General features: G+C 52.4%; 106 protein-coding genes and 1 tRNA gene (2 of these 107 running past the window's edge). 39 read left to right on the top strand and 68 right to left on the bottom strand.

Annotated elements, in window-relative coordinates; genetic code table 11:
- Both rpoB and rpoC read left to right on the top strand, forming a co-directional pair.
- Nucleotides 1-141 carry the 3' end of a DNA-directed RNA polymerase subunit beta gene (rpoB, locus tag AC6I9Z_RS01635; RefSeq protein ID WP_461457621.1) on the top strand. The gene continues 4,254 nt to the left of window position 1, outside the view, so the window shows 141 of its 4,395 coding nt (coding positions 4,255-4,395); its start codon lies beyond the left edge, outside the window; it ends in the stop codon at nucleotides 139-141.
- 65 nt (nucleotides 142-206) lie between these two features.
- On the top strand, nucleotides 207-4,508 hold the full coding sequence (gene rpoC / locus AC6I9Z_RS01630; RefSeq protein ID WP_461457623.1) for a DNA-directed RNA polymerase subunit beta': 4,302 nt from the start codon (nucleotides 207-209) through the stop codon (nucleotides 4,506-4,508).
- Between the two features lie 76 nt (nucleotides 4,509-4,584).
- Here rpoC and AC6I9Z_RS01625 read toward each other — a convergent pair whose 3' ends face one another.
- Nucleotides 4,585-5,163: an FMN-dependent NADH-azoreductase gene (locus AC6I9Z_RS01625; protein ID WP_461457625.1), complete on the bottom strand. Its 579-nt coding sequence runs from the start codon at nucleotides 5,161-5,163 to the stop codon at nucleotides 4,585-4,587.
- A gap of 82 nt (nucleotides 5,164-5,245) precedes the next feature.
- Nucleotides 5,246-5,962 (bottom strand): pirin family protein, encoded by a 717-nt coding sequence (locus AC6I9Z_RS01620; protein WP_461457627.1) that lies wholly within the window; start codon nucleotides 5,960-5,962, stop codon nucleotides 5,246-5,248.
- A 148-nt stretch (nucleotides 5,963-6,110) separates the two neighbouring features.
- Between AC6I9Z_RS01620 and AC6I9Z_RS01615 the strand changes: the two genes are divergently transcribed.
- The 3 genes from AC6I9Z_RS01615 (at nucleotide 6,111) to AC6I9Z_RS01605 (ending at nucleotide 8,910) form a co-directional block, all read left to right on the top strand.
- Entirely contained in the window at nucleotides 6,111-7,001 is an 891-nt protein-coding gene (locus AC6I9Z_RS01615) for a LysR family transcriptional regulator (RefSeq protein ID WP_461457629.1), read from the top strand.
- A 190-nt stretch (nucleotides 7,002-7,191) separates the two neighbouring features.
- The gene (locus AC6I9Z_RS01610) at nucleotides 7,192-7,872 is read left to right on the top strand and encodes a LysE family translocator (protein WP_461457631.1); all 681 of its coding nucleotides are present in this window, start codon (nucleotides 7,192-7,194) and stop codon (nucleotides 7,870-7,872) included.
- Nucleotides 7,873-8,910, top strand: coding sequence for a M48 family metallopeptidase (locus AC6I9Z_RS01605; RefSeq protein WP_461457632.1), 1,038 nt, complete (start codon nucleotides 7,873-7,875; stop codon nucleotides 8,908-8,910). It begins immediately after the preceding gene.
- A 16-nt stretch (nucleotides 8,911-8,926) separates the two neighbouring features.
- On the opposite strand, the gene AC6I9Z_RS01600 is transcribed toward AC6I9Z_RS01605, so the two are convergent.
- The 7 genes from AC6I9Z_RS01600 to AC6I9Z_RS01570 form a co-directional block, all read right to left on the bottom strand.
- The gene (locus AC6I9Z_RS01600; protein ID WP_461457634.1) at nucleotides 8,927-9,196 is read right to left on the bottom strand and encodes a DUF6726 family protein; all 270 of its coding nucleotides are present in this window, start codon (nucleotides 9,194-9,196) and stop codon (nucleotides 8,927-8,929) included.
- A 76-nt stretch (nucleotides 9,197-9,272) separates the two neighbouring features.
- The gene (locus AC6I9Z_RS01595; RefSeq protein ID WP_461458229.1) at nucleotides 9,273-10,148 is read right to left on the bottom strand and encodes a UTP--glucose-1-phosphate uridylyltransferase; all 876 of its coding nucleotides are present in this window, start codon (nucleotides 10,146-10,148) and stop codon (nucleotides 9,273-9,275) included.
- Between the two features lie 4 nt (nucleotides 10,149-10,152).
- On the bottom strand, nucleotides 10,153-10,680 hold the full coding sequence (gene msrA, locus AC6I9Z_RS01590; RefSeq protein ID WP_461457636.1) for a peptide-methionine (S)-S-oxide reductase MsrA: 528 nt from the start codon (nucleotides 10,678-10,680) through the stop codon (nucleotides 10,153-10,155).
- A gap of 15 nt (nucleotides 10,681-10,695) precedes the next feature.
- Nucleotides 10,696-13,779, bottom strand: coding sequence for an efflux RND transporter permease subunit (locus tag AC6I9Z_RS01585; RefSeq protein WP_461457638.1), 3,084 nt, complete (start codon nucleotides 13,777-13,779; stop codon nucleotides 10,696-10,698).
- 35 nt (nucleotides 13,780-13,814) lie between these two features.
- Nucleotides 13,815-14,864, bottom strand: coding sequence for an efflux RND transporter periplasmic adaptor subunit (locus AC6I9Z_RS01580; RefSeq protein WP_461457640.1), 1,050 nt, complete (start codon nucleotides 14,862-14,864; stop codon nucleotides 13,815-13,817).
- Nucleotides 14,865-15,005: 141 nt separating this feature from the next.
- Nucleotides 15,006-15,728: an aquaporin Z gene (gene aqpZ, locus AC6I9Z_RS01575; RefSeq protein WP_461457642.1), complete on the bottom strand. Its 723-nt coding sequence runs from the start codon at nucleotides 15,726-15,728 to the stop codon at nucleotides 15,006-15,008.
- A gap of 110 nt (nucleotides 15,729-15,838) precedes the next feature.
- Nucleotides 15,839-16,798, bottom strand: coding sequence for an L-threonylcarbamoyladenylate synthase (locus tag AC6I9Z_RS01570; protein ID WP_461457643.1), 960 nt, complete (start codon nucleotides 16,796-16,798; stop codon nucleotides 15,839-15,841).
- Between the two features lie 52 nt (nucleotides 16,799-16,850).
- Here AC6I9Z_RS01570 and AC6I9Z_RS01565 point away from each other — a divergent pair, with 52 nt between their 5' ends.
- Together AC6I9Z_RS01565 and AC6I9Z_RS01560 are read left to right on the top strand one after the other, a co-directional pair.
- Nucleotides 16,851-18,602, top strand: coding sequence for an acyl-CoA dehydrogenase family protein (locus AC6I9Z_RS01565; RefSeq protein ID WP_461457646.1), 1,752 nt, complete (start codon nucleotides 16,851-16,853; stop codon nucleotides 18,600-18,602).
- 1 nt (nucleotide 18,603) lies between these two features.
- Complete coding sequence (locus AC6I9Z_RS01560) at nucleotides 18,604-19,434, top strand: ATP-binding protein (RefSeq protein WP_461458231.1); 831 nt, start codon at nucleotides 18,604-18,606, stop codon at nucleotides 19,432-19,434.
- On the opposite strand, the gene AC6I9Z_RS01555 is transcribed toward AC6I9Z_RS01560, so the two are convergent.
- Nucleotides 19,427-20,791: a PQQ-dependent sugar dehydrogenase gene (locus tag AC6I9Z_RS01555; protein WP_461457648.1), complete on the bottom strand. Its 1,365-nt coding sequence runs from the start codon at nucleotides 20,789-20,791 to the stop codon at nucleotides 19,427-19,429. The two genes, AC6I9Z_RS01560 and AC6I9Z_RS01555, sit on opposite strands and share 8 nt — an antisense overlap.
- Nucleotides 20,792-20,861: 70 nt before the next feature.
- Nucleotides 20,862-21,056: a hypothetical protein gene (locus tag AC6I9Z_RS01550; RefSeq protein ID WP_461457649.1), complete on the bottom strand. Its 195-nt coding sequence runs from the start codon at nucleotides 21,054-21,056 to the stop codon at nucleotides 20,862-20,864.
- Between the two features lie 211 nt (nucleotides 21,057-21,267).
- Between AC6I9Z_RS01550 and AC6I9Z_RS01545 the strand changes: the two genes are divergently transcribed.
- On the top strand, nucleotides 21,268-21,477 hold the full coding sequence (locus AC6I9Z_RS01545) for a hypothetical protein (RefSeq protein WP_109354470.1): 210 nt from the start codon (nucleotides 21,268-21,270) through the stop codon (nucleotides 21,475-21,477).
- Between the two features lie 24 nt (nucleotides 21,478-21,501).
- On the opposite strand, the gene AC6I9Z_RS01540 is transcribed toward AC6I9Z_RS01545, so the two are convergent.
- The 5 genes from AC6I9Z_RS01540 to AC6I9Z_RS01520 all read right to left on the bottom strand — a co-directional run bounded on the left by AC6I9Z_RS01540 (nucleotide 21,502) and on the right by AC6I9Z_RS01520 (nucleotide 26,726).
- The gene (locus AC6I9Z_RS01540; RefSeq protein WP_461457651.1) at nucleotides 21,502-22,209 is read right to left on the bottom strand and encodes a GIN domain-containing protein; all 708 of its coding nucleotides are present in this window, start codon (nucleotides 22,207-22,209) and stop codon (nucleotides 21,502-21,504) included.
- 26 nt (nucleotides 22,210-22,235) lie between these two features.
- On the bottom strand, nucleotides 22,236-22,859 hold the full coding sequence (locus AC6I9Z_RS01535; protein ID WP_109354468.1) for a class I SAM-dependent methyltransferase: 624 nt from the start codon (nucleotides 22,857-22,859) through the stop codon (nucleotides 22,236-22,238).
- 361 nt (nucleotides 22,860-23,220) lie between these two features.
- Complete coding sequence (locus tag AC6I9Z_RS01530) at nucleotides 23,221-23,961, bottom strand: head GIN domain-containing protein (protein ID WP_461457653.1); 741 nt, start codon at nucleotides 23,959-23,961, stop codon at nucleotides 23,221-23,223.
- 93 nt (nucleotides 23,962-24,054) lie between these two features.
- On the bottom strand, nucleotides 24,055-24,888 hold the full coding sequence (locus AC6I9Z_RS01525; protein WP_461457655.1) for a universal stress protein: 834 nt from the start codon (nucleotides 24,886-24,888) through the stop codon (nucleotides 24,055-24,057).
- A 110-nt stretch (nucleotides 24,889-24,998) separates the two neighbouring features.
- Nucleotides 24,999-26,726: a cation:proton antiporter domain-containing protein gene (locus tag AC6I9Z_RS01520; protein WP_461457657.1), complete on the bottom strand. Its 1,728-nt coding sequence runs from the start codon at nucleotides 26,724-26,726 to the stop codon at nucleotides 24,999-25,001.
- 224 nt (nucleotides 26,727-26,950) lie between these two features.
- Between AC6I9Z_RS01520 and AC6I9Z_RS01515 the strand changes: the two genes are divergently transcribed.
- From AC6I9Z_RS01515 to AC6I9Z_RS01505, 3 genes are all read left to right on the top strand, one after another.
- Nucleotides 26,951-27,721, top strand: a complete 771-nt coding sequence (locus AC6I9Z_RS01515) for a VOC family protein (protein WP_461457659.1) — start codon at nucleotides 26,951-26,953, stop codon at nucleotides 27,719-27,721.
- Between the two features lie 126 nt (nucleotides 27,722-27,847).
- Complete coding sequence (locus AC6I9Z_RS01510) at nucleotides 27,848-28,543, top strand: endonuclease/exonuclease/phosphatase family protein (RefSeq protein ID WP_461457661.1); 696 nt, start codon at nucleotides 27,848-27,850, stop codon at nucleotides 28,541-28,543.
- Between the two features lie 127 nt (nucleotides 28,544-28,670).
- Entirely contained in the window at nucleotides 28,671-29,276 is a 606-nt protein-coding gene (locus tag AC6I9Z_RS01505) for a GNAT family N-acetyltransferase (protein WP_461457663.1), read from the top strand.
- 5 nt (nucleotides 29,277-29,281) lie between these two features.
- On the opposite strand, the gene AC6I9Z_RS01500 is transcribed toward AC6I9Z_RS01505, so the two are convergent.
- The 3 genes from AC6I9Z_RS01500 to AC6I9Z_RS01490 form a co-directional block, all read right to left on the bottom strand.
- Nucleotides 29,282-29,725: a host attachment protein gene (locus tag AC6I9Z_RS01500; RefSeq protein WP_461457664.1), complete on the bottom strand. Its 444-nt coding sequence runs from the start codon at nucleotides 29,723-29,725 to the stop codon at nucleotides 29,282-29,284.
- Nucleotides 29,726-29,867: 142 nt separating this feature from the next.
- A complete protein-coding gene (locus AC6I9Z_RS01495) occupies nucleotides 29,868-30,509 on the bottom strand; it encodes a response regulator transcription factor (protein ID WP_109354459.1) in 642 nt (213 codons plus the stop codon).
- Nucleotides 30,499-32,031 carry a PAS domain S-box protein gene (locus AC6I9Z_RS01490; protein ID WP_461457667.1) on the bottom strand — a complete coding sequence of 511 codons (1,533 nt, stop codon included), beginning with the start codon at nucleotides 32,029-32,031 and terminating at the stop codon, nucleotides 30,499-30,501. The genes AC6I9Z_RS01495 and AC6I9Z_RS01490 overlap by 11 nt, the downstream gene beginning before the upstream one ends.
- Before the next feature lie 404 nt (nucleotides 32,032-32,435).
- On the opposite strand from AC6I9Z_RS01490, the gene AC6I9Z_RS01485 reads away from it, so the two are divergent.
- Nucleotides 32,436-33,278: a universal stress protein gene (locus tag AC6I9Z_RS01485; protein WP_461457669.1), complete on the top strand. Its 843-nt coding sequence runs from the start codon at nucleotides 32,436-32,438 to the stop codon at nucleotides 33,276-33,278.
- Between the two features lie 17 nt (nucleotides 33,279-33,295).
- On the opposite strand, the gene AC6I9Z_RS01480 is transcribed toward AC6I9Z_RS01485, so the two are convergent.
- The 6 genes from AC6I9Z_RS01480 to AC6I9Z_RS01455 form a co-directional block, all read right to left on the bottom strand.
- Nucleotides 33,296-34,864 carry an MBL fold metallo-hydrolase gene (locus AC6I9Z_RS01480; protein ID WP_461457671.1) on the bottom strand — a complete coding sequence of 523 codons (1,569 nt, stop codon included), beginning with the start codon at nucleotides 34,862-34,864 and terminating at the stop codon, nucleotides 33,296-33,298.
- Between the two features lie 16 nt (nucleotides 34,865-34,880).
- Nucleotides 34,881-35,693, bottom strand: a complete 813-nt coding sequence (locus AC6I9Z_RS01475; protein ID WP_461457673.1) for a universal stress protein — start codon at nucleotides 35,691-35,693, stop codon at nucleotides 34,881-34,883.
- A gap of 113 nt (nucleotides 35,694-35,806) precedes the next feature.
- Nucleotides 35,807-36,394: an NAD(P)H-dependent oxidoreductase gene (locus tag AC6I9Z_RS01470; protein ID WP_461457675.1), complete on the bottom strand. Its 588-nt coding sequence runs from the start codon at nucleotides 36,392-36,394 to the stop codon at nucleotides 35,807-35,809.
- Between the two features lie 12 nt (nucleotides 36,395-36,406).
- Nucleotides 36,407-37,039: a hypothetical protein gene (locus AC6I9Z_RS01465; protein ID WP_461457677.1), complete on the bottom strand. Its 633-nt coding sequence runs from the start codon at nucleotides 37,037-37,039 to the stop codon at nucleotides 36,407-36,409.
- A gap of 40 nt (nucleotides 37,040-37,079) precedes the next feature.
- Nucleotides 37,080-37,439 (bottom strand): hypothetical protein, encoded by a 360-nt coding sequence (locus AC6I9Z_RS01460; RefSeq protein ID WP_461457679.1) that lies wholly within the window; start codon nucleotides 37,437-37,439, stop codon nucleotides 37,080-37,082.
- A 61-nt stretch (nucleotides 37,440-37,500) separates the two neighbouring features.
- Nucleotides 37,501-38,142: a TetR/AcrR family transcriptional regulator gene (locus AC6I9Z_RS01455; protein ID WP_461457681.1), complete on the bottom strand. Its 642-nt coding sequence runs from the start codon at nucleotides 38,140-38,142 to the stop codon at nucleotides 37,501-37,503.
- A gap of 135 nt (nucleotides 38,143-38,277) precedes the next feature.
- On the opposite strand from AC6I9Z_RS01455, the gene AC6I9Z_RS01450 reads away from it, so the two are divergent.
- The 3 genes from AC6I9Z_RS01450 to AC6I9Z_RS01440 are packed head-to-tail and all read left to right on the top strand — an operon-like array spanning nucleotide 38,278 to nucleotide 44,437.
- The gene (locus tag AC6I9Z_RS01450; RefSeq protein ID WP_461457683.1) at nucleotides 38,278-39,777 is read left to right on the top strand and encodes an efflux transporter outer membrane subunit; all 1,500 of its coding nucleotides are present in this window, start codon (nucleotides 38,278-38,280) and stop codon (nucleotides 39,775-39,777) included.
- Nucleotides 39,777-41,195, top strand: coding sequence for an efflux RND transporter periplasmic adaptor subunit (locus AC6I9Z_RS01445; protein ID WP_461457685.1), 1,419 nt, complete (start codon nucleotides 39,777-39,779; stop codon nucleotides 41,193-41,195). Before AC6I9Z_RS01450 ends, AC6I9Z_RS01445 begins: the two co-directional genes overlap by 1 nt.
- Entirely contained in the window at nucleotides 41,192-44,437 is a 3,246-nt protein-coding gene (locus AC6I9Z_RS01440; protein WP_461457687.1) for an efflux RND transporter permease subunit, read from the top strand. Before AC6I9Z_RS01445 ends, AC6I9Z_RS01440 begins: the two co-directional genes overlap by 4 nt.
- Before the next feature lie 22 nt (nucleotides 44,438-44,459).
- Here AC6I9Z_RS01440 and AC6I9Z_RS01435 read toward each other — a convergent pair whose 3' ends face one another.
- The gene (locus AC6I9Z_RS01435; protein ID WP_461457689.1) at nucleotides 44,460-45,269 is read right to left on the bottom strand and encodes a thioesterase family protein; all 810 of its coding nucleotides are present in this window, start codon (nucleotides 45,267-45,269) and stop codon (nucleotides 44,460-44,462) included.
- Between the two features lie 124 nt (nucleotides 45,270-45,393).
- Here AC6I9Z_RS01435 and AC6I9Z_RS01430 point away from each other — a divergent pair, with 124 nt between their 5' ends.
- A complete protein-coding gene (locus AC6I9Z_RS01430; protein WP_109354439.1) occupies nucleotides 45,394-45,693 on the top strand; it encodes an integration host factor subunit alpha in 300 nt (99 codons plus the stop codon).
- Nucleotides 45,694-45,713: 20 nt separating this feature from the next.
- Nucleotides 45,714-46,100 (top strand): MerR family transcriptional regulator, encoded by a 387-nt coding sequence (locus tag AC6I9Z_RS01425; protein WP_461457692.1) that lies wholly within the window; start codon nucleotides 45,714-45,716, stop codon nucleotides 46,098-46,100.
- A 12-nt stretch (nucleotides 46,101-46,112) separates the two neighbouring features.
- Here AC6I9Z_RS01425 and AC6I9Z_RS01420 read toward each other — a convergent pair whose 3' ends face one another.
- The 3 genes from AC6I9Z_RS01420 to galE all read right to left on the bottom strand — a co-directional run bounded on the left by AC6I9Z_RS01420 (nucleotide 46,113) and on the right by galE (nucleotide 47,985).
- A complete protein-coding gene (locus AC6I9Z_RS01420) occupies nucleotides 46,113-46,730 on the bottom strand; it encodes an HAD family hydrolase (RefSeq protein ID WP_461457694.1) in 618 nt (205 codons plus the stop codon).
- A gap of 18 nt (nucleotides 46,731-46,748) precedes the next feature.
- A complete protein-coding gene (ykgO, locus tag AC6I9Z_RS01415; RefSeq protein WP_007165381.1) occupies nucleotides 46,749-46,874 on the bottom strand; it encodes a type B 50S ribosomal protein L36 in 126 nt (41 codons plus the stop codon).
- 106 nt (nucleotides 46,875-46,980) lie between these two features.
- A complete protein-coding gene (gene galE, locus AC6I9Z_RS01410) occupies nucleotides 46,981-47,985 on the bottom strand; it encodes a UDP-glucose 4-epimerase GalE (RefSeq protein WP_461457697.1) in 1,005 nt (334 codons plus the stop codon).
- 150 nt (nucleotides 47,986-48,135) lie between these two features.
- On the opposite strand from galE, the gene AC6I9Z_RS01405 reads away from it, so the two are divergent.
- Nucleotides 48,136-48,738, top strand: coding sequence for a DUF4136 domain-containing protein (locus AC6I9Z_RS01405; RefSeq protein WP_461457699.1), 603 nt, complete (start codon nucleotides 48,136-48,138; stop codon nucleotides 48,736-48,738).
- Nucleotides 48,735-49,859 (top strand): M14 family metallopeptidase, encoded by a 1,125-nt coding sequence (locus tag AC6I9Z_RS01400; RefSeq protein WP_461457701.1) that lies wholly within the window; start codon nucleotides 48,735-48,737, stop codon nucleotides 49,857-49,859. Before AC6I9Z_RS01405 ends, AC6I9Z_RS01400 begins: the two co-directional genes overlap by 4 nt.
- Nucleotides 49,860-49,879: 20 nt before the next feature.
- Here the strand turns inward: AC6I9Z_RS01400 and AC6I9Z_RS01395 are convergent, their stop codons facing one another.
- The 12 genes from AC6I9Z_RS01395 to wecB all read right to left on the bottom strand — a co-directional run bounded on the left by AC6I9Z_RS01395 (nucleotide 49,880) and on the right by wecB (nucleotide 66,075).
- On the bottom strand, nucleotides 49,880-51,100 hold the full coding sequence (locus AC6I9Z_RS01395) for a glycosyltransferase family 4 protein (RefSeq protein ID WP_461458233.1): 1,221 nt from the start codon (nucleotides 51,098-51,100) through the stop codon (nucleotides 49,880-49,882).
- Entirely contained in the window at nucleotides 51,100-52,935 is a 1,836-nt protein-coding gene (locus AC6I9Z_RS01390; RefSeq protein WP_461457702.1) for a heparinase II/III domain-containing protein, read from the bottom strand. Before AC6I9Z_RS01390 ends, AC6I9Z_RS01395 begins: the two co-directional genes overlap by 1 nt.
- Nucleotides 52,932-55,067 (bottom strand): bi-domain-containing oxidoreductase, encoded by a 2,136-nt coding sequence (locus tag AC6I9Z_RS01385; RefSeq protein ID WP_461457703.1) that lies wholly within the window; start codon nucleotides 55,065-55,067, stop codon nucleotides 52,932-52,934. The genes AC6I9Z_RS01390 and AC6I9Z_RS01385 overlap by 4 nt, the downstream gene beginning before the upstream one ends.
- Nucleotides 55,068-55,238: 171 nt before the next feature.
- Nucleotides 55,239-57,155, bottom strand: a complete 1,917-nt coding sequence (asnB, locus tag AC6I9Z_RS01380) for an asparagine synthase (glutamine-hydrolyzing) (RefSeq protein ID WP_461457705.1) — start codon at nucleotides 57,153-57,155, stop codon at nucleotides 55,239-55,241.
- Nucleotides 57,156-57,159: 4 nt separating this feature from the next.
- Entirely contained in the window at nucleotides 57,160-58,458 is a 1,299-nt protein-coding gene (locus tag AC6I9Z_RS01375; RefSeq protein ID WP_461457707.1) for an O-antigen ligase family protein, read from the bottom strand.
- Between the two features lie 5 nt (nucleotides 58,459-58,463).
- Nucleotides 58,464-59,699: a lipopolysaccharide biosynthesis protein gene (locus tag AC6I9Z_RS01370; protein ID WP_461457709.1), complete on the bottom strand. Its 1,236-nt coding sequence runs from the start codon at nucleotides 59,697-59,699 to the stop codon at nucleotides 58,464-58,466.
- A 51-nt stretch (nucleotides 59,700-59,750) separates the two neighbouring features.
- Complete coding sequence (locus AC6I9Z_RS01365) at nucleotides 59,751-60,515, bottom strand: FkbM family methyltransferase (protein WP_461457711.1); 765 nt, start codon at nucleotides 60,513-60,515, stop codon at nucleotides 59,751-59,753.
- A gap of 114 nt (nucleotides 60,516-60,629) precedes the next feature.
- On the bottom strand, nucleotides 60,630-61,613 hold the full coding sequence (locus AC6I9Z_RS01360; RefSeq protein ID WP_461457713.1) for a glycosyltransferase: 984 nt from the start codon (nucleotides 61,611-61,613) through the stop codon (nucleotides 60,630-60,632).
- Between the two features lie 74 nt (nucleotides 61,614-61,687).
- On the bottom strand, nucleotides 61,688-62,575 hold the full coding sequence (locus AC6I9Z_RS01355) for a GDP-mannose 4,6-dehydratase (RefSeq protein WP_461457714.1): 888 nt from the start codon (nucleotides 62,573-62,575) through the stop codon (nucleotides 61,688-61,690).
- On the bottom strand, nucleotides 62,575-63,609 hold the full coding sequence (gene gmd, locus AC6I9Z_RS01350) for a GDP-mannose 4,6-dehydratase (RefSeq protein ID WP_461457716.1): 1,035 nt from the start codon (nucleotides 63,607-63,609) through the stop codon (nucleotides 62,575-62,577). Before gmd ends, AC6I9Z_RS01355 begins: the two co-directional genes overlap by 1 nt.
- A gap of 34 nt (nucleotides 63,610-63,643) precedes the next feature.
- Nucleotides 63,644-64,915 carry a UDP-N-acetyl-D-mannosamine dehydrogenase gene (gene wecC, locus AC6I9Z_RS01345; protein ID WP_461457718.1) on the bottom strand — a complete coding sequence of 424 codons (1,272 nt, stop codon included), beginning with the start codon at nucleotides 64,913-64,915 and terminating at the stop codon, nucleotides 63,644-63,646.
- Between the two features lie 23 nt (nucleotides 64,916-64,938).
- Nucleotides 64,939-66,075 carry a non-hydrolyzing UDP-N-acetylglucosamine 2-epimerase gene (wecB, locus tag AC6I9Z_RS01340; protein WP_461457720.1) on the bottom strand — a complete coding sequence of 379 codons (1,137 nt, stop codon included), beginning with the start codon at nucleotides 66,073-66,075 and terminating at the stop codon, nucleotides 64,939-64,941.
- Between the two features lie 269 nt (nucleotides 66,076-66,344).
- Here wecB and AC6I9Z_RS01335 point away from each other — a divergent pair, with 269 nt between their 5' ends.
- Nucleotides 66,345-67,523 carry a DegT/DnrJ/EryC1/StrS family aminotransferase gene (locus AC6I9Z_RS01335; protein WP_497811341.1) on the top strand — a complete coding sequence of 393 codons (1,179 nt, stop codon included), beginning with the start codon at nucleotides 66,345-66,347 and terminating at the stop codon, nucleotides 67,521-67,523.
- A 46-nt stretch (nucleotides 67,524-67,569) separates the two neighbouring features.
- Here the strand turns inward: AC6I9Z_RS01335 and AC6I9Z_RS01330 are convergent, their stop codons facing one another.
- From AC6I9Z_RS01330 to AC6I9Z_RS01300, 7 genes are all read right to left on the bottom strand, one after another.
- Nucleotides 67,570-69,075: a right-handed parallel beta-helix repeat-containing protein gene (locus AC6I9Z_RS01330; protein WP_461457722.1), complete on the bottom strand. Its 1,506-nt coding sequence runs from the start codon at nucleotides 69,073-69,075 to the stop codon at nucleotides 67,570-67,572.
- A gap of 77 nt (nucleotides 69,076-69,152) precedes the next feature.
- Nucleotides 69,153-69,803: an acetyltransferase gene (locus AC6I9Z_RS01325; RefSeq protein ID WP_461457724.1), complete on the bottom strand. Its 651-nt coding sequence runs from the start codon at nucleotides 69,801-69,803 to the stop codon at nucleotides 69,153-69,155.
- Nucleotides 69,803-70,396, bottom strand: coding sequence for a sugar transferase (locus AC6I9Z_RS01320; protein WP_461457726.1), 594 nt, complete (start codon nucleotides 70,394-70,396; stop codon nucleotides 69,803-69,805). The genes AC6I9Z_RS01325 and AC6I9Z_RS01320 overlap by 1 nt, the downstream gene beginning before the upstream one ends.
- A gap of 12 nt (nucleotides 70,397-70,408) precedes the next feature.
- Nucleotides 70,409-71,644, bottom strand: a complete 1,236-nt coding sequence (locus AC6I9Z_RS01315) for a hypothetical protein (protein ID WP_461457728.1) — start codon at nucleotides 71,642-71,644, stop codon at nucleotides 70,409-70,411.
- Entirely contained in the window at nucleotides 71,645-73,825 is a 2,181-nt protein-coding gene (locus tag AC6I9Z_RS01310; protein WP_461457730.1) for a GumC family protein, read from the bottom strand.
- A 44-nt stretch (nucleotides 73,826-73,869) separates the two neighbouring features.
- Nucleotides 73,870-74,643, bottom strand: a complete 774-nt coding sequence (locus AC6I9Z_RS01305; protein WP_461457732.1) for a polysaccharide biosynthesis/export family protein — start codon at nucleotides 74,641-74,643, stop codon at nucleotides 73,870-73,872.
- Between the two features lie 63 nt (nucleotides 74,644-74,706).
- Nucleotides 74,707-76,164 (bottom strand): O-antigen ligase family protein, encoded by a 1,458-nt coding sequence (locus AC6I9Z_RS01300; RefSeq protein ID WP_461457734.1) that lies wholly within the window; start codon nucleotides 76,162-76,164, stop codon nucleotides 74,707-74,709.
- Between the two features lie 755 nt (nucleotides 76,165-76,919).
- Between AC6I9Z_RS01300 and AC6I9Z_RS01295 the strand changes: the two genes are divergently transcribed.
- Both AC6I9Z_RS01295 and AC6I9Z_RS01290 read left to right on the top strand, forming a co-directional pair.
- Nucleotides 76,920-77,819 carry an ABC transporter ATP-binding protein gene (locus tag AC6I9Z_RS01295; protein ID WP_461457736.1) on the top strand — a complete coding sequence of 300 codons (900 nt, stop codon included), beginning with the start codon at nucleotides 76,920-76,922 and terminating at the stop codon, nucleotides 77,817-77,819.
- Nucleotides 77,820-77,832: 13 nt separating this feature from the next.
- Nucleotides 77,833-81,426, top strand: coding sequence for an ABC transporter permease/M1 family aminopeptidase (locus AC6I9Z_RS01290; protein WP_461457738.1), 3,594 nt, complete (start codon nucleotides 77,833-77,835; stop codon nucleotides 81,424-81,426).
- Nucleotides 81,427-81,666: 240 nt separating this feature from the next.
- Here the strand turns inward: AC6I9Z_RS01290 and AC6I9Z_RS01285 are convergent, their stop codons facing one another.
- Both AC6I9Z_RS01285 and AC6I9Z_RS01280 read right to left on the bottom strand, forming a co-directional pair.
- Nucleotides 81,667-82,101, bottom strand: a complete 435-nt coding sequence (locus tag AC6I9Z_RS01285) for a DoxX family protein (RefSeq protein ID WP_461457740.1) — start codon at nucleotides 82,099-82,101, stop codon at nucleotides 81,667-81,669.
- A 257-nt stretch (nucleotides 82,102-82,358) separates the two neighbouring features.
- A complete protein-coding gene (locus tag AC6I9Z_RS01280) occupies nucleotides 82,359-84,212 on the bottom strand; it encodes an amidohydrolase (RefSeq protein WP_461457742.1) in 1,854 nt (617 codons plus the stop codon).
- 72 nt (nucleotides 84,213-84,284) lie between these two features.
- Here AC6I9Z_RS01280 and AC6I9Z_RS01275 point away from each other — a divergent pair, with 72 nt between their 5' ends.
- The 3 genes from AC6I9Z_RS01275 (at nucleotide 84,285) to AC6I9Z_RS01265 (ending at nucleotide 85,901) form a co-directional block, all read left to right on the top strand.
- On the top strand, nucleotides 84,285-84,455 hold the full coding sequence (locus tag AC6I9Z_RS01275) for a hypothetical protein (protein ID WP_461457744.1): 171 nt from the start codon (nucleotides 84,285-84,287) through the stop codon (nucleotides 84,453-84,455).
- Between the two features lie 130 nt (nucleotides 84,456-84,585).
- Nucleotides 84,586-85,500: a LysR family transcriptional regulator gene (locus tag AC6I9Z_RS01270; protein ID WP_461457745.1), complete on the top strand. Its 915-nt coding sequence runs from the start codon at nucleotides 84,586-84,588 to the stop codon at nucleotides 85,498-85,500.
- Between the two features lie 83 nt (nucleotides 85,501-85,583).
- On the top strand, nucleotides 85,584-85,901 hold the full coding sequence (locus AC6I9Z_RS01265; RefSeq protein WP_461457746.1) for a hypothetical protein: 318 nt from the start codon (nucleotides 85,584-85,586) through the stop codon (nucleotides 85,899-85,901).
- Between the two features lie 412 nt (nucleotides 85,902-86,313).
- Here AC6I9Z_RS01265 and AC6I9Z_RS01260 read toward each other — a convergent pair.
- Nucleotides 86,314-86,405, bottom strand: a tRNA-Ser gene (locus tag AC6I9Z_RS01260).
- Between the two features lie 300 nt (nucleotides 86,406-86,705).
- Between AC6I9Z_RS01260 and AC6I9Z_RS01255 the strand changes: the two genes are divergently transcribed.
- The gene (locus AC6I9Z_RS01255) at nucleotides 86,706-87,533 is read left to right on the top strand and encodes a DUF1134 domain-containing protein (RefSeq protein WP_461457748.1); all 828 of its coding nucleotides are present in this window, start codon (nucleotides 86,706-86,708) and stop codon (nucleotides 87,531-87,533) included.
- A gap of 7 nt (nucleotides 87,534-87,540) precedes the next feature.
- Here AC6I9Z_RS01255 and AC6I9Z_RS01250 read toward each other — a convergent pair whose 3' ends face one another.
- The 7 genes from AC6I9Z_RS01250 to AC6I9Z_RS01220 all read right to left on the bottom strand — a co-directional run bounded on the left by AC6I9Z_RS01250 (nucleotide 87,541) and on the right by AC6I9Z_RS01220 (nucleotide 94,084).
- Complete coding sequence (locus AC6I9Z_RS01250; protein WP_461457750.1) at nucleotides 87,541-88,155, bottom strand: riboflavin synthase; 615 nt, start codon at nucleotides 88,153-88,155, stop codon at nucleotides 87,541-87,543.
- 31 nt (nucleotides 88,156-88,186) lie between these two features.
- Nucleotides 88,187-89,158: a bifunctional diaminohydroxyphosphoribosylaminopyrimidine deaminase/5-amino-6-(5-phosphoribosylamino)uracil reductase RibD gene (ribD, locus tag AC6I9Z_RS01245; protein WP_461457752.1), complete on the bottom strand. Its 972-nt coding sequence runs from the start codon at nucleotides 89,156-89,158 to the stop codon at nucleotides 88,187-88,189.
- Nucleotides 89,158-89,484 (bottom strand): hypothetical protein, encoded by a 327-nt coding sequence (locus AC6I9Z_RS01240; RefSeq protein ID WP_461457754.1) that lies wholly within the window; start codon nucleotides 89,482-89,484, stop codon nucleotides 89,158-89,160. Before AC6I9Z_RS01240 ends, ribD begins: the two co-directional genes overlap by 1 nt.
- A gap of 172 nt (nucleotides 89,485-89,656) precedes the next feature.
- Nucleotides 89,657-90,328, bottom strand: coding sequence for an energy transducer TonB (locus AC6I9Z_RS01235; RefSeq protein ID WP_461457756.1), 672 nt, complete (start codon nucleotides 90,326-90,328; stop codon nucleotides 89,657-89,659).
- 154 nt (nucleotides 90,329-90,482) lie between these two features.
- A complete protein-coding gene (gene gltX / locus AC6I9Z_RS01230) occupies nucleotides 90,483-91,820 on the bottom strand; it encodes a glutamate--tRNA ligase (protein ID WP_461457758.1) in 1,338 nt (445 codons plus the stop codon).
- The gene (locus tag AC6I9Z_RS01225; RefSeq protein WP_461457760.1) at nucleotides 91,817-93,472 is read right to left on the bottom strand and encodes an NAD+ synthase; all 1,656 of its coding nucleotides are present in this window, start codon (nucleotides 93,470-93,472) and stop codon (nucleotides 91,817-91,819) included. The genes gltX and AC6I9Z_RS01225 overlap by 4 nt, the downstream gene beginning before the upstream one ends.
- Before the next feature lie 57 nt (nucleotides 93,473-93,529).
- On the bottom strand, nucleotides 93,530-94,084 hold the full coding sequence (locus AC6I9Z_RS01220) for a DUF2306 domain-containing protein (RefSeq protein ID WP_461457761.1): 555 nt from the start codon (nucleotides 94,082-94,084) through the stop codon (nucleotides 93,530-93,532).
- Nucleotides 94,085-94,254: 170 nt separating this feature from the next.
- On the opposite strand from AC6I9Z_RS01220, the gene AC6I9Z_RS01215 reads away from it, so the two are divergent.
- From AC6I9Z_RS01215 to AC6I9Z_RS01170, 10 genes are all read left to right on the top strand, one after another.
- On the top strand, nucleotides 94,255-95,052 hold the full coding sequence (locus tag AC6I9Z_RS01215) for a LytTR family DNA-binding domain-containing protein (RefSeq protein ID WP_461457763.1): 798 nt from the start codon (nucleotides 94,255-94,257) through the stop codon (nucleotides 95,050-95,052).
- Between the two features lie 111 nt (nucleotides 95,053-95,163).
- A complete protein-coding gene (locus tag AC6I9Z_RS01210) occupies nucleotides 95,164-96,099 on the top strand; it encodes a ribose-phosphate pyrophosphokinase (protein ID WP_109354387.1) in 936 nt (311 codons plus the stop codon).
- 46 nt (nucleotides 96,100-96,145) lie between these two features.
- A complete protein-coding gene (locus AC6I9Z_RS01205; RefSeq protein WP_216822313.1) occupies nucleotides 96,146-96,547 on the top strand; it encodes a hypothetical protein in 402 nt (133 codons plus the stop codon).
- Between the two features lie 65 nt (nucleotides 96,548-96,612).
- The gene (gene hisN / locus AC6I9Z_RS01200; RefSeq protein ID WP_461457766.1) at nucleotides 96,613-97,392 is read left to right on the top strand and encodes a histidinol-phosphatase; all 780 of its coding nucleotides are present in this window, start codon (nucleotides 96,613-96,615) and stop codon (nucleotides 97,390-97,392) included.
- Nucleotides 97,380-98,288 carry a helix-turn-helix domain-containing protein gene (locus tag AC6I9Z_RS01195; protein ID WP_461457768.1) on the top strand — a complete coding sequence of 303 codons (909 nt, stop codon included), beginning with the start codon at nucleotides 97,380-97,382 and terminating at the stop codon, nucleotides 98,286-98,288. The genes hisN and AC6I9Z_RS01195 overlap by 13 nt, the downstream gene beginning before the upstream one ends.
- A 147-nt stretch (nucleotides 98,289-98,435) precedes the next feature.
- On the top strand, nucleotides 98,436-98,636 hold the full coding sequence (gene rpmI, locus AC6I9Z_RS01190) for a 50S ribosomal protein L35 (protein ID WP_108811566.1): 201 nt from the start codon (nucleotides 98,436-98,438) through the stop codon (nucleotides 98,634-98,636).
- Nucleotides 98,637-98,680: 44 nt separating this feature from the next.
- Nucleotides 98,681-99,043, top strand: coding sequence for a 50S ribosomal protein L20 (gene rplT / locus AC6I9Z_RS01185; protein ID WP_108811565.1), 363 nt, complete (start codon nucleotides 98,681-98,683; stop codon nucleotides 99,041-99,043).
- Nucleotides 99,044-99,154: 111 nt separating this feature from the next.
- Complete coding sequence (pheS, locus tag AC6I9Z_RS01180) at nucleotides 99,155-100,270, top strand: phenylalanine--tRNA ligase subunit alpha (protein WP_461457771.1); 1,116 nt, start codon at nucleotides 99,155-99,157, stop codon at nucleotides 100,268-100,270.
- Complete coding sequence (gene pheT, locus AC6I9Z_RS01175; RefSeq protein WP_461457773.1) at nucleotides 100,267-102,639, top strand: phenylalanine--tRNA ligase subunit beta; 2,373 nt, start codon at nucleotides 100,267-100,269, stop codon at nucleotides 102,637-102,639. The genes pheS and pheT overlap by 4 nt, the downstream gene beginning before the upstream one ends.
- 3 nt (nucleotides 102,640-102,642) lie before the next feature.
- Complete coding sequence (locus AC6I9Z_RS01170) at nucleotides 102,643-104,211, top strand: peptide chain release factor 3 (protein ID WP_461457775.1); 1,569 nt, start codon at nucleotides 102,643-102,645, stop codon at nucleotides 104,209-104,211.
- A gap of 16 nt (nucleotides 104,212-104,227) precedes the next feature.
- Here AC6I9Z_RS01170 and AC6I9Z_RS01165 read toward each other — a convergent pair whose 3' ends face one another.
- From AC6I9Z_RS01165 to metX, 6 genes are all read right to left on the bottom strand, one after another.
- Nucleotides 104,228-104,857: a peroxiredoxin gene (locus AC6I9Z_RS01165; RefSeq protein WP_461457777.1), complete on the bottom strand. Its 630-nt coding sequence runs from the start codon at nucleotides 104,855-104,857 to the stop codon at nucleotides 104,228-104,230.
- A gap of 110 nt (nucleotides 104,858-104,967) precedes the next feature.
- Nucleotides 104,968-105,270, bottom strand: a complete 303-nt coding sequence (locus AC6I9Z_RS01160) for a DUF6958 family protein (RefSeq protein ID WP_461457778.1) — start codon at nucleotides 105,268-105,270, stop codon at nucleotides 104,968-104,970.
- Nucleotides 105,271-105,292: 22 nt separating this feature from the next.
- On the bottom strand, nucleotides 105,293-107,086 hold the full coding sequence (locus tag AC6I9Z_RS01155; RefSeq protein WP_461457780.1) for an SLC13 family permease: 1,794 nt from the start codon (nucleotides 107,084-107,086) through the stop codon (nucleotides 105,293-105,295).
- Nucleotides 107,087-107,145: 59 nt separating this feature from the next.
- Complete coding sequence (locus AC6I9Z_RS01150) at nucleotides 107,146-107,979, bottom strand: enoyl-CoA hydratase/isomerase family protein (protein WP_461457782.1); 834 nt, start codon at nucleotides 107,977-107,979, stop codon at nucleotides 107,146-107,148.
- Between the two features lie 28 nt (nucleotides 107,980-108,007).
- Nucleotides 108,008-108,598: a methionine biosynthesis protein MetW gene (gene metW, locus AC6I9Z_RS01145; RefSeq protein ID WP_461457784.1), complete on the bottom strand. Its 591-nt coding sequence runs from the start codon at nucleotides 108,596-108,598 to the stop codon at nucleotides 108,008-108,010.
- Nucleotides 108,595-109,719: a homoserine O-acetyltransferase MetX gene (gene metX, locus AC6I9Z_RS01140; protein WP_461457785.1), complete on the bottom strand. Its 1,125-nt coding sequence runs from the start codon at nucleotides 109,717-109,719 to the stop codon at nucleotides 108,595-108,597. Before metX ends, metW begins: the two co-directional genes overlap by 4 nt.
- Nucleotides 109,720-109,830: 111 nt before the next feature.
- On the opposite strand from metX, the gene hisC reads away from it, so the two are divergent.
- Both hisC and AC6I9Z_RS01130 read left to right on the top strand, forming a co-directional pair.
- A complete protein-coding gene (hisC, locus tag AC6I9Z_RS01135) occupies nucleotides 109,831-110,928 on the top strand; it encodes a histidinol-phosphate transaminase (protein WP_461457787.1) in 1,098 nt (365 codons plus the stop codon).
- A complete protein-coding gene (locus AC6I9Z_RS01130; protein ID WP_461457789.1) occupies nucleotides 110,928-111,836 on the top strand; it encodes a prephenate/arogenate dehydrogenase family protein in 909 nt (302 codons plus the stop codon). The genes hisC and AC6I9Z_RS01130 overlap by 1 nt, the downstream gene beginning before the upstream one ends.
- A gap of 29 nt (nucleotides 111,837-111,865) precedes the next feature.
- Here AC6I9Z_RS01130 and AC6I9Z_RS01125 read toward each other — a convergent pair whose 3' ends face one another.
- A complete protein-coding gene (locus tag AC6I9Z_RS01125) occupies nucleotides 111,866-112,198 on the bottom strand; it encodes a cupin domain-containing protein (RefSeq protein ID WP_461457791.1) in 333 nt (110 codons plus the stop codon).
- A 198-nt stretch (nucleotides 112,199-112,396) separates the two neighbouring features.
- On the opposite strand from AC6I9Z_RS01125, the gene AC6I9Z_RS01120 reads away from it, so the two are divergent.
- Nucleotides 112,397-112,777, top strand: a complete 381-nt coding sequence (locus tag AC6I9Z_RS01120; RefSeq protein ID WP_461457792.1) for a DUF1304 domain-containing protein — start codon at nucleotides 112,397-112,399, stop codon at nucleotides 112,775-112,777.
- An 18-nt stretch (nucleotides 112,778-112,795) separates the two neighbouring features.
- Here AC6I9Z_RS01120 and AC6I9Z_RS01115 read toward each other — a convergent pair whose 3' ends face one another.
- From AC6I9Z_RS01115 to AC6I9Z_RS01105, 3 genes are all read right to left on the bottom strand, one after another.
- The gene (locus AC6I9Z_RS01115; protein WP_348303221.1) at nucleotides 112,796-113,458 is read right to left on the bottom strand and encodes an MBL fold metallo-hydrolase; all 663 of its coding nucleotides are present in this window, start codon (nucleotides 113,456-113,458) and stop codon (nucleotides 112,796-112,798) included.
- 197 nt (nucleotides 113,459-113,655) lie between these two features.
- Nucleotides 113,656-115,311, bottom strand: a complete 1,656-nt coding sequence (locus tag AC6I9Z_RS01110) for a hypothetical protein (RefSeq protein WP_461457795.1) — start codon at nucleotides 115,309-115,311, stop codon at nucleotides 113,656-113,658.
- 2 nt (nucleotides 115,312-115,313) lie between these two features.
- Nucleotides 115,314-115,343, bottom strand: the final stretch of a protein-coding gene (locus tag AC6I9Z_RS01105) for an Hsp70 family protein (RefSeq protein WP_461457797.1). The gene runs 1,671 nt beyond the window's last position; 30 of the gene's 1,701 nt are visible here — the last part of the coding sequence; its start codon lies off the right edge, out of view; the stop codon is at nucleotides 115,314-115,316.

Here is a 115,343-nt window from a genome sequence, read left to right as displayed (position 1 = left end):
ACTTTCGAAGCCGGTGTGCCTGAAAGCTTTAACGTTCTGGTCAAGGAAATGCGTTCGCTTGGTCTCAATGTCGAACTCTCCAGCTTCGGTGACGAAGATGAAGACGATGATGATGACGGTGTAGCGATTGCGGCGGAGTAAGGCGGGCAACGTCACACTCCTCCCAGCATTTCAAATTTTGGGCTAAGGCCCCGAAGGAATAGAATATGAACCAAGTAACAAATTTCGCAAATCCGATCGCAAAGCCGGAAACATTTGACCAGATTCAAATCGGTTTGGCTTCTCCAGAGCGCATCCGCAGCTGGTCATTCGGTGAAATCAAGAAGCCGGAAACGATCAACTACCGGACATTCAAGCCAGAGCGTGACGGCCTGTTCTGTGCGCGCATCTTTGGTCCTGTAAAGGATTACGAATGCCTGTGCGGTAAATATAAGCGCATGAAATATAAAGGCATTGTCTGCGAGAAATGCGGTGTCGAAGTCACGGTAACCAAGGTTCGCCGGGAACGCATGGGTCATATCGACCTCGCCGCTCCCGTCGCGCATATCTGGTTCCTGAAATCGCTGCCATCGCGCATTGGTCTCTTGCTCGACATGCAGCTCAAGCAGCTCGAGCGTGTGCTCTATTTCGAAAGCTATGTGGTTATCGAACCTGGTCTTACACCACTGGAGAAATTCCAGCTGTTGACCGAAGACGAGATGCTTGAGGCGCAGGATGAATATGGCGAAGACGCTTTCTCTGCCGGTATCGGTGCAGAAGCCGTCAAGATCATGTTGCAGGACCTCGACCTGGAGCGTGAAAAAGAAGATCTGATGGAAGAGCTGGCGACGACCAAGTCGACGCTGAAGCCGAAGAAGATCATCAAGCGCCTCAAGGTTGTCGAAAGCTTTATTGAATCCGGCAATAAACCGGAATGGATGATCCTCGAAATCATTCCTGTGATCCCACCCGAGCTGCGCCCGCTGGTGCCTCTGGATGGTGGCCGTTTCGCGACGTCTGATCTCAACGACCTTTATCGCCGCGTAATCAACCGGAACAACCGTTTGAAACGCCTGATGGAACTGCGTGCGCCGGACATCATTGTCCGTAACGAGAAGCGCATGTTGCAGGAATCTGTTGACGCGCTGTTCGACAATGGTCGCCGTGGTCGTACCATTACCGGTGCGAACAAACGCCCGCTGAAATCCCTGTCCGACATGCTGAAAGGCAAGCAGGGCCGTTTCCGTCAGAACCTTCTCGGTAAGCGTGTCGACTATTCCGGTCGTTCGGTTATCGTGACCGGGCCTGAGCTGAAATTGCATCAGTGCGGTTTGCCGAAGAAAATGGCCTTGGAATTGTTCAAGCCATTTATCTACGCGCGCCTCGACGCCAAGGGTCTATCGATGACGCTCAAACAGGCCAAGAAATGGGTCGAGAAAGAGCGCAAGGAAGTCTGGGACATCCTAGAAGAAGTGATCCGCGAGCATCCTGTTATGCTGAACCGCGCACCGACACTTCACCGTTTGGGCATTCAGGCATTTGAGCCGGTCTTGATCGAAGGTAAAGCGATCCAGCTTCACCCGCTCGTCTGTTCAGCGTTTAACGCCGACTTTGACGGTGACCAAATGGCTGTCCACGTCCCACTGAGCCTTGAGGCACAGCTGGAAGCCCGTGTCTTGATGATGTCGACCAACAACATCCTGTCACCAGCCAATGGTAAGCCGATCATTGTGCCTTCACAGGATATGGTTCTCGGTATTTATTACCTCACCATGGATCGCAAAGGCGAGCCAGGCGAGGGCATGATGCTGGCCGATATGGCTGAAGTGCATCAGGCGCTAGAAATTGGTGCGGTGACTTTGCACTCCAAAATCACCACCCGGGTTCCGCAAACCGATGAGGAAGGCAAACCTGTCCTCAAGCGTTTCGAAACCACACCGGGCCGTTTGCTGATTGCGGAATGTCTGCCGAAATCACACAAGGTTCCGTTCGACATTGTGAACCGCTTGCTGACCAAGAAAGAGGTCGGCGACGTGATTGACCAGGTTTACCGTCACACGGGTCAGAAAGACACGGTCCTGTTCGCCGATGCGATCATGGATCTTGGCTTCCGCCACGCGTGTAAGGCCGGTATTTCCTTCGGTAAGGATGACATGATCATTCCAGACTCGAAAGATGCAACGGTTGAAGAGACCCGCGCTCTGGTTGCTGACTATGAACAGCAATATCAAGACGGTTTGATCACGCAGCAGGAAAAATATAACAAAGTGATCGACGCCTGGAGCCGTTGTGGTGATCAGGTGGCGAACGCCATGATGGACGAGCTGGCGGCGACGCCAGAGGACGAGCATGGCCGTGAGCGTCAGATTAATGCCATCTACATGATGAGCCACTCTGGCGCCCGTGGTAGCCCAGCACAGATGAAGCAGCTGGGCGGTATGCGCGGCCTGATGGCCAAGCCTTCTGGCGAGATTATTGAAACGCCAATTATCTCGAACTTTAAAGAAGGCCTGACGGTTCTTGAATATTTCAACTCGACCCACGGTGCGCGTAAAGGTCTCGCCGATACCGCTCTGAAAACCGCTAACTCCGGTTATCTGACGCGGCGTCTGGTGGACGTTTCGCAGGACTGTACGATTGTCGAAAATGATTGCGGCACCGAAAATGCGCTGGAGATGAAAGCCATCGTCCAGGGTGGTTCGGTTATCGCATCGCTCGGCGAGCGTATCCTGGGCCGGACCATGGCCGAAGATATTGTCGACAGCAAAGACGACAGTGTTGTGATCAAGGCTGGCACATTGCTGGATGAAGCAGCCATCAAGGTGATTGAAGAGCTCGGTATCCAGTCCGCGCGCATTCGCTCTCCGCTGGTTTGCGAATCCAAAATGGGCGTTTGTGCGACCTGTTATGGCCGTGACCTTGCTCGCGGTACACCGGTGAATATCGGTGAGGCTGTTGGCGTTATCGCGGCACAGTCCATCGGTGAGCCAGGCACGCAGCTGACGATGCGGACCTTCCACATCGGCGGTGCGGCACAGCTTAACGAGCAAAGCAATCTGGAAGCTGTGGCCGAAGGTACGGTGCAATATCGCGATATGCCAGTGATCGAAGACAAGAACGGACGGTTCCTGTCGCTCGCTCGCTCCGGTGAAATTGCGGTTATCGATGATGAAGGGCGTGAGCGCAGTGCTGACAAACTTCCATATGGTACCAGCCTGCTGGTCAAGGATGGCCAGAAGGTCAAACTGGGCGATCGTCTGGCCGAATGGGATCCATTCACCATGCCGATGATTACCGAGAAACCGGGTGTTATCAAATATCAGGATGTCATCGAAGGCAAAACGATGACCGAACAGACTGATGAAGCGACCGGTATCGCACAGCGTGTGATCACCGAATATCGTGCATCGGGCCGCGGCGCTAACAAAGAGGATCTGCGTCCGCGCTTGACCCTGCTTGATAGCGACAGCGGTGAAGCTGGCCGGTATATGCTAGCCAATGGCGCCACGCTCTCCGTGACCGATGGTCAGGAAGTGGTTGCTGGTGACGTGATCGCACGTGTTTCTCGCGAAGCTGCGAAGACCCGTGATATTACCGGTGGTCTGCCACGTGTTGCCGAGTTGTTCGAAGCACGTATTCCGAAAGACAATTCAATCATTGCGAAGGTTTCCGGCCGCGTTGAATATCTGCGCGACTATAAAGCCAAGCGTAAGATTGCGATTGTTCCCGAGGAAGGCGAACCAGTAGAATATCTGGTGCCGAAGACGAAAGTCATCGACGTTCAGGAAGGCGACTTCGTGAAGAAGGGCGATAACCTCGTTTCCGGTTCGCCTGATCCGCATGACATTCTTGAGGTCTTGGGAGTGGAAGCGCTGGCTGAATATCTGGTTGCGGAAATTCAGGAAGTCTATCGTCTGCAGGGCGTGAAAATCAACGATAAGCATATCGAGACGATTGTTCGTCAGATGCTGCAGAAAGTTGAGATCACCAATGGGGGCGACACGACGCTTCTTCCCGGCGAACAGGTCGATCTGGAAGAGATGCTTGAATATAATGCCAAGCTGACCAAGAAGCAGGTTCCTGCTGAAGGTAAGCCGGTACTTCTCGGCATCACCAAAGCCAGCCTGCAGACACGTTCGTTCATTTCTGCGGCTTCTTTCCAGGAAACCACCCGGGTGCTGACGCAGGCGGCTGTCGAAGGGAAGAAAGACTCGCTCATCGGTCTGAAAGAAAACGTCATTGTTGGACGTTTGATCCCGGCCGGTACGGGTGCAGGTATGAACCGCGCACGGATTGCGGCGACTGGCCGTGATGCTGCGCTGCGTGCGCAGCAGCAAAAAATTGCTGATGCCATGGCTGCTGCCGATGATCTGAAAGCCGAAGAAGCGGCCGCTGCGGCTCCTGCTGCGGAAGAAGTATTCGATGCGCCAGCCGCTGAAGAAGCGCCAGCAGCAGAAGCTGTCGTTGAAGAGGCACCTGTTGCGGAAGCACCAGAAGCTCCTGCCGAAGCGGGTGACAAAGAAGAATAATTCTTTGCTATTTGCAAAAAAAGCCCCGCTGGATCAGTTTCAGCGGGGCTTTTTTTTTTGAAGTTTTCCGGGAGGCTTATGCTGCCGCTATTTGCTGCAAGGCATCTGAAACAGCTGTTTCCCCTTTCATCATTTGCTGGTCTGCTGAGATGAAAGTTACGTCGTGTATACCGATGAAACCGAGCACATGGCGCAAATAGCCAGTGGCGAAATCCAGTTCACTACCAACTTCAGTGCCACCAGATGCGACCAGTATGTAAGCTTTCTTGCCGTTCAATAGTCCCTCAGGGCCATTGGCCGTATATTGAAATGTCTTGCGAGCACGGGCAACCATATCGATCCATGCCTTTAGGGCAGCGGGGATACCGAAATTATATATCGGAACACCGATGACGATTGTGTCAGCGGCGATGATCTCATCTACCAGCGTATCGGAAAGGTTGAGTGTGGCCTTCTGGCCTTCAGACCGATCGGCCTCGTCGGCGAAATTGGCACCGACCCAGTCTTCCGTCACAAAAGGCAAGCCATCGGCAACATCCCGGACTGTCAGGGTTTCAGGAGCAATTTGATCGATGAGAGCATCCGTCATTGCACGTGTGGATGAACCATTTTTTCGTGCGCTGGCATCAATGCGGAGTACAGATTTATGTGTCATGAGATATTTCCTTTTCTTGAGAAGATAAAGTGAAGGGGCACCCTGGTTTCGGGGATGGATGGGCGCCCCTCCTTCGCGGGTGTCAGTTGCGGGCTTCAAAGGCTTCGACAAAGACTAGTTCGGCATCTTCCAACGCTTCGATATCAAGCGATTCCACGTCCCGGATGGCAAGAGAATCACGTGCAGCAATCTCTTCGCCATTGATCCGCAATGTGCCGGACGAAGCGACCAGATAGACATGTGCGCCTTTTGCGATGTCGTGTCGGATCACGGTCCCGGCTTTCAGCGTTGCGCCGTAAAGCCTTGCATCAGCCCGGATCATGAGAGCGCCGCTGTCGACGTCTTGATCAAAACCGCTGGCCAGTATTTCGAGCTGCCCGGCACGGTCGCCCTTCGGAAAGGCTTTCGCATCCCAACGCGGATCACCGCCGGATTCGCGGGGTTCGATCCATATCTGGAAAAGCCGTGTCTGTTCGTCTTCCAGATTATATTCGCTGTGGGTCACGCCGGTGCCAGCGCTCATCACCTGAACATCGCCCGCGGCGGTGCGGCCTTCATTGCCGAGAGAATCGCGATGGGTAATCGCGCCTTCCCGAACATAGGTGATGATTTCCATATTTTCGTGCGGATGCATCGGAAACCCCGTCTGGGCAGCGATCTCATCATCATTCCAGACACGGATCGGACCAAAGCCCATGCGGGCGGGGTCCCAATAACGGCCAAAGGAAAAATGGTGCCTAGCCTGCAGCCAGTCGTGATTGACGTGGGCCAGTTCATCAAATGTGCGTTTCTCAATCATAATCATTCTCCTGTGTTTCGGACGGTCCCGCTTTCCTTATCGGGTGGCGTTTCCGTCGTGCTTGAGAATGAGATAAGACGATTTTTTTGTTTCTTAAATAGAATATAAAGAAATTGATTGTTTCCTATAATTATATAATACGACAGGCATGAACCTTCCTGATTTTGAGGCATGGGCAATATTTGCAGCCGCCGCCCGGCTCGGCAGCTTTACCGCTGTTGCCCACGAGCTCGCGATTTCCAAGCCGACAGTGTCCAAGGCCATTACGCGATTGGAGGAGTCGCTCGGCACCGTGCTGTTTCACCGAACCTCACGCAAAATATCTCTCTCCACCGCGGGGAAAGCGTTGCTGCCTTATGCGCAGGCCATCGCCGTTGATGGAGAGGCGGCGATGGAGGCTGCGCGCGACACGGCTCATTTGCTCCGCGGTCAAATCCGGTTGGCAGCGCCTTTGAGTTTTGGCCTATCGCATCTCGCGCCGATCATCGCCGATTTCATGTGTGAATATCCGGAGATATTGGTTGATGTGCAATTGAGCGATGCCCGGGTTGACCTGATTGAGGAGGGGTTTGATCTTGCCATCCGTATCGCCGAGCTGCCGGACAGCAGCTTGCGGGCCGTGCGGCTGCGCAGCATGCAGGCCTATTTTATAGCCGCGCCCGATTATCTGGAGCGCCGCGGAACACCGACAAGGCCAGAGCAGCTCGCCGAGCATGATTGTTTTCTCTATTCGAACGAAGCCACCCCGGAAATGTGGCACATGAACGGGCCGCAGGGCGAGAAAATATCGGTTCGGCCCCGCTGCCGGTTTCGCAGCAATAACGGCGATATCATGCTGCCGGCGCTGATTGCCGGCCGCGGCATCGGCTACCTGCCTGATTTTCTGTGTCAGGATGCAATAAATGGTGGTGCCTTGCGACCGATATTGCCGGGCTGGCGGTTTGGTGCGATCGCGTTGAATCTGGTCATGCCGCCGTCGCCACATCGTCCGGCGCGCGTGGATGCGCTGATCAACCATCTGAAGAAACATCTTCGCTGAGCGCGGCGGCAGGGGTAAAATCTGCTGTCCTACATCCAGCGGCTTCTATATGGTTTTCTCAATATCAGATCAGCGATGATTGAGCATGGGTGTATTTGATCGCTGGAAAAAGGGGCGAAGATTTTTTGTGCGATTCTGTGTCGAAACTGTATAATCTCGTTCATATTCGAAGCGGCAGAGCTGAATAGCCATGCCATTCGAGACGATATTGCTCTTCCTGATCACTGACCTGACCTTCTGTTTCACACCGGGGCCAGCGACGATGGTTACAGTTAGCCATGCCCTGCCTGCGGGGCGGCAGGGGGGTATGCGAGGCGCGCTCGGGCCAATTGTCGGGATCAACGTTGGGAACTTCATCTGGTATGCGCTGACCGCCTTTGGCTTGATCGCGATGATACAGGCATTCCCTTCTGCCTATGCGGTCCTGCGTTGGTTAGGGGTGGCCTATCTGGCCTGGTTGGGCATCGCCATGCTTCGCGGGGCAAGGCAGAATCTCAGCGGCTCCGCAGCCACCGCAGAGGGGTTCAAGCGCGGTTTCCTGAGCGGTTTGGCTGTGCATATGTCCAATCCCAAGGCGTTATTCTTTTACACCGTCATCATTCCCCCATTTGTTGATCCGGCTGGTAATTTGTGGGTGCAGTTCGGGATATTGGCTGGACTGACCATATTCACCGAAACGGCTGGTCTGACCTTCTACGCGGCGCTGGCGTCACGTGCGCGCAGCCTGGGCAACGCCGACCGGGTACAGGATATCTTCAAACATGTGGCGGCCGCCGTCCTGGTTTGTGTGGCGCTTGTCATGGCCTTCCTGAATCTCGAAGAGGCCGGCATTGATCTGGCGTTCAACGGCGTGAAAGGCGGGTTCGGTTAGATGAGGCCTATGGTGCGCTCTCTATACTTTCTTTCTATCGCCACTCTGGCTGTGCAACCGGCTTCGGCCAGAGCAGAGTCACCGGAAAGTCAGGCGATGGATGCGCAAACTGTGCTGGCGCTTAAATCCTTGCAGCTGCTTGACCAGCGCATGCATGCTACCGGCTATCGACTGGTCTCGGCCAATGCGGAATTTTGCAAAGAGACCGTCCCACATCTGGGTGTCCTGCTGCATGATATCGAACAATATGGCGACCAAGCCACGGCGCGATTTGCCTTTGGTTTTACCAGCCCGATCGCGATTAACGCGGTTGCTCCCGATAGCCCGGCTGCCATCGCCGAACTGGCAGCGGGCGATGGTCTGAAAGCCATTGACGGGATAGCGGTGCAGGATATTACGGTCGATACTGAAAAACTGGCCAAGGAGAAGCCGGAATATCGACGGATCGCGGCGGTGAAAGCGACGTTGATGGAGGCGGGAGCCGACGGTCAGGCAGAGCTTGTGGTGCAAAGGGGCGGCATCAATCAGATGGTCACCTTGGCGCCTGTTGAGACATGTCCCAGTCAGTTTCAAATTCGGGTCAGCAGCAAACGCGATGCTTCTGCCGATGGAAAGATGGTCAGCATTTCATCAACGCTAGCGGAATATGTGCTGGATGATGATGAACTCGCTGCAATTGCGGCTCATGAACTGGCCCATAACCTGCTGAAGCACCGCGAACGCCTAAACGCACAAAAGGTCAATCGCGGCTTTTTCGGGCAATTTGGCAAGAGTGCCGGGCGGATCAAGGCGGCAGAGATAGAGGCAGATCGGCTATCAGTCTGGTTGATGGCCAATGCCGGTTATGATCCGCAAGCCGCAATCCGTTTCTGGACGCGCTACGGCAAGCAACATGGCAAGGGTATTTTCTCCGCATCTACCCACTACCGCTGGAAGAAGCGGGTGAGATTGTTTGAAGAGGAAATCGCAAAAATGCAGGAGGTGGGGTCTGTCGCAGGCAAATATGTGCCGCCTTTATTGACCACAAGCGTGCCCTAGTCGCCGGTAAGGCGCGTCAATCGTCCTTGTAAGCGCGTTTGCATTCTTTACGTTCTTCCTTGGTCTCGGCTTGCTCGAGACAGGCATCGCGCTCCCGCTTGCGTTCCGCCAGCACCTTGCGCCCGAGATCTTCTTCTCTCTCGGACTCGGTCTGGGTCGAGGCGTCCACTGCGGTCTCGACAACCGTTCCGGCGGCCTTGAACGGAGCGGTTACAATTTTGCTCGCGACACAGCCGCTCAGCATGGTCAGAGCAAGCGATGATATTGCTATGGACGATAGACGCATGGATTATCTCCTCGGCAAACCCCTTGCGCTTTGACGAATGAAGACCCGCTGAACAATGGGACTAGGCTTTATAAGCTTATGACTTTGCCAGCAATTTTTCGGCAACAGTGCGGATGTCATCGCCAATTTCAGGATGGGCTAGTGCCAGTGCCAGATTGGCCTCGACATAACCGGCTTTCGACCCGCAATCATAGCGGGCACCATCAAAAGTCATGCCGTGAAAGGGCTGTTTGCCGATCATCTGCGCCATCGCATCGGTCAGCTGTATCTCGCCGCCAGCGCCTGCTTCCTGGGTCTCGAGGATCCGCATGACTTCAGGTTGCAGGATATAGCGCCCCGGCAAGATGAGGTTTGATGGTGCGGTGCCGGCTGCCGGCTTTTCGACCAGTCCTTTGACTTCGGTGATCGGACCATCGCGGTAACCCGGATCAATCACACCATAAGAGGGGGTATCTTCAATCGGAATCTCCAGCGCACAGATGACATTACCGCCAAGCTTGCCATAGGCATCAACCATCTGCTTCATGCAGCCTGGGCTGCCGACCATGAACTCATCGGGCAGGAAGATGGCGAAAGGTTCGTCTCCGATAATATCCCGCGCACACCAGATCGCATGGCCAAGGCCAAGCGGTTCCTGTTGCCGGACAAAGACGCTGTTGCCGGGTGTCAGGCGCGTGCCATCGAGCACCGCGCCATCCTTGCCGCGATCGGCCATGGTGCGTTCCAGCTCATAGGCGAGATCGAAATGATCCTCGATCATCCCCTTGCCGCGCCCATTGACGAAGATCATTTGCTCGATACCGGCTTCCAGCGCTTCATCCACCGCATATTGCAGCAGCGGACGGTCAACAATCGGGAACAGTTCCTTCGGCATGACCTTGGTCGCAGGCAGAAAACGGGTACCCATTCCAGCGACGGGGAAAACGGCTTTCTTGATCGGTTTCATGGAAATGGCTTCAATCCTTCAGCTTGTCGGCGAAACTGGTGCGCAGCTTTTGCAATTTCGGCGGAATGGTCGCAACACAATAGGGATTGCCGCGCCCTTCATCTGCCCAATATTGTTGGTGATAATCCTCTGCTACATACCAGGTGGCCGGTCCTTCTATCGTGGTTACAACGGGTTCCGAACGCTCTGCGCCCGCCCGTTCTATGCCCGCGACAGCCGCCGCGCGTTGATCATCATCCAGTGGAAAGATAGCCGATCTATATTGCGTTCCAATGTCATTGCCCTGCCGGTTCAGCTGGGTCGGATCATGAGTCGCAAAGAAGATGTCGAGCAGGTCGTCATAGCTTACGACATCAGGATCAAAGCCGATTTTGATTCCTTCGGCATGACCGGTCGTCCCGGAACAGACTTGTCGGTAGGTGGGATTGGCATTTTTGCCGCCAATATAACCGCTTTCGACGCTGTGCACGCCAGCAATGTCATTGAACACCGCTTCGGTGCACCAGAAACAGCCACCGGCAAAAATCGCTTCCTGCATTGTCAAAAACTCCTTTTAGGCGGGCGCTGTCTGGTCGGGGGCAGGGGTGCCACCATTTTTCTTTTCCTCATCACGCCGCGCAATAAGCAAGTACATAGCTGGGGTCACAACGCGGGAAAGCAAGGTCGAGCTTATCAAACCGCCGATAATGATGATCGCAACCGGCGCATAAAGCGTCCCGCCCAGCAAGGCTAAAGGCAACAAACCGCCAATAGCGGTAACGGATGTCAGCAACACGGGCAAGAACCGGACCTCACCGGCTTTTTCAATGGCTTCCCGCAAAGGCATCCCGCGTTCGCGCAATTGGGAGGTAAAATCGACCAGCAGAATGGAGTTTTTAATCTCAATGCCAATCAAGGCAATGAAGCCGATTACGCCCATGAAGCTCAGCGCCTCGCCCGTCAGATATTGGGCAATCAGTCCCCCAAATGTGCCCAACGGAATGACCCCTGCAACCACGATTGTCTCTCTGAAGCGGCCGAATTCAGCAACCAGGATCGCCATGATAAAAAGAATGGCAGTGAAAACAATCGGCCCCAGATCGCCAAAAGTGTCGCCAATAGATTCACTTTCCCCGCCAACCGAGAAAGAATAGCCCTCTGGAAAATCGATTTTCTGGATTTCCTTCACCGCCTCATTCGTCACAATGGACGCCACTTCATTATATTCGAGCTGCGCGGTAACAGTAACCGATCGTTCCAACTGGCGACGCTGAATTTGCGGCGGCACGTTGGTCAGCTTCGGATTGGTGACCTGTGACAACGCCACCGGATCACCGCTGCGTGTGGCCAGATAAATATCGTCCAGGACAGAAACGGGCTGCGTTTCCTTAAGCGGCAAGCGCACGGTCACCGGATAATTATCGCCTTCCTCATCCCGAAAAGTCGCTGCTCGTTCACCGCTTATTGCCAATTGAATGGCGCGGCGCGCTTCGCCCGGCGGGATATTCAGCAGGGCTGCCTTTCTCTCGTCCAGTCCGATATCCAGGTCGATTTTATCTGTTCCGATCGGGTTATCAATATCTCTGGCACCGCTTGTGTTGCGCAATATATCCTCAACCTGACCGGCAAGATCTTTCAGGACATCGAGCTGTGGTCCGGATATCTCAATGGCCACCGGTGCTTCAATCGGCGGGCCATTTTGAAAAGGCTCCAATTTTATCCGCGCGCCGGCAATGGTATCAAATTTCGTCCGCAAGCGCTCGACCATTTCCGGTCCGTCGTCTGCATCCCAATGGTCAAGCACCGCAAGCACTTCACCATAGTTGGTGCGCTCTGCACTGACAAAAACATTGTAGAATACCTGCGGATTGCCGGCGCCGATATTTTCTGCCCGGACTTTGATCGATGGTTCCGCCTCCATGATTTTTGCGACCTGACTGACAATCTGATCAGTTTGATTGAGACTGCTGCCCTGTTCGGTTTCAACAGATACCCGGAAATAGGGAGAATCAGAATTTGGGAAAAGCGAGAAACCCATTAACGGGACCAGGGCAAAGGCTGATATGCAGAGCACCATCGCGATAGCAACAGTTCGCCGCGGTGCACCCAGAGCGATATGCAAGAGCGGGCTGTAGAAGGTTTGGATCCGGTCGTTCAGCCAGCGGAGCAGGGCATTGCCCTCCGGATTTTCATCCCTGCGTAACATACGGCTGGCCAGGAACGGGATCAGGGATAACGAAATTACCAGAGATGCCGCCACCGTCATCATGATCGCGAGGTAAAAGGAGCGGGTATAAGAGCCCGCCCCGCCCGGCAAGAACAGCAGCGGTGCAAAAGCGAAGATCAGAACGAAAGTGGATCCGATAACGGCGCCGCGAATCTCCAAAGTGGCTTCGATGGCCGCCTGCGTTCGTGTTTTCCCCATTCGGAGATGGCGCGCGATATTTTCTGTGACAACAATCGAGTCATCGACCAAAAGGCCCAGTGAGACAATGAACCCGGCGATGGAAAGCTGGCTGAGATTATAACCCATTGCATAGAGAACGAGCAGACCTGAAGCCAAAGACAAGGGGATAGAAATCATCACCATGGCCGATGCGCGCCGACCAAGAGGCAACAAGGTGAAAATCACCAACCCGACTGCGATGGCAAAGTCGCGTGTCAATTCATTCAAACGGCGCGTGACATCGCGGCTCTGGTCAAATTGCAATGCCAGTTTGATATCTGCGGGCAGAGTGGCCTTTTGATTGACCAGTTCTGATTCCAGTTCTTTCCTTAGCCGGGTTACATCGATGCCATCTTTTTGCGTCGCGGTTACGACTATGGCGCGTTTGCCGTTATGCCGTGTGCGGTAAATCTGCTCGGCCGCACCCCATTTGACACTAGCGACGTCCTGGACAGTCAGCAATGCGCCTCCCGCTGCGCGCAGCGGTAAATTGCGAATGGTTTCCAGACTGCGAAAAGCGCCACCCGCTTTGACATTGAGCCGCCGATTGCCACTTTGCACAGCTCCACCGGGAAGCTCGACCCCGCCTTGTCTCAAAGCATCGGCAACCGCGCTTGCCGGGACCTGCAGTTCTGACAGGCGCGCTGCATCAATCTCGACGCTGATTTCTGGTTGCGGCAGGCCAAATATCCGCGCTTCGCGTACGCCGGGATAGCGCGTCAGATTATCAACCAGATCATCAGCATATTTTTCCAGCCGGCGCCATGATGCGGTTTCACTGACCAAGGCGAGTTGCAACACCGCGGCCTCCGTGGTGCGAACCTTGCGAAATTCCAGACGTTGGAGATTTTGGGGCAATGTTTCGCGAATGGCATTCACTTCGCGAACAACATCGTCAAAATAGCCTTCCACATCCCCGGACCAATCGGTAAATTCGACTGTGATTGTGCTGCCACCGTCGGTGCTGTTGGACCGGACTTCCTTTATATCATCCAGGCTTTGAACAGCCTCCTCGATCGGCTTGGCGATTGTCTCTTCCATATCCTGAGCATCGGCACCGGGCAGAATGGCGATGATGCTGACAACGGGAATGGGGAAATGCGGATCAACGGCGCGGGTAATATTCGACAGGGCGCTGATACCCAATACGACAAGTAGCGCGAACAGGATAAGGGACAGCTGCCAGCGTTCTATGACGAACTTAGCAAGCATCTATAGGAATCTCGCCAATGAATATGGGGATCTTATCATTTTTTCGTTCTGATCGGCTTAATGACATTACCATCGCGCAATTTTTCGACACCGCGCGCAACCACAACGTCGCCCTCAGCTAGTCCTGAGGATATTTCTAGATTGTTGTCGGTCAGTTTGCCGATGACAACGTTGCGCGCTTTGACCCGTTTTTTCTCGTCTACGACATAGACCAAGCCTTCGCCGGAACGCACACCAAATATAGCCGTTGCCGGAACAGCGACAGATCCATCGCTGTCGCGTGACACTTCAATATCAACCGTGCCCAACTGACCGGAACGAAGCCGCTCATTGGCGGGCAGCAGGAAGCTGATCTCAAAGGTTCCGGTCTGCTCATCTGCCCGGCCATCCTTTTCACTGACAACAGCCTCGAAGGGTTCGTCTGAAACCGCAGATATCGTCACATTGGCGCGCGTGCCAACCCGAACGCGGGATGCATCGGCATCTGTCAACGGGACTTTCAGCACAAAGCCCTTGTCTGTTTCACCGAGAACCAGCACGGTCGTACCGGCGTTCACAATCTGACCGGCATCGATATTTCTGCTCAATATGATGCCGTTGCTTGGCGCATGAATATGGGATGTTCTGCTTGCAAAACTGTTGGCGTTAACCTGCGCTTTGGCTGCCCGCATCGCCGCTTCGGCTTGCTCCAGGCGCGCTTTGGTTACCCAACCATCGGCAAAGAGAGACTTGATCCTCTCAAAATCCGCCTCTGTCCGATCCAGTTCTGCCTGAGCTGATTCCAGATTTGCGGACACGGTGCTGTTATCCAGTGCTGCCAGGGTAGCACCACGTTTAACCCGGTCGCCTTCTTCATAGCGTACCGATGCAACTTGCCCGGATGTGGTAAACCCCAATTCCGTTTCCCGCCGTAAACGTACAGTGCCGGCGGCGGTTATGGTTTCATTCTGGCTAGCGGCTTGGACGGTGATTGTTGCTGCCGGAATAGGGTCTCGGTCCTTCGGTTCTTCCTCCTCGGTTCCACTGCAACCGAACAACAAAACCGTCGCTATTAACGCCAGAGATTTTTGAGTACGCCCCGCCATATATTCCTATCTCGTCCCCTCCCGACGACCCTTCATAAGTCGCGAAACGGCCGTGACCAACAGAAAATTGCGATTTGCAATGAAAAGGGCCGGATCATACGACCGGCCCCTTGGTTTTCTCATAATATGTTGATGAGAATATTAGTCTTTCGTGCCAGCAATATTTTGACCATCGCCACCAACAATTTTGTAGGTAATGCCTGCCAGTATGGCGCCAACAATTGGCGCGACCCAGAATATCCAGAGCTGCGACAGAGCAATCCCGCCTTCGATCAGCGCAGGGCCGGTGCTTCGCGCCGGATTGACCGACGTGTTCGTCACCGGGATACTGATCAGATGGATGAGTGTCAGCCCAAGGCCAATTGCCAGCGGTGCAAAGCCGGCTGGTGCACGACCATCAGTTGCACCCAAAATGATCATCAGGAAAAAGAATGTCAGCAATATCTCAATCGCTACCCCAGCGCCCATTGTGTAACCTCCAGGCGAATTTTCGCCGACACCATTGGCCGCCAAGCCGTTGACCGCGATATCATAATCGGCATTGCCGGATGCGATGACATAAAGTGCCGCTGCCGCTGCAACTGCGCCAACGACTTGCGCGATAATATAGACCGGAATTTCATTCGCCGGAAAGCGCCCGCCAGCCCAAAGGCCGATGGTCACGGCTGGATTGAGGTGACAACCACTAATATGCCCAATTGCATAAGCCATGGTGACCACGGTCAGACCAAAAGCCAGCGAAACGCCCAAAAGGCCGATACCAACATCCGGAAATGCCGCAGCGATAACCGCGCTTCCACACCCGCCAAAAACAAGCCAAAATGTACCTAGAAACTCTGCCAGTGATTTTTGTATTGCTGTCATATTCTTGACCTCCCCAAGAAATGTTCACAGCCTCTATTGAGCTGCGCGTCAGCTATTTACCGTAATTCAGCCAAATATCCTAATTTGCTGGCGTAAACCTATGTAAAAGATCAGTCTTTTTGGGCCGCGCGCTTTAACCGATCATTTATGGCTGCGCCAATACCGGTGTTCGGAATGGGCGCGACAGCAATAAGCGGGCGATCGCTGGCGTCGGCAACATGCAGGGCGGCGAACAAATTTGTCGCCGCTTCAGCCAGGTCGCCGTTGACAGACAGATTTGTATCGCCAGCTATGTCGCCAAAACCGATATGATAGTAATCGGGGCCCGCTTGTGTCGCATCAAGGCGCACAGATTTATTGGGTGCATAATGGCTGGCAAGCTGCCCCGGGGCTTCGATCTTTTCACCTTGATGATTGACTGCCGTCTTGCCTGTGCTTGCCTGCAGCTGGTCTGACGTCAGAGGGCCTGGGCGCAATATCTGATAGTCATCACCCCTGATCGCGACAATGGTTGATTCTATGCCGCTTTCACAGGGGCCGCCATTCAGTATCATGGGTGCGGCCTTACCCAAGCTATGTTCGACATGCTGCGGCTTTGTCGGGCTAATGGCACCGCTTTTGTTGGCGGATGGAGCGGCAAGGAATAGCCCTGATATGTTGAGCAATTCCTGCATCAAGGGATGTGCCGGGCAGCGTAAGGCGATGGTGTCGAGACCGGCCGTTACGGCGGGGGCTACCGGGCAATCTGGCGTTTTGGGAACGACCAAGGTCAATGGCCCAGGCCAGAAATCTTTGGCCAGTTTGTTCGCCAGACCATTGAGCAAGCCCAGTTCTCCGGCGGCTTCGGTACTCGGCACATGGACAATCAATGGATTGAAATCCGGCCGACCCTTGGTTCGGTATATATCTGCTATCGCGCTGGCGTTGGTCGAATCGGCAGCCAGCCCATAGACGGTTTCGGTGGGAACAGCGACCAGTCCACCCGACCGCAATCGCTCAGCAGCGGCGGATATTGCCTGTGTGCCGTAACGTCGCGCATTATCGTCAATATGATCATTTGAGCCGGGCATGATAGGGCGCTATAGCCCAGCGAGATTTCAAGCAATAGCGGATACCAGTTAGATGAGCTTTACAGCGCCCAGCAGAGAACAAAATTTCGTCCTGAAACATATCGCCAATATCGGCGCGCTTGCCGAGCATGAGCGCTTTGCCGGTGCCAGCGAAGACATGGTCGAGGCAATTGTTGAAGGTATTGGCCAGTTTGCTGCTGGTGAATTTGCACCGATTAACCGGACCGGCGATACGGTTGGTGCCAAATGGAATGATGGCGCGGTGACCATGCCTGCTGGCTTCAAGGAGGCTTATGGTCAGTTTGTCGAAGGCGGTTGGGCATCCATTGACGGCCCCGAAGAATTTGGTGGTCAAGGCTTGCCCTATTCTCTGTCCGCTTTGATTCTCGAGACCTGTGGGGCTGCCAATTTCGCCTTTACGCTGTGCCCGATGCTGAGCTTTGGCGCGGTTGAGGCGATTCATGCGCATGGCAGTGATGAGCAAAAAGCCACTTACCTTCAAAAGATGATTTCCGGTGAATGGACCGGAACGATGAATCTGACCGAACCGCAAGCCGGATCTGATGTCGGAGCCTTACGTTCCACCGCAGAGCCGATCACCGAAGGCGAACATGCCGGGAAATATAAGATCAAGGGCCAGAAGATCTACATCACCTTTGGCGAACATGATCTGACCGACAATATCATTCACCTGGTTCTGGCCCGTACACCCGGCGCGCCGGAAGGGACGCGGGGTATATCGCTGTTCATTGTGCCGAAGTTCCATCTGGATGCCGATGGCAATAGTGGCGCGCCCAATGATGTGACCTGCGTATCGATCGAGCATAAGCTGGGTATCCATGCTTCGCCGACCTGTGTCATGGCCTATGGCGAGAATGACGAATGTATTGGCGAAATGATTGGCGGTGAATTTGGTGGCATGAAGGCGATGTTCACGATGATGAACAATGCGCGGATCAATGTCGGCTCACAAGGCGTGCAAATTGCTGAACGGGCAACCCAGCAAGCCATCCAATACGCTAATGACCGGGTGCAATCGGCCCGCGCCGGTAGCGGCAGCAAGGATTCGGTTGCGATTATCGAGCATCCGGACGTGCGCCGCATGCTTCTGCGCAGCAAGGCGCTGACTCAGGCGGCACGGGCACTGCTATATTATGCAACATCCCATGTTGATGGTGCGACATTGGGTATCGAAGGCGCGAAATCACGCGCCGAAATTCTGACCCCGCTGATCAAGGGCTATGGTACCGACATTGGCAACGAAGTCGCTTCCATCGGTGTACAGGTGCATGGCGGCATGGGTTTTGTCGAGGAAACGGGCGCTGCCCAGCATTTCCGCGACGCCCGGATCGCCCCGATTTATGAAGGTACAAACGGCATTCAGGCAGCAGACCTAGTTGGCCGGAAACTGGGCCTGGATGGCGGCGATGCGATGATGGCGCTGATCGCGGATATCAAGACGGAAGCTAAGGACGAAGACGCGCTGATGACATTGGCCATGATGGTTGAAGATATTGCGAAATGGATGACCGGTGGCGATGCCTCGATTGATGACCGGCTTGCTGGCAGCTATCCGTTCATGACCATGCTTGCGACGGCGACATGCGGCATGTTGATGAAAAAGCAGCAGCGTATTGCCGAGGCAGAGCTGGCCGATGGCAATGATCCGTTCCTGAAAGCGAAACTGGTGACGACCCGCTATTATCTCGATCATCTGGTACCCGAAGCCTTGGGCTCGAAAGCGGCGGCTATGGGGGGCGCGGATCTGCTATATCGCCTCGACAGCGAGGAACTGGTTGCCTGATATGAGAGATGGAGAGATCAAAGCGGCGCTTCTTAGGATTGCGGATGCTTTGGATCGCCTGTCTCCCATTCCCGACGCTCTGGCAGATATCGGGTCTGGTCCGGCTTTCCATTGGACCGGAACAACCATCAAGGCGATTGAGACTTTCGCGCCGATCGCGCTGGACCTGCTGACCGGGATTGATGATCAGAAGGCGCGGTTGCTGGAAAATACCACGCGTCTTGCCAACGGTTTTGCGGCTCATGATGTCTTGCTGTGGGGCTCGCGCGGCATGGGCAAATCTGCTCTTGCTAAGTCGGTGGTCCGCGAAATGCATGAGGCGGGCAAAGATATCGCGATGGTCGAGGCGAGCGCTGATATGCTCGAAACGCTGCCTGATCTGTTTGCGGTCCTCGGCAAGGCGGACCGTGCGTTTATCCTCTTCATTGATGATATCGGTTTTGACGAAGGCAGTGCAGCTCCGCGTTTCTTGCGGTCCATGCTGGAAGGCGGCGCGGCGGCGCGTCCCGATAATGTGCGGCTCTATGTGACGTCTAACCGGCGGCATATCGTCCCGCGTCATATGGCGGAACAAGATGATCCGATCAATCCGCGTGACGTGATTGATGACAAGCTGGCGCTATCGGATCGCTTCGGGTTGCGACTGGGTTTCCATGCCGCGTCTCAGGATGATTATCTGGCGATGATCAATCGCTATGCCGAGGTTCACACGCTTGATTTTGACAGCGAGGATGCGCTGCTATGGGCGAAGCAACGCGGCAGCCGGTCAGGCCGGGTCGCTTGGCAATATATTGTCGAACTGGCCGGTCGGGCCGGAAAGTCGGTCAGCTAGGCTGTTCGGTCTCGGCTTCAGCCTTTGTCGCGCCGGGCTTTGAAACCCGCCAGATAATCCCGCCGACATCATCGCTCACCAATAGCGCGCCGGTCTGGTCAAATTCCACCATGGTGGGGCGACCGCGTGCCTTTTCTTCGTCATCGATAAATCCGCTAAGCACCATTTGCGGTTTGCCTTGTGGTTTGCCTTTTTCATTAAAGTCCACGTAGACAACGTCATAGCCGGATAGCGGTTTGCGGTTCCAGGAACCATGTCTCGCTACGATAGCACCACTGTCAAACGGTGCGCCCAAAGCTTCGCCATTGGCAAAGGCCAGTCCCAGAGGGGCCACGTGGGCGCCAAGGCCATAGTCCGGACGCCGCTCATATTGGCGATGATCCAGGTTTTTCGGTTCAACCCTCGGGTCAACATGACCGCGCCAGAAATGCCAGGGCCAGCCATAATGGGAAGCGAAGACCACTTCGGTCAGATAATCCGGCACCATATCGCTGCCGAGCATGTCGCGTTCGTTGACAACGGTCCAAAGCCGGCCCGAAACCGGTTCATAGGCCAGACCGACAGGGTTGCGCAGGCCATCGGAGTAAACAATCTTGTCATTGGTCGCCAGTTCAACCCGAAGAACAGCGGCGCGCTCATTCTCGGTATCCATGCCGTTCTCACCGATATTGCTGTTCGATCCGACAGCGACAAACAGATACTTGCCGTCGGGGCTGGCGATGAGATTGCGGGTCCAGTGATTATTGGGTGCCTTGGCATTAAGATTGGCGACCTTTCGGCCCTCGGCAGTAATTTTGGTATCACCGACAGTGTAGGGATAAGCGATGATATCATTGGTATTCGCCACATAAAGCGTGTCATCGACAAGCGCCATGCCGAAGGGCGAGTTGAGATCCTCGAGCAGGGCGAATGTTTCGTCCACCTTGCCATCCGCATCGCTGTCACGCAGCAGGCTGATCCGGTTGGCAGAAGGTGTTCCGGCCCCCGCCTTGCCCATCAGGTTCCGCATGATCCAACCTTCAATACCCTTGTTGGTGCGCGGCGGGCTGTTGGTTTCAGCAACCAATATGTCACCATTGGGCAGGCGCAGCATGGAGCGAGGATGATCCAGCCCTTCGGCAAAACGCTCAACCGTCAGTCCCTCTGCTGCGACCGGGCCTTCGCCGGGTTTCCATGGGTCGGCTTCAGCAATATTGATCGTCGGGAATTTTTCTGTCCGTACATTGGTAATCGTCGGCTTCACGCCGGTGGTCGCTTCCAGTGACAGTCGGGCAGTGTCGCCGCGCGTCACATAATAGCCAGCGCCGATGACCAACAGGATGATCAATATCGATATATTGCGAATATGTTTTAGCATTTTTCAACAATAGGAAGCGCCGCGTCTGATGACAAGCGCGCTATTCGGTTCTGTTACCGGCTAATCGGCTTCAACCGTCATTCTGACGATCGAAATACCAGATGGCGGTTGCTACAAAGGCACCTGCAGCTAGTCCGCCGAGGAACCCAATGGAGGGCTGGCCCAGCAATCCTCCCGCGATGACGCCGATGATACAGCCAGCCGCCAGAAAAAAGCCGCCAGCACTCTTGTTTGACCTTTCTACCGGTTCCTCGCCGTTCGTCATATTGGTCCCCTAACAATGATAGCGCTTCACGATCACAGCGCCTCTCAAGCATGCCATGCCATGGTCAGCGATGATTGGCCAGACCAGTCTGCCTATCAAAAGATAAGCTTTTGTTCACCATCGCTTTTGACGGAATTTCCATTCCTGTTCCCTAGACAGCTGGCTTGTCGAGCGCGGCCGTAGCGGCGCGATTTTAGCACAGGAGCCTGTTTTGCAACTACCCGTATTCATAGACTCCACCAACTTTTCCGATGCTGAGCAGCTGATCACCAATTTTGGTGAAGAAGCAGGCCTGGAGGCGGCCAACCGCGCTGATCAGAGCCGCGCTCTGGGCAATCATATACATTATTGCAAGTGGCGGCAGGTTGAACGGCTTTGCGTGTTCCTATCTATCGATCAGTCAATAGGAACATTGCACTAAATCACTGATATATAAAAAGATGTCTCATCGCTTGGGATTGCAGATAATGTCTGCAGATCCACCGGACCTCACACTGCAATTCGGTTTTCCATCAATCCGGATCTTGCCGGTACCGCTGTTCGAGATATTGGCTTCTTTCTCGACGAAGACATGACTGCTCGCCGGCCCGCGATGCGTCAGATCCAGTGTCTCTACGGTTAGTTGCGAGCCATCGAATATGCTGGAACCCAACAGGCTGATCCGCGCCTTTGTCGCCTCGCCGGCTATAACAATCTGACCGCCGCCGTTCATCGCGATGTCCAGCATATCGCTATCGACATCGTTAATCGTCAGCACGCCAAAACCGCTCAGGCGCACTTTGGACTGGCTCCCGCCCAACCTGTCGAGGGATACCGTGCCTGCCCCGCTATGGTTGATTGTCTTTATATCATAGGTGCTAAGGGTGATCGTCACCGGTTCATCCGCAGAAAAACCGTTATTACCTCCAGGCTTTGGCGTGACCGATATGATCAGCTGACTGCCGCTTTTGCGCAAGGATACGCGGTCCAGCGTTTCCCGGTTGGCTGCCTCGGCGCTTGCCGATACGCCGCGGTCGGTCGTGATAAACACATTGACGCTGCCAATGATTCGAACATCTTCAAAGCTTGAAATGGAAAACTTGCGCTCCACTGCGTGTGCAGGCGCTGCCAGCAGGGCAAAGCCGAGTGACAGCATGATAAAGAGATTTTTCAAAGAAAGGTTTCTCGCAGAAAGATTATTCATAGCGGCCGTGCTTCTCCAAATTCCATCCAGCCCAACCATCTGGGCGTTTTCGGGGCATAATGCCCGCCATCTTCATTCAATGCGAAACCTTCTGCCGCGAATAATTTCGAGACCGGGCGGTGTAAGTGGCAACCACCGGCGATATGTTTCCATACCGGCTCAATCCGCTGTTGCCATTTTTCCGGACCTTTGTCGGGTGCGCGCCCATGCTCGAGGAACAGGATTTTGCCGCCCGGTTTCAGGACCCGCCGCATTTCTTTCAGGACTTGTTTACCATCCTGTACTGAACAAAGTGTAAAAGTGGTAAGCACCGTATCGAAACTGTCATCGGCAAAGGGCATCGCCTCCCCGACACCGTCCAATATGTCCATTTCGAAACCGCGCTCCTTGGCTTCCTTGCGCGTATAATCGAGCAGTTCGGCGGAGGGATCGAGCCCGGTCAATTTGTCGACCCTGGATCGATCATAGAATTGCAGGTTGATACCACCGCCGCAGCCCAGTTCGAGGACCTCGCCCTGTGCCTTGGGAACAATTTCGCTGCGATCTTTCATCACCGCGGGTTGTGAACAGGCAAATTTTATCAGCCTCGGAACGGCATGTTTTTCCCAGAAATTAGGCATGGCTGCGCTCCCCCTGAACCAAAAAACCGGAAAGCCTGTCCCTGATCATCCGGGTCTGATCCGTGACATGCTGCCGCTCCAGACCAAAGTTCACACAAATCACAGTCCCTTTTTGTCGTGCAGCCTGGCATGCAAAGTTCACACATTTCATACAGCTTTTTTGCAGGTTGCGAACAACCTGAAGTTCACACAATTCACGCCCTCTGTCTCTGCGAAAAGCGGGCAGCTGTGGCGCCGGTTCGGAAACCGCACCATATCTGATTTGATGGTCTTTTCTTGTCATGATGACCCTCCCCAAAGCCTGCGCGACCCAGGTTAGCAGAAGGTCAATCAGGTAGGAAAGGGAAATCAGCTTAGGCAGTTACCCGCAGGTTATGTCGCCGGACCCTCTAGACTTGGTTTTACAGGTGGCGTCGCCATGGATACGAATGTCGCCTGATCCGACGACTGTGGCATTGACCGTGCCGTCAGAAGAGAGGGCAACATCACCGCTGCCGGCGACCTTTATCGTCGCGTTTTCGGCTTTAAGCTTCTTGCCGCTGATGTCGCCGGAGCCCGCTACGGATATGGTGACCTCGTCGGCTGTGCCAGCAATAGACACATCCCCAGAACCTGCGACTTTGGTGGTCAGCGACGCCGTTTCTATTTCAGCAATGTCGATGTTGCCGGATCCGGCAACACTGATTTTCGCACTTTCACCGTTCATATTGTCAACCTGCATGTCACCAGAACCGGCCAGCTTGGCGCTTTTCAGGGACGGCGCACTGACATAGACTGTTGCGCCCCGATAGTTGCCGCTCCACATGCTGCTATTTTTTTCGCGGCCGATTTTCAGCTGCCCGCCAGTTACCTTGTAGCGCAGTTGTTCCAGCGTATCAGCATCGCCCTCTGCCCGGATCGAGAAGTCCGCGCCGGTGGTGAAGATGACATTATCTGGTCCTGCAAGAGTCACACCTTCAAATTCGCCAGGATTCGTATCGGAAGTCCCAATTTGCGTGCCGTCAGAGAAACTGCTTTTTCCCGCGTTGCCAACCGCGCTGGCGATAGAGCCTTCGCAGGCTGAAAGAGCTAGGAAAGGAATGACAAGTAACATTTTTTTCATGAGGGCCTCCAATGTGTATTGTTTGACTAATACAGCAAGACAATCATGTTGGCAAGCGATGAGTTGGCATAAACCTGATGGATGCAGAGGTCGTTACTTCGCAGGCTGGCGTACCGCCAATATGTCGCAGGGCAGATAGGTGATCAGCGCGCGCGCCATGCTGCCCATCATATTGGCACGAAAGCCGCTTGTCCCATGCGTGCCGATTACCGCAAGATCGGTATGGCGATTTTTGATGGCCTGCTGGACGACGCTGCAAGTGTCGCCATATTCCACGCTATAGGTCAGGTCTTTGCGCGTTCCGGCAGGAATTTTCAGACCCTCCATGAATTTCGCAATCTGCAGATGCTGTTCGGTACGGAATTCCTCCGTCACCTTGTCGGAGTGAAGAAAGCCTTCGAACGGTACGTGAAAGGCATTGATGATATGTGTCTGCTGTTCAGGAAACAGGGTGCAGCCCTGTTCAATCGCATAAGCCGAAGGGGATGAGAAATCGCTGGCCGCAACAAGACGCTCATATTCGGTGGTTGCGCGATTTTTGGCGATCAGCACCGGCAGTGGGCTGTGATGGACAATACGTTCAAGCTGTGTGCCCATGACCAGGTCACCAAGGCGGCCAATCCGGGCGACGCCAGCGACAATCATCGCTGCCTTCGTTGCTTCGGCATGTTCGATAATCTGGCTGACCACATCACCGCGTTCGACAATAATCTCCGCTTCCATGTCATAGCTGGCCAGATCCATTGCGATCTCGGCAGAAGCCGCCTGAACGGCCTCGCTATCATGGCGCCCTTTTTCCAACACGTGGAAAACCACAAGCTTTGCCCCTCGTGCCTTTGCCAACTGGATGGCACGGTCCATCGGCCGGTCACCGCGTGCGGTCAGGTCAGTTGTAAGAAAAATAGTCTGATCGGATGTAGTGGACATGGGGGATGTGCCTTTGCATTTTTTTGAATATTATCGGTTGTAAATGCGGTTATCACGCTGTTTGCTATTCCGTTAAATCGATTGATGACCTCTCATTCGATAGGACCCGTCTATTCCTTTTGCACCTTGTCGGTTTGCCATGTGCGCTGATCATCCACGATGGCGCGCGCGGCTTCCTGGGGAAAACCGATGTTGGTGAGCAGTTGCTCGCACAGTTCCAGACTGGCCTCGACCGTTTCGGGTACCGCGCTTCGCGCACCGCTGGCGCGTAGGTCCTCGGCATGGCTGACATCGCAGGCGCGCGCGATGATGGGGATGTGCGGCCAGTCCTGATGGACGGCCTTGATCACGTGCTCTGCCGATTCCGGTGCATCCATGGTGGTGGCAAAGGCCGCCGCACGTTCAATGCCGAGATGTTTCAACAGGTCCGGCTGGCTTGCATCGCCGAAATAGACTGATGCGCCTTTCGCACGCTCGGTTGCGACGAGATCAGGATCGCTATCGATGGCAACATAGGGTACCCGCTGTTCTTCCAGAAGCTGCGCCAGTAAGCGGCCAACCCTGCCAAACCCGCCGATAATTACCGGATGTTCATCGTCGATGCTGGCCGTCATGTCGCCGTTTTTCGCTTCGCGCTGGCGCAGCATTTCGCCCACCCGCCGTCCGGCGATCGCCAGCAGCGGTGTCAGGAACATCGTGACAATGACAACAAGCAACATGAACTGTGCGTTGGCGGGGTCAAGCAGGGAAAAGGACAGGGCAGCCGCGATCACGACAAAGGCAAATTCACCCCCCTGACTCATCAGGATCGCGGTTTCGGCGGCGACATCCTTGGGCAAACGATAGGCGCGGGCGAGCGCGAAAAGGATCGTTCCCTTGATCGCAAGCAGCCCGAATGCAGACAACAGCACCCACTGGATATCCGCCCATACCGCCATGATGTCGAGACTCATCCCGACCGAGATGAAAAAGAGGCCGAGCAGCAAGCCTTTAAACGGTTCAATATCACTGGCAATCTGGTGCCGGTATTCGGTTCCGGCGAACAGCAGACCGGCCAGAAACGCGCCTAGCGCCATCGAGAGTCCGGCCAGTGCAGTCAATGCGGCGGTGATCAGGACCAGCAGGATGACAGCCGCCATGAACACTTCGCGGCTGCCAGTGCCGCCGACAAAGCGCAAAAACGGGCGCACGGCGATGCGGCCGATCAGGAAGATCAAAGCTATTACCAGCACCGCTTCGCCTATTGCCTTCAGCGCTGCAAATGCCAGTGATCCCTCGACTGTCGCGCCGGCTATGCCGACGAAAAACAGGATGGGAACCACCGCGAGATCCTGCAGCAGCAGCACACCGAAACTGGCTCGACCGGCGGGGGCGCTCAGGCGCCGTGTCTCGGTGAGTAATTGCATCACCAGCGCCGTGGACGAAAGCGCGAGACACAGGCCGAATATTGTGGCGGCGACCAGCGTATTGCCAAAAGCATAGGCGATGCCGCCAATGACAAGCGCGCTGACCGTCACTTGCGCGGTGCCGAAGCCGAAGACAAGCCGGCGCATCCCCCAAAGCTGTGCGACCGAAAGTTCAAGGCCGATGGTAAAAAGCAGGAATATAACACCGAGTTCGGCAAAGCGGCGGACGCCTTCGACATCGGCGATGACCATCAATTCCAGCACCGGTGTTTCGCCGACCAGTCGCCCGACCCCGAACGGCCCGATTACCAGACCGACAAACAGGAAACCAAGAACCGCACTGATGCCTGCCTTGCGCACCAGCGGAACAACCAGTCCGGCGGCGACCAGAAAGATGATGGTTTCCCGAAGATAGGGTATTTCAGGATGCACGGGTCAGGCCTCTGCGGTTGTCGTAAACGGGGGGCTGGAGCGGGAACAGGCTTTCTGGGTCGTTTCCCTTGTTTTCAAGACGTTTACGTTGGTGCCAGAGCAGTCTCTAGCACCGCCATTCTGCCATTGGATTGATCTGAGTCAATAGCTTCCAATCCATGAAGGTGTATTGGTCAGGCCAGCCGTGACCGACCGCATATGTTTAATCAAAAGGGGAAACAGCCATGTCCCGACCAGCCGCAACCGGCCATGTTGTCTGGCATGACCTTCTGACGACCGATGTCGGCAAAGCCTGCGACTTTTACGCCAAATTACTGGGCTGGACCTATGAAGTGGAACATGCCGCCGAATTTGTCTGGAAACCCGGCGCGGGCGATTATCCCCTTATTCTGTCCAATGGCGCAGCTCATGGCGGGTTGATAAAGATTGAACCGGATCAGCGATCCTGCTGGCTGACATATGTAACGGTTGATGATGTCGATGAAACCACCAGACGATCCAGAAAACTGGATGGCACAATTGAAAGGGAACCATTTGATATTCCTGGTGTCGGGCGAAGTGCAGTGGTGCGGGATCCGCAGGGCGGACTGATTTGTCCGTTCGTCGCGAGCCATGACTATCCACCACCGCAAGGCGTCTTCATTTGGGATGAACTGCTAACGACCGACGACTACAGCGCACGGGCATTTTACGGCGGCCTTTTTACCTGGGCCGCCAGGCAGACGGATGCCGGAGACAAGAGTTTTTATACCAGCTTTGTAGACACAGACCGCGACCCGGTAACGGGAGCTTTGGTCATGCCCGCAAAGCTGGACTTAGCAGCGCAATGGGTTCCGTACATCCAGGTTGCGGATATCAATATGGCGATCGAAAAGGCCGCATATTTGGGTGCCAAACAGCTACTGGGTCCAGTGGTGACGAAAGGTGTCGGCAGGCGTGCATTATTGCTGGACCCGACAGGCGCGCTGTTCGGTTTGATTGTCCCTGAAGGCTGAGTCATGAAGAATTTTTGGATCAGTTTATATTTGCATGATCACCGCTTATCTTTAGGCTGATGACTGCCCCTGCAAATAGCAGCCGGGTGTAGTTGAATCGACGCGGGATAATAGCAGATTCTTTCGATGCTGACAGTTGCCAGTTACAATATGCATAAGGCCATTGGCACCGACCGGCGGCGCAATCCCGGGCGGGTGATTGAGGTCCTGAACGAACTGGATGCGGATATCATTACACTGCAGGAAGCAGATCGCCGTTTTGGTGCACGGGCAGCAGCAATACCGCCGCTCCTGCTGGAACAATATAGCGACTATCGCGCCATTCCGCTGGATGTCCAGATCGACTCGATGGGCTGGCATGGCAATGCGATATTGGCGCATAAATCGGCTGAAGTGATCGCCCATGATATCTTGCATATCCCCTATCTGGAGCCACGCGGTGCGGTGATGGCCCACATTGCCATCAAGGGTTTCGATCTTTCGATATTCGGGATGCACCTTGATCTGTCCGGTCTGTGGCGCCGCCGCCAGGCCGCCGCCATCATCAAGCTCGCCAGGCAATATGGGGCGGAGCGGCCTACGATATTAATGGGTGATCTTAACGAGTGGAGCGCCGCTGGCGGCTGTTTGCATGATTTTGGACGCAGCTATAATTTCGTTGATTGCGGCCGCAGCTTCCACTCGCGCGGCCCGATTGCCCGGCTCGACCGGATCATGCATTGCGATCAGCTAAAGGCTATGGCAGGCGGTGTGCATGACAGCGCTTCAGCCCGAAAGGCATCAGACCACCTACCGGTTTGGGCGCAGGTCGCGGCGGCCTGATCGCCATCTTTGGAGGGGCACCATAAGGGGCATTACGGATAGAAAGCGATGGTCCCGTTTGACATAGCGCGGACCTCATCTTCCCCCGTAAATTCAGCTACACAAAGCTAGCTGCAAGGAGCCCCCAATGTCTGATCAAACAGCCAAACCGACCCTTTCGATAAAGCCCAAGAAACCGGAAACCGATTCAAGTCATGACCTGATCGTCAGCAAGTCAATCCCGCTCACCACGCGCAGCGGGTTTGAATTTCATGTCCGCCCTGTTGCTTCTGCCGACAAGGAAGCTCTGGCAGAATTTTTCAGGCATGTGACCAGAGATGACTTACGTTTTCGGTTCCTGTCTCCGATTCCCGAAGTGGGCGATGAAATGCTCTCTTATCTGGTCGACGTCGATCATGACCATAAGGAAGATTTTCTCGCTTTCGACATTGACGACAAGACCATCATCGCCAGCGCCATGATTGGCGCGAATGAGGACAAGTCGGTCGCCGAGGTCGCGATTGTCGTCCACGCCGATTACAAGCACCGCGGCATGAGCTGGACCTTCCTGGAATATGTGGCAAACGAAGCCCGACGCAGCGGTATCAAGAAACTGCAATCCATTGAGAGCCGTGAAAATCATGCGGCAATTGAGCTGGAGCGTGAAATGGGATTCACAGCGAAAAGCTATCCCGGCGATGCTACGCTGATGCTGCTGGAATTTGACCTGAGTGCCGCTGCCCCCACAGGGTAGCGGATTCAGGCCTGATGTTTCTCAAGCATTTTGGCCAAAGACTCTGTTTCATGTGGGCCGAAAGCCTTGTCGATCTCCGCCAGTAATTTCTGGCTCGTTTCGGTTCTGAGATTCTGCCGGATCACTCCCAATGCCCGCGGGGCGGCGACAAGCACCAGGCCAACTTTGGAATCGCGCGCTATCTGGTCAATTCGTTCGGCAGCCTCTCGGGCGAACCGGTCTTCTGCCTGCTGGTGCAAATCAGTTTGTTCATAGGCCCCCTTGCGCGGGCTGGTGCTTTGCGAGCTTCGGCCTGGCCTGTCATCACCCATGTCGGATGATTTTGGCGTGGGGCTCTGATGCTCTTCAACAAGCTCCAGTGCTGGCTTGAAGGCTTCACCAACATTGCGAAAAATCGACATGCGCGATCCATCGACCGCGACAATCAAGCTACCATTGCGTATCAGCACGTTTCTTCCTGTTTTGAGTTCACGGTCTATGCTGCATTCTGATACAGTGTGTTACAAGTTAATTGCGACAAGCTGAAGTCAACATATTATCGTCGATAGTACCGCTGCTCAAAGAGGCAGACTATCCGCAGAGTTACGTAAGTCAGTGCTGTACCGGTTTGGCGTTTACCATTTTGCCGTCCTCTGCTGCAAAGCCGATACGCAGAGCCTCGGCGAGGCTTCGCACGCGCAGCTTTTCCATCATGTTGGCGCGATATATTTCTACTGTGCGCGGCGAAATGCCCAGATCATAAGCAATGGTTTTGTTGGGATAGCCGGTCATCAGGCCGTCCAGCACATCGCGCTCACGTCCGGTCAGGCAAGCAAGCCGTACCTTGGCTTCGGATGACGCCATTTCTTTCAGTTCGCTGTTATCAATGCGCTCAAACGCCTCCGTCATCGCCGCCAACAGCGCTTCTTTCTCATAGGGCTTTTCAAGGAAGTTAATCGCTCCAGCGCGCATCGCCTGCACCGCAATTTCAACATCGCCGTGACCGGTCAGGATCACTACCGGCATATCAATACCTTGCTTGACCATCTCTTGCTGAACCTCGAGCCCGTTCATTTCCGGCATGCGGATATCCAGCAATACGCATCCCCGCTCGGCGTTTTTGGCAAGCTTCAAAAAGGCAATTCCCGATTCAACTGGACGCACCTGAAAGCCCGCATGGCGCAGCATGAAAGACGCCGACCGGCGGACAGCATCGTCATCATCGACAATATAGACCAGACGTTCATTGGACATCAGAATGCTCCTCATGGGATTTCCAAAGGGTTATGCGGAAGATCGTACCCCCTTCCGGATTGGGCGCGGCACTGATTGTGCCTTCGTGCGCTTCAATAATCGTGCGACAAATGGAAAGTCCGAGACCCATGCCGCTGTTTTTGGTGCTGGTGAACGGGTCAAAAATCTTGTCGGCAATATCCGGATCGATGCCTCTGCCAGTGTCTGATATTGCTATTTCAACTTTGTCATCGGGTATTGAACGTACGGCAATGTTCAGATGTTTGACCGCGCTGTCGGCCATCGCTTCAATCGCGTTGCGCATCAGATTGATCATGACCTGCTGAATCTGCACCCTGTCGGCGAAAACGTGATTGGTGTCAGGGTCGATCTCGATAGATGATTCCACTCCCTGATCATGAGCGCCTACTAGACCGAGGATTGTCGCATCCTCGACAAGCTGAGCAATGGACAGTCTTTTGCGGTTTAGTTCGCCTTTGGACACAAACTCTCTCAGCCGCCTGACTATAGTGCCGGCACGCAAGGCTTCAGAGACGCTTTCGCGCATGGCTTCATAGAGAGAATCTTTATTCTCTTCTGCGCCGCTATCCAGCATGTCTCGCGCTGCGGACAGATAATTGGTAATGGCGGACAGCGGCTGGTTGATTTCATGGGCCAGCGCAGAGGCCAATGTCCCAACGGCGCTGAGCCTGGACGAGTGCAACAAGTCGGTTTGCAGAGCCTGCAACTCGGCCTCTGTATTGCGTGCTTCGGTCAGATCAATGATGAAGCCGGTAAACAGGCGCTGGTCACCTGCCTTTGCTTCACCGACTGCAAGCCGTATTGGAAAGACCGTACCGTCCTTTTTCTTCCCCTCTACGGTTCGGCCTATGCCGATGATCCGTTTTTCACCTGTACGGATATAGCGATCAACATAATTATCATGCTCCTCACTATACGGGGATGGCATGAGTATGCTGATATTCTGCCCGAGCAGCTCGCCTTCGCTATAGCCAAACAGTTTTTCCGCCGCCGTGCTGAACGAGGTGATGCGGCATTTTTCATCCATCACCACCATCGGATCAGGAACGGTCTCGAGGATGGATTGCAGCACGGATGTGGATTGTTCCACGGCGGCAAGCGTGTTGCGCAATTCGGATATGTCACGCGCAGTAATGACCGCAGCACTGATAGTGCCATCTCGTTCGTGAAGCGGAGCGAAACGCAACTCCAGAACATGTGATCCGCCATTGTGCAGCAACAGTTCGATATTGACCGGCTTGCCAAGGGGCTTGCTATCACGATCGAAGACGGAGGCGAGCGCTTTTTGAAAGGCAGGGCGACAGGATTTGGAAATCAGCGTCAGCGGATCGCGGTCCGGCAGATCTTCAACCCGCTCCACGCCGATCAGCTGAAGTCCGGCCTGGTTGATATCAATCAGCTGTCGATCCGGGCTGATGACCATGATATATTCCGGCAGGGTCGACAGCACGGCTTCGAGATAGGCCGACCGGTCAATTTGATCCAACCCGAATGCGCGCATCGTGAAAAGCTCCTTCGAACCCTCGAGGCATCGCCTTTACTACGAATATCTAGTGATGCCAAAATGTAAAATGCTGACGCGATCTAAGCATGACGGACAGCCTGAAGCGAAATACGTAAAACTACGTAGGGAACTCCACTGATTTCCTGCCGCGGCCAAAAATAATAATCGTCCTTTCAAGCAAGGGGCAAAGAGCTGCGAGGCCGAATGAAGATGGACCGAAGCACTCGAAAGAAATTGAAAGATCCCGATCAACGCCGCCTAGTGCGGGTTGAGGAGGTACGCAGGTCGCCTTTCTATCCCTTGAAACGCCCCTTCCCCCTACCCCACCCCGCGGGCGTAAAAGGAGGCAGGGCGGCCTGCACCCATTTCTATAATAATTTCAAGGGGCAAGCTTTCCAAAGATGACCGACACCAAAACGACAAACAAACCCATCCTTCTGGCGACAGACATGACGGCTCGCTGCGACCGCGCTTTTGATCGCGCGCTGATGCTGGCGAAGTCCTGGAAAACGCGCTTGATCGTAGTTCATGTGCTGGACCCCAAACAGGCGAAGAAAAAGGGGCTGGTACCAAAAGAGGCACGGACACAGCTGGAAGAGGAATTGCCGGAAACCGACGTGCACGTCGAATTCATCATCGAAATGGGCAATGTCGGAGAGCTGGTGATCGAGACCGCCAAGCGGGAACGCTGCGGGCTGATTGTAACCGGTGTCGCCCACTATGACGGGTTCAGTGATGTTTTCCTGGGATCGCCTGTGGACCATATCGTCCGCCATGCCGATGTCCCGGTGTTGATCATCAAGCGCAAGCCGGTAAAACCTTATCGCAGCATAATGGTGGCAACCGACTTTTCCGATTGTTCGATGACCGCCCTCAACACTGCGGCTGAATTGTTTCCAGAGATACCGCTTCATCTCGTCCACGCTTACAATGTTCCCTATAGCGGCTGGTTGAAGTCGGATCAGGTGGCACAGGATATCGGCTCCGAAGAAGCCAAGTTGATGGAGCGCTTTCTGGCGCAGACCACGATCGACAACGCCACATTCAAACGCCTGAAGGCTTCCAACGAAAAAGGTGAACTTGGCGTTGTTTTGTTCAAGAAGATCAAGGAATTGAAATCCGATCTGGTAGTGTTGGGGACGCATGGCAAAAGCGGTTTCATGCGTGCCAGCATGGGCAATAATGCCCGGGTCCTGCTGGGCTGGCTCAAGCAGGACGTTATGATGGTACGCGACCCGCAATAGGACCGCTCACCGGCATTCTAACGCAGCTTTTCCTGCTGATAATTTTCCAGGGCCCGTTCGAGCGACTTCAGCATTTTTTCGCGGTCCTGATCAGACGGTAGGGCCCGGACCTTTTGCTGGACCGAAGCGCGCAAGGCCGCGAGCCGCGAAGTCCAGTCCTGTGGCGCGATGAGCTGTGCAGCATTGCCGCGACCCGGTTTGTGCAAACGGGCCTGTGTGCCCGCAGGCAAGGCCCATATTTCACCCAAGGCAGGGATGACCGGCTCACCATAGCGCTGTGCTTCTTTGCAATCGCCGGCCAAAGTCTGCAGAGCCTTTTCTTCTCCATGGACAAGGAACAGGGAGCCGGAAACCGGATCATGGTCTTTGATCCAACGAAGAAGGCCCTTGCGATCGGCATGATTGGAATAACCGTCCAGCACCGCAATATCGGCATTGACGAGCACATCATTGCCGGAGATGCGCACCATTTTCTCGCCTCTTTTCAAGACCGAGCCCAATGTTCCGGCGACCTGAAAACCGGTAAAGAGGACTCGTGATTGCCGCCTGGGCAGATTGCGGATCAGATGATGGCGGATCCGGCCGCCTTCGCACATTCCGGACCCGGCAATGATGACAGCGCCCGTGATATGATTCAGCTGCTTGGATTCCGCAACGGATTGGATGAACCGGATATTGGAACGTTTGAGCAGATCGGCACCGTTGTTGCGATATTTCAGCATCGCCCGCGTGATTTTTTGGGCCAGCGGTGCGTCAAGGAAGACATTGACGGGAGACAAGCGTCCGGAGTCAAACAACGCCAGAAAGTCCTCCAGAATGACCTGCGTGCGTTCCACCGCAAAGGCCGGGATGAGCAGATTGCCTCCGGATTGCAAGCTATCCTCGACATAAGCGGCCAATGCCTCCCGGCGCTCACTCAGCAGCGTTTCTTCCCTTTCTCTCGCTCCATAGGTCGCTTCACAGATAATATGGTCATAACCGCCCAGCTCCTGACCGGCACATGCGATTGCGCTGCCGGATCCGATGTCACCAGATATCATCAACCTTTGACCCCTCATTTTGATCTCCACCGACGCGGAGCCGATAATATGGCGGGCATCCCATAAACGGAACGATACGCCATGGCCCAGCTCCACTTCCTCGCAATAGTCGACGGTGGTGATATTTTTCATCAGCTTTGCGATATCGGGCCCGGTGTAAAGCGGGTGGAAGGGTGGCAGGCCTGCGCGGTCTGCGCGCCGGTTGCGGCGTTCCGCCGACGCCGCTTGCAGTTTCGCAGAATCCATGAGCAGTGGCTTCAGGATATCAGCGGTTGCTGCTGTACAGTAAGTTGGCGGACTGTAACCATGACCGTAAAGGCAGGGCAGCCGCCCGCTGTGGTCCAGATGCGCGTGGGACAGGATGATGGCATCGATTTTTCCAATATCGAACGGCAACGCTTCATAGTTTAATCGTTCGAGTGACCGGGTACCTTGAAACAATCCACAATCGACCAGGATTGTCTTCCCTGCACCGTTAATTTCAAAACAGCTGCCTGTAACCGTGCCAGCGGCCCCGTGGAATGTAATGGTTACGCTGTCGGCCATTCAGCCCTCCCGGGAATTAACGGGATACAAGCAGCGGCATCGGGCAATCCTTGAACAGACTTCTAGTGACACCGCCAAAGAGAAATTCGCGTGCCCTGCTGTGGCCATAAGCGCCCATCACCATATAGCTGGCTTTGAGTGTATCGGCGGTGGACAATAACACCGCCTCGATTGATGGTTTTTTGGCTGACATACTATGCACTTCAGAAGTAATGCCGTGACGTGAGAGATATTCTGATGCGGCGAGCGGCGGCAGGTCGTGGTCCTTATCCTCATCCACCGTCAAAATGTGGACTGCATTTGCTAGATGCAGCATCGGCACCGCAGCGCGCAGGGCGTTGCCAGCCTCAAAGCTGCCGTTCCAGGCGACCACTGCCGTGCCGGTCGCATCGAATTTTTTCAGATCATCTGGCTGAACCAGTGCGGGAACGTTGGTGTTGAACAGCACATCGCCCAATATACCGAGCGGAAGGACATTATCCTTGTCACCGCTGGCCGAACTTAGAACCATTATGTCGGCTAGCGCTGAATTGCGCGCCAAACCGCGGGCCGGACTGGCATTGACCTCCTCATAATGCCACGGGACGTCTTCTTCTGCCAAACGTGCTTCGATATCGTTGCGAAGTTTCTCATCGGCTGCTCGTGTCAGCTTCGCGACATCATAGACCACTGACATGCCGGTCACGCCATCAAAGGCCATTTGCGGATTGTAAGGATTAGCGCGCAAACAGTGGAGGTGTCCGTTCACCGCGCGGGTGATATCCAGCGCCGCCTGCAGCCTCGCCTCCAAACCGGTGTCATCGTTGACGTAGAGCAGCACGGATTTCATGATTTTTCTCCTATTTTTGATGATCTTCCACTCGGAAAGCATCAACAGGAGAAGTGTATCCCTATCATTTTTGGCTCTGTATAAGGGATGTTACGGAGCCTCCGACACCGGCTCTAATCGCCATTGGCCCCGTGATCGGCCATCTTTTTCAGCCAGCGTTCACGATGTTGCGGACTACCATCGACATTGCCGATAAGGGATGTCGAAACCGGGTCCACGCCGGTCAGCGCAAGAATATTGCGTTTGAAACTCCGCACACTGTGCGAAGCAAAATAGGCGCGATAGAAAATCGCTGGCATGCCCATTGTAACAACCAGGCGGGCGGATCGCCCGGTCAAAAGCTTTCTCGGCAGTTTCCGGTCGCCATCCTCACCATAGTCCAAGGCAAAACCAGGGCGATAGGCCTGTTCAATAAAGGCCTTCAACAGCGCCGGCATGTCGCCCATCCAGAGCGGGTAGAAAAATACGACATGCTGCGCCCATTTTATGGCGTCTTGCCCTGGTTTCACACTGGCCGGCGGATCTTCTTCCATCCATTGTGTGCGGCTTTGCAATATCGGGATGTCCTTGCCAGCCAGACGGACTTCGCGGACCTCATGGCCCGCTTCCCTGGCCCCATGCGCATAGGCGGAGACAAGGGCATGTCCAAAGCGTGCCGGGTCGGGATCGGGATGCGCGTCAATAATTGCTATGCGTTTCATGGCTTTTCTCCGCTATTCCTCTTGATCTTTCTCTTGATCGGCCGGGCTTTGCCATTGGAAGGCCGCGACCAGCTCCATCAATGCTTCCTGCGCAGGAATATCCAGTTGGTGGGGATAGGATGCAATCAACCGTGCATCCCAGTAACCATAATCAATCGCGGTCAGGCTGACATGCCAAGGTACGTTGTCTTTCTGACCGTCAAATATGCCTTGATAGGCGGACAGGTCTTCCCGCCCGGATACAAAATAGTCACCTTCTGACTCGACAGATGCGCTGGCATAATGGGACATGACCGAAGGTTTGATGATCCGGTAATGGTCACGCGCGGTCAGGTCTTCGAGATGGACGACGGCGATGTCGACCGCGACCAGCTGCTCGCCGATCATGCGTTCATAGCGGATCTGGAAATTGTCACCGGAGAAGTCAGTCGTCATCTCGCATAAGCGTCTGAACCCGCTCACTTCAGCAGGAAAAACGAATCCGCTGTCCTTGTGCACGATGGCAGAGCCACCCTTGTAGGGCGCAAACGGATCGAAGAGCGGTTCCGAACCGATGACACATTCGGCTGTGGCTGGCGTTGCAGCGAAGCATAGCAAGCCTGCGCCAATCAAAAGACTGCGTGTAAAATGGTTGCGAAAAAACATGGTGTTTCCTCCTCTTTAGTTCCCAGTGGCCCGCAGAAACCTATTCGTGACAGCTGATCACCCTGAACGGCAGTTCACTGCCGTCGGCCTCTGTAATGGTCAGATATTCACCGACCTTGATCGGATGATTTTGCAGCCCGAATATTATTTCATCGTCATCATCTCCGACTTTGTAGGAAAAGGCCCAGCCCTTGTCGGTGGTGATGACAACGCCATTTTGGTCGCGTTCCCCGGGCCAGAAGCGCCGGACGACAGGGCGTTTTTCCGCCTCACGAAGCGCTTGCGGTTCGATAAACCCCGCGCCGTCCAACGGGACACGGAACACATAAGCATGGGCTGATGATCCATTGGGATGTTCAGCGGTTCGGGCCAGTTCAAGGCGTATTGTTTTCCAAGTCATTCCCGATATCTGGCGGGAGATAAAGTCCGGCGCGATACGCAATATTGCGTAGTTGATTGGTTCAGACCTGGTGGATTAGCATCCATGCATCGACGGCGCGTCTGGCGCGTTTTTCCTTGTCGGCAGCGGTCATCTTGATTTTATGGCCATAGCGCAGCAGCAAATCCATACGGCCCATCACCAATCCGGCAAACATTTCTGCAGATGCTTCCAAATCGTCACTTTGAATTTCGCCCTTTTCAACAGAGGCTTGCAAAAGTGCTTTAAGGCCCTCGGCCATTCTGAGAGGTCCGTTTTCCAGGAACATTTTGCCGATCGCCGGATCGCGTGTCACTTCCGCACCCAGGATACGTTCCATCCGAACTCTGTCTTCCCGCATCAGGAAGTCGAGCATCCCGCGTGCGGCATGCAGTAAAATCTCGTGCAGGTTTTGCTCGGCCAAATTTTCCAGCAGGAAATTTTCGCGCAATTGAGAAGACTCTGTGCGGACCACCTGCGCAAACAGATTTTCCTTGTCCTTGAACCAGCTGTAAATGGTGACTTTGGAAACCTGCGCTCGGGCGGCTATCGCTTCAATCGTCGCAGCGGAGAATCCGTTGGCGAAAAATTCCACGCGTGCTGCTGCCAGTATTTCGGCAATTTTGCGCTGGCTGGCCGGTCTGTCGGTAAGCACATGCTTCTGTTTTTTTTCCGCTTTTGCCACGGCAATTTCCCCTCGTAACAATATACCTTATCAAAATGAACGCGATCGTACAAATAAAACGTTGACGTTCATTTTGTTCGGTGGCAGTTTACGCTCACTTGGCAGGTCCCAGGTCGTTTTAACGGTGCCCCTATTGTGACAAGCAAACTCGCTAAAATCCTTTTCTCGTCTTGCACGGCAACATTGCTGGCGACCGGGTGTGTGAGCATGGCACCCGAATCAAAGGCGCCGCAGATTGCCGCTGGTGTGCCGCAACAATTTAGCAAGACTGATGCGAGCGGTGCATACGAACCGGCACAATGGTGGACGTCTTTCCAGGATCCGGTTCTCAATGCCTTGCTGGATGAGGCGCTGGCGGAAAATCTGGATCTCGCTGAGGCGGCGGCCCGATTGCGTGCCGCAGAAGCGCAGGCCCGTGTGTCGAAGAGCGGCCTTTTCCCGCAAGTCAATGCCGATGTCGGCAGCAGCTATTCCGATACGCCGACAGCTGGAACCGGTTTTGGGGCTGCTGGTGGTGGAACACGTTTTCAGGTGGAAAACTACACGTCCGGTTTGGGTTTTTCCTATGAGGTCGATCTTTGGGGAAGGCTGCGCGATGATGCGCGCTCGGCGAGAGCGGATGCGGTTGCCGCCGCTGCTGATTTGCAGGCCGCGCGTCTTGCGGTGATGGCGGAAACGATCACCAGCTATTTCGATATTGTTGATGCCCGTGATCAGATAGCGCTCACCACAAAGATTATCGATGTGCTGGGCGACCGGGTCCAGCAAACCGAAGATCGCTATCGCCGGGGCCTTGCAACGTCATTCGAACTTTATCAGGTGCGGCAGGACTTTCGCAATATCCAGGCCGGATTGCCGCAGCGTGAAAGGCAATTAGCTGCAACCGAGGGACAGCTGGCCGTGCTGGTGGGTCGCTATTCTGACAATATGGATGCTTTTCTGGGGCAGAAGCTTGCCCCGCAATTGATCTTTACCTCTGTTCCTTCCGGCTTGCCAATGGACCTGTTGGCCCAGCGGCCGGATATATATGCCGAGGGCCAGCGGCTGGAAGCCGCGCGGTTCAACCTTGGTGCGCGCAAGGCCGAGCGTTTTCCATCGATCAGCCTTTCGGCCGGTACCGGAACGCAAGCCGGCAGCCCATCTGGCCTGTTTGATATTTTCGACAAATGGATACTGAATCTGGGAGCCAATTTGACCGCACCCTTATTTCAAGGCGGCAGGATTCGAGCGAATATCGAAGCAGCGGATGCCCAATATGCTCAGCAGGCGGCGGTTTATGCGCGAACTGTCCTCAACGCCTATCAGGAAGTGGGGACGGCCATTGAAGGTTATGAGGAAGAGCGGCAACGCTATCGTTTTCTCTTCTCTCAACTTAACGAAGCAACGGCGGCAGCCGAATTGCAATCGCAGCGTTTTGCGACAGGTGTCGGCAGCTACGTCGATTATCTCGATGCCTTGCGTGCGCAATATCAGGTGCAATCTGCTCTTTCTTCAGCAGCGCGCGATGTGGCGCTGGCCCGGTTAGCCGTGCACCGTGCGCTCGGTGGCAGTTGGGGCACAAAGGCAACAGCAGATTTGGTTGCTGATGGTGATGGACCCGCTGTTCCGGCGTCTGAAAATCAAGGAGATAAATAGTGCATCGGCAACGCGTTATTGGCGGACTGATCCTGCTTGCAGCAATCGCGATTGCCGCGCTGTTGATTTTTGTGCGCTCGGGTCCGGAAGAAAAACCAACGGAGGAGAATATCCCGCTGGTGCAGGCCGAGCCTCTGGAAATTCGCTCTGGGAATTTAATGGTTCAGGGCGCGGGTACGGTGCGTGCGCGCGAAGAATTGACCCTTTCTGCCGAGGTGGCGGGAAAACTGGTCTATGTGAATCCCCGGTTTCGGGAAGGCCAAAGGGTTGCGCGCGGGGCAACCTTGTTCCGCATAGATACGTCCGACTATCGCAACGCCGTGCAGACAGCGCAGGCCGATGTCGCATCGCAAAATGTAGCAGTTCTGGAGGCCCGGGAAGAAGTGGCGCTGGCCAAGGCAGAGATTGCCCGCTTTCAAGAGCGCGCGGCCAGCAGCAGCGCTTACGCGAGTGTGGACAGCAGCGACTATGCGGCAAGAATTCTGCCGCCGGATGAGTTAGCAAAAAGTCAGGGTACCAACGGGCAGACGGCCAATGCAGCGCCGACCAACGGTCTGGCGACCCGCGAGCCGCAATTGCAATCTGCCCGGGCTGCTCTTCGCCGCGCCCAGGCGCAGCTGGCGGATGCGCAAACCGCGCTCAGACGCACGACCGTACGCGCCCCTTTTTCGGGTGTGGTGCGCTCAGAAGAAATTGCATTGGGCAGCTATGTTGCGCCGGGGCAGGCGCTCGGATCAATGGTCGGCACTGCAGATTTCGAAGCGGTTATTCCGTTGTCGGAAAGCGAAGCGGCGCTGATCCCAGCGCTGTGGCGTCCTGGCAGCGGCCGGATCGAGGCATCGGTCTATTCTGATTATGGTGGAACCCGTTACCGTTGGCAGGCCTATGTTGACCGCGCTAGCAATGTGCTCAATCCGCAGACCCGGACGATTGATGTGTTCCTACGTATCCCCAACCCGCTTCGTGGCGGCGCTCCGGCAGTGACGCAGAAACAAGGACAGAAATCAGAGGGTGCATCAGGTGCTCCGCCTTTGTTTGTCGGAAGCTTTGTCGATGCTGAAATTACGGGACGGGCGCTGGATCGATATGCGGTATTGCCCTTGGCGGCATTGCGCCCCGGCAACCAGATATGGCTGGTGCGGGACGGAAAGTTGCGCATTGTCAAAGTGAATATATTCCAGCGCACCGATACACAGGCGTTGATCAGCACGGCTGGCCTGGGTGCAAAGCCGGTTGTGATTTTGGGGGCATTGAAAACCGCCACGGACGGACAGAAGATCCGGATTGCCGAGGATAGGCAAGATGCGGCGAAACCCAAACCGGCCGCCGAAAAACCCAAGGGCAGCAAAACAACGCAAGGTAAAACCAAAGGCGCACAATCGGTAGCTAAGAAATCCGGAGCTGACGGAGCAAAATGACCGAACCGGCAGATAAATCTGGAGTCCCTCCATCGGGTCCCGAAGTCCCCAGCAAAGCCGTTATGGAACAGAAAGGCATGGTCGCGTTCATGGCGCGCAATGGCGTTGCGGCCAATCTGTTGATGTTCTTCTTCTTCATTGCCGGAATCGCGTCTTTCGGAACAATTGTGCAGGAAGTTTTCCCGGAAAACAGCCTCGACACCGTGCAGGTGAGCGTTGTCTATCCCGGCGCCACGCCTGATGAGGTAGAAGAATCGGTTGTCCAGAAAATCGAAGAAGCGGTGGAGGCCGTCGACGGCGTCAAGAAAGTCACGGCCAGTGCCTATGAAGGGTCGGGCCGGGTTTCGGTAGAACTGGAGCTGGGCACCGACATCGACCGCGCTCTGGACGACGTGAAGGCCGAAATTGATCAGATCCAGACCTTTCCGGATGAGGCAGAAGAGCCGGACGTCCGGGAATTGACCACCAGACAAAGTGTCGTGCGAATTGCGATATTTGGCGATGTGTCGGAAACCGCGCTTAAGGAAGTTGCCTATCAACTGGAAGATTCGCTCGCGGCGTTGGACGAGGTTTCTTTTGTCGATACCAGCTCGATCCGCGACTATGAAATATCGGTTGAAGTTCCGCAAAACACTCTACAGGCCTTTGGTCTGTCCCTCAATGATATCTCGCGAACCGTCGCCGCGAGCAGCCTTGATAGTCCGGCCGGTTCGATTGATACCGATACAGAGGAAGTGCGCGTTCGCACCATTGGCCAGAATTACAACCAGCAGAATTTCGAAGATATCGTGCTGGTCAGCAACGAAAATGGTGCGCTGATCAAACTGGGTCAGGTTGCGACGATCAAGGACGGGTTTGAAGATGCCGACCTGCTGCCTCTCTACAATGGCAAGCCGGTTGCGTTTGTCGAAGTGTTTCGCACCAGTGACGAACGGGTTCTTGATGTCGCGAAAGCGGTTCGGGAATATCTGGAGAATGATTTCGCAGGGACGCTGCCCGAAGGTGTGTCTTACGCCATCTGGAGCGACGATTCAGAGCTGCTCAATGACCGTCTGAGCCTATTGCTCAAAAACGCGGCTATCGGTCTGTTTCTCGTCCTGCTCTCATTGACACTGTTTCTTGATATCCGGTTGGCAATGTGGACGGCGGTTGGCATTGGCGTCACATTTATCGGTGCCATCTATCTGCTCGATCTCGCCGGTTCCAGCATCAATATGTTCTCGCTATTCGGTTTCATTCTCGCACTGGGGCTAGTGGTCGATGACGCCATTGTGGTGGGTGAGAATATCTATGCGCAGCGCGAAAATGGCCGTACCGGCCTGGGTGCCTCGATCACCGGCGCGCGGCGGGTTACAGTGCCGGTAATCTTTGCGGTTTTGACAACCGTTGCCGCTTTTTCTCCGCTTTTTGCCATTGGCGGCGTAATTGGGAAACTCGTTGCGGATATACCGCTGGTCGTGATCGCGGTTCTTGCGCTGTCGCTGATCGAATGCCTTTTGATCCTACCCTATCATCTCAGCCATCTTCCTGCGCCTGGTACGCCAAATCTGAACATTGTCACACGGTTCTTTGAACGTTTGCAGGCGAAGGTCGACCGGCACTATCAGGCCTTTGTCGATGGTCCGCTGGACCGGGCGCTGAATTTCTCGCTGCGTATGCCTTATGTCATCGTGGCGGGCGCCGTCGCCACGCTGATCCTGTTTGCTTCTTTCATTCCCGCAGGCATCATTAAAGTCGGATTTTTCCCGTCCGTGGAAGCCGATGTAGTGACCGCCAATCTGGAGATGCCAGCCGGGACGACGATTGAGCAGACTGAAAGAATTGCCAGACTGATTGAGGAAGGCGGCCGCAAGGCCTATGCCGAATTTGAAGCGGAGCAGGATGATGATGAACCTTCGCCTTTGCGCGGCATATTTACCAGCATCGGACAAGCGGCCCGGGACGGTGGGCCGGAACCGACCAGTGGCAACTTGTCATCCAATCTTGCCAGCGTGCAGTTCAGTTTCGTGCCGGGCGATCAACGCGAACTGGATGCCAAGGCGTTTGAGAGCGCCTGGCGAGATACGGTTGGACCGATAGTTGAAGCACGCTCGCTTGTCTTTGCATCAGAGCTGATTTCAGTCGGCGCGCCGGTTAACGTCCAGCTATCCGACCCTGATCCGGCGATAGTGGATACGGCCTCCGTGCAGTTGATGGAAGAACTGGCCCGTTTTTCCGGCGTCTTTGATATCGAGACCGATCAGGATGAAGGTTTGCAGGAAATACAGCTGCGCCTGAAACCAGCGGCGAGAACCCTGGGTGTCACCTTGCAGGATGTCGCCCTGCAAGTGCGCGCTGCCTTTTTCGGGAGTGAGGCGCTGCGCGTCCAACGCGGCCGGGAGGATGTGCGGGTTTATATCCGTCTGCCCGAACAAGAGCGCAATTCGATCAGCGATGTAGAGCGATTTCGGGTTCGGGTTCCTGGCGGTGAAGTGGCTTTGGCCACGCTGGCCGAGGTGTCTTTTGGTGAAGCGCCGTCAATTATTCGCCGGACAGATGGCCGGCGAGTAACAACCATAACGGCCGATATCGACGAAGACGTGGTAACCGGACAGGAAATCGCGGATGCGCTGAACAATGATATCATGCCGCAGCTACAGGCGGATTATCCGCAGCTCCTCTATACCCTGGGTGGAGAGCAGGAAGAACAGGCCGAGTCATTTGGTGATCTTGGTAAAGCCTTTGCTTTCGCGCTGCTGGCAATCTACGCCCTGCTCGCTATCCCGTTCCGTTCTTATGTGCAGCCGCTGATCATCATGGCGGTTATCCCCTTTGGCATTATTGGGGCACTAATCGGGCATATCTTGCTGGGCCTACAACTGGTGGTACTCAGTATATTCGGCATTATTGCCCTGTCAGGCGTGATCGTGAACGGGTCGCTGGTGATGATCGATTTTATCAACGAAAACCTGCGCAACGGCATGTCGATAGAAGAAGCAATCATAAACGGCGCAAAATCCCGTTTCCGGCCAATCATGCTAACGTCGCTGACCACCTTTCTGGGTGTTGCGCCGATCACGTTCGAGACCAGTCTACAAGCGCAGTTCCTGATTCCAATGTCGGCCAGTCTTGGCTTTGGCGTATTGTTCGGTGCCGTCATTCTGCAACTGTTGATCCCGGCTTTGGCCTTGCTCGAACATCGTGGCAAACGTCGGATTCAGAAATTTGTGGCTCAACGGCGGCAGCCTCTGACGGAGAGTTGATCCAACCATTCGGCCATAATGTTCAGGCGTAATAGGCTACGCTTTGCATTCCAGTCGCCATCAATTGCTGTTCGCTGTTCCAGATGCTCATAAACTGGCTGCTGGCGCCGTGATCGGCATGATGGGTTTGGGAATCGATCAACCACCAGCCATCAGTTGTCGTGGGGTGATCAGCGATAATATTGACCTGCCAGTTCATCGAGCTGACCATTGCGTTTTTGTCTAGCAGCCCCATGATCGACGGCGGCAAGCTATCCCCCATGCACAATATCTCCGCGATCGGATCAAGACCTTCACGGTCTTTGAGCCGCATCCAGCGGGTCAGGCGGTTGGTCTTGATACTGGTATCGATCCGCTTACCGACAAACTCCATTTTTGAGGTGAAAAACTGCTCCGGTCCGCTGTGCAATTCCTCTTCCTTGGGAAGGGGCGGAAAGTCAGGATGCGTCATATCATGGCTTTGGATTTCAGTGTCTCTCTGACTGGCGAAGATGAAATTGCAGTGCAGGCCGAGTCCTTTTTCACCGAACAGCTCAGACTGGACAAACGCGGTATTGCGGCCCCGCCTGAGCATTTTTGTCTGTGCAGTCAGCGCGCCAAATAGCGGACCGGTAAAGGCAATTTGCGCAGAGCGCAGTCCGGGTAGACCCTCTTCGATATGGCTCGCAGCATGATAAGCCAGCGCTGTTGAAAGGCCGCCAAAAGCGGTCCGGCCCTGGGTCCAGCCCTGAGGCAGAGTGACGGGATTGGCGTCACCGCCCGGTCCGCATTGTTCCAAAAGTGTGGAGAGTGTTACCATTTTATCGGTTATATCGGTCATCTGATCTGTCATCAGAGCGGCTTATCGCGGGAAATGAACGAAATCTACTAATAGATTGATGCTGAGATTTACATATTTCTTAACTTGCCCTATAGGAAGGGTAGGATTTTCAATCTCTTACTAGGAGATATTTCATATGAGCTACAGCAGCACTCTCACCCGGGCCGATCTTTCTGATACCATGAATCGCCAAGTCGGGCTGTCCAGAGCGGATAGCGCCGTGATGGTGGAATCAATTCTGGATCATATGATCAACGCCTTGATTGATGGTGAAAATGTCAAAATCTCGGGCTTTGGAACCTTTGTCCTGCGGGACAAGGGCGAACGTACCGGACGTAATCCGAAAACCGGTGTCGAAGTGCCCATTGCTCCGCGCCGGGTATTGACGTTCCGTGCCAGCCAAACGATGCGCGACCGCATAATCGCGGCCGGGTAGTCTGAAAGGTCGAGTATAGTATGACCAAAGAAAGCGGCGCATTCCGAACCATTGGAGAGCTTTCGAAAGAGCTGAATATCAAACCCCATATATTGCGCTATTGGGAAGAACAGTTTGGCATGCTTCAACCGCTCAAACGGGCTGGTTCCCGTCGCCATTACCGGCCCGAAGATGTCGAGATGGTCAAGACGATCAACCGCCTGCTCAACGAAGAAGGCTATACAATAAAAGGCGCCCGCAAATTTCTGACATCACGGAAGAGCAAGCCTGCGGCTCAAGCGGTTGCCAGTGCTCCTGTTGCGTCTACGAATGAGATGGCGGCAGGTGTCAACGGCGACAATGGTATGATGTTGAAAGAGTTGAAAACCATTCGTGACCGGCTGTCGAGCGCGTTAAGCCAAGCATAGTCTATAGACGCGCTACAGCAGTTTGAGCGCTGTCAGTTCCTGCTTTAGTGTCCTCGCATCCCGAAAATGATGGCCCCTCATGCCCAGTTTTTCACTGCCTGCCACATTTTCCGGACGGTCATCGATAAAGAGGCATTGATCGGCAGAAACATCGAAGCGGTCGAGCGCCAGCTTGTAGATTGCGGTATCGGGCTTCACCAACTTTTCGTCGCCGGACACAATAATATCCGAAAAAGAATCGAAAATTTTGGCGGTTGGACGGAAGCCTCGCCAAAATTCCGAGCCGAAATTAGTGATCCCGAATATCGGGACGCCATTAGAGACCAGTTGCTTCACCAGTTGCAATGAGCCGGCTACAGGCCCTGGAATAGTTTCATTGAACCGTGTCGCATAAGCCTTGATATGCGATTCATATTGAGGAAATTGCGAGATCCGCTCAGGCACCATCTCGGCCAGCGGCCGGCCGGCATCATGTTGGAAATGCCATTCGGGCGTGATGACATTCAGCAGGAACCAGTCCAGTTCTTCTGCATCGTCGATCAGCTTTTCGAACAGACAGCGCAAATCCCATTGATACAGGACATTGCCGACATCGAAGATAACCGTATCAATTTTGGAAATGGCAGTCATGTCTGCCAAAGGACGAATTTAGCCTTGGCGCGCTTTGAACCGGCGATTCGTTTTGTTGATCACATAGGTGCGGCCACGACGACGGATCACGCGGCAGTCCCGATGACGGTTTTTGAGCGACTTCAAAGAGTTGCGGATCTTCATTTTGGTACCACGCCTTAATAAATCTAAATTTCTTGAAAACAGCCAAAGCTGTATGCAGACGGTGCAGTTAGGGTCACGGCCCGCCAAAGTCAAGCATCTAGGCGGCTTATTCTCCGCGAATTTCACCCAATTTGCGTTCCCAGGCCAGTGCATGGGTCACAATTTTGTCCAAATCCGCATATTGCGGCTGCCACGGGAAGCTTTTCATGATCGCGCGATTGTCGGAAATCAGCGAATCGGGATCGCCGGCGCGGCGGCCTTCCAGCTTGCGAGAAATCTTGAGATTCGTGACCCGATCGACGGCGTCGAGCACTTCGAGCACTGAGAAACCCCGGCCATAACCACAATTGAGCAAGTGATTCTGTTCAGGATCAGCGATCAGCGCCTCAAGTGCCAGCACATGAGCTGCTGCGAGATCGGAAACATGGATATAATCACGCACGCCGGTGCCATCGGGTGTGTCATAGTCAGTACCGAATACCGCAACGCTGTCGCGCTTGCCCAAAGCCGCTTCCACCGCGACCTTGATCAGATGGGTTGCGCCCGCCGTAGATTGACCTGTTCGTGCCCGTGGGTCTGCACCAGCGACGTTGAAATAGCGCAGCGCACAGAAATTCAGATCATGCGCCGCTGACACATCGCGCAGCATATGCTCGGTCATAAGCTTGGACATGCCATAGGGATTGATCGGTAGCTGGGGTGTTTGTTCGCTCACCGGGCTTTCTTCAGGGATGCCATAAGTCGCTGCGGTGGATGAAAAGATAAAATGCTTTACCCCGCCAGTAACGGTCGCATCAATCAGGCTGCGGCTTTTGGCGCTGTTATTGTGATAATATTTGAGCGGATTTTCAACAGATTCCGGCACAATGATGGACCCTGCAAAATGCATGATCGCGCCGATATTTTCGTCTTCCATGATCTTGAGAACCAGAGCGGTATCTTCGATATCCCCTTCATAGAAGGTCACATCATCCGGCACAGCCCAGCGAAAACCGGTAGTGAGATTGTCGATGACCGCAACTGGCCAGCCGGCATCTTTCAACGCCAAAACTGCATGGCTGCCAATATAGCCCGCGCCGCCTGTGACCAAAATAGTGAAGCGCTCTGGCATATTGTCTCCTCAAAAACCTTTTAATTCAGGCATAATATCCGGGAAAAGTCGTTATCCGGTTAACCATAGAGCCATGCGGATGCAATTATTTACGCGCGAGTATCGGAATTTAGGCTAAGATAGCGCACAGTTGGTCGGGAGTAGCAGAATATGGCACGCAAAAAGCTTTTCGGGATCGCAATGTTGTCACTGGCAATGACCGCCTGTGTGGCATCCACACCGCCGGTGAACGTCACCCGTTTTCACAATGCACAAGATGCGCAGATAGTCCCTGGAACGATAGCAATCGTCTCAAACTCCGAAGTCAGCGATGCCAGGGTGTTGGAACAGGGCACTTATGAAGCTGCTGTGCGCAGGGAATTGCAGCGCGTCGGGTTTTCCGATCCCGGCTCTGATGCTGCCAATGGGGAATATGTCGCCAGAGTTTCGGTCGAGCAAAGCCGGTTGTCGGCGGATGGCGGCCGGTCTCCCGTATCGGTTGGCGTGGGCGGCAGTACCGGAAGCTATGGATCGGGCGTTGGTCTGGGAATTGGCATCAACTTGAGCGGCAAGCCCAAAGACAGGATTGCAACCGAATTATCGGTCCGCATTACCCGCCGCGCTGATGGACAAACAGTCTGGGAAGGCCGCTCTTCGGTAGAAGCCAAAGATGGTTCTCCTGCATCACAGCCCGGTCTGGCAGCATCCAAATTGGCTGAAGCGTTATTCAGGGACTTCCCCGGAGAGTCAGGAACCACTATCAGGGTGCCATGAGCATTAAAATCACCGCCGCTTTTGATAGCGGAAACATCGCCGTCCATGACATTTCCGGCACCAAAGCCGAGCTATCGATCCGCAAGGACAAGGACAGCGATTTCTTCCAATGGTTCCATTTTCGCGTTACCTGCGAAATTGGCGATACGTTGGAACTCAATATCAATGGGCTGAAAGATTCTGCCTATCCCCAAGGCTGGCCTGGCTATAATGCCTGTGTCAGTGAAGACCGGGAATATTGGGGACGGGCGGACAGCAGCTATGACGAAGATAAGGGCACGCTTTCCATAAGTTATACCGCAACCAGCAATATCATCTGGTTCGCCTATTTTGCGCCTTACAGTATGGACCGCCATCATGATCTGGTTTCCGAAGTCGCTTCTGTAGAGGGCGTCACATGCCGAACCTTGGGCTATTCCCTGGAAGGGCAACCGATTGATTGTCTCACCATGGGCGAAGGCGAGAAACAGGTCTGGCTTTATGCCCGGCAACATCCCGGTGAGAGCATGGCCGAGTGGTGGATGGAAGGCGTGCTGGAAATGCTGACCGATCCTGCCGACCCGCATGCCCGGGCGTTGCTACAGAAATGCCAGTTTCACGTCGTCCCGAATATGAACCCAGATGGTTCATTCAGAGGGCATCTACGAACCAATTACGCCGGAACGAACCTCAACCGGGAGTGGCATGAACCCACGGCGGAAAAAAGCCCGGAAGTGCTGTGCGTTCGAAACGCGATGGATGAAAGCGGCGTTGACTTTGCAATAGACGCTCACGGCGATGAAGCGATACCGGCGGTGTTTATTGCCGGATTTGAGGGCATACCGAGCTGGACCGATGAAATGGGACGCAAATATAACGCCTATCGCGATCGGCTCGCCGCCCGTACACCCGATTTCCAGACCGAGCTGGGCTACCCGACTGCCGCAAAGGGCAAGGCCAATCTCTCCATGTCTACAAATCAGGTCGCCGAGCGTTTCGGAGCCATAGCGATGACACTGGAAATGCCATTCAAGGATAATCGTGATTTACCGGATGAAGAACAGGGCTGGTCACCGGAACGCTGTAAATTGCTAGCTCGTGAGTGCTTGGCGACGTTGGCGGAGTTGATGGACGAGATTTAGAGTGTTTTGACGAAAACGGTCTAAATTCCTGACTCGTCGCAAACCCACTCAACCCAGCGCTTAGCTAACAAATCTCTTGAAAAATCATTTTGCGCCAATTGATGTGCCCTTGCACCCATATTGCTCATTGATTTTCGGTCAGCTTCCGCTTTTTCAAGTGCATCTGCAAACGCGATTGGATCATCGGGTGGTACAACGATGCCACATAAATTTTGTTCTATCAATTCTGCTACCCATCCGGGATAATTGTTGAGCACTGGCAAGCCCGCTGCAATATAGTCGAAAAACTTGTTAGGCGACGTGCCAAAGTAGAATGCGGGGATATTGGCTAGGATTTGAAGTCCGATATCTGCTCCAGCTAGTAGCTTGGCTAGTTCTGCCTTCGGCACTGGGTCAATGAACAATATGTTGTTGAGTTCTTTCTCAGTCGCAGCTGAGACAAGTTCAGGCTTTTCCATTCCGCTTCCGACCAATAGAAATTTGATCTTATTGTTGCCTCGCTCTTGAAGTATTTCGGCAGCCCGTACGACTGAACCCAGACCATTCGCACGCCCATGTGTCCCGGCGAAAATTGCCACAAAATCGTCTTGCGTCAATGGACTTGGACGATAGGCTGCAGTGCCAGGGTGAAACAGATCGATGTCACAACCATTTGAGATCATCGTTATTTTGGATTCAGCAACCCCCCGACGCCTGATTCCCGCTGCGATGCCTGGCGATAGTGCAATAAGTCGATCCGCACTCCTATAAGAAAGCCATTCAAGACAGGACAGGGCTAACAAAATGATCGGGTTGCGAATGACTCCCATATCACGCGGTAACTCAGGCCAGAGGTCACGTACTTCAAAAATAAAAGGTTTGCGCCTGAACCACTTTCCTACAATGCCCGGGACGCCAACAGTCAGCGGCGTGGATGTAGCAAAAATACGGTCATATTTTTCGCGTAGAACGATCATTATTGCGGCGAGCATAAACTTCACGAAAATCCAGGTTCGCTTAAGGAAGCCATCGTTGTTTGAGTAGGAGAGCTCACATTCGATGACATCTATTTCATCGACATACCCACGGCGCCGACCCTTTTCAAATGGGCCAGTTAGGCCGGTATCACCATTTGCATAGCTGCCACAGACCATGGTGACTTGATGACCTTCCGCTATCAAGCGCCGGGCCATATGGTAAGACCTGATTCCAACGGCACCCTTCGCCGTGGAAAAATGCTGATGAAAATATAAAATATGCATCAATTCCACTCAAATATGCTGGTTATGACTGCGGGAGATTGTACTTGTACGTGCAATACTGGAAGTTCGGTCTTTTCCATATAATGCCGCGATTCATAGCCCGTCTCGAGTGCGATCATCGAGAGTTCTACATTTGCGTTTATTTGCATTTTCCCGCGGCGGCCAATCAAATTTTCTCCTTCCAATCTCCAATCATCGGGAGCAAATCGCCACCGCAAACTTGCATGTTTTGAGAAACCCTTGATGGTGTCGACGACCGCCATCCTATAATTGTTTAGCGTAATTTTCCGATGATGATATCGCTTCTTGTAGTCAAGATACGATGCCTCAAACCCCAGAATATCGTTATTTTTGTCGAAAATTAAGTTTCGTTCTTTGGTTCGCAACCATTTTGCCAGGAGAAATCTGCTGATTCTCGGCATAGCTTCTTCGCAATCGAAAAGGATTGTATTGTGAGCTTTTCCGCCTCCAAAATAACCAATCCATTCTTCACCGTCGTTATAACTGTAAGTCCCGCCATCTCTGAGAATATTTTGCCCTTTTATCCACAAATCTACATGCAAGGCGTCGTTTTGACTGGGCCGGAAATTGAAGCGGGGGTAGCGGATCACCGCTTTTGCATCTTCTTTTCTGAGGACAGCGTAGCCACCATCGTCAAATACCATATGATCTGAACGTTCAAGAAGCTGCTCAGGTTGTGAAATATCAAGCCATCTTGATGCGCTGTTATACGCGCCCTCTCCGGGTAGTGCTCGTTCTAAAAACAGAGCGGAGGCCAATTGTACGGCCGGCCGGTAGTCTCGATACGGCGTATCTGCAAATGGGATGAGTTGCGCTCCATCATTTGCGCCAATATTCGGCGCGTCTCCGTTCCGCAGATTCATCATCTGTGCCAGCCAAGCAGTAGCCGCGGCAGCATGGGAATAGAAATTCTCCGAAAAGCGAGGAAGATCGAACTTGCGGCGCCAAACCTCCGCAATCGATAGACAGTCCAGCATCATGCGGTGATAATTGACCGAATGCTGACTGAAACTCCCGTCCGGACCAATCAATCGGTTTACCCGCTCTTCAATGCGTTTGCGGCCAGTTTTCAGCCATTTAGTGTATTGACTGTTGGGTTCCTTGTTGAGCAACCAGCTTGCACCAATGAACATCGCGACCGCTTCTGATGTGCCATGATTGTTATCCTGTGCCGCTGCATATGATAGGGTAGGCGCAATGCGCTGTACATGCGCCTCTGCAGTAGCATAGATCGCATTGCACGGCGTGAGATGAGAATCCATGATCATAGCCGCCGAAGCCAGATGAATTAGCCTGATGGAGGCTTCCTGACCACACTTCCAGTTGGGCCCCAGATACTGAGGATTGTTCCTGTTCCAATCCGAAAGCCAAATATTCATGCGCTTCAAACTATGCAAATCGCCGTTTCGGGCACGTTGAGCCATCGGTAGAAGCCAATGCCAGCGGGACAATTCCCATATAGTTTTTATGTCTCCAACCGATACATCAAAATCCGCGATTTCCCACCACGGCCGGAGAGGTTCTTGCAGCGATGCACCTGTCAGATGATTGGTCAGCCAATTGGGAGGCGTATCGGCTGTTTCTATAGGGATATGGCCAAACAAGTGACCGTTTTCTTTCCAATTGTCCGGGGGGGTCTCGCCGACCGGAGGAGACTCGGCTGGGTTAAAGAATTTGCCGTCTATCTTTACCGGCTTTAACGATTGAACCGGGTGGAAACCGGTTTTAAGGCCATAGCGGTAGCGCGCGACGCGCAACAGGTTTTCAACACCTAACGCCCAATATGTACCCAGTTTGGTTGCAATATCTGTCACTGATCGCGAAGTGAATTTGCAACGTCAACGGTGACTCTGGCGACTTCGAATATCTGCTCGACAGGAATGGCAGAGCTACCGTTTGCGATAGCTGTCAGAAACGCTTTCGGACAGTGTTCTTGCCCTTTATTCTGGCGTGCCAAGTTCATTTTTGAGAAGCCAGGCCACCCGAAAGCCTTGAGACTCCGAAAATTATCCAATTGAAGTGTACGACCGGCGGCAAATACCTCTATTCGCTCTTTGGGGAAACTTGCGGCTCCATTTGCGAGATACATAATCGTCCCGAATGATCCATCTTCAAAGCCTAGTGTAATCGAAGCTTTGTCCGTTGTAACACCCATTGCGTGATTTTTGCCCATAGTCCGACCTTGTGATGAAACAATAGGAGAGTCCGCCAAAAACCGCATAAGATCAATAAAATGACATGCTTCACCGATTATTCGTCCCCCACCCACGTCTGGATCCTGGGTCCAATGCTCTGCTGGGATGGCGCCGGCATTCATAACCATCAAAAATGACTTGGGTTCGTTAACTTGCTCCAACAACGATTTCATCTTCAATATCTGCGGTGCAAAGCGCCGATTATAACCGACCATCAGATGATTGTTGCCGCCATTGCTATGATTTTGGGCATAAGCTTCTTCCACTGCCGATACTTCTGTTCGTGTCAGTCCCAGAGGTTTCTCTACAAACACGTGTTTGCCTGCATTCAGCGCTTTAACGGTCAGATCGGCGTGACTATCGTGACGTGTCGCGATCGCAACGACATTAATGGCGTCATTGGTCAACATTTCATCGACGTCGCTGGAGGCTTTGGCGAAACCTGCTTTGGTGCCGCTTATAGATCCACTCAATCCGCCCGAGCTTACGATTGTATCAAGTTTCGCGCCCGCTTTCTGGAATGCTGGTATCAAAATCCTAGATGCGTAATTGCCTGCGCCAATGAAACCAACGACCGCTGCTCCGGATGAATATTTATCTATCGTTTTGAGCGGAATTGTTCTGCAAACGCGATCCTCAGCAGTTGGCGGATAATCAAGCAGCATACCAAGACTGGATTTGTCGCTAGTAAGCCGATCATAGGCATTGACCGCGTTCTCAAAAGAGAACCTTGATGAGATTAGTTCATCAGTGCTGACTGCTCTTCGCTCCATCATATCCAGTATCGCTTCAAAATTGCGCCCCTCTGTCCATCTGACGAAGGCCGCTGGATAATCATTGCCTTTTTCTTCATATTCAGGGTCGTATCGCCCGGGACCATACGAACAAGAAACCTGAAAAGAGAGCTCTTTTTCATAGAAGTCTGACCGATTGAGATTGAGGCCGGTCACTCCAACTAAAACAATCCGACCTCGTTTTCGGCTCATTTGCGCTGCTTGAGTCACAGGGTCCGTTGATTCAGTTGATGCAGTGATGATTACGGCATCAACTCCGCGGCCACGACTGAATGCCATACCCGCACCGATTGGGTCTTCGCCATTGGACGGATTACATATTTCGGCACCATATCCTTTGGCAATGTCCAACTTGTTCTGATCGAAATCAATGGCCAGCACACGACACCCTTGCGCAATCAAGAGTTGAATTGTCAGCAATCCGACAAGACCTGCGCCGGTCACAACTATCGCTTCGCCCAATGTCGGTTGGGCGAGCCTGATTCCCTGCAATCCAATACTACCAATGACTACAAAAGCAGCGGTATCATTACTCACATTGCTGGGGATGGGAGCGCACAAAGTTTGAGAAACACGGACCACGTCCGCATGAGGGCCATTCGAAACGACCCTGTCTCCCACTGCGAATTGGGTCACTCTGGAGCCGACATCTATGACGACCCCAACATTGGAATAGCCAAGCGGAATAGGTTGACCGAGCTTCGATCTGACCGCATCGACAGTCGTCATTAGTCCATCCGTTTTGACTTTGTTTAGAACGTCGGCAACCCGTTCTGGTTGCTTTCGTGCCTTTTGTAGTAGGGATGCCTTACCAAAATCGACCAACATTCGTTCCGTGCCAGCGGAAATCAGAGATGTAGAGGTTCGAATCAGAACGTCATTTGGCCCAACCGCCGGATCCGGAGCATCGACAATTTGTGTTTCACCGGTACTAAAGTATTGAACAATCTGTTTCATGGTGTCCTAATAAGTTACTGCTATTTGATGGCATCTAGGTCGTCATCTTGCCGAATTGCTATTCCCCTAAACACACCGCCGGTTTCGGGCAACAAGTGAATGGAATGGCTGAAGTCGAGGTGTTCTCTGTATGGCAGGGTTCTTCAGGGCTTTGCTCCGAAAAGCATCGGATCAGTCTATCGCAAAATTGCCATCAATAAACTGGTCACACCATATCTGTAAGCAAAGCACAGCAAATATGGTGTAAGAAGCATCCACTTTCCCGGCATCATTGGCGGCAATAAGTTGTTGAACGGCCACAGGGTCGAACAATCCTTGCCGTTTTATGTTTTCGTCACTCAGCAGCGAGGCTACTTGACTCTTCAACGGTCCTTTTAGCCATTCGCGCAAGGGCACACCAAATCCGGTTTTCTTCCTGTAGATAATATCGTCGGGCAGAATTCCTTCCATAGCTTTCTTAAATATCCACTTTCCGGTTCCACCGCGTTGTTTGAAGTCATCCGGTAGCGACAAAACGGTATTTATCAAATCTCTATCAAGCAGTGGAACCCGGATTTCGACACTTGCGGCCATGCCCATTTTATCTGCATAATTAAGGTTATGGTCTGCCAAAAAATGCTTGCCTTCCAAATATAACATCCGCTCCAGCGGTGAATGGCCACTGGCCAAACCTTCAAGAGACTTCAGCATAGGTGCAGACACATCATCATCCGATAATCCGGCCCGCAATTCTGGCGACAGCAAGCCCAAAGCCTCTGCAGGATCCAACCATAAAAAGTAGCTGGCCAACCTCTGGTCAACGTTCAGGTCCGCATATTGAAATGCTTTTCCCACCCGGCGAGATATGGGTGGAGATGATGGTAAGGTCTTGGCTGCGCTGCTCAAAATGGATCGGCCTGTTTTTGGTAACCAGGACCAGTATCTCTCCTGCATCAAAGCAAAATGGCGCCGATAACCAGTAAATATGTCATCGCCACCTGATCCTGATAGAAGCACTTTAATGCCCTTGGATCGAGCCAATTCGGCAATATACAGGGTGTTAAGTGCAGCAAAATCGGCTGTTGGCTCATCGAGAAAGTAAATCATCTCTCCCAATCGATCTATCATATTCCCTTCAGCTTTTATGACATTCAGGTTTACGTCTAGGTGCTTTGCTACGCTGCGTGCATAAGGCAAATCATCGACTAATCCCTCCGCTCCAATTTGTTCGGAAATATCGATGGAAAAGCACTCAAGCTTTCCGGGTCCGTTATGGATACGGCTTGCGAACGCAGCAATCGAGGAAGAATCCAAGCCACCAGATAAGAAAGCACCTAAAGGAACATCTGAAATCAACTGTCGGCCAATGGCAGTCTCCAAGGCATCTCGAACACTTACAACCGCTTTCTCTACCGAAATTTCTTGCTTTGTGCCGGGAGGTGCAATCGGATCAAAGAAGATCGCTTGATTTACCTTCTGACCATCTTTGTACTGGACATATTCACCGGGTAATAGTTTTTGCACTTCATTTACGATGGTCTCGCGGCCGGGAGAATAGAGATATGAAAGATGATGAAGCACCGCCCTTGGATTGATAGACGGGTTTACAAAACCTCCTCGTATCAAAACCTTCATTTCACTTGCGAAGGCAACGCCATTAGACACTTCAGAATAGTATAGAGGCTTAACACCGACCGCATCGCGAGCCAAAGTCAATACTCGCTGATCCCGATCCCAAAAAGCAACTGCAAAAATGCCGTTTAATTTTTCGAATGCCGCAGTTCCTTGCTGCTCGAATAATTTTAGCAATACCTCCGAATCCGAATGACCCAAGAAGCTCCGGCCTGCAGCTTCCAACTCAAGGCGCAGTTCCTGATAATTGTAAATTTCACCATTGTAGACCATGATATATCGGCCGTCTTCAGAGACCATCGGTTGGTTCCCGGCGGGCGATAAATCCAATATTGATAGGCGGCGATGGCCAAGAAAAACATTATTCTCTTTGTCGCACCATTCGCCTGAACTGTCCGGTCCCCTGCGACGAATTATTGAAAGTGGATCCTTTGCTGCACCATCAAACGCACCAAGGCTGCCAAAAATTCCGCACATATTGTCAGCTTCCCGTCGATGATTTTTTGTCGGAGATCAGTTGATCATAGCATACGAAGGTTGAATACAGCACAAGAGCGATAAATGAAGCCAGCAAGGGCTGTCTCAGAGGGACGTTGATGTTGTTGCTAAACAGCAGGCATACGATTGTGATCGTAAAAAATGCTCTGACCAATATATACTCTCCCCCCTTTCCTAGAACCATAATGTAACCTGCGCAGGCTCTGTATAAAAACAAAATTACTACATATGCTATAGGTATAAAGAGAGCCAAACCTCCCCATGCAAGCGTATCGACATAATAATTATGGGCACTAGGGAAGTCTGTATAGAGTCCCAAATAGTTGTTGAGTGGTGACCGCATACCTGTGCCAAATAGTGGTTGATTTGCGAAAAACTCATAATATTGCGTTACTGCAAGATCTCTACCACCATAAGACTGCCCTGTTTCAGTGAATTGAGAAAATTTGCTTATTGATGTGTATGTACTGCCTGCTGCCTGATCAGTCAGATATGTCAAATTGGATAGAAATAATATGATAACGGCAGGAAATGATACGCATAATACCAATAGCCTTGCTCTACTATTTATAACAAAAATCATAACTAAAGATAACAAAAACGCCAATATGGCTTCTCTCGAAGCCATAAAAGCTAAGCATGAAAAACCAATGCCTATAAATATCAATGTTTCAAAGCGGATAAAATTTATTATCCGAGATCTGGTTATCGATATCAATAATATAAAGCTGAAGCAAATCATGGTGGGAATATAGACATACATTTGGTAGTGCCCTGGGAGTACCAAATTGCTTGAGATCCTGCCATCCTGCTGGAGCGATCCATAGATCAAGAATTCACCAACGCCAGCAGCAAATAAATAGAGGCCATTTGCTATCGTACCAAAAGCAATCGGTCGCAATACTTTCGGAGATATGGGGTTTAACTCAATCGCGAAATAGTAAGAGAGCCATAAGAATGGGAGACTCCAGACGACGCCCATGGCCAGCGGTTCAGTGACGCCATTAAAAATGGCGTTGAAAAAGCTTATAAATATAATCGCCATCACAATTGCTAAAAATCTAAAAGAGTTTTTAGTCATGTTTTGAATGATGGTCGGCAGCGTGATTAGTATCGAAATCAGGGTTAAGGGTATTCCTAACGTTGTGTCTTCAAATCCAACAATATTGTAGATTAGCGTAGGGTTAGTCGGGTCAATAAATATTGAAGTTGGAGCCAAGAAAAGTACGATTTTCAGACCCAGTGATATGTCTTTGTCGGTTTTGTCGATGATGGATTTCATGTGCATCACTTCCGAATTTTGTGCCTAAAAAGGAACAACACAAATGAAGATAGTGAAGCTCCGGCTATGACGGCAATAACAGCCAATTCAATATCGGCCTGTTGTCCGAGAACTATAAAGATTAGCGCGATCAGTAGCAGCTCAAGAAAATTGGTTATCAAAGCTAATATATAACGATTATATGCCAATAGGATTGTTCCACTGAAAACAACGTACGATTTCAAAGGCAATGTGGCCGTTAAGATCATCGCCGCCAATAATGCATCATCATATTCCGTCTCAATTGCAAAACGTAGCAGCGAAATTACTGCAATAATTATTGCTGCGATAAGTCCCGATCCCAACAATAAGCGCCTTTTTAGGATGTGTATCAATTCAGGCTGCCGTGATCCGTCAGCTGAAACGAGTTGAGGTAATCCGTTTTGGGTTATTATCGTCAAGGGTAGGGTCGCAAAAGTCATAAGCAATGTCGCTACACCGAAATTTCCAATATCATCGCTTGCGGCGCTGTATATGCCAAGCAAAACGATGGGAGCGGCATCTGCAGCCATTCTAAAAATTAGTGAAAAATTCACCAGCGTGGCGCGCCCTGCAGTCTTAAGCAATGGCAAGAATTGGAACCTTCTTGTCCATTGGATTTTTGGCCAATATTTCATAGAAGCCGCCAAAATTGAAACGGCCAATATCAACTCACCGACCACCCGACCAGATATCCAAGAGAAAAGGGTTTTCTGACCAGCTCCCACAAGATGAGCAGCAATCGCAAGTAGCGATCCGATGAACACCACTATGTAAATCCTTGGAACTATCATCAGGCCCTGACTGATGGCAGAGACGAGTCGTGTAATATTGATGCTTAAGATCAAAAATAGAGCAAAGGCGGCCAGTTCTTTCAAAGGCTGCACGAAGTCAAAGTCGAGAAGCAGCGTCGCAAGCAAAAGGATTGCAACAATCGCAATCCCTATTATCGGTAAAATGAGAAGATTGCGAATGGCCTCTCCCCGATGCTCGATATTGGCAGCTGCTGTGTCGCGCATCGCAAGAGTGGGTGCTCCAAAGCCCGCAACGATAACAAGTACAGAGACAACACTTTCAAACGTACGAATGGAACCAATTTCCGAAGGGTTCAAAATAAGTGTTGATAGACTTTGGCTGACCAATACCGTTCCTTGAACGGCGATCATCAAAACAAATAGAGGTAAGAAGCCACCCGACTCGAAACGGCTCTTCAGGTTGCGCAAAAAACTGGCCCCTAGCACAACCGGATCTCGGAGCGGCCTGTTGTCAGAACTCTATTTAAAAGCAATTTGATAGTCAGCCTTGGTCACGTTGTTAGGGGCATCCAATTCGTGCGGGAAACTCAAATCACCCTCTGAGCTGCCATTTGGATCGGAGAATGTAACTTCAATGACGAGGGGAGTATGACCGGGATTAACATCCGCAAAGTTATTGCAATGCACATGTGCGACCCCCAAGGGTAGCTTGTCTACAAAGCGCTTTATGGTGTCAATATGTAGGTCAACGTCGTGAAACTCGATTACCAGACCGGAGAGCCCGTCAGCGACAGCAATCAAATCATCTAAAATCCGATATTCCCAACCCTCAATATCGATTTTCAGGAAAGCCCGTTGATCTGCAACGACATGCTTGTCGAAAATCGACTTCAGGGAGACGAAGTTTGGCTTCTTGTCATACCCTACAAAATATTTGTGATGGCGTTTTGATCCTGAAAAAAACAAGTTGTAGGTGCTTAAGGCAAAAATAGAATGGAACAGCCTTTTCAGTTTGAAGAACTGTAGTAACGATTTGATCAACATTTTAAACAGGTCATACAGGCTTATACTGCCATCGAATGCCTCCAATGGAACATTGTTCACTTTCAAAAAAGCATCCTCAAATGACCAATCATCGCATATCCCAAGCGATATCAGGATGTCGGCATTTTCGACGTCCTGCTTAACGACCAAATACCCGCCGTCGCCATCGCTACCCAGTCTGACAAGATCAAATTTACCTACAGGTCGAAGAAATTGACCCAAAACAGCCTGGTTATTCATAGTTACTGGATACCTCTATCGTCGCGTGAGAAGTTTTTTGAATAGCGCAACCTCAAAAAAGCGCTGATTTCTTGTAAATATAGTGCAGCTGGTCAAATTAACTGGATCGGCATATTAGCGCGATTTTATAGCTGCAGCATTATTGATGACTTCCTCCAAGGCGTTTCGTCGCCTGTTATATGAATACCTATCTTTTATCCAGTTATGCCGCAAAACATCCTCTTTCACATCAGTCGGTGCTTCGATCACAGCCGCCATTCCGGCTGCGATAGCTTCAATATCATTTGGGTCAACGATTATACCATCTGGGCCTGCTACCTCGGGGACAGCACCCCTGTTGGAGGTGATGATGCGCGCGCCGCTCGCAACCGCTTCTGCTATCGCTAGCCCGAAGCCCTCATATAGCGAGGGCTGAATATAGGCAACACAATGTCTATAATGCCTAATCTTGTCTTCCTCGGACACCATACCCAAAAACTCGACTTTTCGTTCGACACCCAGTTCTCGAGCCAATGCTTTTAGGCTTTCAGTATATTCAGAGGTTTTGCCGGCGATCTTCAAGCATGCTTCAGGATAATCTTTGGCTACTTGGGCAAAGGCTCGAATGGTTTGAGGTAAACCTTTTCTAATTGCATTCTCGCGGGTCGAAAGTGCAACAGCAAAGAAATAATCGCCTTTAGCTGCATTTGATGATGGGGTATATTTTTCCATATCAATAGCAAGGGGCACTAACGAAGGTCTCCGAACCTTCAAATTGGAAGTGACTTCAGTATATTCATATTGCGATATAAAAAGATTGGCGTTTGCAGCGCGCAACATCCCGGCAAGGATCAGCTTTTGCCAAACCGGCCTATCCAAATAACAGGTGCCAGGCAATTCTTCTCTGCATGTCGCGTAATCGAATGCCCCAGTTACAACGACTGGCTTTTTCCTTAACCAAGCCCTCGGTAAAACATAAGGTGCATGCCCCCACCACCAACAATAATACAGGTCGGCTGTTTTATCGATCATTGCAGGAGAACCAGCCAATATAACTTCATGGCCCATTTCTCGGAGAAGCATGATATCTACACGATAAAATTCAATTTTATCGAACATCTCACGCCAATTTTCATGCTGGGAGAGATTAGCAAAAAAACATATCCGCACTAATTTTCAACTTACTATTTCTGTCAGTCCGAAGCCGCGTTATACATATTCCGAAAGATTTCAACTAAATCAAAATGATCTAAGTTAGGGGCGAGTGCGCGAAGCTTGGATGGGTCGCCGCAAAGATAAGTTATTTCGTTGTCTCGTACTAGCTGCTCATCCGTTTGAATGTCGATCATGTGCCCAGATATCTCAGCTACGATCTGAATGGTCTGCTCGATTGAGACGGCTTGTCCGGAACAAATATTATAGATCTCGCCATTTACTCCTTGGTCGAGCAACGCCTTATAAGCAGAAACGACAAAGCGCACATCTGATAGATCGCGGAAAACATCGGTACGTCCAAGTTTCAATGCAGTGTCGCGGCGCTTGAAGGCTTTTACAATTTTCTGGAAGACAAAATTTTCTGATTGACCGGGGCCGGTGTAGTTAAACGGTCGAGCGATGACGATAGGAAGCTTTGTAAACCAATGAAGGGCGGCTAGTTCGACGGTAACCTTACTCATCCCATAGTGGTTCATCGGCTGATAAGCTTGGGTTTCAGCAATATACTTACTATCGGCATTTCCGTAAACATTGGCGCTGCTAGCGATCACAACTTTCTTGAGGTTTATGTCCGACTTGCCCAACGCGGCGAGCAAATTTTCGGTACCCCTTAGGTTAATATGATAGAAGTCGAGCGGCTCTCCGACAACGTGAGATTTCGCAGCCAAATGAACTACATGTGTCGGTAAAGTTTCTGTTATGGTCTTTAGAAGGCGATCGTTATCCAAAAGATCAACCTGGCGATAGTTATGAAGTTCGCTGTTTTGTTCTTGACCAATGGGGATCACATCGTGGCCGAGTTGCCGCAGATATTGCGTCAAATGGAGCCCCGTGAAGCCAGATGCCCCAGTGATCAGAACACGCATCAGTTAATCTTCTCCGCGCCAACCCTTTTCATATCTGCTTCAACCATCAGAAGACAAAGCTTCTCAAGATCGGTTGTTGGTCGCCAATTCAGCAATTCATCAGCTTTAGATGCATCACCAATCAAAAGATCAACTTCACTTGGCCTGTAAAAATCGGGGTTTATCGAGACGCGTTTCACACCTGTTGAACGATCCAAAGCAAACTCATCAACGCCTGTTCCCTGCCAATCCAAATCAATATTCGCGGCAGCAAAGCTCATTGTAACAAAGTCCCGTACCGAAAGCGTACGGTTAGTAGCAAGGACAAAAGTATCTGCCACATCATGTTGAAGCATGGCATGCATCCCTTGCACATAATCGTCTGCATATCCCCAATCACGTTTGGCATCAATGTTGCCCAGCTCCAGGCGGTCTTGCTTGCCTAGTTTGATTCTTGCGACCCCGTCCGTAATTTTCCTTGTTACAAATTCTTTCCCACGAAGCGGGGACTCATGATTGAACAAGATTCCGCTGCATGCAAAAATATCATAGGCTTCACGGTAGTTCACGACCATACTATGTGCGTATAGCTTTGCTGCACCATAAGGACTTCTGGGATAGAATGCAGTTTTTTCGGTTTGAGGTACTTGTTGAACCAATCCAAACATTTCTGAGGTGGAGGCCTGGTAGAACCGTATCTTGTGATCGATCACTCTGATTGCTTCAAGTAGATTCACAGGGCCGATACCGGTTATCTGTGCGGTTGTAACTGGTTGGTCAAAAGATACGCCAACAAAACTTTGTGCCGCAAGGTTATAGATTTCGTCAGGTCGATATTTGTCAATCAGGCGAATGGCAGACCCGGAATCGGTGAGATCATATTCAACCAGTTCCATATTATCATGATGCGTGACGTTCAAATAATCCAGTCGCCAGAAATTGACCGAGCTTGTTCTTCTATATGTCCCGATCACTTTGTAACCATTACCAAGCAGGAATTTTGCCAGATATGCGCCGTCCTGGCCGGTGATGCCGGTTATGATCGCAACTTTCATTATATCATCCTTCTAAATCTGATTATAGGCTTTGTCAGACCGGGGTCTTGCCGCTCCAAAAACCTCTTACGTCAATGATTTGCTTGCCTGACAAGGATTCCAGGGGGATATCCTTAAAAGCACTATGGTCGACCAGTAACAAGACGATGTCTGCTTGAGCAATTGCCTGTTTTGCCGATGTCAATTTGGCAGCCTGATCAAGAGATTTGGGCAGCTTCTCAATATGAGGCTCTACCGCTAGCACTTCCAATGCATTGTTACGTGACAAAACTTCACATATATCAACGGCCGGGCTTTCCCTGAGATCGTCTATGTTCGGTTTGAACGCCAGACCTAGACAAGCAACCCGAACGGTTGTCATTGCATCACGAGATCGCAATAGCTCTGCAGCCGCATCAACTTTATCTACAACCCAATCTGGCTTGCCGTCGTTAACCAGCCTGGCCTGTTTTATTAATTTGGCTTCTTCCGGGGCGGAATGGATAATGAACCATGGATCAACGGCAATACAGTGTCCCCCTACACCTGGGCCCGGCTGCAATATATTAACTCTAGGGTGCAGATTCGCCAGCTCTATCAATTCCCAGACTTCAATACCCAGCTTGTCACAGATCAGTGACAGTTCATTGGCAAAAGCAATATTGACATCTCTGAAACTGTTCTCCGCCAACTTGCACATTTCTGCGGTGCGCGCATCCGTACAAACAAAGTTCCCCTCCACGAATATTTCATAAAGCTCTTTTGAAAGCTCTGAACATTGAGGTGTAAGGCCACCGATTACACGATCATTGGAAACAAGTTCCCTCAATATCTTTCCTGGTAATACTCGCTCCGGACAATGAGAAATCCGAATGTCTGAGTTACTCCCACAGATGTGCGGGAAGGTCATATCGGGTCGTTCGTCAGCTAACCATTCCGAGATTTTTTGCGTCGTGCCGACAGGAGATGTTGACTCGAGAACCACTAAGTTTCCGGGCTGCAACACTGGGGCAATTGCCTTAACGGCGGCCTCGATGTAGCTGATGTCGGGCTCATGATCATTTTTGAATGGCGTCGGAACTGCTATCAAAAAGGCGTCCGCCGGTTTCGCCGCGCTGATCGCCGTAAGATAGCCATCACTAACAGCAGCGTGGAGCATTTCATCCAATTCCGGTTCCACAATATGGCTTTGGCCATTATTTATGCTTTCAACTGCTTTTGGGTTAACGTCCAGACCCACAACATGGTGTTTTCGCGATGCAATAATAGTTGCAGTTGGCAGCCCAATATAGCCCAGGCCTACTACGCAAATTTTTTTAAATTTCATGATCGACTGCTCTGTGGCTTTCTTTATTGGCGCTTCGCGGACGAGTGCTCAACTAACCTTCGAACTATCCGGCCACAAGCATTACCGTCCCCGTATGGATTATGACTGCCACTCATTTTTGCGTAGGCGGTTTGATCTGTCAGCAATAGCCGAACGTTATCTACGATCTTTTGCACATCGGTTCCAACGAGTTTGACGGTGCCAGCATCCACTGCCTCCATTCTTTCAGTTGTGTCGCGCATGACCAGCACAGGCTTGCCTAACGACGGCGCCTCTTCCTGCACTCCGCCGGAATCGGTCACTATCAGGTCACAGCGATTCATGAGATAGACGAAGGGCAAATATCCCTGCGGCTCAACAAGGTGGATATTCGATATTCCAGACAAGAACCTTTCAACCGGCCGTTGGACTTCCGGGTTCAAGTGCACAGGATAAACAATATCAACATCTGGAAACTCTTCCGCTATCTCGACCAGAGCAGCACAAATACGTTCAAAGCCACCGCCAAAGCTTTCGCGCCTGTGACCCGTCACCAAGATCAAACGAGAATCTTCGCGCAAGGTGGTGAAATTGTCTTTCATGCTTGCGCGAAGTTCTTCATCCTTATCAAGCTTGGAAACAACAAGTTTTAACGCATCAATGACTGTGTTGCCGGTGACTTCGATCGAAGAAGCAGGTGCGCCTTCTCTCAACAGATTTTTGGCCGCAGTTTCTGTTGGAGCGAAATGTATGTTTGCAAGTCGGCCGGTGATTTGACGGTTCGCTTCTTCAGGCCACGGAGATTGCAGATTATATGTTCGCAATCCCGCCTCGACATGGCCAATTTGGATGCCAGCGTAGAAGGCAGCAAGAGCTGTAGCGGTTGATGTCGTAGTGTCTCCATGCACCAGAACAAAATCCGGTTGAAATTCTGTGATGACCTCTTCCATTTTTTCCAAGACCGTCGTTGTAATGTGGGTCAGTCCTTGTCCTGCCCTCATTATCTTCAGATCTATGTCGGGTACTATTTCAAAAAGGTCATTAACCTGCTTGAGCATTTCAGCATGCTGTCCCGTTACACATACCATGCTTTCCAATTCCGGGGCTTTCGCTATTGCTTTCACCACAGGTGCCATTTTTATGGCTTCAGGTCGTGTGCCAAATACACTTAGTACGCGCATAAACTGTTCATGATTTTGTCAAACCTGTAACGGGAAAAGAGCGAATTGATCGGTAAAGCTCTGAGTATGAAAGACGCCTAAATAGCATATAAGATTCAACATTCAATAGCTCAGCAGAGCTCCATTCCACTTTATTGAATTTTCCGATAGAAGGGGACCCCTGAACCAACCTTTCTGGATGGAAAAGTGAAAAAATAACTGTATCTAGAGTAATAACAGCCAGTATTATAGGAATACGGGCTTCCAACGAGTAATCCAAAGGATCTGATATCATTACCAAATTAGCTGGTGTCTGGCCGTTCTTTTCAGGGCGAGAGATTGAGTCCGTTAGCCGTGTTATTGAGACTGGCAAAGTCAATTACTGGACTGGGCAGGAAGGGCGGAGGTTTGAGACTGAGTTTGCAAAATTATGCGGGGTCAACCAAGCTGTGGCTTTGGCAAACGGGACGCTCGCCCTTGATCTAGCTCTCAAGGCACTGGGGATTGGGCCTGGCGATGAGGTTATTGTTACCCCGAGAACTTTCATTGCCTCTGTTTCATCTGTCGTAAATGCAGGAGCGGCCCCAGTTTTTGCGGACGTCAATCGTGATAGCGGGAATATTGATCCGACGACCATTGAAGCAGTTATCAGTAAAAAGACCAAAGCCATGATTCCCGTGCATTTGGCGGGTTGGCCTTGCGACATGGCTGGAATAACAGCTCTAGCCAAGGCTCACAGGCTTTATGTTATTGAGGATTGCGCTCAGGCCCATGGGGCCAAAATAGGCGATAAAATGGTTGGTTCCATGGGTGATATAGGAGCTTGGTCCTTTTGCCAGGATAAGATCATGTCGACAGGCGGGGAAGGCGGCATGGTCACAACCAATAGTGAGAATCTGTGGTCAAAAATGTGGTCCTACAAAGACCACGGCAAAAGTTGGGATGCTGTATATAATCGAGAGCATCAACCCGGCTTTCGTTGGCTTCACGAGAGCTTTGGTACAAATTGGCGGATGCTTGAAGTACAAGCTGCCATTGGCAGGATACAAATTGAGCGTCTAGAGGATTGGACCAAAAGGCGGAATCTAATAGCACGCGCGATTTCTCAAAAACTCGAACATTTTTCAGATGCGGTCAGAGTTCCGAAACCAGATCATAACGCTACGCATGCCTATTACCGTCTCTACGCCTACGTTAAACCCCAAGGTCTAAAAAGCGGCTGGCATCGCGATAGGATTGTAGCCGAGATAAATGAAATTGGTTTTCCTGCATTCCAAGGCAGTTGTTCCGAAGTATATATGGAGAAAGCGTTCGACGATACCGGCTTCCGTCCATCAAGACGGCTTCCAGTGGCCAGAGAGTTGGGCGAAACCAGTTTAATGTTTCTAACTCATCCGACTATTACGGACAAGGATCTAGATGCCTATTGCAATGCGATAGAACAGGTAATGGAGAGAGCTTCGGCTTAGGCCCGATATGACTTTCTGCGGGCCTTTATATCTTCCATCGTAGATATCATAGTTTAGGAAAAACCTCGACTGTTAGTTCCCCCGCAACCGAATTGGTGAATTGGCCATAAGGCGGATTGTAAAATACGACTGATACAGTTTCGCTTTCTGTTACCCAGCCATGCAACTGAACCGCGTTGATCGGCTTGTTGAAAGAAACGCTGACCGCATCACCGGTCTTCGAACCGGGAACAACCAACTTGTGGAGAGAGCTGTCACCGATTTCCATTTTTTCCATATTGTATTTCGTTCTTATGGTTATCGGAGAATCCCGCACTATTAGATTCTTAACACCTGCGCCGGTGTAGTTAGTGAATCTGAGTCGAGCGTCGTGATTTTCGAGATTGTCTTCGACAACAATTCCTCTGATGTTATTATTTGTGCAATCAAAGGTAGGACCCGAACTGGTGGTATTGACGTCCCCCATTAAGTTGCGACGAAAGGACCAATTTTCAGCGAACTCTCTCAGTTCAACTTTCAGCCCGATATTATTTACAAATTCAAAAGCTGTATTGACCAACGACGAATTGGAATTGCCACCGTCCTGAACAACGACCCTGGAAGAAGCCTCAAAATAGTTTGAATCGAACTTGTGTCCTTTGTTCCAGATAAAGGAATAGACATCACAACCGCCGTAATTTCCCTGTATTGCGTTACCCCGAAACGAGCATAGCGAAGATTGATATAGTGCGATGCCGATACCGTTTCGCTCAATAACGTTGTCCACCACGGTAATGGTTGTGACGGCTTGCGTAAGCTCGATGGCGATGTTGTTGTAACGAAAATGGTTGCTTCTTATCGTTGCTCCGTAACCCAACCTGGTTTTGACCCCCACCCCAAAGCGAGCAATCTCGCAATTACTGATGGTTGAAGCTGCATCAAACTCCCAGTAAATGCCGGTCTGGCTTGAGTCGCTTCCTGCAAAGACGTTTGCCTCCGTTTTAAACCGAAAGTAGCTCAAGGGAATAGATGGGATCACTTCGTCGGGTACGCGCCCCGTACCAATGTATGAAAGATTGTGCATAATCAGTGACTGTGTGTAGCCGCCTGAAACGGGCGCGTTCGCGCCGCCTATTAATCCGACACCTGGGCCAGTATACTGCAATACAGTCTTATCTTTACCTTCGCCGGTAATGATCACCACTGGTACCTTGGTAGTATCTTTTTGAAAAAGGGCGCCAAAATCAACGGTCTTGGCGAAGCGATATGTGGCTCGCACAAAAGGTACAGGACAAACAAGATGCAAAGGTCGATTGGTCTTTAGCGCTGCGATTATTGCTGGCGTATTGTCCTCAACATTTATTCCGCCACCAAAATCTTCAAGCGAGACCGGCGCTTCCCTCAGCTTTAAATCTGAGCTTCGTGCCCGCGCGCCAGTCCCAGACTGTGTAAATGGAGTTGCTCTATCGCTTTGCCGCGCGGAGGCAGAACTTCGCTTCGGAAGTTCCTCAGCATCTTTATTCCGGGTGATTTGTTCGTTTTGTCGTGCGTTTGTCTTTTGGACCAATGCCATCGACGATATCGCAGTGATTATCGCTTTCAGAACGCCTCGCCGGTGTTTTCGATTGCTTTTCATACCTGGCAATAGCGCTAATTTTCTTTCAACAAGCGCGCCGGATTCCCTGCAACAACAGAGTCCGCCGGCACATCTTTGGTAACGACCGCCCCCATCCCAACGACCGCCCTAGGACCAATGATCAGGGGCTTTTCAGGCGTACCCTGCTTCAGGACGGCACCGGCACCAATATATGCCTGGTCGCCAATGTGGACGTTTCCGTTGCATTTCACTCCGGGGGCAAATGTAACATAATCTCCGATGATACAGTCATGCTCGACATAGCTATAAAGATTGCAGTGAAAATGCCGCCCTATTCGTATGTTGCTAGTCAGTGTTGTATAGGGCGAGAAGATGGCGCCCTCTTTGACTTCACAATCGACCATTCTAACGTGCTCGCGTGCGACTACCGAATGAAAACGCAGACCGTCCTTTGCACATCGTTCGGCTAACCTTCTTCTAACCTGCCCATCTGCGATGGCTATTGTCACAAATTTGCTGATTGACGGCCGATTGAGAAAGTCGTGATAAGTAAGGACTGGGAAATCGTTCACTGTTTCTAAGGCACACCCATCGTCGATAAAAAGCCTTTCACCATCAAATTCCTGTGTGCTTGAGCCCAACAAGGGCATAACACCCCGACCACATCCAGAAGCGCCGTAAATGCCATAGGATGTTGATACCATTAGCTTTTGGAGCCTTTAAATATAGGCATAGTTGCGTCATCGGCAGCATTTATGCCTTTGCGTGCAATCGTCTTCCCAAACGTAAAAAACAATATCTTAACATCCAACCAAAATGACTGATTGTCCACATACCAGACATCATATTTAAATTTTTGTTCCCAACTGATCGCATTACGACCATTAATCTGTGCCCACCCGGTAATGCCCGGCTTTACTTCATGACGGCGAAGCTGTTCTTGATTGTACAAAGGCATATATTGCATAAGCAATGGCCTTGGGCCGACCATACTCATGTCCCCATTCAAAACGTTCCAGAGCCCAGGAAGTTCATCCAAGCTCGTATTGCGCAAAAAAATTCCAAATTTTGTGAGTCTTTTGGAATCAGGCAATGGGTCTCCCTTTTTATCAACAGCATTACGCATGGTTCGAAATTTCACCATCATGAATGGAGAGCCTTTAATACCCGGGCGCTTTTGGGTGAATAGAACCGGTTTTCCCATCACCATCAATATAAGTATTGCAATAATCAAAATAAGTGGTGCTAAAAGCAGCATAAGAAATATGCTTACACATATATCAAAAATTCGCTTCATAACGCTTGCCGTTTATTCACTGACAAATGATATATTAGTAATTGTTGCATCAAAACCGTCAGAGCCTTCGTTTGCGCGTCCGGAAATATCCAGCCAGTAATAGGAACAATTGCTTCGAATACCTTCCACCATCCTAACATTTTTTCCTGCACGTAATGGGATTTTTACCGGCTTGAATCTGGGTGTGATGGCTTGGGCACATTTTAACTCCGCGATCAATATACCTATACCATCTGGCGCAGAATTAAGAGTGGCACTAAAAATAAAATCTCCTGCGGGAAGCTTTATAAGCTGGCGCGCGAAGATACCGCCTGCGCTGCCAATGGCACTGACGTTCATGGTGCCGTTTGTGCTATCTATATCTGAGCCGAAATCACCGTTGGACACAACCTGCCAATCCAACGGTGGATAAGTCGAAGCTTGTTCGAAGTTACCGCCGCGAACAAATGATCTCCCAGTGGCTTTCCGTCCCGTCAACCTATGATATAGCTGCAGCGCCTCATCAAATAACCCGGCTGCAACTAGATTTTGAATTAATGCATTGTCCGCATAGACATTTGCCGGGATTTTGTCCTCGTCAATTAGTTCCAAGCGCAGAGTCGCAGCGTTGCTTAAAGACGGTTTCTCATAGATAATTATTTCCCAGAATCGCCTTGCCCAAGGAGGATTTTTGGCGAGTAGTTTTGCCAGGGGATCGATAAAACGATCATCCGCTAACACTTTGGCAACTACCGGCAGAAAAGTCGATGAAGCGATACCGCTCGTCCGCATGGAGATATCATAATACTTAAGCACACCATCCAGATCATCGCGCTTTCCATTGTCAAAGATCATCCAAGCGCTTGTCAGACTGTCTCGCCTTGAAAGCTCGACGCTCTGCTCCATCAAACGTCGCCTGCTTTGCTCCTGAGCGCCCAGCGCCATAACTGTTACTGCGCTAGAGGCATTTGGTTCATGAGCGAAAGCGCGCTCGGCAATTTCTGTTGTCGAGGCATTGATTGAATCGGGAAAGCTGTTCTTATTGTTTATAATCGCTTCTCGAACGCTTCTTCCCGCAGAAGATTGCAATGCGAAGCCATTTATCGGCCAAACGGATGTAGCAAGTTCTGGTGCCTTTTTCTTGGTAATACCGCCTAGAGATATCATTATGGAGACGAAGGCCAGCACGATCGCGATTGTCCAAATACCCAGCAAAGCCGAGACTTTGCGTGAATCGGGAGCGTGCCGAGATGGGTCTCGCTTTGGCATTTATGCTTCCACTTTGGCTCCATAGCTATATTGATAGTCATAGCCATATCCATAACCTGACTGCTGCGTCGAAACTTTTGTCACGATTGCTCCAAAAATATGTGCCTTCGAAGATCGTACACGTTGTAGCCCAGACTCAATACCCTTCATTTTCACACCATTCGCTTCGACAGTGTAAATAACACCTTCAACCGAATTGCTGAGCAAGGGTATGTCTGCAAGCCCCAACACCGGAGGAGCATCCACGATGATATGGTCAAATTCTTTCCCGAGTAGCACCACCAAGTCCGACATACGCTCACTGCTCAAAAGTTCCGCTGCATTGGGGGGTATCGGACCAGCCGTCATGGCGTGGAAATTCTCTATCGCTGTATTCTGGATCATATTTTTCATGTCATTCGAACCAGACAGGTAGTTGCTGAGCCCGGCTACATTTTCGATACCTAACATACGATGCAGTGATGGATTTCGCATATCGCCATCTACAAGCAACACTCTTTTACCTGCACTTGCTAAAACAGAAGAAAGAGCGAAAGCGGACGTACTTTTTCCTTCGTTTGGACGGGTACTTGTCATCAGAAAGGACCGGGGAACGCCATGATCAGTCAAAAAGGACAAACTGGTTCTTATCGAAAGATAGGCTTCCCAGGCTTGAGATTTCTTGTCTTGCAGGGATGTAATGATATCTTCTTTGTTCAAGTCTGGTATCGACCCAAGAACCGCAATGCCCAGTTTGTTTTTCAATTCCGAGGGATCCTTGATAGATTGGTCGACTTGCTCCGATACGAAAACATATCCCAGGGCAACCAGTAGGCCGGCCAGAATGCCAAACAGCAGATTCAGAATCACATTCGGGCTTGACGGCCTCTCGGGCGCGCGCGCGCGATCAACTACCGAAATGTTGTTGCTACCTACTCCAGCAACGCCAATTTCTTTATATCTCTGCAACAATCCGTCGTACAGCTGACGATTGGTATCCACTTCACGCTGATAAATATTATACTGGATGGAAGTCCGCCGCTCACCGCTAAATTCTGCTTTCAAAAGTTCTACTTTTCGCTGTAGGTCTTGTTCACTTTTCAACGCTTCGCGATAGCGGGCAATCGTGCCTGACCGAGATCGTGCATCTTCGCGGGCAATACTGGCGTCAAGGTCGGCAATTTGTGATGCCAATGCTTTCGCTGCTGGGTATTCAGGTTCAAACTGAACTAGTAACTTGGCATATTCTGCAGCCGCTAAAGCTCGCTGCTCTCGAATTCCATGAAGAGCAAGATTTGCCAAAGAGTTTTTGTCAGTTCCGTTGGACTGAACTTCACTCGCCGCGGCTATTCTTTCAGCAGTCGCCTTAGCCAGCGAAGTGTTCAATGCTTCCAAATTCGCGGATGCCAATGTCTGATTGCTTATTGTTCTGCCAGCACTGTCCTGCTTGGAAGAAAGAGTCACGATTTCATTGTTGTCGGCATATAGAACCAGTTTTCGTTCTGATTCTTCAAGACTTTGGCGAAGTTGAGCCAGTCGCTCCAAAAGAAACTCTCTTGCATCGGAAGTTGAATCATATCGCCGATCAAGATTGGACTCAATAAATTCACTGACCCATGTATTGGCAATTTCACTAGAAAATTGCGGGTCAGGGCTATTGAAGCTGACATCAATCAGGCTGGAGCCACGGATGGGAGAGATGGAAACGTTTTCTAGCAGGATTTGGGCAGCAAGATTTTGCCTCTTGTTTCTCTCGGCGGCACTCATTCTATTTGTATTCGAGGCAATTAAACCGCTGTTGTCCGCATCAACACCAAATAAATCGAAAAATGATTCTTGCGAGGCCAGATTTTTCTGTCTTACCACCCGCTCTGCCAGCGAATGAGCTTCGAGAAGAGAATATTGGGTCTGGTAGAATTCTAAATTCTGACCAACATCATCATTTTTTACGCCTTCGACGTTTGTTACCTTGTCTTGCGTTCGGTTGATTTCAATCCGGGACGTTGCTGTGTAGTGAGGCGTCATAAGCAGCGTTGTGATTACGGATAAAATAACTGCCGTAATAATGATTACTATAATAGCGATTTTGTGGCGGAGTATGGCCTGCCAGTATTGTAACAGAACCGGGTTTTCTTGAGCAGCGCCCTCGTACAACCGTTTTTTATCCCGATCTTGCTCATTATTTTCTTCAAAAATGGTCATTCAAAAAGTACTACCTAAATTTAACGCTGACAAGATTATCTGTTTCAGTTTTGGAATAAAATGATCAGGGGTGTAGTTAGCAGCGGCGAGGCCTGTAAAAAGTCTTTGAATATTCTTCTTGCTTGGGAATCGCCAACAATAACGACATCGTTGGCAAAAACCTCTGGATCTGAATAGTTGCCGCGGCGGATATCCTTAAGGTTGTATAGGCCAGCCATTTGTTGGCCATCAGCATTACGAAAAATAACGACATCGTTAAGTTTAGCAAATTCTGTTGTGCCGCCGGCAGTTGCAACGGCACGCATCAAGGTCATTCTTCCAATTACAGGATAGAGACCAGGCTTATCAACTTGTCCGTCAACGGTGATGACCTGACTAACCGTTTCGTCCAGGTTGACCGTTACCTGAGGATCCCGAACATAACGACCGCGAAGCCTTTTTTCAATCTCATTTGCGAGTTCGTCAGGTGTCGAGCCCGCAGCCTCAATTACGCCAACCAGTGGAAAGGACAAACGCCCACTAGCATCGATCTGGACTTTCTTATTTAAATCTTCAATCCCGAAAACATCGATGTTGAGTTTGTCAAATGGCCCAATCAAATAGGGTCTGTTCGTTGCCAGCAAGTCTGCTCGTGATGGTTCCGGCAAATCATCCGAAGAAACAAGTGTCACATTGGGACTGGAGCCTACAACTGAAGAGCCCGCACATGATGCAAGCAGCACGGGTAACAAAAGCAGGGGGAGGCGAATCAACATAAATACGAGTTTCCATTTTTTTCGAACCGGTTGATAGACGAGTGATCCGGTGACGTAAACCATCCGATTTGGTCTTTCGCTCATCTCGACCGTATTGGGCTTTCGTTCAATCGAAATTGCCTTCTCCTAACGGTTAGACCGAGCCGTCGCTTCAGAAAATACACAAAGAAAAACCGCTAGAACAGCCATCATGGACGGTACCCTGAGAGGGTAGTCACCGATGCTCGCTGCTACAAGAAACCCAATTATGGTGACCGAGAGGAATATGCGACTACGTCTGCTTTTTGTAATTGAGCTATCAAACACTCGCCGACTTCGGGCAAGCAGCCACCCCAGAAATACAACAATTAGAACTACTACCGGCAACCCGCCCTCGATCAAAATTTGCAACCAATCGCTATGAGCTTGATTCAGATACTCTGCTTTGAGCAGGTCAAGTGGTTCAAAAATCTTATAGACATGTTCAAAAGACCCAAAGCCGGTGCCCCACGGCATATATTCTTGAACCATTGTTAGCAGCGTTGGTAGAAGATCAAGCCTCAGTTCTGCTTGTGCATCACCACTTGTAAGACGATCAAATGCAGCAGTTCTTGATGCATAAAAAGCGGCGCCCACTATCGATACAAGCGTCAATATGAACGCCCCCGCAATCAAATTTTTGATAGAAAATCTCTGCCAGAATTTGAACTTTGACTTTCTCACTCGTTTGGTATTTTTTTTGGGCGCATCCGAAAAAAATTTGCCATTGTAAACGAATAGCAAGGCAAAAATAAAGGCGGGCAGTGCCAGTACAAGTCCGGCGCGAGAACCGGTAATAAAAATTAGTGGCAAAAGCACAAATATTGATGCGATTGCCGCGCTGACTTTAATTGTGGCAGATTTCTCAGACCGCTTTATTGTTCCGGCATACCAAGCTGCGATAACTATTGCGCATGCCAGCAAGACAGCCTGATGATTTCGATTTGCAAACAGGCCAACAGCTTGTCCGTTGTTGGTAATTTGGTAGAAATACAATGGGCCACTTGAAGAGCCGCCTAACTGCAGCATCGCCAAAATGGCGCTAAAATATGCCAGTAACAATATGACTACAAGTGCTCGCCGTTGGTCGGGCTTCTCCAAATTCATGAATAGCAGCATCGCGGCTAGGGGGACAGACAGTGAGAACAAGCTATTGAGTGTTTTTGAAGGCGAAAGGGTGAGCGGACGCCATGGCTGCTCCATCCCTGCTAGCGTTGCGATATCAAAGTAAATCTGCCTTTGTGGCAATTCTGACCAAACCGAAGGCGGTAATGGTGCAAGTTGCAGTATCATAAGTATGGCTAAGATAGCTAGCATCAAGACCGGGAGCAGGTTTCCAGTCCAACGCCTATGGCTCGAAACCGAGAAAGCATATGCCACGAAAATAATAGACAATGGCCTCAGTAACAAGAGCGATTGGATGTCATCTCGCGATCCGCCACCCATCAGGAAAATACAAACGATGAATAACGTAAACGCATAAAATCTAGCGTTGGCGGAGGATACCGCTGCCGGGAGAGCCGACAGCCATTTGGCTGTTAGCTTGTTCAATTTTACTGTTTTCAAGCCATATCCCATCTCAGTCTCAACCACGCTTCAAGTATTGCGCTCCGTTCTTGTCTGTAATCAAAATGACAAAAATTTGGTGCTGTGAGAGGTCGCTATAAGGTCTTCTTTGGAGGGCATCAAGCACAGCCTTTGATGACCTAAATGCGATCAGGGCTATTGGTGCTAGTCGTGTTAATAGATGGCGGACAGCGAGTCCGTAATAGGCCGTGACCATAGAATTCATACCCCACGGAAACTTGCAATCGGAAATCAAGAGTTATTCTCGCTACTGTATTTGAAGCATGGCGTAACGGCTGTCAGAGACTTGGGACAGTTTGATGACAGTCTCCCAGAATTAGTAGATAGACTAAACACCGGCGAGCTTGTCGGTCCCCGCATGTATCATTGTGGCCGTATGCTGGATGGTAATCCGCCTAGTACACCGGGGGCAATCGAAGTTCTGTCTTTTGATGAAGGACAAAGAATCGTAGCAGCGCATGCCGAGGCGGGCTTTATTTGACGGTTCTAGATATCGCCTATTCCTTTCTTTCGGACGACTATGAGGATTCTGAAGTATCAAAACACTAAATCTCCAATGTCCGCTTTTGCACCCAAAGCAGACACTAACGTTGTGACTGCAATATCCCGAAAGCGGACATTAGGACCATGTCATTGATACGCAAAATTTCACTTAACTAAATTTCCTGACACGGCATCTTGTCATTGGTGTATTACATGCATATATCACCAAATGAAGTTTTTGGAGGACGGTGATGTTAGAATTGCGTGAAGTTACCCATATTTATCCCAATGGAACAAAGGCGCTAGACAATGTGACGCTGTCCATCCCGAAAGGAATGTTCGGGTTGTTAGGGCCAAATGGGGCTGGCAAATCAACTTTAATGCGGACTGTTGCGACGCTGCAAACACCAACACACGGGAGCATCCAGTTTGGCGATATCGATATTCTGAAATCTCCGGAACAACTCCGTGAGCGACTGGGCTACTTGCCTCAGGATTTTGGCGTGTACCCGCGGGTCTCCGCTTACGACATGTTGGAACATATGACGGTGTTGAAAGGTATGACATCGAAAGCTGACCGCAAGGCAACCGTCGAAACTTTGCTTAACCAGACAAATCTGTGGGATGTACGCAAGAAAGCTATAGCTGGTTTTTCTGGGGGTATGCGGCAACGTTTTGGCATTGCGCAGGCGCTGATCGGCAATCCGGAATTGATCATCGTCGATGAACCAACGGCCGGCCTTGATCCTGAAGAACGCAATCGTTTTTTGAATCTGCTCGCGGAGATTGGCGAGAATGTTGTCATCATCCTGTCGACTCATATTGTCGAAGATGTTGCTGATCTGTGTCCCAATATGGCCGTGATTGCCAATGGCCGTATTCAGCTGGAAGGCGCGCCGCTGAATCTTATCAGCAAGACCAAGGGTACAATCTGGTCGAAGACCATAAAACGCGACGAACTGGAAGAATATCGTGCGAAATATGAGGTTATTTCTACTCGTTTGTTCGCTGGCTCCACAATCATCCACATATTGGCGACGGACAATCCCGGTAACGGATTTGTCGCCGTCGAAGGAGGGTTGGAGGATGTCTATTTCTCAACTCTCGCTACGACCCGTAGAGACGTAGCTAATTCTTCCCAAGCAGCTTAATCGGAGAGACTATATGTTCGCCAAGATTGCTGCTTTCGAGCTTCGCTACCAGTTCAAAAACCCTGTTTTCTGGGTTGTTTCTATATTATTTTTCCTGCTCACTTTTGGAGCTATGACCGTCGACGGTATCTCTATCGGCAGCGGCGGCAATGTGAATGCCAATAGCCCGGTTGCCATCGTGCAAATTCATCTCATCCTGACTTTATTCTTCATGTTCGTGACGACGGCCTTTGTCGCCAATGTGATTGTGCGTGACGACGAAAGTGGCTTTGGACCTATGGTCCGTTCGACGCGCGTGAAGAAATTTGACTATCTGTTTGGTCGCTTCACTGGCGCTTTTATGGCGGCGGGGATCGCCTTCCTGACCGTACCATTTGCCATTTGGTTCGGTTCGCTCATGCCATGGCTTGACCAGGAAACATTGGGCCCAAACCGGCTGCATTATTATGCCTATGCCTATTTCCTTATGGCGCTGCCGGGCATATTCCTGACGTCCTGTATATTCTTTGCGGTGGCAACACTTACTCGATCGATGATGTACAGCTATCTGGGCGTCGTCGTGCTGCTGGTTCTTTATATTGTGTTCAATGTCAGCACCGACAATATGCCCGAGCTGCGCGAATTTACCGGCTATGCTGACCCATTTGGCTTTGCAACGCTCAACAACGTCATTCGTTATTGGACTGCATCTGAATCCAATAACCTGCTTCCCGCTATTGAGGGGGCAATAGTCTGGAACCGATTGATCTGGATCGGTGTCTCCTTCTGTGCGCTTGCGCTCGCCTATCGCTGGTTCAGTTTTGCTGATCGCGGCGTTTCAGCTCGCAAGGCGCGGCGACAAGCCAAGAAAGCTGCGAAACTTGCATCTGTTGCACCGCAGACTGTCGATAATCTGCCAGCGACCAGCAAGGACGGAACAGCCTGGAGCCGGTTGGCGTCGCGAACCCGCTTTGAAATGACCCAGGTTTTCAAAAGCCCGGCCTTCGTTGTTCTGGTTTTAATCGGGTTGTTCAATGCCAGCGGTGCTCTGGCGTTCGGAAACGAGATTTACGGCACGCCTGCCCGGCCGCTGACTTTTACCCTGTTGCTGACCCTGATGGGTGCGTTCGGGATCATCCCCGTCATCATCGCCATCTACTATGCTGGGGAACTTGTGTGGCGCGACCGTGATCGGAAAATGCACGAGATTATCGATTCTACGCCGTTGCCGAATTGGGCCTATATGGTGCCCAAGACGATTGCGGTGTCTCTTGTCCTCTTCGCTACCCTGTTTATCTCTGTGGTTGCGGCGGTTCTGATCCAGCTGGTGCGCGGTTTCACAGACATTGCTTTGGATCAGTATTTCCTATGGTATCTGCTGCCATGGGGCATCGACATGATCATTCTGGCTGTTCTGGCCGTGTTTGTTCAGGCGCTAAGTCCCAATAAATATGTCGGTTGGGGCATCATGGTTATCTATCTGGTGGCCACGATAACTCTCGCCAATATTGGCTTTGAACATCCGCTCTATCTCTATGGAGATGCGGCTCCTACCCCTCTATTCTCTGATCTTAATGGTAATGAAGTAAATGGAGCTGTCGGATGGTGGTTACGCCTCTACTGGGGCGCTTTTGCCGTCATATTGGTGACCCTGGCCCATTTGTTGTGGCGCCGTGGTACTGAAACCAGCCTGATGCCGCGTTTGCGTCAATTGCCAAGTCGTATGAGAAGCGTTGCCGGATTGATCATTGCGGGCGCAGCCGTGACCGCAGCGGCCAGCGGCGCGTATATCTTCCAAAACACAAATGTGATGAATCAATATGTGACACAGGATGATCAGGAAAAGCAGCTGGCGGAATATGAGAAAAAATATCTCAAATATGAAACGCTGAAGCAGCCATCGTTCACGGATTTCAAATTGAACGTCGAGATCTATCCGCAAGAACGGATCATGAAGGCAGCAGGCTCGATCGGGATAATCAACGACACTGGCGCTCCGGTCGAGGTGCTGCACGTTCGCTTTCAGGACCCTGATGTACAGATCGAAGCGGTTGAGATTCCGAATGCGACGCTGGAGATGAATGACGAGGCGCTTAAATATCGGATATATCGTTTCGATACGCCGATGGCGATAGATGAGCAGCGGACCATAAGCTTCAAGTCGTCACGATCGCAGCGTGGTTTTAAGGCCAGCGGGAATGATATCCGTCTGGTTAAAAACGGTACTTTCTTAAACAACAGCGAATTTGCCCCGCAATTGGGGATGAACCGCAATGGCTTGTTGAACGACCGGCAAACCCGCCGGGAATATGATCTGCCATCCGAATTGCGCTTGCCAAAGCTGGAAGATGAATCCGCACGGGAACAAAATTATGTCGGCAATGCTGATTGGGTGATGTCCGACATCACTGTCAGTACGAGCAAAGATCAGACGCCAATCGCCCCAGGCAGCAAGGTGTCGGATGAGGTTAAAGGGGACCGGCGTATCGCGCGGTTCGTTTCCGAAAATCCTATCCTCAGTTTTTTCTCTATCCAGTCTGCGGATTATGCCGTGAAGGAACGCTCTGCAGATGGCGTGGATATGGCGGTCTATTATCACCCCACACATGACTATAATGTCGATACGATGCTGGATGCGACGGCTACATCATTGGCCTATTTCAAGAAAAACTTCGGACCATATCAATTTGATTATGCGCGGATTATTGAGTTTCCCGGCTACCAAACTTTTGCGCAGGCCTTTGCCGGAACCATACCATTTTCGGAACGGATTGGTTTTATCGCTGATAACAGCGATCCCGACGAAATTGACTATGTAACCTATGTGACCGCGCATGAATTTGGTCATCAATATTGGGCGCATCAGTTGATTAGTTCTAACCAGCAGGGCGGCACGATGTTGGTGGAAACCATGGCGCAATATTCCGCTCTGATGGTTATGAAACAAATTTACGGTGAGGACAAAATTCGCCGGTTCCTGAAATATGAGCTGGATCGATATCTGAGCGCACGTGGTAGCGAAGCAATCGAAGAATTGCCGCTGAACCGCGTCGAGAATCAAGGCTATATCCACTACCGGAAAGGTGCAGTGGTTATGTATTTGCTGCAAGACAGGCTCGGCGAAGACCGCGTCAACGCGATGCTGGCCGAGCTACTGGATCGTTATCGGTTCAAGAGCCAGCCATATGCCAACTCATATGATCTGGTTGATGGCTTCAAGTCGCTCGCCCGCAATAAAGCCGAACGGGAACTGGTGAGTGACTTGCTCGAAAAGATCACGATTTACGATATGAAAGTCGATGAAGCGAATGTGCGCAAGCTCACCAACGGCAGTTATGAAACGACGCTGACCGTTTCTGCTGAGAAATTCTATGCCGACGGACAGGGCAAGGAAACGAAAGCGAAGCTGTCTGACGAGATTGAGGTAGGTCTATTCACGGCGCGACCTGGTTTGGGCGCATTTGGTAAAGAGGATGTGATTTCAATGGAACGCAAGCCGATACAATCCGGGGAACAGGTGATTAAAATATTGTCATCCAAGAAACCAGAATTTGTGGGTATTGATCCCTATAACAAATATATTGACCGGAATGGCGATGACAATGTGATGGCGGTCTCCACTCCATAGCGGTTAGTCAATGGGTCGTTGTGATTGAACCAATGTCCGCTTCTGCGCCCATAGCGGACGCTAGCAGTTAATGGCCGGAATTGGGCCGTTAGCTGACTGGCCGCTTTTGGCGATCAACCTCACAGAAGCGGATCAGCGATACTCCCTTTTCCTGAATGACGAATAAGCGTATGACTGGAGTAAGCAACTTCCTTGGAGGGGGCTGAGTTTCGCTTGACTTTGCCATCGCAAGCCTCAGATCTATGCTCTTAGTGCTTCTGGAATAAGATTATTAAGGATCGGAACTTTTTTGACTGCGAATGCACCGGATCCTTGAACGGCAACTGCGATCGCCAGAACAACAAGTAGCAATGGGAACTCCCAGCCTCCACCTTCATTGCTGAAGAGCCAACCGTTGCCAGCATGGGTCCATGTGGCACCGAGGAGGATCGGCAAACTTAGTAGCGCGGTTAGTCTTGAATAAAGTCCCGCTATCAAAGCTGCGCCGCCAACAATTTCTCCAAAAATAGTAAGATACGCGACTATTGCTGGTAGTCCCAGGCTTGCAAAAAAGCTCACCGTTCCGGGGATAGTGAAAACAAAGACTTTGAGAAGCCCATGGGCGAGCAAAACTACGCCCAAGGATAGTCTGGTTATAGTTGCGCCGTAATTTGGGCTTTGTTCAGGTGAGGTCATTATATTTCTCCTTTAAGAAATTGGAATTTTCAGAACTTGTTGTTCTCTGTTGCAAGAATAGTTAGATGATCTCACTTCTTGCGACTATATGGAATTTTTGAGATAGTTTGTCTTCAAAATGGAGACAAACTCTGGCGCAATCAACATGCTCTCTGAGGGTCGCGCCGGTCGCAAAGTAATAGAGCACACCCGATTGTCTCAGGTTGCCGTCCGGGACGATCAACCTGAGAGCCATCTACGAATGGGTGGACGTCTCGTCAGCCGGCTTGATAGCCGCCAAATGTATGTACGGGACTCCATTCAGGTTGAAGCTTAGGCAGAGGTTCGACGAAGCCTGAATAATCATCTTGTCCCCAAACAACTTTTCCATCCATGATCGTGAGGTCAGATTCGATACTCATTAGGTCCTCATCAGGAACGTCCAGATAAGGAGCGTTGAGCACGGCAAAATCAGCAAATTGGCCTGGCGCGAGACGGCCTTTCAAGCTCTCTTCTTGACTAAACCAGGCAGACCCTACCGTATGATGGAACAGGGCTTCTTCCCGTGACATATGGTGGCGCTCACCGTGCAAGAGCGTCCGCCCAACGGATCTGCCCGTGGTCGCCCAGTATAGAGTGTTCCACGGATTGTAGGAGGCGACACGCGTTGAGTCAGATCCGAGGCCCAGCGGTAATCCGGCTTCGATCACATCTCTAAACGGCGGCGCATTACGTGTTGCATCTACGCCATAGCGATCAAGGAAGTACTCGCCTGCGTAAGCCATACGAGCCTGCATAGCCATACCGCCACCAAGCGCTTTTATTCGCTGGAGCGTTGCTGGTTGAACCGTTTCGCCATGATCAAATGCCCAACGTATTCCCGCAAAACCTAAACGGCCTTCTGCAACTTCCAATGCATGGGCTTCCTCAAACACATCGAGAATGTGGTTCATCGATTGATCATAGGTGGCGTGAATTCGAAGTGGCCAGCGTTCCTGCAAGAGATGGCGCGTCACGCCGAGCAATTGCGGACGCCAATTGTCGCGCGTAGTAATATCGGGTCGATCCGCCAGGAAGTTCTCGTAATCACCGGCGGCCCACACGAGAAACTCACCGCCGCCCATCAACACGTATGCGTTCATGATGTGTGAGGCGCGATTGACACCCGTTTCCCATTCGCGGGTCCATGTCTGGAATTCTTCCAGCTCCTGACCTTTGTTCTGAGGGAAGAGATATTTTGAGATTCGCACCGAGAGGTCACCGGTCTGCGCCAGCGCATCTGAGCCGCCATAATCGTCTGGAAAGCGATGTCCACCGCCGCCGGCATCAATAACGGATGTGAGCCCAAAACGATTGAGTTCGCGGTAAAAGTGTTTGGTTGAAACCGTCTGTGTTCCAATACTGAGCGGCGGCAAAGCTCCAATAGATCCGTAGAGCAAATCCGGGTTCGGTTCAGCGTGAAGTATACAGCCTCCGTCTTCTGTAAACTCATATCTCGTCCCAAACGGAGCACGCGTACTGGGACCCAATCCGCGTGCTTTAACTGCCGCGGCATTCAGATAGCCCTGACTATAAAGATAAAGCACATAGACAGGCGTATCAGGCGCGGCCGTTGTTAGCTCTGCGGGGGTGGGGAGCCGCCGCTCCTCAAACTGAAATGGGGACCATCCGCCCACAACGCGAACCCATTCACCTTCAGGCGTCTTGGCAGCTGCCTCTCGGATCATTTGCAATCCGCGCTTAAGCGACCGAACGCCATCCCACCGTAATTCAGCGGCGTAAAAACGCCCAGCCCTGGTAGGATGCATGTGGCTATCGTTTAGTCCTGGGATTACTGTTCGGCCGCCCGCAGATAGGATTTGAGTTCCTGGCCCACGCAGGTTGCGGATATCATTATTCGTTCCAACAGCTTGTATAAGGCCATTTTTGACCGCGATAGACTGGGCGCGTGGATTGGATGCGTTTTGAGTTATGACGTTTGCATCGGCAAGAATAAAGTCTGCCGCGACGTCTGAACCGGCGCGAGAAAATTTTGAGCAAGCACCGAGTGTCAAAGCGCTGGCTGCGCCAGCTCCTGAGAGCGCCAACAAGCGGCGCCGAGATAGGATGGTAGAGGTAATTACATTGGTCATGGCATTGATCTTTCCGATAATTGTCCGAGCGCCGTTATGAACGCGTCTCCAGATTAGAAGGAGTGGGGGAGATTGAAAAAACCCTCACCGAACACGTTCGGTGACGGTGGCAAAGAATTTTTATTGGCCTTCTTTCGCGCCAAACATAGAATCAGCGTAAACGATGCAGAGTCCATAACCATCACCATGCTCTTTCATGATGCCGGTTGTAGCTTCATAGGTTTCGCTCAGATGCTCGCCTAATGGCTTTCATATTTTTGCTCCTTAGAAATGAAATTTTTCTCTTGGAACAATAGATAATTGAACTCTAAGAAAGGACTATATGCTATTATTGGGACGCTCTGTATCCCAAATGGAAACAATGGAGGGAAGTTTGGATAAATTCTCTAGTTTGAAAATGTTTGTCCAAGTCGTCGAATCTGGTGGATTTGCGGCGGCGGCAAGAGATACCGGCGCCTCTCGTTCACAAACGAATAAATTGGTTATCGCGCTTGAAGATCAGCTCGGCGTTCAATTGCTGAATCGTACAACGCGTAGTGTGTCTACGACGGCTGCCGGGTTGGCCTTTTACGAAAGAGTCCAAGGCATTCTGAGTGACTTGAGTGAAGCGGAGAGCGCAATTCAAGAGAAAGGCGAGGAACCGATGGGCAGTCTTCGCATAAATGCGCCGATGTCGTTTGGGACTTTGCATTTGGGACCTGCGATCGCCGATTTCATGACGATGTATCCGCAATTGAAGGTCCAATTGGAACTGTCTGATCGTTTCATTGATCCTGTATCTGAGGGCTTTGATATCACAGTGAGGATCGCCGAACCCATTGAAAACCTATCATTGGTTGACCACACAATTGTCGAAGCCAAGCGGCTTATCTGTGCTTCGCCTGAATTCTTGGCGACATATGGACACCCTGAATCGATCAAAGACCTCGCCAGCCTTCCATGTTTACATTATGGTACATTGCCTGCAGGTTCCGTTTGGAAGCTCGCTTCAGAAGACGGCCAGTTTCGCGATACGCCTGTCAACGGCGTTCTATGTTCAAATAACGCTGAAGTTCTAAGAGATGCAGCGCTGCGCGGCTTAGGATTTGCCTTGCTTCCTACATTTATTGCAGGCTCCCATTTACAATCCGGCCGCCTTGTCTCTGTTTTGAGCCAGTATAGAGCCCCTCCAATTCATCTTTGCCTGATCTATCCGCCCAACCGGCATCTATCCTCGCGCACAAGGCGTTTTGTAGAATTTATGTACGACCGTTTTGGGGATCTCCCGCATTGGGATTTGGTCGATTGAAGATGAAAACGCTGTGTCGAACATCGTGGTTTGGCCCAAGACATTTGAGAAATATCATAAGGCGGTGTTGGCCAGGCGGCTTTTTGCATACTCGCGGTCGCTTGCAGCGCAAGGGCGTGGTTACGCAGGTTATTGCAACGCATATCAAAGACAATTCCGACTTGCTCGACATGCTGGGCAATACAGTGAACGCTGGCGGCTCCATTGATCCATCGGCTGATAGTACGGCCGAGGGAACGCGGCCCGAACGGGACAGTCTTATGGGGCCAACACCAGCTCTGTCTTCGCAATCAGAGACAATCAGGGATGCTTTGCAAAGTGCCAGACGCCCGCGATTACACACCGGGATTGATTATGGTTCGCATTTGTTAGTGCCGGTGATTCCCGCTCGGAAGGAGTAGCTCAAGAAGCTGCTCAAACAACCGCTTTCCATCCCAATTGCGGTCGTCTGGTCCGACAATAGGATACGTCCGCTTTCGGGATGAAGCAGAAACCGTCTGAAGGTCCGAAATTGGGGCGCAAAGCAGACAGTAAACTAATGATTGATCAAAGACCGCTTCGGCTTACAGGAATTCGACTTCTTTCTTTGATCGCAGATCTATTTTTTTAGCCAAGGCTATTTGCCGCCCAACGTAGCCAGCCGGACAAACCGATTCGGTGGAGCTGTCCTCTCAGAGTTGTTCGGCAATACCGACCAAAGGCTCGGATCGTGTCAAATCAGGCTTAAGCTCCGGCCAACTGTGGGGCCGAATGTGGGGACGATATAAGAATCCAGGTAATTTTCACTATAAATCAATGAGCTGCGAAAAAAAATGGCGGACACGGAGGGATTCGAACCCTCGAAGGACCGTGAGGCCCTTGCCTCCTTAGCAGGGAGGTGGTTTCAGCCGCTCACCCACGTGTCCGCACGACTGGCTTGGCCAAGGCCATGCGCTATAACGGGGCATCGCAGTGGCTGCAATGGGTAAAGTTCCTGCTGAAGCTGTCAATTTGGCTTAGTGGACAAAAACCATGTGGAACCTGGTCTGTTTAGCGCAATCCGGCCATGTTTGAAGCCAAACGCGGGTTCGAACACTCAACAGGTCGTAAAATCGACTCGGGTCGTCGTCCGTTCATTGCGTAGTCATCACGAAACGCCAAAGTCGAAAGCGGCTGGTATGGGAAGGAGTTTACCCATGTCTAAGTCGTGCCCAAAGGAAATGTTTGTGAAAAAAAATATCCGCGAGAGTCTCGGTTCGAGATTGCTTGGCCTGTTCGCTGTCGCCGCATTGGCATGCACACCAGCCATGTCGCCTGCATTTGCGCAGGTACAGACGATTGATCCGAATGACGCGATTGATGCTGATCTCGATACTCCTGACTATGATGGAAATTTTGAAACGCCTGAGCCAGAGCAAAATACTACCGTCAGCGGCGATATTAACAGCGACATCGCCCAACCCGGTCAGGTTGATGATGGCACAGGCTATGACGATGCCGTCAACGAGAATAGCTATGACCAAAATAGCTACGACGAAAATGGGAATGTTATCGCGAATGTTGACGAAGCGACCACTTATCAGGACGATGACCTTATCGGCGCGGCTGAGGGCGTATTCGGCAAAGGCGCCAAGGGCCTTGCCGGAGTTATTGAAGACATCTTGAAGAAACAGGGCCGGCCCAATGCCTATATTGCGGGGCGCGAAGCATCTGGCGCTTTCGTGGTGGGTTTGCGTTACGGCTCCGGCAAGTTGCACCACAAGATTGAGGGTGAACGACCCGTCTACTGGACCGGACCATCTATTGGTTTTGATGTTGGTGGCAACGCGGCGAACAGTTTTGTCCTAGTTTATAATCTCTACGACACTGAAGATCTTTACCAGCGCTTTCCTGCGGGGGAGGGCGCGGCCTATTTTGTTGGCGGTTTCCATGTGAGCTACTTGCGTAGCGGCGACAAGGTTCTGATCCCGGTGAGACTGGGTGCAGGTTTGCGGCTAGGCGCAAATGTTGGCTATATGAAGTTCAGCAAAAAGCAGCGATGGCTGCCGTTCTAAGGCGAATCTAAGCCGTAACGGCGCGCAATTTTTCCATGCGCGAGAGATAGCGCGCCAATATGTCAATCTCCAGATTAACCTGATCACCGGCTTTCAAATCTGCGAAAGTCGTTACGCCCGCGGTGTGCGGAATAATGTTCAGGCCGAAAATCGTACTGCCATCCTGCTGATCGTCGACAGTGTTGACGGTGAGTGAAATGCCATCGACGGTGATCGAACCTTTTGGTGCCAGATAGGGCGCAATGTCGGCGGGGGCGTGGATGCGGACCGGATGCGAATCGCCTTCTGTTTCCACCGACACTATGTCGCCCACTGCATCGACATGGCCGGTGACAATATGACCACCAAGTTCATCGCCGACTTTCAAGGCCCGCTCGAGATTGAGCTTGCTGCCTTGTGACCACATGGATTTCGCGGTTTTGGATATGCTTTCAGCTGAGATATCCACTGCAAACCAGTCTGCCCCTTTGTCAACAACCGTTAAACAAGCGCCAGAGCAGGCTATGGATGCACCAATATCAACGCTACTCATGTCATAGTGACAGGATATCACCAGCCGCAGATCGCCGCGCTCCTCAACCTTGGTTATTGTACCGATATCGGAAACTATGCCTGTAAACATGGGAAGCCCTTATAAAATCCAGGCCGCGAACTTAGGCGGCGCGTTCATATATCTCAAGCACATCGTTACCCAAATCGCGGCGATCAAGCCGGGACCACTGACCGTGAGCGACGTCAAGACTGCCAAGGCCAATATCACCTATGCCTTGCAAACCACCGCCGATGACGATCGGTGCACGATAGAGCATCAAACGATCAACCAGATCGGCCTGAAGGAAAGAAGCAGCGGTAGCAGCACCCCCCTCGACCAGCAGCCAGTTTGTTTGATCCAGCTCCGAAATAGCCTGAGGTTCAGAGATCTCTGTCCAGTGATCTCCGACCTCTGCTTTTCCAAGAACTACCGGTTGGGGTGAGCGATCTTCCAATCCGGCAAGACGGACATCCAGCCCAGGATTGTCGGCCGCTACCGTACCGGCCCCAACCAATATGGCATCACACCGTGCCCTTTCGAGATGGGCATGCGCGCGCGCGCGGTCGCTGGTGATCCATTTGCTGGTACCGTCAGCCATGGCGATACATCCGTCCAGGGACAAGGCGAGTTTCAGTGTGACATGCGGACGGCCTTTTTCCATGCGCGCAAAAAATCCAGCCATTGCGCGGTGTGCCTGCTGTTCCAACAGACCCACCGATACGGAAATGCCCGCATCACCCAAACGGTCAATGCCCTGCCGCCGAGTGCGTTCATCAATGTCCAGTGTTGCGACGATCACGCGTGCCGGTGCTGCTTCCTTTACAAGATTAGCGCAAGTGGGCCCGCGTTTGCTTTCATGGGCACATGGTTCCATCGTAACATAGATATCAGCGCCCTTGGCGGCCTTGCCCGCTTGTGCCAGAGCCATGGCTTCAGCATGCGGCCGTCCCCCTGGCTGCGTCCAGCCGCGGCCGACTATGATATTGTTCTTGACGATGATACAGCCAACGTTGGGATTATCGCCGGTTCGGCCGCGTCCGCGTTCCGACAAGGCGATCGCCGCCGCCATATAGCGTGCGTCACTCTGAGCCATCAGCATGTCAGGCCGGCTGGTCGTTCCACTTCCACTTCGCCGCGTGCCAATCGGTCCGCTTTTGCTTCGCGTTCAATCGCGTCAACATCCATGCCCGAGATTCGGCCCAACGATTTCATCGCTTCTCTGCGTTTCGTTTCCTGCTTGTCTTTCAGGCATTGCACGGCCCAGCGGTCTTTCATGATATCTTCGTCCGTGCGGTCCAGTGTCCAGTTTTCGACATAGACAACTTCTTGTGGAACATAGACGTCCGTATTGACCTTCGGGTCGATGATAAACAGGAAGAAGATGAAACCGGAACAGAGAAAGGCCAGAAACGCCGGCATCGCCTGTTCCTTTGGACTCCGGCGCAAAAGAGTAATCAAATCCTTTAAACCGCCGCCGACGGAAACATCTTTTAGCATCTTCATTATTGTTAAATAGGGTGCAAAAACGCGGATGACCAGCCCCGTTGCGGCATATTCTGTATCATCGGGGCTGGACTTCGCATTTTCAGGCTCAGCTGTTAATCTGGAACTGGACTTTCAGGGTGATCCAGCTTTCAAAAGGCGCACCATCTTTTGTCGCCGGTTCGAAACGCCATTTTTTTAGGGCATGCCGTTTGGTTGCAGTCCAAAAGCCTTTATGCGGGCTCTCAATCAATTCAATCTGTTTGGCCCGACCGTCTGTTCCGACGAGAACGCGTACAGCGATCATTCCTTCCTCGCCCATTCGCAGCAATCCGGATGGATAGGGCGGCTGAAACTGAGCGCTAAAGCGGTTATTCAATTTCGCATCTGCAATGACCGGTTCCGGAATGATCTCGATTGGAACTATTGGAGTCGTAATCCGATCCCCTAAACTACTGATGTCTATGCCATCTTCGATACCGGCGAATGCTATCGCGGGCGGATCATTGAACACCGGTGGATTCACTATGGGTGTAACCGCCGTGACCGACTTTGGCGGTGGATTGGTCGCGACAATCGGCTCCTCAATCTTGGTGGCAGGTGTCGGCGGCTCTTTATCAACCTCGATCGGATAGGCCGTAATCGCGCCCTCAAATGGTATCTCTGCGGTTATCGCAGGCAAAGCCATGGCGCCGGCAAAAAGCAAAGCGTGAACCCCCACGGCTAGTCCAATGCCTTTATAATTGGGTGGTTTATGCGCGTAAGTTGATGTGAAGCTCATAAGTCTGTCCTTTCATCCATCTCCTCGGATGACAGTGCAGCTGCGCCATTTACTGGCGCTATATCCCGCACCGTCATATGTGATGTTATACTATAACATATTTAGAATCAAGGACATGGCTCGCCAAAGCGGTGTAGGGTAGGGAAATCGGTGGCTATGAAGAGATGTTTTGCAGCCGTGCGAGGGCAGATTCTCGGCCAATGAGCGGAAGCAATGCACCCATATCCGGTCCGTGATCCAATCCGGTCAGCGCCTGACGCAGCGGCATGAACAATGGCTTGCCTTTGCGGCCCGTGCCTTCCTTCAATGCTCCGGTCCAATCTTTCCAGATCGTCTCTGACCAGGACAAGCCCTCCAGGGTTATTCGGGCCTGATTCAGAAATTCCTGATCTTCGGCCGACAAGTCGGGAGCGGCTACCGGGCCCGTCACCACCTGCCACCAGGCATCGATTTCACCCATATCATGCAGATTGGGCCGGACGACGTCCCAGGCCGCCGCAGACATTGCATCAGGCAGCCGACCCTGCACATCTTCATAGTCCAGCAGGTGCACTATCTTCTGGTTCAGCTGGGTTAATTCTTCGTCATCAAAGCGCGCTGGCGCCCGTCCAAAGCGTGAAAAATCAAAAGTTTCCACCAACGTCATAACGTCTGCAATTGGCTCCACCGGGTCGCTGGTGCCGATACGGGCAAGTAACGCGACAATCGATTGCGGTTCAATGTTGCGCTCGCGAAAACCGCCTACGCCCAGGGACCCCAAACGCTTGGAAAGCTTGCCCTCTGTCCCGACCAGCAATGCCTCATGGGCAAATTCCGGTGTGTTGGCGCCAAAGGCCTGAAACATCTGAATCTGGACCGCGGTATTGGCGACATGATCCTCGCCGCGCACGACATGGGTGATGCCCATATCCATATCATCGATGGTCGATGGCAGCATATAAAGCCAACTGCCATCTTCACGGCGGATGACTGGATCGGACAGCAAGGCCGGATCAAAATGCTGGTCGCCGCGGATCAGGTCGGTCCACTCAATCGATGTGTTGTGATCCAACTTGAAGCGCCAATGTGCCTTTCGGCCTTCTGCTTCAAAGGCTGCAATTTCCGCATCGGTTAGTTGCAGGGCTGCTCGATCATAAGTCGGAGGTTTGCCACGCCCGAGCTGGACCTTGCGCTTCAGATCCAGTTCTTGCGCGGTTTCATAGGCAGGATAGACGCGGCCCGCTGCCTTTAATTTCTCAAATTGCTCTTCATAGCGGTCGAAACGAGCTGATTGCCGCTCTTCGCTATCGGGATGGATGCCGAGCCATGCCAGATCCGCGCGAATGGCGGTGACATATTCTTCCTTGGAGCGCTCCTTATCGGTATCATCCAGCCGCAGCAGAAATTCGCCGCCCTGTTTCTTGGCGAACATCCAGTTGTGGAGCGCCGTGCGGATATTGCCGACATGAAGATGCCCGGTGGGCGAGGGTGCAAAGCGGGTTTTAATGGTCATATCGTCCTAAATGCATTGGTAATGGGATAGCGCCGGTCTCGGCCAAAATTTCTTGTGCCCAGTTTGACGCCCGGCGGGGCCTGACGCCGTTTATATTCGGCTATATAGAGCAATTTTTCGATCCGTATCACGGTTTCGCGATCAAAGCCGCGTTCGACAAGATCAGAAACCGATAATTCTTCCTCCACCAGCCCGTGGAGCAGGGGATCGAGAATTTCATAGTCGGGCAAACTGTCGCTATCCTTCTGGTCTTCCCGCAACTCCGCGCTCGGCGGTTTGGTGATGATATTGTCGGGCATGACGGGGCCGTCCGGGCCCATGCCGAGCGACGGCTTGTTGCGATTGCGCCATTCCGACAGTTTGAAACAGGTCAGCTTATAGGCGTCTTTTAGCACCGAATAGCCGCCCGCCATATCGCCGTAAATGGTAGCATAGCCGACGCTCATCTCGCTCTTGTTGCCGGTGGTGAGCAGCATATGACCAAATTTGTTGCTCATCGCCATCAGCGTCACGCCGCGGATGCGCGACTGGATATTCTCTTCGGTAATATCCACCTCTTCATCGGCAAAACTACCTTCGAGCATGGCGTCAAAACCTTCGACTGCGGGCACAATCGAAATCGTGTCGAGCCGCGTTCCGAGCATCTCGGCACAGCTTGCCGCATCGTCGAGACTCTCTTGTGACGTGAAGCGTGACGGCATCATCACGCACCACACCCGATCCGCGCCCAAGGCGTCAACCGCCACTGCCGCAGACAGGGCGCTATCAATACCACCAGACAGACCAAGAATGACGCCAGGAAAGCGGTTGGCATTCACATAGTCGCGTAAGCCAACTATCATCGCGTTATAAATATCGGCCGGATGATCATCCAGCTTGTGAATCTCGCCGGGCGCGCAAGTCCAGTCCCCACCCTCATTCGACCAATAGGTATCAACGATGGCCTCGTCCCAGTCGGGAAGCTGGTGCATTACACTGGTGTCGCCGTTGAGGACGAAGCTCGCTCCATCGAACACCACTTCATCCTGGCCGCCAATCCGGTTGAGGAAAAGCAACGGCAGCTGTGTTTCCCGCACGCGCTGCGTTGCCACCTGACCCAGCCGCCGGTCATCTTTCTCAATCTCATAGGGGCTGCCATGGACAGAAATCAGCATTTCCGCGCCCTGTGCTTTCAGATGTTCACAGACGGTCGGGAACCAGACATCCTCGCAAATGGGCAGGCCAATTTTACAGCCGCGAAAGTCGATGGGTTCTGGCAGCGGCCCGGATGTGAACAGGCGCTTTTCATCAAACGTGCCGTAATTGGGAAGCTCAACCTTATATCGCACCTCTTTGATCTGGCCGCTTTCAAGCAGCGCAATGCCGTTATAGAGATGGCCCTTGTCACGGAAAATCGACCCTACCAACATGGCTGGCGCGCTATCTTTCGTCGCGTCGGCCAATCGCTGCAACTCTGTTTCCGCACGTTCGACGACCGCTGGTTTCAGCACCAGATCTTCGGGCGGATAGCCAATGAGCTGCAGCTCCGGAAAGACAATCAGGTCGCTATCCGGTTTTGACCGATATACGGCGATCATCGCGTCGGCATTGCCGCGCAAATCGCCAACCGACTGGGTCATTTGGGCAAGGGTGATGGTAAGCTTTGCTGTCATCCCGCCCTGATAGAAAGCAGTGCTGCGCTCGGCAAATGAATTGTTCCAAATGATTGACTAGAAGATCAACGATCCCATGATCCGGCCGGGTATGAAAGCAAACAGACCAGCAACCAAGAGCCCGATATAAGGGCCTTGCATCGCCCGGTAATGCTCCACAACATTGCCGCGCCGGATTTGCCAGATACCGTAGGGAATCGAAAGCAACGTCACAACCGAGAAGATATGGATGAAGCTTAGTCCTGTTCCACCAATGCCTTGTCCCGGACGGCCGATCCAGAAGCTGACAATGGCGGTGGTTACCATCAATATCCCCCAGATACGTCCCATATGCATATGGAGCCGATCACCCTTTTTCCGCCACAAGATATAAGCGCCTAGCGGAAGGGCCGGGATTACAGTGGCAAGATGAATGATGACTGGCAGGCTGATCGATCGCTTTTGCGCAATCTCTACATCGGCGCTGTAAGCAAAGCCGCCGTAGAGGGAAGATAGTGCCATCAAAACCAACGTGGCCAATAGTGTTGCGCCGCCTACTAGAATGACATTCTGAACATTATATCCGCTTTTCTTGATTATCTCAGATTGCACTGCGCTTTTCGGCTTCGCCATGATTTTCCCCGTTGGTTCAATTCGTTGCCGACCAGATTGGCTATCCGAAAGTTCAATTCCAGCTTGCTTACGCCGGTGGTTGTCTCTTATTCGTGAATTGCGCCAGAAACAGGCAATTTGCCCATTCACGAAGCGTCAATGGACAGGTTGGATGGCGGTTTGGGGGTTAAATGAGCGGCAGTGTTAGAAAATGGTCCGTGAGATGGATTGCCGTCGAATTGCTGGTCATGGCGCTTATCGGGCTGGTCTTCGGTTTCCTCGGCCCGTTTGGCACTTACGCGATGCCGGTGGCCCTGCGCCTTGCCTATTGGGTCGGCTTCATCATCATTGGCTATGCGATTTTCAGACCGGTTTCGATTAGCGCTGGATGGCTGCGGGAAACTATTGCCATGCCTTTTTGGACCGCCGAGCTTTTGGCAACGGCGATTGCGGCTTTGCCGCTCACCTTCCTGATCGGCTTCGCCATGTCAGGCATGCGGCTCGATCCCTCCTTTTGGGGCGACCGCTTTCTCATACTCTATCTGCAATGCGCCGTGATCGGTTTCGGCATCTTCCTTTTTATGCGTTTACTCTTTGGGCCGGATAGGTCGGGCGCCGAAAGCGAAGGGGTACAGGAACCGCCCGAAATAGAGCCTGATTCTGCGAAAATTGCTCCGGTGCAAACAAAATTGCATGACCGCCTATCGGGCTTCCCTGACAGTATCATCGCTCTTGGCGTGGAAGATCATTATGTCCGCGTCCATGGCCCCGACCGCGCCGAAATGCTGTTGATGCGGCTGAGTGATGCCATCAGGGAAATGGAACCGCTGGAGGGAATGCAGGTCCATCGCAGCTGGTGGGTGGCGCGCGATGCCATTGTGACGTCGAGGCGTGAAGGACGGAATCTGCGATTGGTGCTATTTGGCGGGTTAGAAGTTCCGGTTTCCCGCGCCTATGTCACCAAACTGAAACAATCTGGCTGGATTTAACCGAAAGGCACTTTCGATTTGCGGCGCACCTGTTAAACGGAGCCTCGAAACATTCACATAGGGTCGGCGATTCTGATGCAATGGCTGGCCTGTTCGAGGGGAAGCCAATCAATGAAACTCATGTCCGGCAACAGCAATTTGTCGCTCGCTCAATCCGTAGCCGACTATCTGGATATCAAGTTGACCGATGCGAGCGTGAAACGCTTTGCGGACGATGAGATTTTTGTAGAAATCCATGAAAACGTGCGCGGCGAAGACGTCTTCATCATGCAATCGACCAGCTTCCCGGCCAATGACAATTTGATGGAATTGTTGATCGGTATCGACGCTTTGCGCCGTGCCTCTGCGAAGCGTATTACTGCCGTGATTCCTTATTTCGGCTATGCACGACAAGACCGGAAACCGGGCCCGAGAACACCTATTTCAGCCAAACTCGTCGCCAACCTTATCACTGAAGCGGGCGCTGATCGGGTGCTTTCGGTTGATCTGCACGCAGGTCAAATTCAGGGTTTTTTCGATATCCCTACCGACAATCTTTATGGTGCACCGGTAATGTCGGCGGACATTCAGGCCCGTTTTGCTGGTCATGAGCTGATGGTTGTGTCGCCGGATGTTGGCGGCGTGGTTCGTGCCCGCGCGCTCGCCAAACGGCTGGACAACGCGCCACTGGCGATTGTCGATAAACGCCGTGAACGTGCCGGCGAATCTGAAGTAATGAACATCATCGGCGATGTTTCTGGGCGTTTTTGTATATTGATCGATGATATTGTCGATTCCGGCGGAACGCTTTGTAACGCTGCGCAGGCGCTGAAAGATAAAGGCGCTACCGAAGTTGTCGCTTATTGTACCCACGGCGTTCTTTCCGGCGGAGCCGTGGCCCGGGTGAATGACAGTGCGCTTAAGGAGTTGGTGATCACCGATTCCATTGGTGCAACTGAAGCGGTTCAAGAATCGGATCGCGTGCGCCACTTGACGATCGCGCCTTTGTTGGGCGAAGCGATCAAACGTATTGCCGACGAAAGTTCTGTTTCGAGCCTGTTTGATTGATCTGAATTCCGGTTTTAAGAATCCCTAGGGGGGAGGGAAAGCCATTGTGCCAAATCTAGAAACATTGATGAAATATCGCACTCATATTGCGGTCCTTGCGATCGCGATTTCGGTCTTCGCATGGATCACCGAGTTGGCAGGCTGGGTTTATATCTGCCCATATTGCCGTGCGCAAAGAACCGTAATCGGACTATTGGGGCTCCTTCTCTTGGCCAACCCGCAACACTGGCTAAATCGCTGGACATCATCGGTACTTGCCGTCCTCGGGCTGGTCGTCGCGGCCATGCAGCATTTCAATGGGTGGAAAAAGATCATGGCGGGAGAATTTTCCTGGGGTGAATATTGGTATGCAAATTCCTGGGTATTGTCTGGCTGTGCCCTATTTATAATAACAGGATTGATCCTTTATCTCTGGGCTTGGCGGCCTGCCAAACCGGAGTTATCTTGATTCGCGCTGTGTTTTTCAATGAGCGGCGCTGGTCAAAGGACCATTTTGCTGCCAATTAAGGGAATATGACACCCAAGGATATCACTCTTGCTGAAAAGCTGGCCGATGCTGCGGGCGATGCCATTCGTCCCTTATTCCGTAAGAAATTTGATCAGGAATCAAAGAGTGATTCGACCCCGGTAACCGAAGCTGATCGCGCTGCAGAAGCCGCGATGCGCAAGATTATCGAAACAGAATGCCCTGAAGACGGCATTATCGGCGAAGAATATGGCACGATCAACGAAGGTGCTTCTCGCCAATGGGTGCTTGATCCGATTGATGGAACCACCAGCTTCATCGCGGGGCGACCGATTTTCGGAACACTTATTGCGTTGATGCAGGATGGTTGGCCGGTTATCGGGATTATTGACCAGCCGATAGCGCGAGAGCGATGGGTCGGAGTGGTAGGCCGGCCTACAACCTTTAACGGAGCTGCGGCTCAATCGGCGCGCTGCCGTGAGTTGAAGGACGCCGTGCTGGCTACCACAACCCCGCATCAGTTTGACGAGCATGACGCCGATCATTTCATGGGTCTTGCGAGCAAAGTTGCGCCGCGCAAGATTATCTATGGCGGCGATTGCTATAATTACGGCCTGGTCGCCAGCGGCCATGTCGATGTGGTCTGCGAAGCAGGGCTCATGCTTCATGACTATGCTGCACTTGCTCCGATTATCGATGGCGCCGGCGGGATGATGTGTGATTGGAATGGCGAACCGCTTCATGCGGATTCGGACGGTCATGTGCTTGCCATCGGCGATCAGGCGCGTGTCGATGACGTGCTGGAGGCTATTGCATGCAACCACTAGAGCCTGTCAGCAAAACACGGTTCGTTCTGCCGCCGCCACCGCTGCAACGCTATCTGACAACCTATTATTTCACCGATATTGAGAGTCCGGACGGGTCGGATATCTCGGACATGCTGCTGCCACAATGGGCCAGTGTCCGCTATATCCACTGCGGTAGCGTCAAAATGACAATTCCTGACTACAAGCCTCAGGATTCGCCGCTGGCAGCAATGACCGGGCCGACCAGTTTGGCGGCTCCAATTTCGAGCAAATCATCACGAATTGCCGCAATTGGTCTGCTACCGCTAGGCTGGTACAAATTTGTCGGGCAACCCGCATCGCGGTGGGCCAACAAAGTGGTGGACGTTGAAACGGCGCACAAGTTCGACCTCTTTGCCAAAATCTGGAACGCCATCAGGGTTGCCGAGACCGAAGCAGAAATGATCGATGCCTTTAACCGGTTGTTGCTGGAAGCCCTGTCACCACCGGATCCGGAAGAGGAGCAGATTGAGGCTGCCCATCTGGCACTGACAGACCCTGATATTGACAGCGTTGGCGCGCTGAGTGAACGACTGCAAATGGACACCAAGCAACTGAGCCGATTTTCGAGCCGCGTTTTTGGATTTCTTCCGAAATTGCTGCTTCGCAGACAGCGTTTTGTTCGCACATTGGGTCAGGCCCTCATGAACCCAAACCAAAACTGGAGCGAGTGTGTCGATCTCAACTATTATGACCAGGCGCATTTCAATCGCGACTTCAAGCGATTCATGGGACTGACGCCGCGGCAGTATATGGCCCAGCCGCATCCCATCTTCGGGATCGGTGCGAGCGAGCGCACGAAAGCACTGGGGCGACCTTTACAGGCGATGGACAGGCCCGAAGACCCTGACTCTGACGATAATTGTAACGCTGCATAACGAACAACTGCACAAAGCGACGATGAAACTGCATTATTTCTTGCATTTTGGGCGAATCTAGCTATTGCCGCCGTTCCGATGTGACGCACTGGCCAGTGTTGGGCTGCCACATGTGTCCGTAACGGTTACTTTTCAAAGGAGACCAAAATGCCCAAGTTGAAGACCAAAAGTGGTGTGAAGAAACGCTTCAAAATCACCGCAACCGGCAAGGTAAAGCACGGCGTAGCCGGCAAACGCCACCGTTTGATGAGCCATAACAGCAAATATATCCGTCAGCAGCGCGGCACCAAGAAATTGTGTGATGCCGATGCGCGGACAGTCAAGAAATGGGCACCTTACGGGCTTTAGTAGCTCGCGCTCCCATAGCTTCATAGAATTCAAGGATATAGAAAATGGCACGTGTAAAACGGGGTACGACCACTCGTACAAAACATAAAAGATTACTGGATCAGGCAAAAGGCTATTATGGCCGCCGCAAAAATACCATCCGCGTTGCGCGGCAGGCTGTCGAAAAAGCCGGTCAATATGCGTATCGCGATCGTAAAGTTAAAAAGCGGGCTTTTCGCGCCATCTGGATTCAGCGTATCAACGCTGCGGTCCGTGCAGAAGGCATGACCTATGGCACGTTCATTCACGGCACCAAGCTGGCCGGCATTGAGCTCGACCGTAAAGTCATGGCCGACCTGGCGATGAATGAACCTGCAGTGTTTAGCGGCCTCATCAAACAGGCGCAGGATGCTCTAGCGAAAGCTTAAGTGTTTAAATAATTTCAAAGAAGCGCCGGAGAGCAATCTCGCGGCGCTTTTTTATTGGGTTTTTCACCGCAGCCTGCTTTAGACGGTCAGCAGGGAAAATAGGGTAAAGTCATGAGTGACATCGAAGCAATTAAAGAGAATTATCTCGGACAGATAGCAGCGGCCAGCGATGGCGATGCCTTGGAAGCGATCCGCGTTGCTGCGCTGGGTAAGAAAGGCGAGATTTCGCTGCTGCTTAAAACGCTTGGCAAAATGACCCCCGAAGAACGCCAGAGTGAAGGCCCGAAAATCAACGGTGCCCGTCAGGCCGTGGCTGATGCGATTGCCGCGCGCAAGGACGGCATGGAAACCGAAGCGCTGAACGCACGGCTCGCCACCGAAAAACTCGACATGACCTTGCCGCCTCCAACCGCGCCCAAGGGTAGCATTCATCCGGTGTCACAGGTAATGGATGAACTGGCGGAAATTTTCGCCGACCTCGGTTTCTCGGTCGCTACGGGTCCGGAAATCGAAGACGACTGGCATAATTTCACCGCGCTCAATATTCCGGAAACCCATCCGGCGCGCGCGATGCATGACACTTTCTATTTCCCGCAAACCGACGATCAGGGCATGCCAAAACTGCTACGTACACACACTTCGCCCGTGCAAATCCGCACGATGATGGATGTTGCCAAGCAAACTGACGGCGAGGGCGAACCGATCTACATTATCGCGCCGGGCCGCACCTATCGCAGTGATAGCGATGCCACCCATACGCCGATGTTCCATCAGGTCGAAGGCCTTGTGATCGACAAGAATATTCATATGGGTCATCTCAAATGGACACTCGAAACCTTTGTACGAGCGTTTTTTGAACGTGACGATATCGAACTACGCCTGCGCCCAAGCTATTTCCCGTTCACAGAGCCTAGTGCCGAAGTCGATGTCGGCTTCTCGGTCGAAAAAGGCCGCCGGATCATCGGCGGTGACGCGCGCAGCAATGAAGGCGGCTGGATGGAAATTCTGGGCTCCGGCATGGTGCATCCCAATGTCATTCGCAATTGCGGACTTGATCCCGATGTCTGGCAGGGCTTTGCCTTTGGCTGCGGTATCGATCGGCTTGCCATGCTGAAATATGGCATGGATGATTTGCGGGCGTTCTTTGACGGCGATCTGCGCTGGATGGAGCATTATGGATTTGACGCGCTCGACGTACCAACATTGAGCGGAGGAGTGGGCGCATGAAATTCTCGCTAAGCTGGCTCAAAGCCCATCTCGATACCGATGCAAGCCTGACCGAAATTACCGAAAAGCTGACAGCAATCGGATTGGAACTGGAAGGGTTGGAGAACCCTGCCGATGCCCTGCGCCCGTTCCGCGTGGCCAAGGTCATTGAGGCCGGCCCGCATCCCAATGCGGACAAGCTGCAGCTGCTAAAGGTCGACGATGGCTCCGATGAGCCATGGCAAGTTGTCTGCGGCGCGCCCAATGCGCGCAAGGACATGGTTGGCGTATTCGGCCCTCCCGGAACTTATATTCCGGGCAGTGATTTCACGCTGAAACCCGCAAAAATCCGCGATGTCGAAAGCTTTGGCATGATGTGCAGTGCGCGCGAGCTGGAACTGGGCGATGATCATGATGGTATCATTGAACTGCCCACCGATGCGGCTGGTGCTGTCGGTACCAGCTATGCGGATTATGCCAAGCTGGATGATCCGGTTATTGATGCGGCTGTCCTGCCCAACAGACAGGACTGCATGGGCGTGCGCGGCATTGCCCGTGATCTGGCGGCAGCGGGTCTCGGTACGCTGAAACCGCTCGAAATCAGTTCCATTGAGCGCAGTGGCACTGGCCCGGATGTGCGCACGGATGATCCCGAGGGTTGCCCGGCTTTTTATGGCTGCACAGTCACCGGCCTGACCAATCGCTCATCGCCGGACTGGATGCAGGCACGGCTGAAATCCGCTGGCCAGAAGCCGATCAACGCCCTGGTCGACATCACCAACTATGTGATGCTCGATCATGGTCGGCCACTGCATGTCTATGATGTGGCCAAGCTCAACGGCGGTCTGGTCGCGCGCAAAGCGAAGGCTGGTGAGAAGCTCACGGCGCTGAACGACAAGGAATATGTTCTCGACGAAACCATGACCGTGATTGCCGATGGCAATGGCGCTCACGATATCGGCGGCATCATGGGCGGCGCGGAGACCGGTTCTGAAGAGTCCACTACCGAAGTCCTGATCGAGTGCGCCTATTTCGATCCCGCTTCGATTGCCAAAACCGGCCAGAAACTGATGTTGACCAGTGACGCGCGGCAGCGCTTTGAACGCGGTGTGGATCCGGCATTTCTGGATGATGGCCTTGATATCGCGACCGCCCTGGTGCTCGAGCTTTGCGGCGGCAAGGCCAGCGACATAACCCGCGCCGGGACACCGCCAACGGACATGCCGACGATCAGCTATGATCCCAAACAATGTGCCGCCTTGGGCGGTATCGATGTTACGCCGGAGAAACAGAAATCCATCTTGGAATCCCTTGGTTTTACGGTTGATGCAGATTGGCAAGTAACGCCTCCGACCTGGCGCCGGGACATTGCCGGTTGGCAGGACCTGGTTGAGGAAGTGGTGCGGATTGAGGGACTGGACAGCGTTCCGTCGACACCGCTGCCGCGCAAAGCTGGCGTTGCCAAACCCACGGCATCGCCGGAGCAACTGGCAGAGCGCAAGGCACGGCGGGCTGCCGCAGCGCGTGGGTTAAACGAGACCGTGACCTGGAGCTTTATCTCTGACAAAGAAGCCGCGCCCTTTGGCGGCGGCACATGGTCACTTGCCAATCCGATCAGCGAAGAGCTGAAAGTGATGCGGCCATCCTTATTGCCCGGCCTGATTGCCGCCGCGCAACGCAACGCCGATCGCGGCGCATCATCCATTCGCTTGTTCGAAGTAGGACGACGTTATCTCGAATCCACCGAGCATCAGACCATTGGTCTGGTACTAGCGGGTGAAAATCGGGCACGTAGTTGGCAAACGGGCAGCGCGACCGGATATGATGCATTCGATGCCAAGGCCGAGGTTCTTGCAATATTGGAAGCGGCAGGTGCCCCGACCGAGAAGCTGATGGATTTTGCCGAAGCGGGCGATCATTATCATCCCGGCCAATCCGGTACGCTGCGTCTGGGGCCCAAGAAAGTCCTCGCCGCCTATGGCGTGCTGCATCCGTCTGTGACCAAGGCCATGGGCCTGAAAGGTGCGGCGGTTGCTGCCGAAATTTTCCTCGATGCCATCCCGGTGAAGAAAGCCAAAAGCCACATGCGCGAGGCCTTTGCTCCGCCCGCCCTGCAGGCGGTGACCCGTGATTTTGCTTTCATCGTTGATGCTGACCTGCCAGCCGGCGACCTGGTGCGCGCGATCAAGGGCGCGGACAAGAAGCTGATCACCGGCGCGCGCCTGTTCGACCTTTTCGAAGGTGCCAGTGTCGGTGAAGGCAAGAAATCGCTGGCGGTGGAGATTACGCTGCAGCCGCTGGAAGCAACGCTGACCGAAGAGGATCTGAAAGCCGTCTCGGACAAGGTTGTGGCGGGTGCAACGAAATTGGGTGCGGAATTGAGGGGTTAGAATATGACCCAGACCAACCCACGCCGCACATTTGCGATTATCTCTCACCCCGATGCCGGTAAGACGACGTTGACCGAGAAGCTGCTGTTGAAAGGCGGCGCGATTCACTTGGCGGGCGAGGTGAAAGCACGCGGGGATAACCGACGGGCGCGGTCCGACTGGATGAAGATCGAGCAGCAGCGCGGGATTTCCGTGACCAGCTCGGTGATGACATTCGAGCGCAACGGTATCACTTTCAACCTGCTCGACACGCCGGGCCATGAGGATTTTTCCGAGGACACCTATCGCACGCTAACCGCCGTCGACAGCGCGATCATGGTGATTGATGCGGCAAGCGGGATCGAGGCGCAGACGCTGAAGCTGTTTGAAGTCTGCCGATTGCGCAGCGTGCCGATCATTACCTTTGTCAACAAGGTGGACCGCGAAGGTCGCGATCCCTTCGAATTGCTTGACGAAGTGGCCGATAAATTGGCACTCGATGTTTGCCCGATGAGCTGGCCAACCGGTATGGGCGGACAGTTTGAGGGTATTTACGACCTCAATCGCAATCAGCTGCACCAACCCGATGGCGACAGCAAAAATTATGATGGTAAGGTTCAGCAATTTGAGGGGCTGGACGATCCCAAGCTCGCCGATGTGCTGAGCGATGAAGCGCTGGAACGGCTCACCAGCGAAGGCGAGCTGGCACAAGGCGGCTACAGCAGCTTCGATCTGGAAGCCTATCAAAATGGCGATCTCACGCCGGTTTTCTTTGGTTCCGCGCTCAAGCAATTTGGCGTGGAAGAGCTGATCGAGGCGATTGCTGACTATGCCCCGAGCCCGCGGCCACAGCCCGCGGAGCCTGCCCCGATTGTGCCCGACAGCAAAGACGTGACGGGTTTCATTTTCAAGATTCAGGCGAATATGGACCCGCAGCACCGCGACCGCATTGCCTTCATGCGGCTTTGCTCCGGCGAGTTTAAGCGCGGCATGAAGCTGACGCCTTCCGCGCTCGGCAAACCGATTGCCATTCACAGCCCGATATTGTTCTTCGCGCAGGACCGCGAAATTGCCGATACCGCGCAGCCCGGCGACATTATCGGCATTCCCAACCACGGGACACTGCGTGTCGGCGATACGCTCAGCGAGAAGAACCAGGTGCGGATTACCGGCCTGCCAAACTTCGCGCCGGAAATCCTGCGCCGCGTGATCCTGAAAGACCCGACCCAGACCAAGAAATTGCGCAAGGCGCTTGATGACCTGTCCGAAGAAGGCGTCGTGCAGGTTTTCTATCCCGAAATCGGGGCCAACTGGATCATCGGTGTTGTCGGCCAGTTGCAGCTCGAAGTGTTGGTGAGTCGCCTGTCAGCAGAATATAAGGTCGAGGCCGGTCTTGAACCTGCACCATTTGAAACCGCCCGCTGGATTAGTGGTGCTGACGATGTGCTGGGCGCCTTTGCCAATATCAATCAAACGAGCCTTGCCAAGGATCGCGACGATAATCTGGTATTCCTCGCCAAATCCGGCTGGGATGTGAATTTTCAGGAAGAGCGCAATCCGGACATCAAGTTCAGCGCAACGCGAGAGCGGTAAAGCAGAAACGGACCTGTCAGGAAATCTCGGTCAGCCGCAGATAGGGCCGCTGTTCGTCCCACCCTTGTGGGAACAGCTTCTCCGCCTCTTTCTTTTCAATCGACGGCGGGATGATCACCTTGTCGCCGGACCGCCAGTCGGCTGGTGTGGCGATGTTTTTCCTGTCCGATAGCTGCAACGCATCAATGGCGCGCACAATCTCGTCAAAATTGCGTCCGATGCTCATCGGATAGGTCATGATCAGGCGGATTTTCTTCTCCGGATCGATGATGAAGACCGAACGCACCGCCTCCGTATTGCTCTCATCGGGATGGATCATGTCGTATAATTTGGCGATCTTGCAATCCGGATCCGCGATGATCGGGAAGCGGACACTGGTATTCTGCGTGGCGTTTACGTCGTGAATCCAGTCCCAATGCTCCTCGACAATATCGGTTGAAAGGCCCAACGGCTTAACATTGCGGGCGGTAAAATCCTCGGCAAGCTGGGCCGTCCGACCCATTTCGGTCGTGCAGACAGGCGTAAAATCGGCTGGGTGGCTGAAGAAGAAGACCCAGTCATCCCCCGCCCATTTGTGCAGGTCGATTTCACCAGTGGTGCTGTAGGCGACGAAATTGGGCGCAATATCGCCAATATGGAGTGACATGATCATTTCCTTCGCTGTGCCCCACCCACGACGGGCGGATGTTTCGGCAAGAGAAATGATTGTGGGGGCGCATAGGCGCAATCAGGGATATTACATATCGAACCGGCGGATCAGCCTGGCCGGTACCAGCGCAACGGCTTTGCCTTGTTGCGCGTGATCACCCCCTTTGCTTCAAGATCCAATTGCACCGTCTTGGACCACCATCCGCTGGTTTTGCCGCCGGGAAATAGTTCTTGATCCAGCAACGGCTTAACGCCTTCCTTGATTTCGGCGTGGCTAAGACCCGGCGCCTGATTGGGCAGGACCTGCATCATCGCATCACGCATATCGGTATATTTCGGCGCATCCACCCGAGACGTCTTGCCGGGTGTGTTGATATTTTCCACTGTGATCTTGGGGTTTTTACTGTTCATCGGTAGACGCCTCCACTGGTGATCAGAATATATAATAGATCGCGAAACAGGCGGCCAGACCCACGCCGATATTGAGTGGCAAGCCGATCCGGACAAAATCGGGAAAACGGTAGTTGCCGGCTGTATAGACCAAAGTATTCGTCTGATAGCCGACCGGGGTGGCAAAGCTCGCCGATGCGCCGAACATCACCGCAACCAATAGGCTGCGGACGTCCACGCCGGTTTGCTCGGCAATGCCGATGACCAGCGGTGTCATGATGACAGCCACCGCATTGTTAGTCGCGGTTTCGGTGAGCAGGGAGGTCAGTGAATATATCGCAATAATCAGCCATAGCGGGGAGATCATGTTGAGCAGCGGCAAGAGTGTGTCGACGATCAGTTGCACCGTCCCTGCATTTTCCAGCCCTTTGCCCACCGCCAACATGGCGAAGATCAGCACCAGCACATTGCCATCCATGGCCCCCCATGCCTCTTCGCTGTCGATACATTTGGTTAGCAAAACCACCGCGACACCGAGCATCGCCAAAGCGGCAATCGGCATCACGCCCAATGCCGCAGCAATGATAATGATCGCGAGAGTAAGGATCGCGACTGGCGCCCGCCGCCGCCGATAGGAACGCGCTTCTGGTTCCTGCAAGTGCACCAGATCGGCATTTTCCTGCAATGTGCTGATGGAAATATCATCGGTCTGTACCAGCAAGCTGTCACCATGGCGGATACGCGCATCGGACAGCGTCGGTCCGGCAATGTGACGCGGTCGCGACAGGCCCAGTACCCGCGCAGGCACGCGCGACAAAAAAGGCAGGCTGGGCAGGGATTTGCCGACAGACCGGTGGGAGGGGCCGATGACCAGCTCGACCAGCCGCGTATGTTCGTCACCCATCGGTACATCCGGTTGCTTGACGCCAGCATAGCCCAATGAAATCCCTCTAATTTCGGCGAGAGACAAAAGCTCTTCCTGCGTCACGGCGGCAACGAGCGTCTCGCCGCCTTCCAAGATGTGGTCGGAAAACTCGAACCGGTCGATATCGCGCCCGACACGGCGGCCGATGATGTCTACACCCGAATGGGTGAAGGCGCTGATGGTTGAAATCTGCTTGCCGACGAAAGCGCTGTCATCTCTTATCCGGATATCGGTCAGATAGTAGGATTCTGGCATCTGGTCTGACAGGCTTTCACTGTCTCGCTTTGGCAGAAATAGCGGCCCCAATATTGCGATCATGACAATCCCGGTTGCCGCAGCGATCAGGCCAACTTGGGTTATCTCAAACAAGCCAAAGGCCGCTTGACCGTTTTCCTGCGCCACACCGTCGACCAACAGGTTGGTCGATGTGCCGAGCAGGGTCAGGCTGCCCCCCAATATGGATATATAGGATAGCGGGATCAGCAGCTTGCTCGCGGCTATGCCCGAAACCTTTGCAATTTTGCGCATGATCGGGATCAGAATGATGACCACCGGCGTATTGTTGACAAAGGCGGATGATGCAAAAGTGCCGCCGAGAAAACCGCCAATTGCCATGAACGGCCGGTTCTCCGCCTTCCGCGCAGCGAAACCGGCAAGCGCCTCAATCACCCCCGTTCGCACCAAGGCGCCAGATAAGATAAACATCGCGCCAATGGTCAGAGGCGCCGGATTGGAAAAGACCGACAGCATATCATTGCTGCTGAGAAGTCCAAGCATCAGCATTAATGCGGCTGCAACAACCGCCGTCACCGCGGGCGGGCGGCGCTCACCAACAAAGGCCGTGAAGAGAGCAAATAATATCGCCAATCCGACATAGGGTTTCGCGATATCCCAATAATATGCCCAATCCAAAATTCGCTCCTACGTTTGTCGTAATCGTCTCAACATTTAACAGGGTTTCGATGAGTGAATCACGCGTTTTTCAACTGATTCACCAAGCTATCAAGCTGCAGCTCGCCGTCTCTCGTTTGACCGCCAATATCCAGGAATTGCTGCATCTTTGATCGCGCGTCCGGTGTGCGGATGAGTTGCTGGAAGAGGAATGATTCTTCGGCAAGGCCTTTGTCCGATGGACCCGCGGCATTATTGATCGATTGCTTGGCAAACCTGACTGCTTCGACCGGAAAGCCGGCGATACGCTGTGCCAATGCGCGAACTTTGCCATCAATGTCCTCTGCCGCATAATTTCGGTTCAGATAGCCCCAGCGTTCCGCCGTTTCGGCGTCCAGATCTTCTCCACCCAGGATGACTTCCATCGCCCGTCCATGGCCAACAATTTGTGCAAGATTCTGGGTGCCCGTTCCGCCCGGCAAGATACCGAGCGGTACCTCCATCTGATTGATGATCGTTTTCCCCTGTACGCCAAAGCGCATGTCCATGTTCGATATAATCTCGTTGCCGCCGCCGCCCACGCGTCCTTCCACCTGCGCAATTGTGACTTTGTCCATCGAGCGAAAGCGCTGGCACATGACGTGGAACGGATTGGGATCGGTGCTGCGTTCCGCAGGTCTGTCGACCGGAAAGGACAGGATCAGCTCGACGTCGAAATGCGCCATGAAAAAATCAGGATCGGCACTTTTGAAGAGAATGACGGTAAGATCGGAATCGGCCTCGAGCTCCTCGGCAAGCGCCATCCATTCTTCGAAAAGCTGCTGGGTGATAAGGTTGATGGGTGGATTGGAGATGATGACTTCGCCCAGCCGCCCAGTTTTGGTGACTGACAATAGTTCGTAATCATAAGCCATTTACGTCCCCCCATGAAATCGGGATAGATTAGCGGCGCAATAGAAATACCGCATGCTCGGCGAGCAGATTGGCCAGACCGCGCCCGGTTTGCTTGTCACCGCTCAGGAACCATTGGCCCTCTTGTTTCAATTCGCCATTACGTACCAATGCGCGGAAATCGTCGATCGTTACGTGGTGAATATTTGGCGTATCATACCACGTTTGCGGCAGCAATCGCGTGACCGGCATCCGGCCGCCGATCAACAGTGACATACGCACCCGCCAATGGGCGAAATTGGGGAAGCTGACAAAAGCCTGTTTGCCGATGCGCAGCAGTTCATCGACTATCTGATCCGGCCGGTGGGTGGTCTGCAACGTCTGGCTGAGGATCGCATAGTCGAAACTGGCATCGGGATAGGCTGACAGATCGGTATCGGCATCGCCCTGCACGACCGACAGGCCCTTGCTGACCGCGCTCGCGACATTGGTCGGGTCAATTTCAAGCCCCCGAGCATCGACCTGTTTCTGATCGCGCAAGGCGGCCATTAAGGCACCATCGCCGCAGCCGATGTCGAGTACACGCGCGTTGGGACGGACGTTGTCAGCAATAATCTGCAAATCGGGGCGGAGTTTACTCATACACTTTCCCCCGCCTTCAAAAACCCATCGACAATTCGGTTCATCTCGGGGTTTGCCAACAAGAAACTGTCATGCCCAAAGGCGCTGGACAGTTCGACAAAACTGGCGGCTGCGCCTGCCGCATTCAACGCATGGACGATGGTTCGCGATTCACTGGTCGGATAGAGCCAGTCGGTATCAAAACTGATCAGGCAGAAACGCGTTTTGGATCCCTTGAACGCGTTGGCCAACGTGCCGCCATGGGCCTCGGCCAGGTCAAAATAGTCCATCGCCCGGGTGATATAGAGATAGCTGTTGGCATCAAAACGGTCGACAAAACTGATCCCCTGGTGGCGCAAATAGCTTTCCACCTGAAAATCGGCGTCAAAGCCGAAAGTCTTGCTGTCCCGGTCCTGCAGGCGCCGGCCAAATTTTTCAGTCAGGCCAGCCTCGGAGAGATAGGTGATGTGCGCGGCCATACGGGCCACGGCAAGCCCGCTGCTCGGCGGATCATCATCGGCATAATACGATCCACCACGCCAGCGCGGATCAGCCATGATCGCCTGACGGCCCACTTCGTGAAAGGCAATATTCTGCGCGCTATGGCGGGCGGCCGATGCGATAATCACAGCCGATTTGACCCGCTCGGGATAGAGCGCAGTCCAGCTTATGGCCTGCATTCCACCCATTGACCCGCCGATGACGGCATGAAGCCGTTCAATCCCAAGATGGTCGAGAAGCAGCGCCTGTGCTCGCACCATGTCAGCAATGGTCAGCACCGGAAAGTCCATCCCCCAGGGTTTTTCGGTGGCCGGATTGACTGTTGCGGGTCCGGATGAACCCATGCAGCTGCCAATCACATTGGCGCAAATCACAAAATGCCGCTCCGGGTCGATCGGCTTGCCCGGACCGACCATGCGCGTCCACCAGCCATCCTTTCCGGTAACCGGATGTGTCGAGGCAACATATTGATCACCGGTCAGCGCATGGCAAATCAGGACCGCGTTGCTGGCGTCGGCGTTCAATTCGCCATAGGTTTCATAGGCGAGGTCAACAGGCGCCAGTTCGCCGCCGCTATCCAAAGGCAACGGTCCCAGCAAACGGACCTTTTTGTCGAGCCCAAAACGCGCATCTTCACTCATCGGCGTAGCATTATCAGGCAGGCACAGACTAGCAAGCGTTTATAGGTGCTTAGCGCGGCGGAGATGAATACTGTTGTTGATCGTTCCGGATAGCGCGGGTAAGGCCGGGCCATGATCAAACCAGAGCCCAAATCCTATATCTCGGCGATTCACGCTTATACTCCCGGCAAGGCGAAAGCCGATGACGGGCGCGTGCTCGTCAAGCTTTCCGCCAATGAAAATCCGCTCGGCTGTAGCGCGGATGCCAGCAGCGCGCTTGCGGCGCAGGCAGGCAATGTCGCACGCTATCCCGACCCGGCCAGCCATGCGCTGCGTGCTGCTTTGGCGGATACCTATGGCCTGGAAGCGGACCAGATAGTCTGCGGAACGGGGTCCGATGAGCTGTTGAATCTGGTCGCGGCTGGCTATGCCGGTGTTGGTGACGAGATTATCCACGTCAATTATGGTTTCATGGTCTACGAGATCGCCACCCGCAAGGTCGGCGCAGAAGTTGTGATGGCCCCTGACCACGACTATGGCACCGACGTTGACGGGCTTCTGGCATTGGTGACACCCAAAACGCGTGTTGTCTATCTGGCCAATCCCAACAACCCTACAGGTACGATTACGCCCGACGGTGAGATTGAACGCCTGCATGCTGGTCTGCCGCAAGACGTCGTGCTGGTGCTCGATCAGGCTTATGGCGAATATCTGGATAATGACGGTGCCGCGAGTTTCGATCTGGCGCGGCGGCATGGCAATGTTCTGATTACACGGACTTTTTCCAAAATCTATGGACTTGCTGCAGAGCGCATTGGCTGGGCCTATGGACAGCCGCACCTTATCGATACGCTCAACCGGATCCGTGGGCCATTTAATGTGACCAGCGCTGGTCAGGCGGCAGCCATTGCGGCTCTGGCGGATCAGAAATTTGTTACCCACAGCCGCGAGCATAATGCCAAATGGCGTGAATGGATGACGGGAGAGATAGCGGCCCTGTCCAATCACGGCCTGCGCGCCATTCCATCCGCTGCAAATTTCATCCTGGTAATTTTTGACGGGGCGGTGACCGCGGAAACGGCAGACCGAAAACTGGTCGAGGCCGGCTATGTGGCCCGGAGACTGCCAGCCCAAGGTTTGGGACATGCGCTGCGGATCACCATCGGTACAGAGCAAGAAAATCGCGGTTTCATGGATGCCTTGCGTGCTATATTGGACGCCGCCGACTGATGCTGCCTTTCGCGCACATCACGATTATCGGGCTTGGCCTGATTGGCTCTTCCATAGCCCATGGTGTGAAAGCCAGCATGCCGACCGCTCGCATAACGGGCTATGATGCCGACGCTGCAGTTCGTGCCCGGGTGCAGGAGCTGGGTTTTTGCGATGATGTCGCCGATAGTGCTGGCGCAGCTGTCATCGATGCCGACCTGGTGCTGCTGTGTGTGCCAGTTGGTGCCATGGCGTCAATCGCTGCGGACATGGCGGAAGATCTACCTAAAGATGCCGTGATCAGCGACGTCGGATCGTCCAAGGGCAATGTTATCGCCTCTTTGCAAGCCGCTTTACCGGGAGCGCGGATCATTCCCGCTCACCCCGTTGCCGGCACCGAACATAGCGGACCGGATGCCGGGTTCGCGACACTATTCCACGATCGCTGGTGCATATTGACCCCGCCTGACGACGCACAGGAAGGGGATGTCGAACGCGTGCGCGCTTTTTGGGAGAAATTAGGCGCAAATATCGAGATTATGGACGCCAAGCATCATGATCTGGTTCTCGCGGTCACCAGCCATTTGCCGCATCTTATCGCCTATACGATTGTCGGTACGGCTTCTGATCTTGAGGATGTGACGCGCAGCGAAGTCATCAAATATTCTGCCGGCGGCTTTCGTGATTTCACCCGTATCGCAGCCTCCGATCCGACCATGTGGCGCGATGTGTTCATGTCGAACAAGGATGCGGTTCTTGAGATGCTGCAGCGTTTTTCAGAAGATCTCACCGCCTTGCAGCGCGCTATCCGCTGGGACAAGGGTGACGAGCTGTTCGACCTGTTCACCAAGACCCGTGCCATCCGCCGCCGGATTATCGAAGAGGGTCAGGATGATGCAGCACCGGATTTCGGCCGGAGCCACGAATAGCGGAAACGATTCTGCGGAGCAGGGGACAATTAGTTCGGTTTCCCACCCTCTTTGTTTGAGGTGATGTTCAGGCCCACGACCAGGAATTTTGCTTCTTTTTCTGCCACCGGCCGATGTTCCACGCCCTTGGGAACCGTGAACATATCGCCTTCCTTCAACGTTACATCACCGCTACGCAGACCGATGGTCATTTCGCCGCTGAAAATGATGAAAAGTTCATCCTGATCATCATGTTTGTGCCAGTTGGTCGCGCCGATACCCTTGGCAATCTTGAATTGCTGGCCATTAGCCTCGGTCAGGACCTTTTGCGACCAATATTCCGTCAGCGCGTCAAGCTCTTCAACAATGTTCGATTTCTGCATCTTGCTTCTCTCTTTCGGAGATATGACCATCAACGGATGGCGGTCCACGGCTATGGTTATAGCAGAGACCAGATATTTGATTAATCCCTAAAGCAAATCCTGAAACCCGGGGGCGTCTTGTTGCGGCTTCAATCTATTGGCCATTGAACACGGACCATCAAGGCCTGTATACGAGCTCTTGAATAGGAGGGCGGTGAGATGCACAGAATTGCGACGACATTAATTGCCCTGATCGCTGCGCTTCATCTTTATATTGCATGGTTTGAAATGTTCGCATGGGTGACCCGGGGACCGCAAATATTTTCCGTACTACCTCCTGACCTGTTCGAGCCGACCAAAGCGATGGCTGCCAATCAAGGGTTATATAATGCGTTTTTGGCCACCGGGCTTCTATGGTCGCTGTTGATCAAGGATGAGCATTGGCGATTCAAGGTCGCAACATGCTTCTTGTTATTTGTGACCGTAGCAGGCATTTTTGGCGGGGTGACAGTGTCGCAGAGAATAATATTTGTGCAGACCGTCCCGGCTGTCATTGCATTGTTCTTTGTGTATTTGCGCTATCGAAAGGCGTCTCAATGACGGCCTTCGAGGGTCCGTCTAACGTGCCGCCAAAACATCATCCGCTACAAAGGCGTTGGTTTTCCTCTCATAGCCAAATTGGCTGGTCGGACCATGGCCGGGGATGAAGGTGACGTCATCGCCAAGCGGCCATAATTTTTGGGTAATCGCGTCAATCAAATCCTGATGATTACCACGCGGGAAATCGGTGCGGCCAATTGAACCCTGAAAAATAACGTCACCTACTACGGCCAGTTTGGACGGCTGATGATAAAAAATGACATGACCCGGCGTATGGCCTGGACAATGGATGACATCGAGCACCAAATCGCCCACCGTGACCTGATCACCATCATTCAGCCAGCGATCAGGCTCAAAGCTTTTGGCTTCCATCCCGTACCGTGCGCCGTCGCCATCCAGCTGCTCAATCCAGAAAAGATCGTCCTTGTGCGGGCCTTCAATCGGCAGGCCCAATTCCTCCGCGAGCATCCCAGCCTGTCCGCAATGGTCGAGATGACCATGGGTGATGATGATTTTTTCCAGATCGACGCCATGTTCCGCCACTGCGGCTTTCAACCGCGACAGATCACCGCCCGGATCGCTGAGCGCCGCTTTGTTGGTCTTGGTGCACCAAAGGAGTGTGCAATTTTGCTGGAGCGGCGTGACCGGAATGATCACGGCTTTTAAGGGAGCGTCTGTCATGACAAGCTATTTGGCGGTGTGACCGGCAAGTTGCAAGGTTTGAATGATTCCTCCGTTTTGAATTCGTGATTGTTTGAAGCTATCGTATCGTGCGCCAAAAACCGGTATGTCTGCTAAGGGCGCAAAAGCGGACATTATCAGTTGTTGGAAGTTTGCGTGATTGTCACGGTCAAGAAAGATGCCCTTGAAATAGATGATCACATTTGGCGCAGCAGCTCAATCGCCTCCGGCCGATTGCTTTCAAGAGCAATATTGATCAATGCTAAGTAAACATTGCATCTTTCAACTGACCCCCCAATGCCTTGTAGTGCATTTGATATCTGCTCGGACGAGTATCCGGTCTTAGTTTCAATCTCAGCCAAGGTGCCTACCGGTACTTTGAATGATTGGTTCTGATCGCTTTGATGAAGCCCGAATTTTCGATAAGAAAGTAGCGTCCTGACAATAAGTGCTTTGCTTCTCAGATTTATCTCTTCGGGAAACTCTCCGAAGGCCGATCGACCGGACAGATAATTGTCGCAGGCTCCTGCGTCTTGTTTTGCAAGGATTGCCAACCGTTCAGCAAATATACCCCAATGCTCGCGTAGGTCTTCAACCGTCGAATCCCGGATAGCTTGTTCATAATGGATAGCCAGATCTGATGCGATTAACGCAGATAAGCCATTGATATCTTGATTTCTGCTTTTGCTTTGTTTCCAAAGCGCTTCCATGTGAGCAACCATTTCCGGATTCTCATCCGAAAGTAAACTTGCAGACAGAAGGTTGCCGAATGAAGCTTCTAGAACGATATCAATATCAGAAAACGGCGAGTCCAAAGAGCGATAACCAAATTCAGACTGAAAATCACTTGTAGGCTCCAGCTTTGGATTTGGATCACTAAGATCTCCTATCGAGCGAGCCACAAGATTGAGGAGTATTACTGCTGCCAATCCTATCCCCCAATTCTTAAACCAACCTCCGTCTCGTTGATCTTCCCTAGGTTCGCTAAACTTTAATTTGCTCTCCCAATAAGCAAGTGTTTCAGGTTCAAACACCGCTTCGACAGAGGGATAGCGTCCATGCACTATCGTCAACAATTCTCGCACTTGTTTTACGGGCTCTTTCTGGAAAAATTGTCTTTTCGGTCCTTGTCCTAAAAGTTCCAGATAAGCAGAATGCAAGTGGTGTTCCGGTTCCATCAACTCGGCCAAAATCACATTGCCTTGGTGTCGATTCAATAGATGCGGGATAGCGACATCACGATCCCAATCGGCACCACTTTGACTCCAGCCAAATTGCTCTATCGCAATAGCCAGAAGCATGTCGGAACGAGGAATTGTATATGCCAAAAGGCGTGCTAGGTCATCTTCAAAAGACTGCGAAACCAATATAGGTGACTGTTCAAGCCAAGAAAAAAAACGTTCCGCTTCGGCCATCAAGGCGGATTCTTCTTGTTCAGTCAGAAACTGGTCTTGTTTTCCTTCTGCAGCTAGTATTGCAACGATCCGGTTAAATAGGTCGTCACCGAACTGCCAATCGCTAAACCCGTTCGTGGAATTAGGAGCAGATTCCGCGCCTTCTGCAGCCACGGCAGCCTGTGATGGCGGTTCTTGTTCGCCTTTTGCATATGAATTAGAGGGAACATCCTGGCCTTTTGCAGTCAATTCCAACAATTCAGAATCATCCGCCCGCTCTGTTTGCTGCGTTTGATGTGCCAGATGAAGTGCCCAATCATATGCCTCACGAAGAGCCACGAAGTTTTCAGGTTCGCTATCTGGATCTATTGATTTCAATTTCTTTGCATAAGCGCGTCTAATAGCACGGGTATCATCCGTTGCCGCGATGCCAAGTTCAATCCAAGGATTGTCGGCCATTGTCAGAGATACCTTTCGCCTTCGATTTGATC

Source organism: Parasphingorhabdus sp. (assembly GCF_059726685.1).
Note: the sequence above shows the minus strand (reverse complement) of the source record. Positions and strands in the feature narration are given on the sequence as shown.

Bases quoted from the DNA above. Each gene is read 5' to 3' on its own strand.
- msrA (WP_461457636.1), bottom strand. From the start codon at position 10,680: ATGCAGGAAGCGATTTTTGCCGGTGGCTGTTTCTGGTGCACCGAAGCG.
- AC6I9Z_RS01150 (WP_461457782.1), bottom strand. From the start codon at position 107,979: ATGGCTTATGATTACGAACTATTGTCAGTCACCAAAACTGGGCGGCTG.
- AC6I9Z_RS01525 (WP_461457655.1), bottom strand. From the start codon at position 24,888: ATGTCCACTACATCCGATCAGACTATTTTTCTTACAACTGACCTGACC.
- AC6I9Z_RS01560 (WP_461458231.1), top strand. From the start codon at position 18,604: ATGAGAGATGGAGAGATCAAAGCGGCGCTTCTTAGGATTGCGGATGCT.
- hisN (WP_461457766.1), top strand. From the start codon at position 96,613: ATGACACCCAAGGATATCACTCTTGCTGAAAAGCTGGCCGATGCTGCG.
- AC6I9Z_RS01485 (WP_461457669.1), top strand. From the start codon at position 32,436: ATGACCGACACCAAAACGACAAACAAACCCATCCTTCTGGCGACAGAC.
- AC6I9Z_RS01110 (WP_461457795.1), bottom strand. From the start codon at position 115,311: ATGGCCGACAATCCTTGGATTGAACTTGGCATCGCGGCAACGGATGAT.
- hisC (WP_461457787.1), top strand. From the start codon at position 109,831: ATGATCAAACCAGAGCCCAAATCCTATATCTCGGCGATTCACGCTTAT.
- AC6I9Z_RS01295 (WP_461457736.1), top strand. From the start codon at position 76,920: ATGTTAGAATTGCGTGAAGTTACCCATATTTATCCCAATGGAACAAAG.
- AC6I9Z_RS01600 (WP_461457634.1), bottom strand. From the start codon at position 9,196: ATGCGTCTATCGTCCATAGCAATATCATCGCTTGCTCTGACCATGCTG.
- AC6I9Z_RS01195 (WP_461457768.1), top strand. From the start codon at position 97,380: ATGCAACCACTAGAGCCTGTCAGCAAAACACGGTTCGTTCTGCCGCCG.
- AC6I9Z_RS01515 (WP_461457659.1), top strand. From the start codon at position 26,951: ATGTCCCGACCAGCCGCAACCGGCCATGTTGTCTGGCATGACCTTCTG.
- wecB (WP_461457720.1), bottom strand. From the start codon at position 66,075: ATGCGCGTACTAAGTGTATTTGGCACACGACCTGAAGCCATAAAAATG.
- AC6I9Z_RS01165 (WP_461457777.1), bottom strand. From the start codon at position 104,857: ATGTCACTCCATATTGGCGATATTGCGCCCAATTTCGTCGCCTACAGC.
- AC6I9Z_RS01490 (WP_461457667.1), bottom strand. From the start codon at position 32,031: ATGCGCGCATTCGGGTTGGATCAAATTGACCGGTCGGCCTATCTCGAA.
- galE (WP_461457697.1), bottom strand. From the start codon at position 47,985: ATGCCAGAGCGCTTCACTATTTTGGTCACAGGCGGCGCGGGCTATATT.
- AC6I9Z_RS01430 (WP_109354439.1), top strand. From the start codon at position 45,394: ATGAGCTACAGCAGCACTCTCACCCGGGCCGATCTTTCTGATACCATG.
- AC6I9Z_RS01385 (WP_461457703.1), bottom strand. From the start codon at position 55,067: ATGAAACAGATTGTTCAATACTTTAGTACCGGTGAAACACAAATTGTC.
- AC6I9Z_RS01625 (WP_461457625.1), bottom strand. From the start codon at position 5,163: ATGACACATAAATCTGTACTCCGCATTGATGCCAGCGCACGAAAAAAT.
- asnB (WP_461457705.1), bottom strand. From the start codon at position 57,155: ATGTGCGGAATTTTTGGCAGCCTTGGTGCGTTTGATGGTGCAGCAAAG.
- AC6I9Z_RS01160 (WP_461457778.1), bottom strand. From the start codon at position 105,270: ATGAACAGTAAAAACCCCAAGATCACAGTGGAAAATATCAACACACCC.
- AC6I9Z_RS01280 (WP_461457742.1), bottom strand. From the start codon at position 84,212: ATGACCAATGTAATTACCTCTACCATCCTATCTCGGCGCCGCTTGTTG.
- AC6I9Z_RS01120 (WP_461457792.1), top strand. From the start codon at position 112,397: ATGCACAGAATTGCGACGACATTAATTGCCCTGATCGCTGCGCTTCAT.
- AC6I9Z_RS01605 (WP_461457632.1), top strand. From the start codon at position 7,873: ATGAGGCCTATGGTGCGCTCTCTATACTTTCTTTCTATCGCCACTCTG.
- AC6I9Z_RS01395 (WP_461458233.1), bottom strand. From the start codon at position 51,100: ATGCATATTTTATATTTTCATCAGCATTTTTCCACGGCGAAGGGTGCC.
- AC6I9Z_RS01570 (WP_461457643.1), bottom strand. From the start codon at position 16,798: ATGCCCGGCTCAAATGATCATATTGACGATAATGCGCGACGTTACGGC.
- AC6I9Z_RS01320 (WP_461457726.1), bottom strand. From the start codon at position 70,396: ATGAAGCGAATTTTTGATATATGTGTAAGCATATTTCTTATGCTGCTT.
- AC6I9Z_RS01225 (WP_461457760.1), bottom strand. From the start codon at position 93,472: ATGACAGCAAAGCTTACCATCACCCTTGCCCAAATGACCCAGTCGGTT.
- metW (WP_461457784.1), bottom strand. From the start codon at position 108,598: ATGAGTAAACTCCGCCCCGATTTGCAGATTATTGCTGACAACGTCCGT.
- AC6I9Z_RS01400 (WP_461457701.1), top strand. From the start codon at position 48,735: ATGAGCATTAAAATCACCGCCGCTTTTGATAGCGGAAACATCGCCGTC.
- rpoC (WP_461457623.1), top strand. From the start codon at position 207: ATGAACCAAGTAACAAATTTCGCAAATCCGATCGCAAAGCCGGAAACA.
- AC6I9Z_RS01495 (WP_109354459.1), bottom strand. From the start codon at position 30,509: ATGTCCAATGAACGTCTGGTCTATATTGTCGATGATGACGATGCTGTC.
- AC6I9Z_RS01355 (WP_461457714.1), bottom strand. From the start codon at position 62,575: ATGCGTGTTCTGATCACTGGGGCATCTGGCTTCACGGGGCTCCATTTG.
- AC6I9Z_RS01250 (WP_461457750.1), bottom strand. From the start codon at position 88,155: ATGTTTACAGGCATAGTTTCCGATATCGGTACAATAACCAAGGTTGAG.
- AC6I9Z_RS01130 (WP_461457789.1), top strand. From the start codon at position 110,928: ATGCTGCCTTTCGCGCACATCACGATTATCGGGCTTGGCCTGATTGGC.
- metX (WP_461457785.1), bottom strand. From the start codon at position 109,719: ATGAGTGAAGATGCGCGTTTTGGGCTCGACAAAAAGGTCCGTTTGCTG.
- AC6I9Z_RS01405 (WP_461457699.1), top strand. From the start codon at position 48,136: ATGGCACGCAAAAAGCTTTTCGGGATCGCAATGTTGTCACTGGCAATG.
- AC6I9Z_RS01425 (WP_461457692.1), top strand. From the start codon at position 45,714: ATGACCAAAGAAAGCGGCGCATTCCGAACCATTGGAGAGCTTTCGAAA.
- AC6I9Z_RS01115 (WP_348303221.1), bottom strand. From the start codon at position 113,458: ATGACAGACGCTCCCTTAAAAGCCGTGATCATTCCGGTCACGCCGCTC.
- AC6I9Z_RS01170 (WP_461457775.1), top strand. From the start codon at position 102,643: ATGACCCAGACCAACCCACGCCGCACATTTGCGATTATCTCTCACCCC.
- AC6I9Z_RS01505 (WP_461457663.1), top strand. From the start codon at position 28,671: ATGTCTGATCAAACAGCCAAACCGACCCTTTCGATAAAGCCCAAGAAA.
- AC6I9Z_RS01285 (WP_461457740.1), bottom strand. From the start codon at position 82,101: ATGACCTCACCTGAACAAAGCCCAAATTACGGCGCAACTATAACCAGA.
- AC6I9Z_RS01375 (WP_461457707.1), bottom strand. From the start codon at position 58,458: ATGAAATCCATCATCGACAAAACCGACAAAGACATATCACTGGGTCTG.
- AC6I9Z_RS01315 (WP_461457728.1), bottom strand. From the start codon at position 71,644: ATGCCAAAGCGAGACCCATCTCGGCACGCTCCCGATTCACGCAAAGTC.
- ykgO (WP_007165381.1), bottom strand. From the start codon at position 46,874: ATGAAGATCCGCAACTCTTTGAAGTCGCTCAAAAACCGTCATCGGGAC.
- AC6I9Z_RS01465 (WP_461457677.1), bottom strand. From the start codon at position 37,039: ATGTTTTTTCGCAACCATTTTACACGCAGTCTTTTGATTGGCGCAGGC.
- rpmI (WP_108811566.1), top strand. From the start codon at position 98,436: ATGCCCAAGTTGAAGACCAAAAGTGGTGTGAAGAAACGCTTCAAAATC.
- AC6I9Z_RS01420 (WP_461457694.1), bottom strand. From the start codon at position 46,730: ATGACTGCCATTTCCAAAATTGATACGGTTATCTTCGATGTCGGCAAT.
- AC6I9Z_RS01240 (WP_461457754.1), bottom strand. From the start codon at position 89,484: ATGCCGGCGTTTCTGGCCTTTCTCTGTTCCGGTTTCATCTTCTTCCTG.
- AC6I9Z_RS01125 (WP_461457791.1), bottom strand. From the start codon at position 112,198: ATGCAGAAATCGAACATTGTTGAAGAGCTTGACGCGCTGACGGAATAT.
- AC6I9Z_RS01440 (WP_461457687.1), top strand. From the start codon at position 41,192: ATGACCGAACCGGCAGATAAATCTGGAGTCCCTCCATCGGGTCCCGAA.
- AC6I9Z_RS01325 (WP_461457724.1), bottom strand. From the start codon at position 69,803: ATGGTATCAACATCCTATGGCATTTACGGCGCTTCTGGATGTGGTCGG.
- AC6I9Z_RS01210 (WP_109354387.1), top strand. From the start codon at position 95,164: ATGAAACTCATGTCCGGCAACAGCAATTTGTCGCTCGCTCAATCCGTA.
- AC6I9Z_RS01585 (WP_461457638.1), bottom strand. From the start codon at position 13,779: ATGCTTGCTAAGTTCGTCATAGAACGCTGGCAGCTGTCCCTTATCCTG.
- gltX (WP_461457758.1), bottom strand. From the start codon at position 91,820: ATGACCATTAAAACCCGCTTTGCACCCTCGCCCACCGGGCATCTTCAT.
- AC6I9Z_RS01615 (WP_461457629.1), top strand. From the start codon at position 6,111: ATGAACCTTCCTGATTTTGAGGCATGGGCAATATTTGCAGCCGCCGCC.
- AC6I9Z_RS01460 (WP_461457679.1), bottom strand. From the start codon at position 37,439: ATGACTTGGAAAACAATACGCCTTGAACTGGCCCGAACCGCTGAACAT.
- AC6I9Z_RS01565 (WP_461457646.1), top strand. From the start codon at position 16,851: ATGAGCTTTACAGCGCCCAGCAGAGAACAAAATTTCGTCCTGAAACAT.
- AC6I9Z_RS01610 (WP_461457631.1), top strand. From the start codon at position 7,192: ATGCCATTCGAGACGATATTGCTCTTCCTGATCACTGACCTGACCTTC.
- AC6I9Z_RS01310 (WP_461457730.1), bottom strand. From the start codon at position 73,825: ATGACCATTTTTGAAGAAAATAATGAGCAAGATCGGGATAAAAAACGG.
- AC6I9Z_RS01215 (WP_461457763.1), top strand. From the start codon at position 94,255: ATGAGCGGCAGTGTTAGAAAATGGTCCGTGAGATGGATTGCCGTCGAA.
- AC6I9Z_RS01330 (WP_461457722.1), bottom strand. From the start codon at position 69,075: ATGGCATTGGTCCAAAAGACAAACGCACGACAAAACGAACAAATCACC.
- wecC (WP_461457718.1), bottom strand. From the start codon at position 64,915: ATGAAATTTAAAAAAATTTGCGTAGTAGGCCTGGGCTATATTGGGCTG.
- AC6I9Z_RS01620 (WP_461457627.1), bottom strand. From the start codon at position 5,962: ATGATTGAGAAACGCACATTTGATGAACTGGCCCACGTCAATCACGAC.
- AC6I9Z_RS01580 (WP_461457640.1), bottom strand. From the start codon at position 14,864: ATGGCGGGGCGTACTCAAAAATCTCTGGCGTTAATAGCGACGGTTTTG.
- rplT (WP_108811565.1), top strand. From the start codon at position 98,681: ATGGCACGTGTAAAACGGGGTACGACCACTCGTACAAAACATAAAAGA.
- AC6I9Z_RS01235 (WP_461457756.1), bottom strand. From the start codon at position 90,328: ATGAGCTTCACATCAACTTACGCGCATAAACCACCCAATTATAAAGGC.
- AC6I9Z_RS01475 (WP_461457673.1), bottom strand. From the start codon at position 35,693: ATGAAATCCGTGCTGCTCTACGTCAACGATGACACCGGTTTGGAGGCG.
- AC6I9Z_RS01555 (WP_461457648.1), bottom strand. From the start codon at position 20,791: ATGCTAAAACATATTCGCAATATATCGATATTGATCATCCTGTTGGTC.
- AC6I9Z_RS01510 (WP_461457661.1), top strand. From the start codon at position 27,848: ATGCTGACAGTTGCCAGTTACAATATGCATAAGGCCATTGGCACCGAC.
- ribD (WP_461457752.1), bottom strand. From the start codon at position 89,158: ATGGCTCAGAGTGACGCACGCTATATGGCGGCGGCGATCGCCTTGTCG.
- AC6I9Z_RS01365 (WP_461457711.1), bottom strand. From the start codon at position 60,515: ATGAATAACCAGGCTGTTTTGGGTCAATTTCTTCGACCTGTAGGTAAA.
- AC6I9Z_RS01530 (WP_461457653.1), bottom strand. From the start codon at position 23,961: ATGAAAAAAATGTTACTTGTCATTCCTTTCCTAGCTCTTTCAGCCTGC.
- AC6I9Z_RS01470 (WP_461457675.1), bottom strand. From the start codon at position 36,394: ATGAAACGCATAGCAATTATTGACGCGCATCCCGATCCCGACCCGGCA.
- AC6I9Z_RS01290 (WP_461457738.1), top strand. From the start codon at position 77,833: ATGTTCGCCAAGATTGCTGCTTTCGAGCTTCGCTACCAGTTCAAAAAC.
- AC6I9Z_RS01305 (WP_461457732.1), bottom strand. From the start codon at position 74,643: ATGGTTTACGTCACCGGATCACTCGTCTATCAACCGGTTCGAAAAAAA.
- AC6I9Z_RS01360 (WP_461457713.1), bottom strand. From the start codon at position 61,613: ATGTTCGATAAAATTGAATTTTATCGTGTAGATATCATGCTTCTCCGA.
- aqpZ (WP_461457642.1), bottom strand. From the start codon at position 15,728: ATGACAGCAATACAAAAATCACTGGCAGAGTTTCTAGGTACATTTTGG.
- AC6I9Z_RS01480 (WP_461457671.1), bottom strand. From the start codon at position 34,864: ATGGCCGACAGCGTAACCATTACATTCCACGGGGCCGCTGGCACGGTT.
- gmd (WP_461457716.1), bottom strand. From the start codon at position 63,609: ATGAAAGTTGCGATCATAACCGGCATCACCGGCCAGGACGGCGCATAT.
- AC6I9Z_RS01435 (WP_461457689.1), bottom strand. From the start codon at position 45,269: ATGACAGATCAGATGACCGATATAACCGATAAAATGGTAACACTCTCC.
- AC6I9Z_RS01535 (WP_109354468.1), bottom strand. From the start codon at position 22,859: ATGCCTAATTTCTGGGAAAAACATGCCGTTCCGAGGCTGATAAAATTT.
- pheS (WP_461457771.1), top strand. From the start codon at position 99,155: ATGAGTGACATCGAAGCAATTAAAGAGAATTATCTCGGACAGATAGCA.
- pheT (WP_461457773.1), top strand. From the start codon at position 100,267: ATGAAATTCTCGCTAAGCTGGCTCAAAGCCCATCTCGATACCGATGCA.
- AC6I9Z_RS01550 (WP_461457649.1), bottom strand. From the start codon at position 21,056: ATGACGAACGGCGAGGAACCGGTAGAAAGGTCAAACAAGAGTGCTGGC.
- AC6I9Z_RS01220 (WP_461457761.1), bottom strand. From the start codon at position 94,084: ATGGCGAAGCCGAAAAGCGCAGTGCAATCTGAGATAATCAAGAAAAGC.